The 112571-nt window shown below is 62.6% G+C and carries 108 protein-coding genes (2 of these 108 cut by a window edge); 66 read left to right on the top strand and 42 right to left on the bottom strand.

The window, feature by feature from the left end:
* A protein-coding gene (locus ACQR1W_RS35315; RefSeq protein ID WP_434855112.1) for a hypothetical protein crosses the window boundary here: on the top strand, positions 1-105 show its 3' portion. It extends 885 nt beyond the left edge of the window; the window shows 105 of its 990 coding nt (coding positions 886-990); its start codon lies beyond the left edge, outside the window; its stop codon occupies positions 103-105.
* Here ACQR1W_RS35315 and ACQR1W_RS35310 read toward each other — a convergent pair.
* Positions 96-536, bottom strand: a complete 441-nt coding sequence (locus ACQR1W_RS35310; RefSeq protein WP_434855083.1) for a hypothetical protein — start codon at positions 534-536, stop codon at positions 96-98. The genes ACQR1W_RS35315 and ACQR1W_RS35310 overlap by 10 nt on opposite strands.
* A gap of 735 nt (positions 537-1271) precedes the next feature.
* Between ACQR1W_RS35310 and ACQR1W_RS35305 the strand changes: the two genes are divergently transcribed.
* The 18 genes from ACQR1W_RS35305 to ACQR1W_RS35220 all read left to right on the top strand — a co-directional run bounded on the left by ACQR1W_RS35305 (position 1272) and on the right by ACQR1W_RS35220 (position 14034).
* Positions 1272-1538 (top strand): hypothetical protein, encoded by a 267-nt coding sequence (locus ACQR1W_RS35305; protein WP_434855082.1) that lies wholly within the window; start codon positions 1272-1274, stop codon positions 1536-1538.
* Positions 1535-2029 carry a hypothetical protein gene (locus tag ACQR1W_RS35300; RefSeq protein WP_434855081.1) on the top strand — a complete coding sequence of 165 codons (495 nt, stop codon included), beginning with the start codon at positions 1535-1537 and terminating at the stop codon, positions 2027-2029. Before ACQR1W_RS35305 ends, ACQR1W_RS35300 begins: the two co-directional genes overlap by 4 nt.
* Positions 1998-2201: a hypothetical protein gene (locus ACQR1W_RS35295; protein ID WP_434855080.1), complete on the top strand. Its 204-nt coding sequence runs from the start codon at positions 1998-2000 to the stop codon at positions 2199-2201. The genes ACQR1W_RS35300 and ACQR1W_RS35295 overlap by 32 nt, the downstream gene beginning before the upstream one ends.
* A gap of 138 nt (positions 2202-2339) precedes the next feature.
* A complete protein-coding gene (locus ACQR1W_RS35290) occupies positions 2340-3254 on the top strand; it encodes a phage tail protein (RefSeq protein WP_434855079.1) in 915 nt (304 codons plus the stop codon).
* Positions 3255-3540: 286 nt separating this feature from the next.
* Complete coding sequence (locus tag ACQR1W_RS35285) at positions 3541-4245, top strand: hypothetical protein (protein ID WP_434855078.1); 705 nt, start codon at positions 3541-3543, stop codon at positions 4243-4245.
* Positions 4242-4406: a hypothetical protein gene (locus tag ACQR1W_RS35280; protein ID WP_434855077.1), complete on the top strand. Its 165-nt coding sequence runs from the start codon at positions 4242-4244 to the stop codon at positions 4404-4406. Before ACQR1W_RS35285 ends, ACQR1W_RS35280 begins: the two co-directional genes overlap by 4 nt.
* A 3-nt stretch (positions 4407-4409) precedes the next feature.
* Positions 4410-4646, top strand: a complete 237-nt coding sequence (locus tag ACQR1W_RS35275; RefSeq protein ID WP_434855076.1) for a hypothetical protein — start codon at positions 4410-4412, stop codon at positions 4644-4646.
* 1 nt (position 4647) lies between these two features.
* Positions 4648-5031, top strand: coding sequence for a hypothetical protein (locus ACQR1W_RS35270; RefSeq protein ID WP_434855075.1), 384 nt, complete (start codon positions 4648-4650; stop codon positions 5029-5031).
* Complete coding sequence (locus tag ACQR1W_RS35265) at positions 5028-5327, top strand: hypothetical protein (protein ID WP_434855074.1); 300 nt, start codon at positions 5028-5030, stop codon at positions 5325-5327. Before ACQR1W_RS35270 ends, ACQR1W_RS35265 begins: the two co-directional genes overlap by 4 nt.
* 7 nt (positions 5328-5334) lie before the next feature.
* Positions 5335-5811: a GNAT family N-acetyltransferase gene (locus ACQR1W_RS35260; RefSeq protein ID WP_434855073.1), complete on the top strand. Its 477-nt coding sequence runs from the start codon at positions 5335-5337 to the stop codon at positions 5809-5811.
* Positions 5812-6010: 199 nt separating this feature from the next.
* Positions 6011-7267 carry a CaiB/BaiF CoA transferase family protein gene (locus ACQR1W_RS35255; protein WP_434855072.1) on the top strand — a complete coding sequence of 419 codons (1257 nt, stop codon included), beginning with the start codon at positions 6011-6013 and terminating at the stop codon, positions 7265-7267.
* Between the two features lie 149 nt (positions 7268-7416).
* Positions 7417-8637 carry an acyl-CoA dehydrogenase family protein gene (locus ACQR1W_RS35250; protein WP_434855071.1) on the top strand — a complete coding sequence of 407 codons (1221 nt, stop codon included), beginning with the start codon at positions 7417-7419 and terminating at the stop codon, positions 8635-8637.
* Positions 8638-8646: 9 nt separating this feature from the next.
* A complete protein-coding gene (locus tag ACQR1W_RS35245) occupies positions 8647-9216 on the top strand; it encodes a flavin reductase family protein (RefSeq protein ID WP_434855070.1) in 570 nt (189 codons plus the stop codon).
* A gap of 248 nt (positions 9217-9464) precedes the next feature.
* The gene (locus tag ACQR1W_RS35240) at positions 9465-10472 is read left to right on the top strand and encodes an ABC transporter substrate-binding protein (RefSeq protein WP_434855069.1); all 1008 of its coding nucleotides are present in this window, start codon (positions 9465-9467) and stop codon (positions 10470-10472) included.
* A 47-nt stretch (positions 10473-10519) separates the two neighbouring features.
* Positions 10520-11335, top strand: a complete 816-nt coding sequence (locus ACQR1W_RS35235; RefSeq protein ID WP_434855068.1) for an ABC transporter permease — start codon at positions 10520-10522, stop codon at positions 11333-11335.
* Positions 11336-11339: 4 nt separating this feature from the next.
* Entirely contained in the window at positions 11340-12125 is a 786-nt protein-coding gene (locus ACQR1W_RS35230; RefSeq protein WP_434855111.1) for an ABC transporter permease, read from the top strand.
* On the top strand, positions 12122-13186 hold the full coding sequence (locus ACQR1W_RS35225) for an ABC transporter ATP-binding protein (protein WP_434855067.1): 1065 nt from the start codon (positions 12122-12124) through the stop codon (positions 13184-13186). The genes ACQR1W_RS35230 and ACQR1W_RS35225 overlap by 4 nt, the downstream gene beginning before the upstream one ends.
* Positions 13187-13191: 5 nt before the next feature.
* Positions 13192-14034: a phosphodiesterase gene (locus ACQR1W_RS35220; RefSeq protein WP_434855066.1), complete on the top strand. Its 843-nt coding sequence runs from the start codon at positions 13192-13194 to the stop codon at positions 14032-14034.
* A gap of 70 nt (positions 14035-14104) precedes the next feature.
* Here ACQR1W_RS35220 and ACQR1W_RS35215 read toward each other — a convergent pair whose 3' ends face one another.
* Complete coding sequence (locus ACQR1W_RS35215; RefSeq protein ID WP_434855065.1) at positions 14105-14833, bottom strand: CBS domain-containing protein; 729 nt, start codon at positions 14831-14833, stop codon at positions 14105-14107.
* A 161-nt stretch (positions 14834-14994) separates the two neighbouring features.
* Between ACQR1W_RS35215 and ACQR1W_RS35210 the strand changes: the two genes are divergently transcribed.
* Positions 14995-15363, top strand: coding sequence for a phasin family protein (locus ACQR1W_RS35210; RefSeq protein WP_434855064.1), 369 nt, complete (start codon positions 14995-14997; stop codon positions 15361-15363).
* Positions 15364-15406: 43 nt separating this feature from the next.
* Positions 15407-17260 (top strand): PHA/PHB synthase family protein, encoded by a 1854-nt coding sequence (locus tag ACQR1W_RS35205; protein ID WP_434855063.1) that lies wholly within the window; start codon positions 15407-15409, stop codon positions 17258-17260.
* A 45-nt stretch (positions 17261-17305) separates the two neighbouring features.
* Here the strand turns inward: ACQR1W_RS35205 and ACQR1W_RS35200 are convergent, their stop codons facing one another.
* Together ACQR1W_RS35200 and ACQR1W_RS35195 are read right to left on the bottom strand one after the other, a co-directional pair.
* Complete coding sequence (locus ACQR1W_RS35200) at positions 17306-18853, bottom strand: AAA family ATPase (RefSeq protein ID WP_434855062.1); 1548 nt, start codon at positions 18851-18853, stop codon at positions 17306-17308.
* Complete coding sequence (locus tag ACQR1W_RS35195; RefSeq protein WP_434855061.1) at positions 18846-19835, bottom strand: zinc-dependent alcohol dehydrogenase family protein; 990 nt, start codon at positions 19833-19835, stop codon at positions 18846-18848. The genes ACQR1W_RS35200 and ACQR1W_RS35195 overlap by 8 nt, the downstream gene beginning before the upstream one ends.
* Before the next feature lie 261 nt (positions 19836-20096).
* Here ACQR1W_RS35195 and ACQR1W_RS35190 point away from each other — a divergent pair, with 261 nt between their 5' ends.
* Positions 20097-22790, top strand: coding sequence for a bifunctional acetate--CoA ligase family protein/GNAT family N-acetyltransferase (locus ACQR1W_RS35190; RefSeq protein ID WP_434855060.1), 2694 nt, complete (start codon positions 20097-20099; stop codon positions 22788-22790).
* A 34-nt stretch (positions 22791-22824) separates the two neighbouring features.
* Here the strand turns inward: ACQR1W_RS35190 and ACQR1W_RS35185 are convergent, their stop codons facing one another.
* A complete protein-coding gene (locus tag ACQR1W_RS35185) occupies positions 22825-23298 on the bottom strand; it encodes a phage holin family protein (RefSeq protein ID WP_434855059.1) in 474 nt (157 codons plus the stop codon).
* Complete coding sequence (locus ACQR1W_RS35180; RefSeq protein ID WP_008966699.1) at positions 23299-23574, bottom strand: hypothetical protein; 276 nt, start codon at positions 23572-23574, stop codon at positions 23299-23301. It abuts the gene before it with no gap.
* Between the two features lie 173 nt (positions 23575-23747).
* On the opposite strand from ACQR1W_RS35180, the gene ACQR1W_RS35175 reads away from it, so the two are divergent.
* Genes ACQR1W_RS35175 through ACQR1W_RS35165 form a run of 3 tightly spaced genes read left to right on the top strand, consistent with a single transcriptional unit; the run spans position 23748 to position 26773 of the window.
* Positions 23748-24884 carry an MlaE family ABC transporter permease gene (locus ACQR1W_RS35175; RefSeq protein WP_434855058.1) on the top strand — a complete coding sequence of 379 codons (1137 nt, stop codon included), beginning with the start codon at positions 23748-23750 and terminating at the stop codon, positions 24882-24884.
* Between the two features lie 2 nt (positions 24885-24886).
* Positions 24887-25666, top strand: coding sequence for an ABC transporter ATP-binding protein (locus ACQR1W_RS35170; protein ID WP_434855057.1), 780 nt, complete (start codon positions 24887-24889; stop codon positions 25664-25666).
* Positions 25667-25669: 3 nt separating this feature from the next.
* On the top strand, positions 25670-26773 hold the full coding sequence (locus ACQR1W_RS35165; RefSeq protein ID WP_434855056.1) for an ABC-type transport auxiliary lipoprotein family protein: 1104 nt from the start codon (positions 25670-25672) through the stop codon (positions 26771-26773).
* 18 nt (positions 26774-26791) lie between these two features.
* Here ACQR1W_RS35165 and ACQR1W_RS35160 read toward each other — a convergent pair whose 3' ends face one another.
* On the bottom strand, positions 26792-27109 hold the full coding sequence (locus tag ACQR1W_RS35160) for a c-type cytochrome (RefSeq protein WP_434855055.1): 318 nt from the start codon (positions 27107-27109) through the stop codon (positions 26792-26794).
* 135 nt (positions 27110-27244) lie between these two features.
* Here ACQR1W_RS35160 and ACQR1W_RS35155 point away from each other — a divergent pair, with 135 nt between their 5' ends.
* The 3 genes from ACQR1W_RS35155 (at position 27245) to ACQR1W_RS35145 (ending at position 29283) form a co-directional block, all read left to right on the top strand.
* Entirely contained in the window at positions 27245-27958 is a 714-nt protein-coding gene (locus ACQR1W_RS35155) for a helix-turn-helix domain-containing protein (RefSeq protein WP_008966704.1), read from the top strand.
* 100 nt (positions 27959-28058) lie between these two features.
* Positions 28059-28184: a hypothetical protein gene (locus ACQR1W_RS35150; RefSeq protein WP_434855054.1), complete on the top strand. Its 126-nt coding sequence runs from the start codon at positions 28059-28061 to the stop codon at positions 28182-28184.
* A gap of 367 nt (positions 28185-28551) precedes the next feature.
* Positions 28552-29283 (top strand): Crp/Fnr family transcriptional regulator, encoded by a 732-nt coding sequence (locus ACQR1W_RS35145; RefSeq protein ID WP_434855053.1) that lies wholly within the window; start codon positions 28552-28554, stop codon positions 29281-29283.
* A gap of 11 nt (positions 29284-29294) precedes the next feature.
* Here ACQR1W_RS35145 and ACQR1W_RS35140 read toward each other — a convergent pair whose 3' ends face one another.
* From ACQR1W_RS35140 to ACQR1W_RS35100, 9 genes are all read right to left on the bottom strand, one after another.
* Entirely contained in the window at positions 29295-30776 is a 1482-nt protein-coding gene (locus tag ACQR1W_RS35140) for an ATP-binding cassette domain-containing protein (protein WP_434855110.1), read from the bottom strand.
* The gene (locus ACQR1W_RS35135; protein ID WP_434855052.1) at positions 30776-31702 is read right to left on the bottom strand and encodes a branched-chain amino acid ABC transporter permease; all 927 of its coding nucleotides are present in this window, start codon (positions 31700-31702) and stop codon (positions 30776-30778) included. The genes ACQR1W_RS35140 and ACQR1W_RS35135 overlap by 1 nt, the downstream gene beginning before the upstream one ends.
* Positions 31703-31704: 2 nt before the next feature.
* Positions 31705-32580: a branched-chain amino acid ABC transporter permease gene (locus tag ACQR1W_RS35130; protein WP_434855051.1), complete on the bottom strand. Its 876-nt coding sequence runs from the start codon at positions 32578-32580 to the stop codon at positions 31705-31707.
* Positions 32581-32668: 88 nt separating this feature from the next.
* Positions 32669-33928: an ABC transporter substrate-binding protein gene (locus ACQR1W_RS35125; protein ID WP_434855050.1), complete on the bottom strand. Its 1260-nt coding sequence runs from the start codon at positions 33926-33928 to the stop codon at positions 32669-32671.
* 100 nt (positions 33929-34028) lie between these two features.
* Positions 34029-34805: a cyclase family protein gene (locus tag ACQR1W_RS35120; RefSeq protein ID WP_434855049.1), complete on the bottom strand. Its 777-nt coding sequence runs from the start codon at positions 34803-34805 to the stop codon at positions 34029-34031.
* Positions 34806-34958: 153 nt separating this feature from the next.
* Positions 34959-36248, bottom strand: a complete 1290-nt coding sequence (locus ACQR1W_RS35115) for a TRAP transporter large permease (RefSeq protein ID WP_434855048.1) — start codon at positions 36246-36248, stop codon at positions 34959-34961.
* 15 nt (positions 36249-36263) lie between these two features.
* Positions 36264-36776: a TRAP transporter small permease gene (locus tag ACQR1W_RS35110; RefSeq protein ID WP_434855047.1), complete on the bottom strand. Its 513-nt coding sequence runs from the start codon at positions 36774-36776 to the stop codon at positions 36264-36266.
* 43 nt (positions 36777-36819) lie between these two features.
* Positions 36820-37818 (bottom strand): TRAP transporter substrate-binding protein, encoded by a 999-nt coding sequence (gene dctP / locus ACQR1W_RS35105; RefSeq protein WP_008971168.1) that lies wholly within the window; start codon positions 37816-37818, stop codon positions 36820-36822.
* 69 nt (positions 37819-37887) lie between these two features.
* Positions 37888-38574: a GntR family transcriptional regulator gene (locus ACQR1W_RS35100; protein WP_434855109.1), complete on the bottom strand. Its 687-nt coding sequence runs from the start codon at positions 38572-38574 to the stop codon at positions 37888-37890.
* Between the two features lie 140 nt (positions 38575-38714).
* Between ACQR1W_RS35100 and ACQR1W_RS35095 the strand changes: the two genes are divergently transcribed.
* From ACQR1W_RS35095 to ACQR1W_RS35060, 8 genes are all read left to right on the top strand, one after another.
* Complete coding sequence (locus ACQR1W_RS35095; RefSeq protein WP_434855046.1) at positions 38715-39521, top strand: SDR family NAD(P)-dependent oxidoreductase; 807 nt, start codon at positions 38715-38717, stop codon at positions 39519-39521.
* Positions 39522-39650: 129 nt separating this feature from the next.
* Positions 39651-41738, top strand: coding sequence for a molybdopterin oxidoreductase family protein (locus ACQR1W_RS35090; RefSeq protein WP_434855045.1), 2088 nt, complete (start codon positions 39651-39653; stop codon positions 41736-41738).
* A gap of 192 nt (positions 41739-41930) precedes the next feature.
* Positions 41931-42197 carry a hypothetical protein gene (locus ACQR1W_RS35085; RefSeq protein WP_434855044.1) on the top strand — a complete coding sequence of 89 codons (267 nt, stop codon included), beginning with the start codon at positions 41931-41933 and terminating at the stop codon, positions 42195-42197.
* A 20-nt stretch (positions 42198-42217) separates the two neighbouring features.
* On the top strand, positions 42218-42517 hold the full coding sequence (locus ACQR1W_RS35080; RefSeq protein WP_434855043.1) for a hypothetical protein: 300 nt from the start codon (positions 42218-42220) through the stop codon (positions 42515-42517).
* 84 nt (positions 42518-42601) lie between these two features.
* Positions 42602-46024 (top strand): acyl-[ACP]--phospholipid O-acyltransferase, encoded by a 3423-nt coding sequence (locus ACQR1W_RS35075; RefSeq protein ID WP_434855042.1) that lies wholly within the window; start codon positions 42602-42604, stop codon positions 46022-46024.
* The gene (locus ACQR1W_RS35070) at positions 46024-46761 is read left to right on the top strand and encodes an esterase/lipase family protein (RefSeq protein WP_434855108.1); all 738 of its coding nucleotides are present in this window, start codon (positions 46024-46026) and stop codon (positions 46759-46761) included. Before ACQR1W_RS35075 ends, ACQR1W_RS35070 begins: the two co-directional genes overlap by 1 nt.
* 72 nt (positions 46762-46833) lie before the next feature.
* Positions 46834-47616 (top strand): enoyl-CoA hydratase/isomerase family protein, encoded by a 783-nt coding sequence (locus ACQR1W_RS35065; protein ID WP_434855041.1) that lies wholly within the window; start codon positions 46834-46836, stop codon positions 47614-47616.
* Between the two features lie 1063 nt (positions 47617-48679).
* The gene (locus ACQR1W_RS35060; RefSeq protein ID WP_434855040.1) at positions 48680-49549 is read left to right on the top strand and encodes a GNAT family N-acetyltransferase; all 870 of its coding nucleotides are present in this window, start codon (positions 48680-48682) and stop codon (positions 49547-49549) included.
* Here the strand turns inward: ACQR1W_RS35060 and ACQR1W_RS35055 are convergent.
* The 7 genes from ACQR1W_RS35055 to ACQR1W_RS35025 form a co-directional block, all read right to left on the bottom strand.
* Positions 49527-50591: an SDR family oxidoreductase gene (locus ACQR1W_RS35055; protein WP_434855039.1), complete on the bottom strand. Its 1065-nt coding sequence runs from the start codon at positions 50589-50591 to the stop codon at positions 49527-49529. The two genes, ACQR1W_RS35060 and ACQR1W_RS35055, sit on opposite strands and share 23 nt — an antisense overlap.
* 95 nt (positions 50592-50686) lie before the next feature.
* Positions 50687-51544, bottom strand: coding sequence for an MBL fold metallo-hydrolase (locus ACQR1W_RS35050; protein ID WP_434855038.1), 858 nt, complete (start codon positions 51542-51544; stop codon positions 50687-50689).
* 80 nt (positions 51545-51624) lie between these two features.
* Positions 51625-52206, bottom strand: coding sequence for an NAD(P)H-dependent oxidoreductase (locus ACQR1W_RS35045; RefSeq protein WP_434855037.1), 582 nt, complete (start codon positions 52204-52206; stop codon positions 51625-51627).
* On the bottom strand, positions 52203-53195 hold the full coding sequence (locus ACQR1W_RS35040) for an alpha/beta hydrolase (protein ID WP_434855036.1): 993 nt from the start codon (positions 53193-53195) through the stop codon (positions 52203-52205). The genes ACQR1W_RS35045 and ACQR1W_RS35040 overlap by 4 nt, the downstream gene beginning before the upstream one ends.
* An 80-nt stretch (positions 53196-53275) precedes the next feature.
* On the bottom strand, positions 53276-53704 hold the full coding sequence (locus ACQR1W_RS35035; RefSeq protein ID WP_008971183.1) for a GlcG/HbpS family heme-binding protein: 429 nt from the start codon (positions 53702-53704) through the stop codon (positions 53276-53278).
* A gap of 158 nt (positions 53705-53862) precedes the next feature.
* Positions 53863-56817: an FAD-binding and (Fe-S)-binding domain-containing protein gene (locus ACQR1W_RS35030; RefSeq protein WP_434855035.1), complete on the bottom strand. Its 2955-nt coding sequence runs from the start codon at positions 56815-56817 to the stop codon at positions 53863-53865.
* 130 nt (positions 56818-56947) lie between these two features.
* Complete coding sequence (locus ACQR1W_RS35025; protein WP_434855034.1) at positions 56948-57718, bottom strand: GntR family transcriptional regulator; 771 nt, start codon at positions 57716-57718, stop codon at positions 56948-56950.
* A gap of 129 nt (positions 57719-57847) precedes the next feature.
* Here ACQR1W_RS35025 and ACQR1W_RS35020 point away from each other — a divergent pair, with 129 nt between their 5' ends.
* From ACQR1W_RS35020 to ACQR1W_RS34990, 7 genes are all read left to right on the top strand, one after another.
* Entirely contained in the window at positions 57848-59056 is a 1209-nt protein-coding gene (locus ACQR1W_RS35020) for a pyridoxal-phosphate-dependent aminotransferase family protein (RefSeq protein ID WP_434855033.1), read from the top strand.
* Between the two features lie 81 nt (positions 59057-59137).
* The gene (locus ACQR1W_RS35015; protein WP_434855032.1) at positions 59138-60421 is read left to right on the top strand and encodes an MFS transporter; all 1284 of its coding nucleotides are present in this window, start codon (positions 59138-59140) and stop codon (positions 60419-60421) included.
* Between the two features lie 121 nt (positions 60422-60542).
* Positions 60543-61736 carry a pyridoxal-phosphate-dependent aminotransferase family protein gene (locus ACQR1W_RS35010; RefSeq protein ID WP_434855031.1) on the top strand — a complete coding sequence of 398 codons (1194 nt, stop codon included), beginning with the start codon at positions 60543-60545 and terminating at the stop codon, positions 61734-61736.
* A 93-nt stretch (positions 61737-61829) separates the two neighbouring features.
* Complete coding sequence (locus ACQR1W_RS35005; protein ID WP_008971189.1) at positions 61830-62627, top strand: enoyl-CoA hydratase/isomerase family protein; 798 nt, start codon at positions 61830-61832, stop codon at positions 62625-62627.
* 131 nt (positions 62628-62758) lie between these two features.
* Positions 62759-63754, top strand: a complete 996-nt coding sequence (locus ACQR1W_RS35000; protein WP_434855030.1) for a tripartite tricarboxylate transporter substrate binding protein — start codon at positions 62759-62761, stop codon at positions 63752-63754.
* A gap of 135 nt (positions 63755-63889) precedes the next feature.
* Complete coding sequence (locus ACQR1W_RS34995) at positions 63890-64438, top strand: tripartite tricarboxylate transporter TctB family protein (protein ID WP_434855029.1); 549 nt, start codon at positions 63890-63892, stop codon at positions 64436-64438.
* A gap of 79 nt (positions 64439-64517) precedes the next feature.
* Positions 64518-66035, top strand: coding sequence for a tripartite tricarboxylate transporter permease (locus ACQR1W_RS34990; RefSeq protein ID WP_434855028.1), 1518 nt, complete (start codon positions 64518-64520; stop codon positions 66033-66035).
* A 222-nt stretch (positions 66036-66257) separates the two neighbouring features.
* On the opposite strand, the gene ACQR1W_RS34985 is transcribed toward ACQR1W_RS34990, so the two are convergent.
* The 7 genes from ACQR1W_RS34985 to ACQR1W_RS34955 form a co-directional block, all read right to left on the bottom strand.
* Positions 66258-66413 carry a hypothetical protein gene (locus ACQR1W_RS34985; RefSeq protein ID WP_434855027.1) on the bottom strand — a complete coding sequence of 52 codons (156 nt, stop codon included), beginning with the start codon at positions 66411-66413 and terminating at the stop codon, positions 66258-66260.
* A 438-nt stretch (positions 66414-66851) separates the two neighbouring features.
* Positions 66852-68042: a CaiB/BaiF CoA transferase family protein gene (locus tag ACQR1W_RS34980; RefSeq protein WP_008971195.1), complete on the bottom strand. Its 1191-nt coding sequence runs from the start codon at positions 68040-68042 to the stop codon at positions 66852-66854.
* A 382-nt stretch (positions 68043-68424) separates the two neighbouring features.
* Entirely contained in the window at positions 68425-69648 is a 1224-nt protein-coding gene (locus ACQR1W_RS34975; RefSeq protein WP_434855026.1) for a phenylacetate--CoA ligase family protein, read from the bottom strand.
* A gap of 112 nt (positions 69649-69760) precedes the next feature.
* Positions 69761-70600, bottom strand: coding sequence for an ABC transporter ATP-binding protein (locus ACQR1W_RS34970; protein WP_434855025.1), 840 nt, complete (start codon positions 70598-70600; stop codon positions 69761-69763).
* A gap of 174 nt (positions 70601-70774) precedes the next feature.
* Positions 70775-72067, bottom strand: a complete 1293-nt coding sequence (locus ACQR1W_RS34965) for an ABC transporter substrate-binding protein (protein ID WP_434855024.1) — start codon at positions 72065-72067, stop codon at positions 70775-70777.
* 50 nt (positions 72068-72117) lie between these two features.
* Positions 72118-73191 (bottom strand): branched-chain amino acid ABC transporter permease, encoded by a 1074-nt coding sequence (locus ACQR1W_RS34960; protein WP_434855023.1) that lies wholly within the window; start codon positions 73189-73191, stop codon positions 72118-72120.
* A gap of 3 nt (positions 73192-73194) precedes the next feature.
* Positions 73195-74088: a branched-chain amino acid ABC transporter permease gene (locus ACQR1W_RS34955; RefSeq protein ID WP_434855022.1), complete on the bottom strand. Its 894-nt coding sequence runs from the start codon at positions 74086-74088 to the stop codon at positions 73195-73197.
* A gap of 88 nt (positions 74089-74176) precedes the next feature.
* On the opposite strand from ACQR1W_RS34955, the gene ACQR1W_RS34950 reads away from it, so the two are divergent.
* Positions 74177-74542: an endonuclease domain-containing protein gene (locus ACQR1W_RS34950; RefSeq protein WP_434855021.1), complete on the top strand. Its 366-nt coding sequence runs from the start codon at positions 74177-74179 to the stop codon at positions 74540-74542.
* A gap of 68 nt (positions 74543-74610) precedes the next feature.
* Here ACQR1W_RS34950 and ACQR1W_RS34945 read toward each other — a convergent pair whose 3' ends face one another.
* Complete coding sequence (locus ACQR1W_RS34945) at positions 74611-76542, bottom strand: long-chain fatty acid--CoA ligase (protein ID WP_434855020.1); 1932 nt, start codon at positions 76540-76542, stop codon at positions 74611-74613.
* Positions 76539-77360 (bottom strand): ABC transporter ATP-binding protein, encoded by an 822-nt coding sequence (locus tag ACQR1W_RS34940; protein ID WP_035983058.1) that lies wholly within the window; start codon positions 77358-77360, stop codon positions 76539-76541. Before ACQR1W_RS34940 ends, ACQR1W_RS34945 begins: the two co-directional genes overlap by 4 nt.
* Before the next feature lie 275 nt (positions 77361-77635).
* On the opposite strand from ACQR1W_RS34940, the gene ACQR1W_RS34935 reads away from it, so the two are divergent.
* The 3 genes from ACQR1W_RS34935 to fcl all read left to right on the top strand — a co-directional run bounded on the left by ACQR1W_RS34935 (position 77636) and on the right by fcl (position 80461).
* Positions 77636-78310: a Crp/Fnr family transcriptional regulator gene (locus ACQR1W_RS34935; protein ID WP_008972558.1), complete on the top strand. Its 675-nt coding sequence runs from the start codon at positions 77636-77638 to the stop codon at positions 78308-78310.
* Between the two features lie 128 nt (positions 78311-78438).
* The gene (gene gmd / locus ACQR1W_RS34930; RefSeq protein WP_434855019.1) at positions 78439-79524 is read left to right on the top strand and encodes a GDP-mannose 4,6-dehydratase; all 1086 of its coding nucleotides are present in this window, start codon (positions 78439-78441) and stop codon (positions 79522-79524) included.
* Positions 79505-80461, top strand: a complete 957-nt coding sequence (fcl, locus tag ACQR1W_RS34925) for a GDP-L-fucose synthase (protein ID WP_434855018.1) — start codon at positions 79505-79507, stop codon at positions 80459-80461. The genes gmd and fcl overlap by 20 nt, the downstream gene beginning before the upstream one ends.
* A 76-nt stretch (positions 80462-80537) precedes the next feature.
* Here the strand turns inward: fcl and ACQR1W_RS34920 are convergent, their stop codons facing one another.
* Complete coding sequence (locus ACQR1W_RS34920; RefSeq protein WP_434855017.1) at positions 80538-81428, bottom strand: AraC family transcriptional regulator N-terminal domain-containing protein; 891 nt, start codon at positions 81426-81428, stop codon at positions 80538-80540.
* A 135-nt stretch (positions 81429-81563) separates the two neighbouring features.
* Between ACQR1W_RS34920 and ACQR1W_RS34915 the strand changes: the two genes are divergently transcribed.
* A complete protein-coding gene (locus tag ACQR1W_RS34915; RefSeq protein WP_434855016.1) occupies positions 81564-82319 on the top strand; it encodes an SDR family NAD(P)-dependent oxidoreductase in 756 nt (251 codons plus the stop codon).
* Between the two features lie 39 nt (positions 82320-82358).
* On the top strand, positions 82359-83153 hold the full coding sequence (locus ACQR1W_RS34910) for an N-acyl homoserine lactonase family protein (protein ID WP_434855015.1): 795 nt from the start codon (positions 82359-82361) through the stop codon (positions 83151-83153).
* A gap of 12 nt (positions 83154-83165) precedes the next feature.
* Here ACQR1W_RS34910 and ACQR1W_RS34905 read toward each other — a convergent pair whose 3' ends face one another.
* Entirely contained in the window at positions 83166-84008 is an 843-nt protein-coding gene (locus ACQR1W_RS34905) for a uroporphyrinogen-III synthase (RefSeq protein WP_434855014.1), read from the bottom strand.
* A gap of 129 nt (positions 84009-84137) precedes the next feature.
* Here ACQR1W_RS34905 and purU point away from each other — a divergent pair, with 129 nt between their 5' ends.
* Positions 84138-85001 (top strand): formyltetrahydrofolate deformylase, encoded by an 864-nt coding sequence (purU, locus tag ACQR1W_RS34900; protein WP_434855013.1) that lies wholly within the window; start codon positions 84138-84140, stop codon positions 84999-85001.
* Here purU and ACQR1W_RS34895 read toward each other — a convergent pair.
* Positions 84998-85858, bottom strand: a complete 861-nt coding sequence (locus ACQR1W_RS34895; protein ID WP_434855012.1) for an NAD-dependent epimerase/dehydratase family protein — start codon at positions 85856-85858, stop codon at positions 84998-85000. The two genes, purU and ACQR1W_RS34895, sit on opposite strands and share 4 nt — an antisense overlap.
* Positions 85859-85977: 119 nt before the next feature.
* Positions 85978-86262, bottom strand: coding sequence for a hypothetical protein (locus tag ACQR1W_RS34890; protein ID WP_434855011.1), 285 nt, complete (start codon positions 86260-86262; stop codon positions 85978-85980).
* A gap of 368 nt (positions 86263-86630) precedes the next feature.
* On the opposite strand from ACQR1W_RS34890, the gene ACQR1W_RS34885 reads away from it, so the two are divergent.
* From ACQR1W_RS34885 to ACQR1W_RS34860, 6 genes are all read left to right on the top strand, one after another.
* Entirely contained in the window at positions 86631-87779 is a 1149-nt protein-coding gene (locus ACQR1W_RS34885; protein WP_434855107.1) for an ABC transporter substrate-binding protein, read from the top strand.
* A 175-nt stretch (positions 87780-87954) separates the two neighbouring features.
* Positions 87955-88824 (top strand): branched-chain amino acid ABC transporter permease, encoded by an 870-nt coding sequence (locus ACQR1W_RS34880; protein WP_434855010.1) that lies wholly within the window; start codon positions 87955-87957, stop codon positions 88822-88824.
* Between the two features lie 7 nt (positions 88825-88831).
* Positions 88832-89869 (top strand): branched-chain amino acid ABC transporter permease, encoded by a 1038-nt coding sequence (locus ACQR1W_RS34875; protein ID WP_434855009.1) that lies wholly within the window; start codon positions 88832-88834, stop codon positions 89867-89869.
* Positions 89866-90612 (top strand): ABC transporter ATP-binding protein, encoded by a 747-nt coding sequence (locus ACQR1W_RS34870; RefSeq protein ID WP_434855008.1) that lies wholly within the window; start codon positions 89866-89868, stop codon positions 90610-90612. The genes ACQR1W_RS34875 and ACQR1W_RS34870 overlap by 4 nt, the downstream gene beginning before the upstream one ends.
* Positions 90613-91329 (top strand): ABC transporter ATP-binding protein, encoded by a 717-nt coding sequence (locus ACQR1W_RS34865; RefSeq protein WP_434855007.1) that lies wholly within the window; start codon positions 90613-90615, stop codon positions 91327-91329.
* Between the two features lie 53 nt (positions 91330-91382).
* Positions 91383-92501, top strand: coding sequence for a cobalamin-independent methionine synthase II family protein (locus ACQR1W_RS34860; protein ID WP_434855006.1), 1119 nt, complete (start codon positions 91383-91385; stop codon positions 92499-92501).
* Positions 92502-92619: 118 nt separating this feature from the next.
* On the opposite strand, the gene ACQR1W_RS34855 is transcribed toward ACQR1W_RS34860, so the two are convergent.
* Positions 92620-94134 carry a 4-amino-4-deoxy-L-arabinose transferase gene (locus tag ACQR1W_RS34855; protein ID WP_434855005.1) on the bottom strand — a complete coding sequence of 505 codons (1515 nt, stop codon included), beginning with the start codon at positions 94132-94134 and terminating at the stop codon, positions 92620-92622.
* A gap of 313 nt (positions 94135-94447) precedes the next feature.
* Between ACQR1W_RS34855 and ACQR1W_RS34850 the strand changes: the two genes are divergently transcribed.
* From ACQR1W_RS34850 to ACQR1W_RS34835, 4 genes are all read left to right on the top strand, one after another.
* Complete coding sequence (locus ACQR1W_RS34850; protein ID WP_008972537.1) at positions 94448-95797, top strand: hypothetical protein; 1350 nt, start codon at positions 94448-94450, stop codon at positions 95795-95797.
* Between the two features lie 54 nt (positions 95798-95851).
* Positions 95852-97048, top strand: a complete 1197-nt coding sequence (gene metK / locus ACQR1W_RS34845) for a methionine adenosyltransferase (RefSeq protein WP_008972536.1) — start codon at positions 95852-95854, stop codon at positions 97046-97048.
* Positions 97049-97199: 151 nt separating this feature from the next.
* The gene (gene ahcY / locus ACQR1W_RS34840; RefSeq protein WP_434855004.1) at positions 97200-98627 is read left to right on the top strand and encodes an adenosylhomocysteinase; all 1428 of its coding nucleotides are present in this window, start codon (positions 97200-97202) and stop codon (positions 98625-98627) included.
* 240 nt (positions 98628-98867) lie between these two features.
* Positions 98868-100172: a trypsin-like serine protease gene (locus tag ACQR1W_RS34835; protein ID WP_434855003.1), complete on the top strand. Its 1305-nt coding sequence runs from the start codon at positions 98868-98870 to the stop codon at positions 100170-100172.
* Between the two features lie 3 nt (positions 100173-100175).
* Here ACQR1W_RS34835 and ACQR1W_RS34830 read toward each other — a convergent pair whose 3' ends face one another.
* The 3 genes from ACQR1W_RS34830 to ACQR1W_RS34820 form a co-directional block, all read right to left on the bottom strand.
* Positions 100176-100520 (bottom strand): DUF6881 domain-containing protein, encoded by a 345-nt coding sequence (locus tag ACQR1W_RS34830; protein WP_434855002.1) that lies wholly within the window; start codon positions 100518-100520, stop codon positions 100176-100178.
* A 45-nt stretch (positions 100521-100565) separates the two neighbouring features.
* Positions 100566-101570 (bottom strand): hypothetical protein, encoded by a 1005-nt coding sequence (locus ACQR1W_RS34825; protein ID WP_434855106.1) that lies wholly within the window; start codon positions 101568-101570, stop codon positions 100566-100568.
* Between the two features lie 640 nt (positions 101571-102210).
* A complete protein-coding gene (locus tag ACQR1W_RS34820) occupies positions 102211-102948 on the bottom strand; it encodes an alanyl-tRNA editing protein (protein WP_434855001.1) in 738 nt (245 codons plus the stop codon).
* 284 nt (positions 102949-103232) lie between these two features.
* On the opposite strand from ACQR1W_RS34820, the gene ACQR1W_RS34815 reads away from it, so the two are divergent.
* Entirely contained in the window at positions 103233-103709 is a 477-nt protein-coding gene (locus tag ACQR1W_RS34815) for a hypothetical protein (RefSeq protein ID WP_434855000.1), read from the top strand.
* A 358-nt stretch (positions 103710-104067) separates the two neighbouring features.
* Here the strand turns inward: ACQR1W_RS34815 and ACQR1W_RS34810 are convergent, their stop codons facing one another.
* Positions 104068-104826 (bottom strand): hypothetical protein, encoded by a 759-nt coding sequence (locus tag ACQR1W_RS34810; RefSeq protein ID WP_434854999.1) that lies wholly within the window; start codon positions 104824-104826, stop codon positions 104068-104070.
* Between the two features lie 126 nt (positions 104827-104952).
* Between ACQR1W_RS34810 and ACQR1W_RS34805 the strand changes: the two genes are divergently transcribed.
* The gene (locus tag ACQR1W_RS34805) at positions 104953-106413 is read left to right on the top strand and encodes a flavin-containing monooxygenase (protein ID WP_434854998.1); all 1461 of its coding nucleotides are present in this window, start codon (positions 104953-104955) and stop codon (positions 106411-106413) included.
* A gap of 51 nt (positions 106414-106464) precedes the next feature.
* On the opposite strand, the gene ACQR1W_RS34800 is transcribed toward ACQR1W_RS34805, so the two are convergent.
* On the bottom strand, positions 106465-108627 hold the full coding sequence (locus tag ACQR1W_RS34800) for a hypothetical protein (protein WP_434854997.1): 2163 nt from the start codon (positions 108625-108627) through the stop codon (positions 106465-106467).
* A 196-nt stretch (positions 108628-108823) separates the two neighbouring features.
* Here ACQR1W_RS34800 and rfbG point away from each other — a divergent pair, with 196 nt between their 5' ends.
* From rfbG to ACQR1W_RS34780, 4 genes are all read left to right on the top strand, one after another.
* Positions 108824-109948, top strand: coding sequence for a CDP-glucose 4,6-dehydratase (rfbG, locus tag ACQR1W_RS34795; RefSeq protein WP_434854996.1), 1125 nt, complete (start codon positions 108824-108826; stop codon positions 109946-109948).
* Positions 109945-110715, top strand: a complete 771-nt coding sequence (gene rfbF / locus ACQR1W_RS34790; protein WP_434854995.1) for a glucose-1-phosphate cytidylyltransferase — start codon at positions 109945-109947, stop codon at positions 110713-110715. Before rfbG ends, rfbF begins: the two co-directional genes overlap by 4 nt.
* 134 nt (positions 110716-110849) lie before the next feature.
* Entirely contained in the window at positions 110850-112232 is a 1383-nt protein-coding gene (gene rfbH, locus ACQR1W_RS34785) for a lipopolysaccharide biosynthesis protein RfbH (protein WP_434854994.1), read from the top strand.
* A 13-nt stretch (positions 112233-112245) separates the two neighbouring features.
* Positions 112246-112571 carry the beginning of a glycosyltransferase family 2 protein gene (locus ACQR1W_RS34780; protein WP_434854993.1) on the top strand. It continues 685 nt past the right edge of the window, so the window shows 326 of its 1011 coding nt (coding positions 1-326); its start codon is at positions 112246-112248; the stop codon falls past the right edge of the window.

The following is a 112571-nucleotide window of genomic DNA, read 5'->3' as shown; positions in this document are numbered from 1 at the left end:
CGTGAGCGGGCCGACATTCGGACGCTGAATGCGCGCCTGTCGTCGTCGGGAGATCTCAAGGACGCCGTCGCGCTTTATCAGGCGCGCAGAGCGAATCAGTCGTGATGTGCGCGGAGAAGGAAGCTTAAGTCATAGGCAGCAGCGTCCGGCCGTTGACATTGTTCTATGGCATCGATAGTCATCACCAGTCCTAAGTTGGGGGCTTGTTTCGCCGGTGAACTCATGAATTTCAGCGTGGGCGAATGGCTGGCGTTTGCCATCACAGATATGCTGATTAAGGTGGCTTGGTCATCTTTGTCGTGCTGCTTGTCTCGTAATACCTTGCGCCGATCATCCCCTTCGTAAGCGTTGGAGTGGGATTCTCGATGCTCCATTTGATCTGTCTGTTCTTGGCGGAAACCGCAGTGCTCCCACTGGAGTTTGTGAATTGGCGGCCTCGAGCTGTCCTGAAGGCTGCTCTCACAATCGCAATCGCAAACATCCTTTTCGTTGCGTGCGGAGCTACCTTTTTCACGCTCACGGGCCAATCCTGCCATGTGAGCCGCACGATAGCTGACAACGTCTGGTTCACTGCGTGTTTGGCGAGCACAAACGTTGTCCCCTTGCTTCTAGTTTTGACCTTTCGCCATGCAGCCAGGCTCACGAGAAGGTTCGTGTGTCGGTGTGCTCCGGTAAGATGAACCGACCTGACAGGCTCCTGGTCAGGCGATGCGCTCGAGCGCAGATCTTGCGGACATTCCCGTTTTTTCTGGTGTGCACCGCGGGCGGCGCGTGACAACGCGTCGGGGTCGCGCGATCGCATATTGCTGGTTTGATACGCCTCAGTCCACTGCATCACGATTTCTGCGAGCAGTGCGCCGCGACAAATATGCGGGCGCTGAATTGATAGATATCAGCCTTCATGCGGCGGGCGAGATTCGGTCTAAATAACAATTCCTCGGTGGCTGCAAGCAATTCGGCGCGTTCGGTCTCTTAGACCAGGTTTTTCAGCAAACATTCTTTGGAGCTACACGGAATCCTGCCACCCAAACCAATGAGGTTGGTGGCAGTATCCTCTGACCGCGCGTGGATTAGGGAGTATTTGAAGATCTAAATCCACCCGAATACGGCAATCCGATGGATGAGTTTAACGCTGTAGCAAGAACGGGCACGAGTTGCCGCCTGGCTCCAAGAGCCTGCTGCCGCGACCGTAGAGTTCCGACCAGATTTCAAAACACCGCTGCCGATCTTCTTCTCTCCTCGTTGATTTCACCACCTTTCGGAGATTTTTCATGCCTGACGAACGCCGCAACTTCATCGAGCGCTCAGATTCAATCACCGGCAATCTCTATGGACAGCCGATGCCGCTTGAGCGGATCGCGGCCAATTTTACGCTTTACGGACTGCAGAAGCGCGTTGCGGCACTTGAGAGCTTCGATGCGGAATTGCGCGAGGGTATCGAGGCAAACCCTGGCGATTTGCGGCGCCACGCGCGCATGCTCGAGCTTCGGCGTCAGATGGGGAGTGCCCACGTGGCGCTTCGCAACGCTGGCCGATGATCAATCCCGTGCTGGAGGCGCTGGCGCGGGCGCGTCAGCAAAGCGCGCCTTTGTTCGCCCGCTGGTGCGCACGCGAGGGCGCGATGTTTTGTCCGGCCACGCCCGTGGCTGTCGCCCGCTTCGTGCGGGACTGCGCGGGGCTCGGCATGGCCCAGCTTTGGGGAGCGCTGCAGGACATCTCCAGGCTGCACACCTCCAAGGGGCTCGCCGATCCAACCTTGAACGAGCCAGTTGCGTTCGCAGTCAATGCGGTGAGCGGGATCGTGCCGCCGCGCTCCTGGCCGGCCGATCGCAAGGAGCGCTTCAAGACATTGCCATATGACGTTCAGGCTTTCGTCGCGAGCCATGAGGTGGCGCGCGAGCGGACTTTGCGGCGCGCACAGAATGAGGCGGCGGCAGCCAGGCGGGAATTGGCAGCGATACAGTGCAAGTGCACAGAGGAAGAAAGCAGCGGATCCCATGAAGCCAACTCGCAACAGCCCCTCGCTTGAGGAGCGAATAAAGGCCATTCGCGCCGAAATCGAGACCGTCATCGACGCGCGCGTCGAGACGGTCGCGCGTGATAGCCCCGGCGTGCCGAAAGGCGTCATCCGCAACCTGCTCACGGCGCGCGCGCCGTCCTGCGCGTGTGCGCAATATCTCGAGCTCGGGCAGGAGCAATGAAGTGAGGCTGCTTGGCCCTATTGGGATGAGTGGTTCTTGCTTGCATCTGCGCTGAAAGTGCCCTGACGCAAAATCGATCAAGGCGATACTGCCGGCGGCGATCTCAGGTGGGATCGCCGCTTTCGTTTGAGGAAACATATGACACTCTACAAATGGTCGCAGACGGCTTCCGCGGACGCCACCGCTGATCCCACGATCAATTGGTCGGAAGGACAGGCTCCGTCCAGTATCAACGATTCTGCCCGGGCAATGATGGCGGCGATGGCAAAATATCGCGACGCCATCGCTGGCGCGATCGTGACCTCAGGCTCGAGCACGGCCTATACGGTTGCGAGCTATCAGCAATTCGATACGCTCGCGCATCTCAACGGCCAGACCATCGCGTTCACGCCACACGTGACCAACGGCGCAATAGTGACCTTGAACGTCGACTCGCTCGGCGCCAAGCCGCTGCGGAGTGGGCCCAACACCGAGCTGGTGGCCGGAACTATCCTCCAGGGAACACCCTATGTCGCCGTCTACAACCATAGCGACGGCGTGTTCTATCTACGCGGCATTTACGGCAACCCGTACAACATTCCTTTGGCCGCCGGCCTTGACTTCTGGGGGCCGACTGCGCCCAACAGCTCCTTCGCGTTTCCTTATGGTCAGTCGATCAGTCGGACAACGTATGCCAGTCTTTTCGCGCTGATTGGGACTACCTATGGAGGAGGGGACGGCAGTACCACATTCAATCTGCCGGATCTGCGGGGACGCGTGGTAGCTGGTAGGGATGATATGGGCGGTTCGGCCGCATCTCGTCTGACGACAAGCTATTTTGGATCATCTGCATCAAATATCGGGGCAACCGGTGGGGCAGAAAGCCACACCCTGACAATAAATGAAATGCCTAGCCATAACTTATTCAGCGACAGACAGCGGTCACAGCCATCAGCAAAGCTCAAATACACTAAATATATCTGGCGGACCTTTCCTCTATGGGAACGGTGGTGGAAACATGAGGGCTACATCGGAATCCACGCAGAGCGGAACGGCCAATATCACAGTTGGTAGTATGGGCGGTGGTGCTGCTCACGCTATCGTTCCGCCCACCATAATCGCCAATAAGATTCTTAGAATTATTTGATTGACCACCACCACCTATTTTCGCGCGCGGAAGACGATGTCTTCTTAGCAAACTAATATGGGGCACCACATAAGGCGATGGCAGCTACGGCCACAGTCACTACTTCTAAGTAGAGGATCATAAACGGCTTTTCCGCATGAACGATTGTCTCAATCTCTCACACAACTTGTTCGCGAACAAGCCTCCTCTGGCGACCTTTTCCCTGGAGCCAATATGGCGAATTTAAATGTGCGGATAGCAGAAAATGCGCAGCGTTGGGAAGACGCTAAGTCCACTCGAAGTTTCGTCGCGATTGCAAATCGCCTGGTTGCGGCCAAGGATCGTTATCAGGCTATTGAGCATGCCACCGGCGTCCCGTGGTTTATCATCGCGGTCATCCACGAGCGGGAGTGCTCGCAGAGTTGGGCGGGTTCTCTCGCTCAGGGCGATCCCTGGAACAAGGTCTCGGTCCATGTTCCGGCCGGCCGGGGGCCCTTTCAGTCCTGGGAAGACGCCGCGGTGGACGCCCTGGTCAATTGCGCCCCGCACGCGGCGCATTGGAAGGACTGGTCGGCCGGTGGCGCTCTGACCCTGCTCGAGCAGTATAACGGCCTCGGCTATGCCCGCCGTGGCGTGCCGTCCCCGTACGTGTGGGCAGGCACGAATCAATATCAATCCGGGAAATACGTTCGCGACGGCGTTTACGATCCGGCCGTGGTGGACCGGCAGCTAGGTTGTGCGGGCCTGTTGATGGCCATGATGGCGCTTGATCGGAGTATCGCCTTTTCGTCGTCTGCACCTGCACCTGCTCGGCCCCGCCCCGCTGCGGACCCGCCGCCCAGATCGCTTCAACCATCCATCACGAACCCGGCAAAAGGCTCCATCGGAGCCTTTTTTGTTGCCCTTATCAAATCCGTCTTTGGAAGGAAAACGACATGATCGAACTTGGCTGTGCATTTTCTCTTGGTGTCGCTGCCGGCGGCGCACTGGTGTGGACCTGCAAGACCCGACTGCACGCTATCGTAGTCGAAGCCGGCATATTGGTGACCAAGCTTTCCAACGCGGCGAATGCCATTGCCTCGCTTATCCGGAAGGCGTGATCCATGTGGTCTCGAATCAAAGCAGCCTGCCTGCATTCGCTGACCATCGCGTGGGGTTACATACTCGCTCTGATCGGCACCCTGATGTCCTTGATCGACACCATCGGCGACACGCTCGGTGACCCCATGCTCAAGGACGAAATCAGTTCCGCAATCGGCGATGCGAGGGCGACCGGCCGCATTCTCCTCGTGATCTCGATCATCACCATCATGGCGCGATCGCTAAGAAAGGGCGGCTGACATGTGGATGACGATCTTAAGCTTCTTCGGCGGCCCGGTCATCAAGGGCCTTATCGACGCCTATCAAGCGAAGCTCAAGGCGGGCAACACCGATGCCAAGATCGCAGCTGATCTTGCGGCCTCCGAGATCGCGGCGCAAGTCTCCGAGACCAGCGCCGTCCTGCAATATCGTGCGGCCGAACTCGGTCATTGGTACGAGCCGGACAAGCTGATCGGATACTGCGTCGCGATCTATTTCGCAAAGCTCCTGGTGTGGGACAAAGTTCTCGGACTTGGGACCACAGATCCTCTCGCGGGCTTCGCGTCGATGACTGCGAACCTCGTCATCTCGTTCTATTTCGCCAAGCGCGGCTTCGAAAACGTTGCGAGGATCATCAAGCGATGAGTGTCGTCCAGGAAGATATCAAGACGATCGTGGCCGAGACATTGGCCGAGCACCACAGGCTGCAGCGTGAAGAGATCGACGCGGTCGTCCTGCGGGCGATCGTGACGATTTTGACCTCGTTCGGAATCGAGGAGGAGGACCGCAAGGAGCTTCGAGCCGATTTCCAACACCTCCGGCGATGGCGCAAGAGCGTCGAGCAGGCACAGAGCTACACGTTCAAGGCGGTCATCACCGTCATTGCGACGGGGTTGGTCGGTGCGGTGTGGCTCGGCATCAAGGTGATGCTCGGGAAGTGAAGATGCAATGCGTGGCAAGATGCAGGGAATTCCGATGTACCAGATCCGGGAAGTGGACAGTTGTGATGACGATATCGCTGACACTCTCGTGGACCTTCATCGCCAAACCTTTCTCGACAGGGCGCCTCTCCCCGACTTCGATGCCGGGCATTGGTGGATTGCATGTGAGCAGAGCGCCCCTGTGGCTTTTGCCGGTCTGATTCCTTCAACGATTGGGGCGCACACCGGCTATCTTTGCCGAGTGGGCGTGATCCGGGAACATCACGGGCGCGGTCTCCAATCGCGGTTGATGCGAGCCGCCGAGTGGCGTGCGCGGCGAAACGGGTGGTCATGCGTCGTGTCCGATACGACGGACAACATTTTCTCGGCGAATAACTTCATCCGCGGCGACTACCGCCTGTTTCAACCACCTTCGCCGTGGGGATGGGCAAATACGCTTTATTGGCGCAAGCTGATCGAGCCAGCGATTTGTTCGGACCAATAGGAACGCTGCATCGCAACGTACGGCGGTGCGGCAGAGTTGAAAGCCCGGCGGCTGCAGGCCGCCGGTCTTTTTTTATGTCTCAGGGTAGGCTAACCACTTGGATGCGTCTGCAGCGTCGGTTGCTGGACAGAGTTTCGCAACCGCGGACGAAAGATCTCGCAGAGGATCGATAACACGTTTGTGGGAAGGAGCCGCGAAGATGGCGAAAGTGCCGTTGCCGGAACGACCGCCCCGCCGAGCGGCCATGCCGAATGTTCTGGACGGGCTGCTGGTGATCGATTTTACACGGGTCGTGGCGGGACCCGCCTGTACGCAGACCTTGGCCGATTTTGGCGCCGATGTCATCAAGGTGGAGCATCCGGATGGAGGCGATGATACGCGAGCCTACGAGCACGCGGAAATCGCGGGAGAGAGCGCAGCGTTCCTCAGCCTCAATCGCAACAAGCGTGGAATTGTGCTGGATCTCGCGGTGGCTGAGGCGCGGGAGGTTGCACGTGACTTGATCGCCAGAGCGGACGTGGTCGTCGAAAACTTCTCGACCGGGGTTATGGACAAGTTCGGACTGGACTACGCCACCGTGTCCGCAGGTAATCCACGTCTCATCTATTGCTCGATTTCGGCTTATGGCCGCTCAGGACCATTCGCATCGCGACCAGGCTTCGATCCGATTACCCAGGCCGAGAGCGGGTTTATGTCGCTCAATGGATTTGCCGATGGGCCGCCGGTGCGGACGGGGCCGCCCGTGATCGATCTCGCGACCGGCATGTCTGCCTGCAATGCCATTCTGATGGCGCTGCTTGCCCGCGAACGGCTCGGGCGAGGTCAGCACGTGGAGGTGACTCTGTTCGACGTTGCGACGAACATGACGAGTTTCTACGGCATGGCCTATCTGCTGAGCGGCAGCAATCCGGGGCGCTTCGGCAACTCGCCAAACGGGTCGCCGACCGTTGGTGTGTATGAAGCCGCCGATGGTCCGCTCTATATTGCTTGTGCCAACGATCGGCTCTATCGCCGGCTTGTCAGCAATGTGCTCGGTCGGCCCGATCTTGTATGGGATCCGCGATTTGCTACCCGCAAGTCGCGCTCGCAGAACAAGGAGAGTCTGCGCGCCATCATGGCGGAGATTTTCACGACCGATCGTCTTGAAAGGTGGATAACGAAGCTGAAGGACGCTCACATTCCCGCGGGATATCTCCGTACCGTAGCGGAGGCGTTTGACGCGCAGGAGGTCCTTGGCCGCGGTCGGGTGTGCCGGATTCCGCACCCGACAGCGGGGTGGGTTCCGAATATCGAAACGCCGATCAGCATGGGCATGACCCCGTCTGTTGAGCCGGTCGCGGCGCCCACCCTGGGTCAGCATACGACCGAGGTGCTGCAAACAACCTTGGGATATCATCAATGCCACGTTGCAGCGCTGCGAGAATTAGGAGCTTTCGGACAAACTGGGAAGGCATAGCAGGGCCGGTTGAGGCGCGCCAGCAAGAAGCGCTACGCAATTGACTGCCGCTGTTCCGATTGCCAACCGGATGACAACGTATCACAATGAGGCATCGCAACGGCCTCGCCTGAAACGAAATAACGGACGCTCCGCGGAGGATGCCTGGGATGACCACCAGCCAGCAGCCGGGTTCGCATCTGCCCGCCCCACGACCGGGGGCGTTTGAACCGATCGAAGCGCAGGCGAAGGCGCTGTTGCCACTGCTTCGTGAACGCGCGGAGCAAACCGAAGAGCTGCGCCGCGTTCCCCCAGAGACTGAGCAGGATCTGCAGGAGGTCGGCTTATTTCGGATTCTGCAGCCGAAACGCGTAGGCGGACTTGAGTTTGACTACGTCGCGCTGGTCGATTGCGCCGAGCTGCTCGCGCGCGCCGATGCGTCGGTTGCTTGGAATGTCGCCAACCTGGCGAGCCATCACTGGATGTTGGCGATGTTCGACCCTCGGGCGCAGGACCGGATTTGGGGAGATAACGCCGAGACTCTGATTGCATCTTCCTTTATCTTCCCTGCGGGCCGAGCTCGAAAAGTGCGCGGTGGCTACGAATTGCGCGGCAGTTGGCCGTTGTCGTCCGGCGTCGCCTCATGTCAGTGGAACATGTTGGCCAGCGTGGTTGCTTCCGACGATGAAGCCGATGGCGTCGAGTACCGGATTTTCCTGTTGCCACGGAGAGACTACAACATTCTCGACACCTGGAATGCTGCCGGTCTGCGAGGGACCGGCTCCAACGATGTCGAGGTGCGTGATGCCTTTGTCGCTGACGAGATGACCGTGGGTGTGAACGACTTGACAGGGGGAATGACACCGGGCAGTCGCGTCAATCCCAATCCGCTTTATGCATTGCCGGTCTTCTCTCTATTTCCTTTCGCTCTCTCCGGGGTTGCCCTGGGTAACGCGCAAGCGTGCCTCGAGGATTATATCGACGGGGCTCAGCACCGCGCCTCGACCTACAACCGGGCAAAGCTCAGCGATCTGCAAAGCACGCAGCTCAAGATCGCCGAAGCGTCAGTCAAGATCGATACGGCCCGTATGATCATGCGATCGTGCTGCGTGCAGGCCATGGAGGATGCGCAGCGTGGCATCGTTCCGGATATGACGACGAAGACACGTTATCGGCGTGACGGAGCTTACTCCGTCAATCTGTGCACGGAGGCTGTTTCTCTGCTGTTTGCGGCAAGCGGTGCACGAGGCTTGTTTACGAGCGGAGTCTTGCAACGGCAATTTCGCGATGCGCACGCAATTAACTCGCACATCGCGTTTAATTTCGACGCGGCAGGTACCAGCTACGGTCGGGTGGTGCTTGGTCTGCCCTCCGACAACCTGACGCTCTGAGGCATCAGGATGAATGATACGTCGAAGCCTTCGGCGACTCCGGACCCGGCCAAAGAACTCGCCAGCGACAGTTCGCCGATTGACCCGCGGGATTTTCGCAACGCGCTCGGGACCTATGCGACGGGTGTAACGATCATCACCGCCGCCGATTCGAACGGCCGGCCATATGGACTGACATGCAACTCGTTTGCCTCGGTGTCGCTTAACCCTCCATTGGTGCTCTGGAGCCTGCTTCTTTATTCCTCGAGCCTGAACGTGTTTCAGAGCGCGACTCATTTTGCGGTCAACGTTCTGGGATCATCCCAGCAGGCGCTGGCGAACAAGTTCGCGAAATCTTCAGAAGACAAATTCGCCGGAGTCGAATGGGACGCCGGTCTCGGACGGGCACCTGTCCTGAGAGAGAGCGTGGCGAATTTTCAGTGCCGATCCGTCGGTCGGTACTATGGCGGCGACCACGTGATCTTTCTCGGCGCGGTGGAAGCCTATTCGTACAACACGACCGAGCCGCTCGTTTTCCTGCGTGGCGGTTTCGGCCAATTCCAGACCGCCGACGAGCGCAACTCTAAGGATGAAATCTGATAGCTATGGCCGCCGAGGTCGCAGGTTTCGTTCGTCATAAGTCATGAATCGCGCACCCTGCGGTAGCCGCAACGTGCGCCATATGGTCGTCGGTTGTGTCGCAAATCCTTCATATGCGGCCTTTAGGGGAAACCCAACGCGAGTGGAGCGGATTTGACGTTTGGTATTCTGCTGACCGAAACGCCGGGATGCGAACGTCAAATCCAAAGCACCACGGGCTGAGATGCCGGAGCCACGGAGTCCTTGTCATGAATGCCATCCGATTCGTTGTGATACTGTTTGCGCTTGTCGTCATGGCTCCATGGCAGTCGGCCAAAGCCGCAGACGTCATCTGTTACAACTGCCCTCCGGAATGGGCGGATTGGGCTTCCATGCTCAAGGCAATCAAGGCCGATCTCGGCTATGATATTCCGCACGACAACAAGAACTCAGGCCAGGCGCTGGCTCAGATCCTTGCAGAGAAGAGCAATCCGGTCGGTGATATCGGCTATTTCGGCGTCACGTTCGGCATGAAAGCGAAGGCGCAGGATGCACTCGAGCCGTATAGGCCGGCGCATTGGGAGCAGGTTCCGGCAGGCCTGAAGGATCCGGACGGCTACTGGACGACCATCCACTCCGGCACACTCGGCCTGTTCGTGAATAAGGATGCGCTTGGCGGCAAGCCGGTGCCGGCGTGCTGGAAGGATCTGCTCAAGCCAGACTACAAGGGAATGGTCGGTTATCTCGATCCGAGCTCCGCTGCCGTCGGATATGTTGGCGCCGTCGCGGTTAATCTCGCGCTTGGCGGGTCGGCCACCAACTTTGACCCGGCGATCAGCTATTTTAAGGAGCTGCGCAAGAACGATCCGATCGTGCCCAAGCAGACCTCCTATGCCCGCGTGGTCTCTGGCGAGATGCCGATCCTGTTCGACTACGATTTCAACGCCTATCGCGCCAAGTATTCGGAGAAAGGGAATTTCGAGTTCGTGATTCCTTGCGAAGGGTCGGTCGTATTTCCTTACGTGGTTGGTCTCGTGAAGAATGCGCCCGATAAGGAAAAAGCGAAGAAAGTGTTGGACTATCTCTTGTCTGACAAGGGCCAGGCGATCTGGACCAATGCCTATCTGCGCCCGGCACGGCCGATCGATTTGCCTGGTGCTGTGAAGAGCAAGTTCTTGCCGGACAGCGATTACGCGCGGGCCAAGAGTGTCGATTGGGGCGAGATGGAAAACGTGCAAAAGGGCTTCGTCGATCGCTATCTTGCCGAGGTCAGATAGCGTAATCTGCGGCCCCTGCTTGAGCTGAGTTCGGGCACTATCCTCTCATGTCGCATCGATCCTTTGTCTGGCTCTGCCTGCTGCCGTTGAGCATCTTGACGGCAGCTTTCTTTCTGCTGCCGATGGCGAACCTTCTCATCACCGGATCCGAAGGCCCAAAAGGGCTTTCGGAATACCTGTCCATCGTGATCGAGCCCCGCTATCGGATGACGCTCATCAACACCGTCGTGCTCGCTGCCGCGACGACGGTGACGACTTTGGTCGTCGCGACCATCACCGGAATCTTTCTGCAGCGGCACCGATTCCCCGGGCGGTCCTTGCTGATCGCGATCCTGACCTTTCCCCTCGCGTTTCCCGGTGTTGTAGTTGGCTTTATGATCATTCTGCTCGCGGGGCGCCAAGGCCTAATAGGGGAAGTGACAAGTCGCCTCAGCGGAGATAAGCTCGTTTTCGCCTATTCGATCCATGGCTTATTTTTGGGTTATCTTTACTTTTCGATTCCGCGGGTCATTCTGACCATCATGGCGGCCGCGCAGAAGCTCGATCCCGGCCTTGAGGAGGCGGCCCGTTCGCTGGGGGCGGGGCCTTGGGCCGTGCAGCGTGATGTCGTGCTGCCGGCGTTGATGCCGGCTTTCGTCGCCGCTGGCGCGATAGCCTTTGCAACCGCTATGGGCGCGTTTGGCACGGCGTTCACACTCGCGACCAACATCGACGTTCTACCGATGCTGATCTATACCGAGTTTACCTTAGCCGGAAATCTCGCCACTTCGGCTGCGCTGTCAATCGGGCTTGGTGTGATTACCTGGATGATCCTGGCGCTGGCCCGCTCGTTCAGCGGCAATGCCGTGGCCGCCGCGGGATGATGCCATGCGGGATCGAATGATCTTTGCCGCTCAGTTGCTTTTTACCATGTTGGTTGCGGCATTCCTCGTCGTACCGGCAGGTCTCTCGATGACTGCCGGGATCACTGTGAACTATTTTCGAGGCATTCAATCGGGATTGACTCTGCAATGGGTCGTCCAGGTTTGGGAGCTCTACGCGAGCACCATCCTGCTATCGTTCGTCATCGCTTTCGGAACGCTGGCAGTGACGCTACTTGCCGGCGTTCCCGCGGCCTATGCCCTTTACATTCGCGGCGGTCGGCTTTCGCGTGCCGTCGAAGAAATCATCACGCTTCCGGTGGCGATTCCCGGTCTGGCGCTCGCGCTCGGGTTGCTGCTGACCTATGGCGGCTTCGGCGACTTTCGGCGTTCCTGGTTGTTCATTCTCGTCGGGCACGTCATCTTTACAATGCCGTTCATGGTACGGTCGGTGATGGCGGTGTTTGCAAATGTTGACGTCAAGACGCTCGACGAAGGCGCGGCTTCGCTCGGCGCATCGCCGTGGCGCCGCTTCCGCGACGTCATCGTCCCCAATGCATCGCCGGGCATTTTGGCCGGAAGCCTCATGGTGGTGACGCTGTCTCTTGGCGAATTCAATCTGACCTGGATGCTCCATACGCCTTTGACCAAAACATTGCCGATCGGCCTCGCCGACAGCTACGCTTCCATGCGGCTCGAAGTGGCTTCAGCCTACACGCTGATTTTCTTCATCATGATCATTCCGCTCCTGGTCGCCATGCAGTGGTTCGGCGGAAGAGGAGGCGTGCGGTGAAAACAGGCCTTGAACACGGCGTGTCACTGCGGGTTGAAGGATGCGCGAAGACTTATGCCGATGGCACACGCGCGCTCGAGCCGACCACGCTCGACGTTGCGAGCGGCGAAACGCTCGTGCTGCTAGGACCTTCGGGATGCGGCAAGACGACCTTGTTGCGCATTATCGCCGGATTGGAGACCCCCGATTCCGGCGGCCGGGTGCTGTTCGATGGCAAAGATCTGACGAGCTCGCCGATCGAGCGGCGGAATGTCGGCATGGTGTTTCAATCCTATGCGCTCTTTCCGAACATGACGGTGGCCGAGAATATCGGCTACGGCTTGAAGATCCGTGGTGTCGCGAGACCTGAACGTGCCGCCCGCATTGCCGAGCTGGTGCAGCTGACCAATATATCGGGTCTCGAAGACCGTCGCATCGATCAGCTGTCGGGTGGTCAGCGTCAGCGCGTCGCCTTGGCGCGTGCGGTCGCGATCCGGCCCAGCGTTCTGCTGCTTGACGAGCCCCTGACTGCGCTCGATGCCGCGTTGCGCGAACGGCTGCGGAGCGAGCTCAATCGGCTGCTGCGGACGCTTGGCATCACTGCGATCTATGTCACGCATGATCAAGCTGAGGCCATGGAGCTCGGCGACAAGGTGGTGGTCATGCGCAAGGGCGCCATTGCCCAGGTCGGTTCGCCTCGCGACATCTATTTCAAGCCGGCCGATCGGTTCGTTGCCGAGTTCATCGGAGCAGCAAACATCATCGAAGCTCCGATTGAAGATGGACGGCTGATGCTGGCAGGCGGCCGGCAACCGGTCAACGGTTCCGAAGATCTGACGACCGCCGTTGCGATGGTGCGTCCGGAAACGATCCGAATCGTACGCTCCGACGCCGCAGCCTTAAATGGTGTGGTCGAGAGCGTGCGCTTCTCAGGAGATCGGCAGCGGATCTTCGTCAGGGACGTGTCGGACAAGCCTCTCGTGGTCGATACGGCCAACACGATTGAGGTTGCGGTCGGAGAGCGGATCGGGCTTGCCATTGCGCCTGAGGCGATACGCTTTCTGCCCCCGGACCGGCGGTGAATCAGATGTCAAGACGCCCGATCCTGATTGCTCAAATCTCCGACCTCCACATCAAGGCGCCGGGCCGGCTGGCCTATCGGCGTGTCGATACGGCAGCAGCTCTCGAGCGCTGCATCGAGGCGCTCAATCACTTCGAACCGACGCTTGATCTCGTGGTCATTTCAGGCGACCTCGTGGATACCCCGACCGAGCAGGAGTACGAGCATCTCGTCCGATTGCTGTCCCGGTTGAAGATCCCGTTCGTTGCCATTCCGGGCAACCACGATTCGCGCGAGCTCATGCGCGCGGCATTTCCGGATCGTTCCTATGCAAATTCTGCCGGTCCATTGAACCAGCGAGTGGTCGTGGAAGGCTTGGAGATCATTCTGCTCGATTCGAGCGTACCCGGTCATCCACAAGGCGAACTGGACGGTTCCACCTGCGATTGGCTGGAAGCTACACTTTCGATGTCGACCGAGCGTCCTGCCCTGGTTTTTCTCCACCATCCGCCGTTTGCGACCGGCATCTGGCATATGGATCGGCAGAACCTGCGCAATGCATCCGACCTGGCGCTGATCGTCAGACGTCACCCGCGCCTGCAATTGATTGGATGCGGTCACGTCCATCGGGCGACGCTGGCGATGTTCGCTGGCGTTCCCTGCACGATTTGTCCGGCACCGAACCATGCGGTCGATCTCGACGTGGCGGAGCTGCGCGCGCCGTCATTCAAGATCGAGCCACCAGCGTTTCATCTCCATACCTGGCTGCCGGGGGACGGCTTCGGAGCTATCGTGACCCATCAGGTTCCGATCGGAGATTTCGACGGACCCCATCCGTTCTTTGGGCCGAACGGCAAGTTGATCGACTGAGTTCAGCCTCCGCCGATAGCCTTGGCAATGAACAGGCGCCCCTGCGCGGGGGCGCCCTGCATCGGCCGGTCTAGCTGGCTTTCGCCATGTCTTCATCTTCCGGCGAATTCAGGTACATGCCGGACATGGTATCAACCCAACAGAGATGGTCGTGAACCTTTTGTACGCCGTCGATGTTTTCGGCGGCCACCACAGCTGCCTGCCGTGACCGCTCCTCAGTAATGACACCGCTCAGGTGGACGATGCCGTCTTTGACGATCACGCTCAGGCCAAAGGGACACCAGTCGTTCTTCTCCAGGACATCGATGATGCGGTTGCGGATATGATCGTCATCAGCGGTCGGGTCCGGCACCTGGCGAGCCAATGAGGCCACCGCCTGAAGCAGATTGGCGCGGGAGACGATACCGACCACCTGATCTCCCCGGGTCACCGGCAGCCGCTTGACGTGATTCCTTTCCATGATGTCGACGATTTCCGCCAAAGCGGTATCTTCCGTGATCGTCAACGGTGCCTTGGTCATGACCTCCGATACCTTGCGGCCATGCTCCTGAACGAAGTCCGCAGCGGATTTGCCCGGGCCGAGAATGAATCGAAGCCAGCGGCCACGCTTTCGCTCCGTACCGATTTCGCTCCGGCGGATGAAATCGCCCTCGGATACGACGCCGACGAGCTTGCCCGCGCCGTCGACCACGGGCAAGCCACTGACATGCCGCTCCAGCATGATGTTCGCAGCTTCGACGATCGGGGTCTCAGGGGTGACGGTGATGACGGGACGGGTCATGATCTGATGGGCGCGCATGGCAAACTCCGGCGTTGAAAGTCTCGCAAAAGCTAGCGTTCCGGCCGCGAGGCCATTTGATGCAGGTCAATCGCCGCCGCAAATGAGCTTGATGCAGCTCAATGTTTCTCGTGGCCGATACCATATGGATCGGATCCTGATCAGGGAGGTGGAGGTTTGTGATGCCTGAGCTTTCCAAGGCCCGTGCCGTTGGGGATGACCCGCTGACTGTTGACATTTCAAAGCGAATCGCAAGTTCCAACAAACAAATGCTGGACTTGGTGTGCGGTGCTCAACGAATCGCACTGGAAGAGGCTGTTTTCATGGGCAATGAACTCCTGGATCGGGCTCGTACCGAGACTCATTTGTTCATGGAGTTTGTTTCAAAGGTCGCCGGTGTGCACTCTGTGCACGGCGGGCAGACAATGTTGCAAGAGTGCGGTCAACATCAGATCGAATTCTTGAGGCGCGACTGCGAGCGGCTGTTCAAACACGGTCAGCGGATGATTGATGCAAGCCTCAAGCTGACCGGACGATCAGGACAGAGTTGATCCGTCCACGGCATGCGTCATTTGAAGCAACCCCGAAGGAAAGATGCTCGTGAAGCCGATAGTTGCCTGGTCCAAAGCCGACGCGCCCGCCGGGCCACACGCTCTTGCCCCGCGTGAGGCTGCAGAGCGGCCGTTGTTGACGGAGGCTCAGCCGAAGGTCGGTCGTTCGCAGGAGCTGGGGCATGAAGATCACGAGCTGGATAAGGCCTTCACTGCAACCCTCGCGCGTTTGACGGGCGGCCTTTCCCCGATCGCGCTGTCGATGGCCTATTTCGATTGGGCCTCCCACCTTGCGACCGCGCCGCAACGGCAGATCGAGATCTTGCGCGATGCGATGCGCTTCAGCACGCAACTTGCTCAGCGGGCGCTGCATTCCGCGGCGCCCGAGCGCAAACCGTGGGACTTGATCAAGCCGCAGCCGACTGACCACAGGTTCGTCAAGCCCGAGTGGGAAATCGAGCCGTTCAACTTTCTGGCTCAAGCATTTCTGCTTGGCGAGCAGTGGTGGCACAATGCGACCACCGATGTCCGCGGTGTTGCACCTGCGAATGAAGCGATTGTCGAATTCTCTGTTCGACAGACGCTCGACATGTTTGCGCCGTCGAACTTTGCGGGCACTAATCCCGAGGTCCTGCAGAAGACGTTCCAGAGCGGCGGTGAGAATTTCGTGTTCGGCTGTCAGCACTGGTGCAGTGATTTACTGCAGCTGCTGGCCTCGAGCAAGCCGGGCGCGGTAAACGCAGAGTTCATCGTTGGCAAAACGGTGGCTGCGTCGCCCGGCAAGATCATCTATCGGAACGAGCTGATCGAACTGATTCAGTACAGCCCGACGACCGAAAAGGTTCGGCCCGAACCTATCTTGATCGTGCCTGCCTGGATCATGAAGTACTACATTCTCGACCTGTCGGCCCATAATTCGATGGTGAGATATCTCACGGCCCAGGGATTTACGGTTTTCATGATCTCCTGGCGAAATCCGAGCGCCGGCGACCGGGATGTTGCGTTCGACGACTATCGGACGCTGGGGGTTAAAGCGGCGCTCGACATGATCGGGCTCATCATGCCGCGACGACATGTCCATGCGCTGGGCTACTGTCTGGGGGGAACCTTGTTGTCGATCACCAGCGCTGCAATGGCGCGCGATGGGGATCGTCGCCTCAAATCGGTCACGCTGCTGGCCGCGCAAACCGACTTCACCGAAGCGGGTGAGCTCACGCTGTTCATCAATGAAAGCCAGGTCGCATTCCTGGAAGACATGATGTGGGAACGGGGATATCTTGACACCACGCAGATGGCCGGCGCCTTCCAGCTGCTACGCTCCAACGATCTGATCTGGTCGCGGGTGTCGCGGGATTATCTGATGGGTGAGCGCGCGCATCCGAGCGATCTGATGGCCTGGAATGCGGACGCGACCCGGCTGCCCGCGCGAATGCACTCCGAATATCTGCGCAAGCTCTTTCTGCACAATGATCTCGCTGAAGGCCGCTATATGGTCGATGGCCGGTCGATCTCACTGTCCGATATTCATACCCCCATGTTCGTAGTGGGAACGATCCGCGATCATGTGGCGCCATGGAGGTCAACCTATAAGATTCACTATGAGGTGGATGCGGACGTGACCTTTGTGTTGGCCAGCGGTGGACATAACGCCGGCGTCGTCGCGCCGCCAAGCGAACCGGGCCACTTCTATCAGGTGAAAACAAAGCTCGCAGACGCACCTTACCTTGGTCCCGACGAATGGCAGAAGACCTCCGCCAGGATCGAAGGATCGTGGTGGCCCGAGTGGGTTGGCTGGCTCAATAGCCGATCTGGAGAGCCATGCGAGCCGCCCTCAATGGGGGTGCCGGGGACTTCCAACCAGTTGCCGGATGCACCGGGAGACTACGTGCATCTGTAGTGAGCTCGCGAGAGCGCCGCGGCTTCTGCGGAGCGGCGCTGCGACTTACCGCGGAAGCTGAGTTTGGCACTGCGCAAGCGTTGCCTCGGTACTTCCAGACGCGTCGATGACTGCCCAGTCTATTGGGCCAATATCATATCCTTCCTGCAATCCCGCAATCTCGGGCGTTGCATCGGACGCGTCCGCCTTGCGGGTGCCGATGCGAGCCTGGCGGATCGCCAAGTCCGCCGTCAGAAAGAAGCCGGCAAATGGAATTTTCATTTTCCGAGCCAGATGGGTAACGGCTGTTCGCTCGTCCCCACGTGCGAAGACGGCGTCGACCACGACAGAATAACCGCGCGATAAGACGCGGCCCGCGTGCTCAAGGAGGAGCTCATAGACCTTTCGACCAGCGTCAGCATTATATGCGTCTGGCGGCAGGCGATCCGTCTCGCGGACGCCGAACAGCTGCTTGCGAAGCACATCACTGCGCAACACGATCGCGCCCGGCGAAGGCCGGATCGAGGGCGCGATGGCACGGGCCAAGACTGATTTTCCCGTCCCGGAAAGTCCTCCAACGGCAACCAGAAGCGGGGCCGCCGGTTGGATCAAGCGGCGCGCCAGTTGGAAATAGCGCGTTGCAGCCTCGACGACACCGGTCTGATCGGAGCCCGCCCGATCAAGTCGCGCAATCAGAACCTGCGCGCGGATGGCCGATCGCATCGACATGAACAGAGGAAGAGCAGCAAGGCCATCGAGATTGTCGACTGGCGTAATTGCGAGATAACGATTGAGCAGGTGATTGGCCGCAGTCTGCTGGTCGTAATACAGCAGGTCCATCATTGGGAACGCGAGATCATAGATAACATCGATCGACGCAATCCGTTCGTCGAATTCGATCGCATCGAACAAGACGGGACGCTCCCCAATCAGAACAATGTTGGCGAGGTGAAGGTCGCCATGGCAGCGCCGGACATAGGCTTGTCTGCCACGCTCCTCCAAGGTGGACTTCACGCGCGCAAATGTCGATTGTGAAGCCTCCGCGAGTTGCTCGATCTCATCCGAGGCGAACCAAGGGCCGGCCTTAAAGGCGGCAATAAAGGCCTGGATAATCCTCTCGATCGAGCCGATCCAGGGGGCGCTGGGCCGAGGTTCGGCGACCTCATGCGAGCTTGCGATGGTATCTGCCATGCGTTCGGCGAGCACGGCGGTGACTTCGCCACGTGCTGCGAGGTGATCAAATGTGCGGCTTTCGTCGAAGCGGGTCATGTCCACCGCATATTCCAGCGGCGTTCCCGGTCCGTCTATTGAGAGTGTACCGTCGTCCATCCGCACAACGGCCACAACGCGATGGTAGATCTTCGGTGCAAACGGCTTGTTGATGCGCAGCTCATCCTCACATGCAGCCTTGCGCTTCTCCAGCGTGGAATAATCAAGAAACGGAAACCGAACAGCGCGCTTGATCTTGAGGGCGCGATTGCCTTCCAGGAACACTGAAGCTGCGTGGGTGTCGATCCGCCGGACCTGGCGATGATGTGCTGGATCGCTGAGAAAGGCGAACACAGCATCTTGCGTCGAAGTCTCCGGAGATGACGATGGTGTCGTGCTATTCATTGGGGACAAGAACGGCAGCGCCGAGGATTTCGCCTTGCCTCAGTCTGGCCAGAACCTCATTCGCCTGCGCCAGCGGGTAAGGGGTCGTATGGGTGCGAATCCCTGCCTGCGGCGCGATCCTCAGGAAATCCAAGCCGTCCTGGCGCGTCAGGTTGGCCACGGAGACGAGCTGGCGTTCCTCCCACAAGAGCCTGTAAGGGAAGCTTGGGAGGTCGCTCATGTGGATGCCTGCACAAACCACCCGACCGCCCTTGCGAACCGCGCGCAACGCGAGCGGGATCAACTCTCCGACGGGTGCATATATAATTGCGGCGTCCAGCGGCGTTTCGGGCAGGTCATCCGATGCGCCTGACCATGTCGCACCAAGTTCCCAGGCGAGATTTTGAGCGGCTTCGTCACCGCGGCGGGTGAATGCATAGACCTGACGCCCTTGCCAGCGCGCAACCTGGGCCACGATGTGGCCAGCAGCGCCAAAGCCATAGATGCCTAGCCGTTCCGCTTGGCCCGCCATGACCAGCGACCGCCAGCCGATCAACCCGGCGCACAGAAGTGGAGCGATTGCGACATCGTCGTCGCCCTCACCAAGCGGAAACGCATAGCGCGCGTCTGCAATCGTGTGAGTGGCAAAGCCGCCATCACGGGTATAGCCGGTGAATAGCGGATAGTCGCAAAGATTTTCCATACCGTTGCTGCAGAAACGGCAAACGCCACATGTATATCCCAGCCAGGGAACGCCAACGCGCTCGCCGATCCGATGGGAGGTTACGCCTGGCCCGATCTGATCGACCCGTCCGACGATCTCATGTCCTGGTATGATAGGATATCTGATGCCCGGCAACTCGCCATCCAGCACATGCAAGTCGGTCCGACACACGCCGCACGCGCGAATCTTGACGCGGATCTCACCTGGTCCAGGCGCCGGATCTGCTCGATCCTCAAGCTTGAGAGGGGCTCCCGCTGTTCGCAAAACCATCGCATGCATCGATGAGCTCCAGGCCGGTCAAGTGCTCATTAAAGTGACCGCAGCTGCATACACTTGACCTCCGTCAAGGTACCAGGTGGAACCTCGCGGAAGATAGCACATCTGCCTCGGCAGCGAGCGACTGGCGCGATATCATGCATCTTTCACAGACTGGAATACCACGCTGCGTTGGGATGTGGCGCCACACGTGAACGGTCCTTGTTGAGAGTTGTTTCAAATGCAACACATGTTCTGCTTGGACAACCATCGGACGCTTCGCTGATGTCGACTTACCGCCTGAAGAACCTGCTGTCGCCGCGGTCCATTGCCTTGGTGGGCGGAAGTCCGCGTCAGAATTCTGTCGGGCGAGCTATCCTGGAAAACGTCAGGAAGTCAGGATTCACAGGCGACTTTGGACTGGTCAATTCGCGCTACGGCGAAATTTCTGGTGTCAGCGCCGTCCGCAGCCTCAATCAATTGGCGTTCGTGCCCGAACTCATCGTGGTCACGGCGCCCCGGGGAAGCGTTCCCGAGTTGATTGACCAAGCGGGCGGTCTGGGAGCCGCTGGCGCGTTGATCGTCACATCGGGGCTGGGGCACGGACGGGGGTCTTTGGCCGAGCAGGCTGAACGCGCGGCTCAGAAGTACGGCATGCGTCTGATCGGACCGAATTGCATGGGCATCATGATGCCCGAGGGCCGTCTGAATGCCAGTTTCGCGGCACATATGCCCTGCGCAGGAAGCTTGGCGTTGATCTCCCAGTCAGGCGCGATTGCGGCAGGCATGGTGGATTGGGCGGCCCAGCGCGATGTCGGGTTTTCCGGCATCGTCTCGATCGGCGATCAACTCGACGTCGACGTTGGGGATCTCCTGGATTATTTCGCATTGGACGGCAAGACCCGCGCTATCCTGCTTTATATCGAGGCCATCAAGGACGCCCGGAAGTTCATGTCGGCCGCTCGTGCGGCTGCGAGGATCAAGCCGGTCGTGGTCGTCAAATCGGGGCGGGCCATGCAAGGGGCCATGGCGGCCGCGACCCATACTGGCGCGCTTGCGGGCGCAGATGCCGTCTACGAGGCGGCGTTCCGTCGGGCCGGTGTGCTGCGCGTTTCCGATCTTCGCGAATTGTTCGATTGTGCGGAGACGCTCGGGCGGGTGGAATCGCCGACGGGAAAGCGCCTCGCCATTCTAACCAATGGTGGCGGGATCGGTGTTCTTGCTGTCGATCGCCTCGTCGAGCTCGGTGGAATAGCCGCGAGTCTGGCGCAGGACAGTCGCGAGAAGCTTGACGCGGTCCTTCCGCCGACCTGGTCTGGATCGAACCCGGTCGACGTTGTCGGCGATGCCGATGCCGCCCGCTACACAGCGGCGCTTGAGGTCTTGCTCTCCGACCCGAGCAATGATGCCGTTCTGGTGATGAACGTTCAGACCGCGCTCGCGTCCGCGAACGGCATCGCAATGGCGGTTTCTGAACTGGTGAGCACGTATCGCAAGCAGCATCGACGTTGGGCGAAGCCGGTTCTCGCTGCCTGGATCGGCGCGGATCAAACCATCATTGAAACGCTGAGCAGCGCGTCAATTCCCAACTACCCGACGGAGGACGATGCCGTCCGTGGCTTCATGCATCTGGTTCGCCATCGTGAGGTAAAGGAGGCGCTCGCGGCAGTCCCGCCGGAGATGCCGGTCTCCTTTACGCCCGATATCGAGACCGCCCGCGGCATCGTCTTGGCGGCGCTGGCCGATGGACGGACATGGCTCGATCCGGTCGAGATCAAACGGCTGCTCGAGACCTACGATATTTCGATGGTACAAACGTTCGCCGCATCCGACGTCGACCAGGCGGTCTCTTGTGCGACCCAGTTGTTTGACCAGGGCGCGACGGTCGTCTTGAAGATTTTGTCGCGTGACATTGTCCACAAGTCCGATGTCGGTGGCGTCGTTCTCAATCTGACCTCGCCACAGGCCGTCCGCGCGGCTGCGCATGACATCATGAGCCGGGCCCAAAAGCTTCGTCCGGATGCGCGGATCTCCGGCGTGATCGTGCAGGCGATGGTGGTGCGCGCCAAGGCGCGCGAGCTGATCATGGGAATTGCCGACGATCCGACCTTCGGCACGGTCATCGTGTTCGGCCGCGGTGGAACCGCGGTCGAAATCATCAACGACAAGGCCTTGGCCCTGCCGCCGCTCGATCTGCATTTGGCGCGTGATCTGGTTGAGCGCACCCGCGTTTCCAGGTTGCTGCGCGCCTATCGGGACGTCCCAGCGGTCAAGCCGGACGCAGTCGCGATGGTTCTGGTGAAGCTGGCGCAGATGGCTGCGGACCTTCCCGAGATCCGTGAGCTCGACATCAATCCGTTGTTGGCCGACGAGAGCGGCGTGTTGGCAGTCGATGCCCGCGTGGCGATCGGAAAGGCGGCACCGAAATTCAAGGGTTCAGGTCCATCCAATTTTGCCGTTCGGGCCTATCCAACACAATGGGAACGCCATCTTCAGATCAAGGACGGCTGGCGAATCGTTGCTCGTCCGATCCGCCCCGAGGACGAGCCGTTGATCCACGAATTTCTAAAGCATGTGACCGCAGACGATTTGCGGTTGCGCTTCTTCGCGCCGATCAAGGAGTTCACGCACGAATTCATCGCCCGATTGACGCAGCTCGACTATGCGCGTGCGATGGCTTTTGTCGCTTTTGATGAGGCCAGTCAGGATCTGGTCGGCGTCGTGCGCATCCACTCCGACTCGATCTATGAAAACGGGGAATACGCGATCTTACTCCGGTCTGACCTGAAGGGAAAAGGGCTCGGCTGGGCCTTGATGCAGCTCATCATCGAATATGCGAGATCGGAGGGCCTCAAGGTCATCTCGGGCGACGTACTGCAGGAAAACATCGTGATGCTCGACATGTGTCGACAGCTTGGGTTCGAGGTGAAAACAGATCCCATGGAGCACGATCTCTGCAATGTGAAGCTGAGGCTATGACGTAGTCTCCGTAAACAGCGGAACAGCTGTAGCGTCAGGTGTGACTGGTGCTATCTGACGTATGTCGCCTCAGACTTTTCACGATGATGCTGATCAACGGTACCATCAGGTGCGGAAGGGCAGCATCCAACGGATGACTCATGACACCGGTGACCTGCGACTGAAATGCACGCGCTTCCAGCTGCAACGCCTCAATTGAGGCGCCATGGATATCGTTGGCGAGCTCAAGCTCGCGTCCGGAAGGCGAGCGAGAAGCCAGGGCGAACAGGATCGCCGCGATGGCGACGTCAACGGCCCCCAGGATAACAGCCGCCGTTATGGCTGACCAAATCTGGACCAGCCAGAAATACGCAGCCAACTCAAACATCATGAGCCCGAACACGGCGATCAAAGCCGCAAGTGCCCGCATCCCGAGGCTTGCAAGCAGGTGGCGAAGCCTGATGTCGGCGATCACCTTGTCGGTCCGCCAGAGTATGCGCAGATGATTGACGACGTTTTCCGTGTTCACCTAATGCCTCCTGAGTAGCCAGCCGATGGTCACGCCGAGTGCGAGAGCCGAGGCCAGGGCGGCGATCGGATGCTCGCCCACGAGCTTTTCAAGCTGGGCCTCCTCTCTCTCCAACGTGTCGCTCAGCTCCTTCAATGCAGAGCTCATTTGAGCGGCAGCTGACCTGACCTCATTCTCCGACATGTCGAGAATCGATTCGCCTCTCTTCGACAGAGCGTCGGCGAGGTCATTTTTAAGAGCCTGCAGCTCGTCTCTGATCCCACGCGTGTCAAACATCGATTGCCAGCCATGTTTTCAAACAAATCCTAGAATATGTCGCAGTGGACAGGTTGATCTGGCTCAACGGCGCCATGGCCGACCTGGTTTGAGTTAGGTCAACTTGCAGGTCAGAAGCTGCCTTAGGAAGGGCGAGGTTTGACGAGGCCTGATCCAAGAGCGGAAGAACTGTTTTGGGTACCCAACCGGTATTGACGGCCGAAGTGGCGGGAGATTTGGTCGAGCTCCGCCCGGGCGGTGCGTGGACCGCTGCAAATGTGACCGTCCTTGAACGCCTGACCGACTCCGTCGAGACGGATATCGGTGGCTCCGAGGCGGTCAAGATGGACCTCAAAGGCGTGAGCGAACTCGACACGCTTGGCGCTTGGCTCTTGGAGAAGCTCTCGCGCCGGCTCGGTTCAGCTGGCCATCACATCGAGATGGTCGGGGTGGCCGGCCATTATATTGGCTTGATCGAGCAGGTGCGGCGGGTCAACCGGCGAGCCGCGGCGAGCCTTCCAAAGCCGTCTCCTATCGTCGCCAAGCTCGACGATCTGGGCCGATCTACAATCGGTGCGTTTGGCGAATTTATTGTCTTTCTGGAGATGCTGGCCTCGCTTTTTCTGGCCGTCGCGAGTGTCATTCGACGGCCCCGCTCGCTGCGGCTGACATCTCTTGCATATCAGATGTACCGGATCGGCTGGCAGGCGATCCCAATTATTGTGCTGATCACCTTTCTGATCGGCGCGATCATCGCGCAACAGGGAATATTCCATTTTCGTCGGTTCGGTGCCGAATCCTACGTTGTCGATATGGTCGGGATCCTGGTCCTGCGCGAACTCGGGGTCCTGATCGTGGCAATCATGGTCGCGGGGCGCTCCGGGAGCGCCTACACGGCCGAACTCGGCTCGATGAAGATGCGGGAAGAGATCGATGCACTGATGACCATGGGCCTTGATCCTGTCGAGGTCTTGATCCTGCCGCGCGTGGTTGCCTTGGTCCTAACTCTTCCGATCCTGGCTTTCATTGGCTCCATGGCGGCGCTCTACGGCGGCGGCCTGGTTGCCCAATTCTACGGCGGCATGGCGCCGGCGATCTTCATCGCACGCTTGCATGAGGCGATCTCCGTGACCCATTTCGAGGTCGGCATGTTCAAGGCGCCCTTCATGGCGCTCGTGATCGGCATCGTGGCGTGCAGTGAGGGGCTTCGCGTCAAGGGCAGCGCCGAATCGCTTGGACTGCAGACAACGACTTCGGTCGTAAAGTCGATCTTCTTGGTGATCGTGCTGGATGGCCTGTTTGCCGTCTTTTTTGCATCGATTGGAATGTAGCCATGGCGCAGAGCGCAGCGACATCGGCCATTCACGTCAGTGACCTCGTGGTCGGCTTCGGGCGGCAGATCGTCCTGGAGCATCTTTCACTCGATGTCCGCAAAGGTGAAATCCTTGGCTTGGTCGGTGCGTCGGGTGGAGGTAAATCGGTCTTGATGCGCACAGTCATCGGCCTGATCCCGCGTCGGAGCGGGACCATCGAGGTGATGGGCGTTCCCGTCGGCGACAGGGCCATCCAGGACAGGGAGAGGATCGCGGGGCGTTGGGGCATTCTCTTCCAGCAGGGAGCATTGTTTTCATCGCTCACCGTCAGGCAGAACATCCAGTTCCCGCTCCGGGAAAGTCTTCAGATGTCGCAGTCGCTGATGGACGAGATCGCCACTGCGAAGCTCGAAATGGTGGGCTTGACGCCGGAGGATGGCGACAAGTTTCCCTCCGAGCTCTCGGGAGGCATGACCAAGCGCGTCGCATTGGCGCGCGCCCTCGCGCTTGATCCAGCGATCGTATTTCTCGATGAGCCAACGTCGGGGCTCGATCCGATCTCCGCAGGTGACTTTGATGCGCTGATCAAGACGCTGCAGCAAACCCTCGGACTGACCGTGTTCATGGTCACCCATGATCTCGCGAGCCTGAATGTGGTGTGTGATCGCGTCGCAGCGCTCGCCGACGGCAAGATCGTTGCGATCGGACCAATGCGTGAGCTGCTCCAATCAGAACATCCTTGGGTTAGGGCCTATTTCCACGGCAAACGCTCCCAGATGCTGCAACCGAAAGTGAGTTGAGAGATGGAAACGCGTGCTCCGTTCGCTTTGATCGGTGCCTTTGTCCTGGCGGCGATCGTTGCGATCTTCGGCTTCGTCTATTGGCTCAACAACACCGGCGGGCTGGGGCCGCGGACGAGCTATCGCGTGCAGTTCGAGGGGTCTGTCCCGGGATTGCTTGTTGGTGCGGCCGTTCTCTTCAATGGTATTCGCGTCGGTGAGGTCACCGGACTGGCCCTCGCCCCGGAGAATCCACGGCGCGTCAACGCTACGATTTCGGTAGCTTCTGCTACTCCGGTGCATGCGGATACCAAGGTCGGTCTCGAATTTCAGGGTTTGACCGGGGTTCCCGTGATTGCGTTGGAGGGAGGCTCGCTTGCCGGGTCGTCTGGTCCGGTCCCAACCCTGATCGCCGAGCCGGGGGCGGGTCAGAGCATGACCCAGGCGGCGCGGGACGCGCTGCGGCGGGTGGATGCCGTGCTTGCCGAAAATGCCGAACCGTTGAAGGATACGATCGCAAATCTCAAGACCTTTTCGGAAGGCTTGGCGCGAAACACCGGCAAGCTCGATGGCATTGTTGCCGGCCTTGAGAAGTTGACTGGAGGCGGCACCCCAGTTCAGAAGGTCACCTTCGATCTGCGGGCACCGACCGATCTGGGGCATGGGACCAAGATCTGGAAGGGACAGCTGGCGATCCCCGAGCCAACGGCGGTTGCGATGCTGCAGACCCAGCGCATGCTGTTCGCGCCGGTCAAGGACTATCCCGGCTTTGCCGAGTTTCTCTGGGCCGACAGCATTCCAAAACTGTTGCAGGCGCGCCTGATCGACAGCTTTGAGAACTACGATATTGCGCACGCGCCGCTCCGAACGACGGATGTTGGGCAACCGGATTTTCAGCTCCTGATCGATGTCCGCCAATTTCGGATCTCGACGGAAACGGAGCCGGCCGCCCAAATCGGTCTTTCCGCTCGGCTCGTCGACAAGAATGGAAAGGTGATCGCCGCCCGGCTGTTCGACGAAAGCCAGAAAATCGGTGAGCTCGATCCGGCGACGGCCGTTTCGGCCTTTGATGATGCTTTCGGCCGTCTGGCGAAGGACGTCATCGCCTGGACGGCGCAGGCGCTTTAGATCGAGCTCCGGTGCGGGCTATTCGAAGGTTTTCAGATAAGAGAGCAGGTCGTGAATTTGCTCTGGATCGAGCTCGAACTCGGGCATCGCGGGGTGACCGGTGACGATCCCTTCCGCCAAGGCTTCGCCAAGCGATTCGATCGGATAGCGCTGATGTAGGGTGCGGAAGGGCGGGGCAGGCTTGAAGCGGCTGTCGCCCGTTCTGCCGATCGCGTGACATCTCGCGCAGTGCGCCTGCGCATAGGCCCGTCCGCGTTGCTCCGCCGTTGATGCGGCCAGAGCGGGTGATACCAAGGCGAGTGTCACGAGCATCTGGCAGGAGGCAAGGCGCAGCATTCGCAATCCGTTGGCGAGAGGGCATTGATTTCAAGATATTGAGCCGAGCGCGGGCCGATTTGATCTGCGTCAACCGCCAATCGGACGATTGGCTAAAATGCCGTCTTCCTTGGTGCTGGCCGTTCGGAGCGATGTATGAAGATGCCCCTGGTTGCAGTTGACCCGCATGGGCAAGCCTGTGCCGACTGTGCCGTCCGGCAATTCAGCCTTTGCGCATCGCTCGACAAGATCGAGATGCATGAATTCGAAGATCTGAGCCGACGGGTTCACTTTTCGAGCTGCGAAACCGTGTTTACGCAGGAGGATGCCACCAGCTATTTCTACAACGTCCTTGACGGGGTCATGCGGGTCTACAAGCTTCTGCCGGACGGGCGGAGGCAGATCGTGGGATTTGCCCTTCCCGGCGACTTTGTCGGGATGACGACCGAAGCGCGTCATGGCTTCTCGGCGGACGCCATTGGCCCGGTGACCGTCTGCCAATTCGCCAAGACGCCGTTCGTGCGGTTTGCCGAAGATAAGCCCAATTTGCTGCGGCGCATGAACGAACTTGCGGTACAGGAGCTGAATCAAGCCCGAGACCATATGGTTCTGCTGGGCCGTCGATCCGCAGAGGAGAAGGTCGCCACCTTCCTTGTAGGTTGGCGGGATCGCTTGATTTCGCTGAGGGGCGTGTCGGACGTGGTCCCGCTGCCGATGAGCCGGCAGGACATCGCAGATTATCTTGGCCTGACCATCGAAACGGTGAGCCGTACCTTCACCAAGCTCGAGCGGGAGGGTATCATTGAGATTGTGCCGGGTGGCGTCTGCCTGCGCGATGCTGCCCGCGCCGAGGCTCTGGCCGCTGCCTAACCCATTCTTTGTGAAGGGACGGCCCCGATTTTGATCCCGATCAAAGACCCCAACCATCGTCCGATGGACACTCCCCCTCAAACTTGAGGGAGGGGAAGATATGCCTTTTGATGCATTGATGGTCAGCTTGGCCGTAGTGGCGGTCTTTGTGGCGTTCGCGGCTGTGCTCGCCTGGGCCGATTCGCAAACCAGCCAGTTGAAGAAGGACGTCCCGGCGCGGAAATAGCTGGTACGTTCGCGATTTCCAGATAAATTTTTCGGATCGCGCTGTAGGCAGTCTGTGCGGCCAAATTGCCCTCATGCGTGGCCGCCGAGGCTGCGTTGCGGCTATTGAGACACCCTTTGGCTGTGGCGGGTATTGCTAACCACTCCAGTCTCGGCTGTACTCTCCTGGTGCCGATCTGTCGTATTCCGAAGCGGTCACGCAAGGCAGAACGACCAGGGGGTCTTGCCGCCCTGAGACCTTTACCTTGCATTTGCTGTTCGAGGGCGGGTGGCGTGAGCATTGTCCGGTCTCGCGCCCCTGGGTCCACACTCCGCCAGCGCCTCGGTAATATCTTCCGGTCGGCGAGATCCGATACTGGAGGAGCGGCGTGACTGACGACAAGAGGGGGGTCTCCCGACCTTCTGCGAGTGGCAAACTATCGGTGCTCCGCCAGCATCCCATTTTTCAGGACCTGGATTCGGAAGCGCTCGACCAGCTTTGTCGGTACGCCAAGCCGACCTCGCTGAAGCGTGGCGCCACGATCTTTTCCAAAGGTGATCAAGGCAACAGCCTCTACATTGTCATCAGCGGTACGGTGAAGATCAGCGTTTCTTCGCCGGACGGGCGTAACGCAATCCTGAACCTGATCAGCGCTGGCGAACTGTTCGGCGAAGTCGCGCTGCTCGACGGGGGAGAGCGGACTGCGGATGCGACCGCGAATACCAATTGCGAGATCTTTGTCATCGACCGTCGCGATTTCTTGCCCTTCGTGAGAAGCCAGCCCGCGCTCGCGATGAAGTTCATCGAATTGCTCTGCGACCGGTTGCGTTGGACCAGCGATCAGGTCGAGCAGGTCATTCTGCAGGACCTGCCTCGACGTCTGGCGAGCGCGCTGCTGGGTCTGACGGATAAGCGCAAGCTTGAGCCTGCCAGTCGGACCATTGCGATCACCCAGCAGGAAATCAGCGAGATGGTCGGCATGACCCGGGAAAGCATCAACAAGCAATTGCGGGCCTGGGCGGCCCGCAATTGGGTGCGGCTCGAGCACGGAGCCATCGTTCTGTTGGATCCGGAGCCGCTCCGCGCCTTGGCCGAGGCCGGTTCAGACGACGAGATGTGAGTAGTCCGGCATCAGAGATAACCTGCGCCGGCTTCCGCTGCAAAGCGGCCGGGATCGCCCTCCCAGACGATACGGGCGTGCTCGAGCACATAGACCCGGTCCGCATGCGGAAGCGCGAAGGTGACGTTCTGTTCTCCCAGGATGACCGTGATCGGTGTCGTCTGGCGCAGCTTTTCCAGTGCCTTGGACAGCTGCTCGAGAATGACCGGTGCCAACCCAAGCGTCGGTTCGTCGAGAATCAGGATTTTCGGCTGCATCATCAGCGCCCGGCCGATGGCCAACATCTGCTGCTCGCCGCCCGAAAGCGTCTGCGCCAGCTGACTTTGCCGGTCCTTCAGAATCGGGAACAGCTCGAACAGCCAAGTGAGCTGCCGGGCTCGTTCTTGGTCTGAGAGGTGCTGGCCGCCCAGATCGAGATTTTCGCGAACCGTCATTTCGCCGAACAGTTCGCGCGACTCCGGGCATTGCACGAGGCCTTCGCGTGCGATCCGCGCCGGGCTGATGCCGCGCAGCGGCGCGCCGTCGCGAACGATGTCGCCGCTATAGGGCAAGAAGCCTGAAATGGCGTTGAACAGTGTGGTCTTGCCGGCGCCGTTGAGGCCGACGATGGAAACGAACTCGCCGTGATGGACGTGGATCGAGACGTCCTCCAGCGCCTGCGCCTTCCCGTAGACCACGCTGAGGTTCTTGACCTCCAGTGCCGGGACCTTGTCCTTGAAGCTGACCTCGGGCCGGGCCGAGGTCTCGATCGCTCCGCCGAGATAGACCCGCCGCACCGTCTCATTGCGCATGACTTCTTCGGCGCGCCCGAACGCGATCTCTTCGCCGAGATACATGGCGAGCACGCGGTCAACCAATGCAGCGACGCTCTTCACATTGTGGTCGACCAGAAGCACCGCGCGGCCCTCGTCGCGAAAGCTGCGGATCAGAGCCGAGAAGATGCCAACTTCGGCGAGCGTCAGGCCGGCGAAGGGTTCGTCCACCAGCACGACCTTCGGATCCCGTGCGATCGCTTTCGCGAGCTCCAGCCGTCGGAGATCGGCGAACGGCAGCGTTGGTGGGCGGCGGTCCATCACCCCGCCGAGGCCGACGCGCTCGGCGATCCATTTGGCTCGCTCGGTCAGCTCCCTGTCCGGAAACAGCATCAAGAGGCTGTCCGGCAGCAGAGCAACCATGATGTTTTCCAGGACGGTCTGGCGGTTCAGCGGCCGCGAATGCTGAAACACCATGCCGAAGCCCTTGCGCGCGATCTTGTGCGCCGGCAATCCCGCAACGTTCTCGCCTTGAAAGACAACTTCGCCTGCCGTCGGACGCTCGATGCCCATGATCGACTTCATTGCCGTCGATTTGCCCGAGCCATTCGGCCCGATCAGCCCCAGAATCTGCCCGGCATGCAGGTCGAGGTTGAGGTTCTTGACCGCGGTCAATCCGCCATAGCGTTTGACCAGGCTACGGACCTGAAGGGTCGGTGTCGACGTTCCGCTGGCGTCCATCACGCGCGCGCCCCGCGGGACAGAGCCGCGCCAAGAAAGCCGCCCGGGAAGAACAGGACGACCAGCAGTGCGACAAAAGACACGATGAAGGTTGCGAGCTCCCCGGTCGGCCGCAGAAACTCTCCGGCGACGATCAGGAAGATCGCTCCCAGCGCAGCGCCAAGCACCGTGCGTCTGCCGCCGAGTACGGCGGCGACGATCACGTTGACGCCGACGGCGACGTCGACCACGGTCCCGACCGAGGCTGTGCCGAAGTAGAACACCAGCAGCGCTCCCGAAAGACCGGAAAAGAAGGCGCTCACGATGAACGCGAACAGCTTGTGCTTGACGATGTTGAAGCCAAGGGCGCCGGCCTGCACGGGATCTTGTCCACTCGCCTGCAGCACCAGGCCCAGCGGCGATTGCGAAAGGCCGTAAAGGATCGCGCCGCTGACAGTCATAAAGCCAAGCGCGATCCAGTAATTGGCATTGGCGCTGATCGTAATGACGTCGGGAATGGTCAAGCCGATTTCGCCCCCGGTCAGGTCGGCGAAAACCACCACGAAGTTCTGCAGCATCAGCACGGCCACCAGGGTCGTCAGACCGAAATAGGGCCCGCGCACCCGCAGCGCGGGTAGCGCCAGGACGAACCCTGCAACGACGGAGGCCAGCGCGCCCAGGACGATACACACATAGACCGACCAGCCATATTGGTTGTTGACGATCCCGGCGGTGTAGGCGCCCACGCCGATCAGGAACGTTGGGCCGAAATTGACCTCCCCGGCGAAGCCGAACAGCAGATCCCAGGCCATCGCGAAGACGCCGAAATAGTAGGCCACGGTCAGCAGGCCCAGCACGTAGCCCGAGACGTAGAGAGGTAATGTCGCCGCGACAATGATGACGACGAGAGAGATCACGAACAGGCGTGAGGTGAAGAAACCCGACATGCTCATCGCCTCCCGAGCAGGCCTTGCGGCCGGATATACATAACGAAGACCAGGAGCAGCAGGGCAGGAATCGTACGGTAGGCCGGCGAAATCAGATAGGCCGTCAAGGTTTCGAGATAGCCGACCACGAACGCGGCGATCAACGATCCCGACACGCTGCCGAGCCCGCCGAGCACCACGATCGAGAAGGCGCTCGCGGTCAAAGGCCCGACACTGTAGGAACTGACGCCAAGAAACATTCCCAGCAACACGCCGGCAATGCCGGCCAGCACGCCATAGATTGCCCACACCACGATATAGATGTTGTTCAACTCGAGACCGAGCAGCGTCACCCCACGCGGATTCATTGATGCCGCGAGTACCGCCTTTCCGGTGCGGGTCCGGTTCACCAGGACCCAGAGCAGCGCGATCACAAAGCAGCAGACGATTGCGGTGAATATCTCATTGCGCGGCGTACGGACGCCCACAATATCGACCACGCCCTCGACGATCGGCAGCACCGTCTTGGCATTGTTCGTGAAGAAATAGGCGATCAGCTCCTGGATCATGATTCCCCAGAGCAGTGTTCCGGTCAGAACAAAGATCTCCTTCTCCTCGGTCGGAATCCGTCGCGACCGCTGGATTGGCTGCACGACCGCAAAATAGGTGGCGAAAGCCGCGACCAGCGCGGCCGCGATTCCGATCAGCGCGCCGGCGTAGGTGCCGGTATGGAGAACGCTCGCGGCAGCCCAGGCCGCCACGGCCGCCAGCACCATGATGGCGCCATGGGAGAGGTTAAGCACGCCGGATACCCCGAAGATCAGGGTGAAGCCGGTTGCGCCCAGCGCATAAAGGGCGCTGACGGCAAAGCCGTCGATCAGGATCTGGAGTGCACGCATGGACTTGGGCTGCGGCAGCACCGCTGCCTTGAGAAGGGACGGAAGGCGAGACCGTCCCGCCTTCGGATGAGGCGGGACGGCGCAAGCATCAGTTCGAAGTGACCTTGATGAAGCTCGGGAACTTCATCGATGCTTTCGCGACTTCCTTCGGCCAGACCGCGACCTGCTGTCCATCTTGCCACTGCAGCATCAGCCCGGTGATCAGGCCTTTGCCGTATTTGATCGAGTGCGTGAACGGATCGTCCTTGCCGTAGAATTGCACGCGCCCGATCGTGCCTTCCCAGTCGGTCTTCTCGAGCGCCTCAACCAGCTTGTCGGCGTCGGTCGAGCCCGCCCGCTTGACGGCCTCGGCAATGTAGTAGACCTCGTCATACGAGGTGTAGCCCGCATAGGATGGATAGTTGCCGTATTTGGCCTTGAAGCCTTCCGAGAAGGGGACCGATTTCGGAGTTACGGCGACGCCGGTGCCGGAGACGCCCTGATACAGAACGCCATTGGCGGCGTCGTTGGTGTCCTTGCCGAAGGTGGAGTTGGTCGCCTGCGAGCTGATCCCGAACATAGGGATCGGAACCTGCTGGTTCTTCCACTGCACTGTCGGCTGCACGCCGACATGGGAGATACCGGTGATGATGACGTCCGGCTTGGCGGCTTCGATCTTGTTGAAGATCGGCGTGAAGTCGGTGGTGTCGGGCGAGAAGCGGATATGGTCGAGCACCTTCAGCCCGATCTTTGGCAGGCATTCCTCATATCCGACGTCGAGCGGCTTGGTCCAGGCGGCGTCCTCGCTCATGATGACCGCCGTGGACATGTGCTTGCCGTCGACCAGGAGCTCCTTGGCCGCGTCACAAACCGAGAGCGCGAGCGCGGCTGACGTCAGATATCCGTGAAACGTGTATTTGTTCTTCTCGTAGTCGGCGTGGACGCTCTTGCTGATCTCGTTCGACGCCGCGCCCGGCGTGATGAACGGTGTTTTCAGCCGGGATGCCCAGGGTTCAAGCGCGAGCACCACCTCGCTGATATAGCTGGCGATGACAATATTGACCTTGTCTTCGTTAACCGCGCGCTGAAACGCGCGGACGGAATCGGCAGAAGAGGAGTGGTTGTCATAGGTGACGATCTCGATCTTCCGCCCGTCGACGCCGCCCTTGGCGTTGATCTCGTCGGCCGCCATCTGCGCGGCCTGGGGGATGGAGGCACCTGCGATGGCTTGCGCCTCCGCGATCACGCCGATCTTCAGTGGATCGGCAGCGAGGGCCTGGCTCGAAATCGTGCCTAGAAAACCGGCGGTGGCCAACACCAGCGCGCTATAGCCGAGCGGCGAGACCGCCGAGCGGAAATCCTTCCTCATATTTCTCTCCCTGGAATTATGCTTATTTTCTTCATTGTAGCGCCGCTTGCGCCGGCAGCAAGCGGAACCGGCCTTTTCTCCGTACGCCCCCTACCTAAGATTAACCCTCGATAATCGCGACGGCCCGGGTCCATCCGGCGGAGGCGCGTTCGATCTTGACCGGAAAACAGCTCACCAGGAAGCCGGTCGAGGGCAGCTGCTCGAGATTGTGCAATTTCTCCAGGTGGCAATAGCCAATGTGGCGCCCGGCCTTATGTCCCTCCCAGATCAGGCCGGCATTCTTGGTTTCCGCGTAGCGCTTTGCCGTATGCACGAACGGCGCGTCCCAGCTCCAGCCGTCAGTGCCCGTCAGTCTCACGCCGCGCTCGAGCAGGTACATGGTCGCCTCATAGCCCATGCCGCAGCCTGAACTTACGTAGTCGGAGCGGCCATATTTGGCTCCGGCCGAGGTGTTAACCACCACGATGTCCAGTGGCGACAGCGTGTGGCCGATGCGCTCGAACTCCTGCTCGACGTCCTTGGCTGTCGCGACATAGCCGTCCGGCAGGTGTCTGAAATCGAGCTTCACTCCCACTTGGAAGCACCACTCCAGCGGCACTTCGTCGATCGTCCAGGCGCGCTCGCAGCGATTCATCGTGGGATGGAAATGCCAGGGCGCATCCAGATGGGTGCCGTTGTGGCTCGACAGTTGGACCTGCTCGACCGCCCAGCCTTGGCCATCGGGCAGATCCTCCGCCTTCAGGCCGGGGAAGAACTGCAGCATATGCGCAAGGCTCTGTTGGTGGTCGATGTACTGGATCTTCGGATGGTTGCCGGGCGGGTCTGCTGGCACATCATTCTGCAGCGGCACCGATATATCGATCAGTCTTCGGGCCATGGCGTGTTCTCTCCCGTCACCAAGCGACGCCTCGCGCGCCCAGAGTCGCACGCGCGCCTATGTTGCTCGAAGACCGAACCTAAGGCCACCATCCCGCTGCCAGCAAGAGCGCTGGCAGCGCGGGTCGCGCTATCTTGAACCTCGAGAATGGCCTCAGTGCAGCACCTGGCGCGGGAGCCACAGCGAGATCTGAGGGATATAGGTCACGGCCATCAGCACCAGGAACATCACCGCGTAAAACGGCCAGATCCGGCGCATGACCTGCTCGATCGAGACCTTGCCGACCGCGCAGCCGACGAACAGGATGGCGCCGACGGGCGGGTGGCACAGGCCGATCCCCAGATTGAGCAGCATGATCATCCCGAAATGAACGGGATCGACGCCGAAATTCTGCATGACAGGGAGCAGGATCGGTGTCGCGATCAGGATCGACGGAGCCATGTCGACCAAGGTGCCGAGCAGCAGCAGAAGGATGTTGATCAGGAACAGGATCACATATTTGTTGCTGGAGATCGACAGGAAGAACTGGGTCATTTTGCTCGGCATCTGGGTCAGCGCCATGATGTAGCCGACCGCCGAGGCGCAGGCGATCAAGGTCATCACCATTGCTACGGTGCGCAGAGTCCGGTGCAGTAGAACCGGCAGATCGCGCCAACGGTAGTCGCGATAGATGAACATCGTGACGAAGAAGGCCCAGAGACAGGCGACCGCGCCGGCTTCGATCGCGGTAAAGACACCGCCGAGGATGCCGCCAAGGATGATCACAAGCGTGATCAATCCCCATGCGGCGTCGATGGTGATCCGGATTGCATCTTTGGCGGCGACTGTGTTCCCTGCCGGATGGCGCTCGCGATAGGCGATCACGAGGCAGAGCAGGATCAGCGAGAAGCCGAGCAATAGGCCTGGGAAGACGCCCGCGACGAACAGCGCACTGATCGAAATCGTGCCGCCGGTTGCGAGCGAATAGAGCACGGCATTATGGCTTGGCGGCACGAGCAGCGCCTGCACCGACGAACTGATGGTCAGGTTGGTTGCAAAGACCCGGGGGTAGCCGGAGCGTTCCATCTGCGGGATCATGACCGAGCCGATCGCGGACGTATCGGCCACCGCTGAGCCGGAAATGCCGCTTAGGAACGTCGTCGCCAATACGTTCACGATCGACAGCCCGCCGCGGAGCCGGGTGAGGCCGACCAGCACGTCGGCGAAGGCGACCAGCCGTCGCGCCATGCCGCCTTCCGCCATGATGGCACCGGCGAGAACGAAGAAGGGAATCGTCAACATGGCGACTTTGCTGACGCCATCCGAAACCTTCAGCATCACCGCTTCGAGCGGAATGCCGATCCATAGCGCGCCGACGATGGCGGCAAGCGCCAGCGAATACGCGATCGGCATCCCGATCAGGAAGCAGACCAGCATCGTCGTGAGCAGGACGAAAATATCCATGGATCTCTCTGCCGCTTAATCGAAAGACGCGGTGTCGCGATGAGGAATGGGATCAGGCGGAACGCCGACGGCGAGCCGCTCGATGATGAAAAGGAGAAGGCAGAGCCCGCCGACAGGAATCGGCAGATAGGTCACGCCGACCGAGAGGAAGGGGAAGTCGGCGATGGTGTTGCTCCAGGTGACCTCGACCAGCCGCTCCCCCCAGATGATCATGAACAGCGCAATCAGCGCCATCAGCAGCTGCACGATGACGTCGAGGACTCGACGCCATCGCGCTGGCAGCTGATCGGCGAAGTAGGAGAGGTTCATGTGCAGGTTCAACCTGTAACCCGCAGCCGCTCCAATGAAGGTGAGGAGGATCGTGAGCAGCACGGCGAGCGGCTCCGGCCAGGACGCCGCGCTGTTCAGCACATAACGGGTGAACACTGCATATGGGATGACCGCCGAGATCAGCACCAACGCCGTGGTGCCGACGATCACGCAGGCCAGATAGAGCGCATCCATTGCCCGGCGATACCAAGCGGCCATGGCTATTCCTCCCCGTCCGACACGCGAACTTTGTTCGCGTCACTCACGCGATTTCCTGGATGCGCTTGATCATCTCCTGGTATTTCGGGCCATATTTGTCCCAGACCGGCTTCACTGCAGCCTGGAAGGGAGCCTTGTCGGGGATCTCTGTGATCTCGCAACCAGCGGCCTTGGCCTTTTCCATGGCCTGACGTTCATAGGCCTTCCACAATTCGCGCTCTTCCATCTGGGCTTCGCGCGCGAACTTCTTGATCAGGGTCTGATCGTCGGGGGAGAGCGCAGTCCACGCCCGCTTGGAGAAGACGAGCACCTCGGGAATGACGAGGTGTTCGGTCAACGAGTAGTATTTCGCTGCGGTGTAGTGGTTGGAGAACACGTAGCTCGGCGGATTGTTCTCGGCGCCGTCGATCACGCCGGTCTGCAGCGCGCTGAAGACCTGATCATATCCCATCGCGATGCCGTTGCCGCCCAGCGCGTTCATCATGTCGATGAAGATCGGATTGCCGATCACGCGGACCTTCAGGCCCTTGATGTCGTCGATCGTCTTGATTGGCCTCTTGGTATTATAGATGCTCCGTGCGCCGGAGTTCATCCAGCACAGGGCGACAAGGTTGGCGCTTGGATTGGCGCTGATGCGGTCGAGCAGGTCTTGGCCGACCGGGCCATCCATCATCTTCTCGGAATGTTCGATGCTCTTGAAAAGGAATGGCATGTTGACGACGTTGATCTCGTCGACAATGGGGCCCAATGCGCCGGCGCTGACGCGCAACATCTGGATTGCGCCGATCTGTGTCTGCTCGATGGTTTCCTTCTCGCCGCCGAGCTGAGCGGACGGATACATCTGGATCGACAGCCGACCGTTGGTGGCGGCTGCGAGCTTCTTGCCCAGGTTCTCGGTTGCGGCCACCGTCGGATAGCCGGGCGGCTGCACGTCGGACGTCTTGAACACCGCTTTGGACTGGGCCAGCGCGGACGAGAACGGGGGAAGCGTGGCCGCAGTGGTCAGCCCCACGCTCAGCTTGATAAAGTCGCGTCGTTTCATGGCGTCCCTCCCAGGACTATGGCGTTTGATCCACAATCATTGCAGATCGCGGTTCTCGGCAGGTGAGACTTAGGTCGGTTGGTCGAAGAACTCCGGATTGATCATTTGAATCTCCGAAATGTCGCTGAGCAGCCGCTCGAGGTGGCGTGCCATCGCGAGCCGCGCGCCGTTCGGATCGCGCGCCTCGATTGCGGCCAGGATCGGCTCGTGTTCTGCAATCACTTCCGCCATGCGGCCCGCTTGGGGCAGCGTCAATCTGCGATAGCGGTCGACATGAACCTTGACCTGCTGGATCAAGGTCCAGATCCCGGGATAGCCGGCAATTTCCGCAATGGTCGCATGAAAGAGCTCGTCGGCCTGGTGGAAAGCCTCGCGATGTTTCGCTGCGCTGGCTTCCCGCTGCCGCTCGAGCACCGCGTGCAGATTCAAGAGCTGGCTTGATGTCACCCGCTCCGCGGCCATCCGCGCCGTGGTTTCCTCCAACGCTTTGCGGATGATGATGGCTTCGGGCAGCGCCGCGACCGGAATGCGCGAGACAAAGATTCCGGATTGCGGGAAGATCTCGACCAGGCCTTCATCGGCGAGTTTCAGGATGGCTTCGCGGACGGGGGTTCGGCTGACGCCGTAGGCCGTCGCGATCTGCGATTCCGAGATGATCTCGCCGGGTCTTCGCACAAGCGAGACCAATTCTGTCCTCAGGTCGGAATAGATCTGGGACGATGCCCGCGTCCCGCGCGGCCGGGTGCTGCGGCGCATGCGGGCCGATAGCGGTCGTGGCGCAGGGGCCAACTTCCTGGGTGCGCGGGCGATCATATGCGTTTCCTCAATTGATATATTAGTATATGAATCTCGCTTGGCAACGAAAATTACCACTGCTGCGAGCGGGAGGAGAGTCTGTGCCGGATTACCGCAAGCTGTTCGATCTCTCGGGCAAGTCCGCCGTCGTGCTCGGGGCCGCATCCGGCATCGGCAAGTCCTCGGCAGAGGCTCTTGCCGACCTTGGTGCCCATGTGCTGTGCGCCGATCGCTCGGGGGAAGGTGCGCAGACCACTGCAGCCGCGATTCGAGAGCGGGGCGGACAGGCTGATGCGGTTGTGTGCGATGCAGCAGATCGTGGCGGGATCGCAGAACTTGCGGCCAAAGCCAGAGATACGTTTCCGCGTATCGATATTGCCGTCACCACCCCCGGGCTCAACATCCGCAAGACGATCCTCGACTATACCGAGGAGGATCTCGACCGTGTCATCAACCTGAACGTCAAGGGCACGCTATGGTTCTTCCAGGCCTTCGGCCGGATCATGACGCAGCAGCTCAGCGGCAGCCTGATCGCCTGCTCGTCGATGCGCGCGGTGACCATCGAGCCGGGACTTGCAGTCTATGGGGCGACGAAGGCGGCGATTGGGTTGCTGGTCAAGGGCTTCGCCTCTGAGGTCGGCCCCTTCGGCGTACGCGTCAACGCGATTGCGCCCAGCATTGTTGAGACCGCGCTGACCGCGCCGTTCAAAGAACGCCCCGACATCTACAATCTCTACGCGGCGCACACCGTCTTCAACCGCTGGAGCAGTTCTGACGAGGTTGCGACCGCCGTCTGTTACCTCGCCTCCGATGCGGCGAGTTACGTGACCGGCAGCACCCTGTTCGTCGACGGCGGCTGGACCGCGGTCGACGGTCCGCCGACCGGCCTGACCCAGCTCGGCGGCTGACACTTTCTCACCCACTGAATGTCCGGATCGGGGTTCCAGCCCCAGGTGGGATCACGCCTGCGTTTTGTTCATGCGAATGCCTCGCGAAAGCGCTCGGCTGAGGCAAATTTCGATGTTAACAATCGTGGCATGAACCAGCAGCCTCGCATTGAGATCCGCCACTCCACTTGTCCGCATGACTGCCCGTCGGCCTGCGCGCTCGACGTGGAGGTGCTCGATCGGACCACGATCGGCCGCGTGCGCGGGTCCAAGCAGCAGACCTACACGGCTGGCGTCGTCTGCGCGAAGGTCGCACGCTATGCTGAGCGCATCCATCATCCCGAGCGGCTGATGCATCCGTTGCGTCGCACCGGTCCGAAAGGCTCCGGTCAATTTGCGCGCATCACCTGGGACGAAGCGCTCGACGAGATCGCGGCGCGCTTTATGGAAGCCGAGCGGGAGTTCGGCGCCGAATCGGTCTGGCCCTATTACTACGCCGGCACGATGGGCCTGGTGATGCGGCTCGGCATCAACCGCCTGACCCATGTGAAGAAGTATTCGCGCTTCTATTCGACGATCTGCGCCAATGTGGCGCGTGTCGGCTTCGCGATCGGGACCGGCAAGATCGCCGGGGTCGATCCGCGCGAGATGGCCGTCTCCGACCTGATCGTGATCTGGGGCACCAACCCCGTGAACACACAGGTCAATGTGATGACGCATGCGTCGCGCGCCCGGAAGGAACGCGGTGCGAAGATCGCCGCGGTTGATATCTACGACAACGAAACGATGAAGCAGGCTGATATCAAGATCATCCTGCGTCCCGGCACCGACGGCGCCTTCGCCTGCGGCGTCATGCATGTGCTGTTCCGCGACGGCTATGCCGACCGCGCCTATATGGACCGCTATACCGATTGTCCGGCTGAGCTCGAGGCGCATCTGAAGACGCGCACCCCGGAATGGGCCTCTTCGATCTGTGGCGTTCCGGTCGCGGAGATCGAGGCGTTTGCGCGCGCGATCGGCGAGACCAAGCGCACCTTCTTCCGGCTCGGCTATGGTTTCACCCGCAGCCGCAATGGCGCCGCGCAGATGCACGCGGCGTCGTGCATCCCGGCGGTGACGGGCGCCTGGCAGTATGAAGGCGGCGGGGCCTTCTTCAACAATGCCGCGCTCTGGCGCTTCAATGAATCCATCATCGAAGGCCATGACGCGATCGATCACACCACGCGCATTCTCGACCAGTCTCAGATCGGACGCGTTCTGACCGGGGACAGCGCAGCGCTGTGCGGCGGCCCGCCGGTCAAGGCGATGCTGATCCAGAACACCAACCCGATGACCGTGGCGCCCGAGCAGACCCTGGTGCGGGAAGGCTTCGCGCGGGAGGATCTGTTCGTCGCCGTCCACGAGCAGTTCATGACCGAGACGGCCCAAATGGCCGATATCGTGCTGCCGGCGACGATGTTCATGGAGCACGATGATCTCTATTACGGCGGCGGCCATCAGTATATTTCGGTCGGTCCGAAGCTGATCGATCCGCCCAGCGAATGTCGCTCCAACCACGACGTGCTGCAGGGGGTGGCGCGGCGGCTCGGGGCTGTCCATCCGGGGTTCGAGATGACGCCGCGTGAGCTGATCGACGCGACGCTGAAGAAGAGCGGCCATGGCGACATCGCCGGGCTCGAAGCGGACATCTGGCGCGACCTGCAGCCGGATTTCCGCACCTCGCATTATCTCGATGGGTTCGCGCACAAGGATGGCAAATTCCATTTCAGGGCGGACTGGGCGCGCCCACCCTTCGGCCGTGCGATGGGCAATCCTGAGCGGATGCCGTCGCTGCCGGACCATTGGGCGGTGACCGAGGACTCCGACGCGGACCATCCCTTCCGGCTGGCCACCAGCCCCTCGCGCTCGTTCCTCAACACCACCTTCAACGAGACGCCATCCTCGCAGGCGAGGGAAGGGGCGCCGTCAGTGATGATCCATCCGCTGGATGCCGCCGCGCTCGGCATCGCCGATGGTGAGGCGGTGGTGCTTGGCAACCGCCGCGGCGAGACCACGCTCGCCGCGCGCCTGTTCGACGGCGTGCGGCGAGGGGTGTTGATTGCGGAGTCGATCCACCCCAATCGGGCCCACCAAGGCGGTCGGGGCATCAACACATTGACCGGGGCCGACACCGTCGCACCGATCGGGGGTGCAGCGTTCCACGACAATAAGGTCTGGCTGCGAAAGGCCTCCGCGTAACGATCGCGTGTCGGCCGGTTCGGAAGAAAATGGAAATAATTGCAATAACTTGGCGCGCTTAGGCCCGGACGCCAGCGCATTGGCACGACCGACCGCTGGACCTCCATTGACGCCTCGCAAGATTTTTCTTGAGCCTTGCTCATTTTTGCGATAGATAATTTTGAGCGTTGCTCAAAATTGAAGGTCGCGCCCATGCAAACCCAAGCCATCCGCATCCCACATCTTTTCGCTGCTGATGCCGTTGCTCTGGTGAACGGTTTTGGCCGGATCGTGTCTCACATGGTGACGGCTCCGATCGAGCGGGTCGCGAACGCCTGCGACGTCGCCGGCCTCCTGGCGGCGCGTCGTGCCGTCCGGCGGGCCGGGGCGAGCCTCTATCGCGCGGCCGGGCGGGACGGGCACCGGCTCCGCCGCCGGGGCCTGTTCGGCTGCTTTCACTATCTGAACGAACTGACCTGATCCGTTCGAATCCGTCCCCCATGCGCAACCAAGCGGTCACCATGTCCCCACATCGCGCAGCTCCCGAACGGCCAAACCGGCTCTGGATAAGCTTTCTGCACATCACCTTCGGCGCATGCTTGGTGCTGGTCGGTGGGGGCATCGTTGTGCTGCCGCTGGACTGGGAGTTGCGCAGCGGTTTTGCGGCAGGGCTCGTCGCACTCGTCTGGTCGTCTTTCACGCTGGGTGAGACCATGGTGCTGATCGCGCAGGATCCCGCGCAACGCAAACGCAGAGAGAACGAAAGCCCACGCAGCGGCCCGGCACAGAGAGGACTTTGAGGCCGAATCGGCCCTCTATTTGTCATCAATACCAAAGAGCACCACGATTTCGCGGCCTAGCCCGCAGCACACCAGGAAACGACAATGATCAAGCAACTGATGTCGTCGCGTCGCTTTGCCCCGCTGTTCTGGGCGCAGTTCTGCTCCGCACTCAATGACAATGTCCTGAAGAATGCGCTCGTCATCATGCTGCTCTATGGCGCCGTCGCGGCGCATGGCGATGCGCTGGTGACGGTTGCGGGCGCGGTCTTCATCTTCCCGTTCTTCATTCTGTCCGGCCTCGGCGGCGAACTGGCCGACAAGTACATCAAGGGCGTGGTGGCGCGTCGTTTGAAGTTCGTCGAGATCTTCGCGGCGATCTTTGCGGCGCTCGGCTTCTTCATGCATTCGGTCCCGCTGCTGTTCGTCGCGCTCGGCCTGTTCGGCATCGTCGCGGCGCTGTTCGGGCCGGTGAAATACGCGATGCTTCCGGATCAGCTCACGGTCGGCGAACTCGCCACCGGCAACGCGCTGGTCGAGGGCGCGACCTTCCTGGCGATCCTGATTGGCACCATCGCCGGTGGCCAGCTCGTCTCCGGCTCCACGCATATGGGTTGGGTGTCGCTCGCGGTCGTCGGTCTTGCGCTGATGTCCTGGGCTTCCGCCGCGCAGATCCCGCATACGACGCCGTCCGCGCCTGATCTCCGCATCACCGCCAATCCCTGGACGTCGACGCTGCATCTTTTGAAATCGCTCTATGCCGAGTCGCGGCTGTGGGACGGCATGGTCATCGTGTCCTGGTTCTGGCTCGCCGGTGCGGTCGTGCTGTCGCTGTTGCCGGCGCTGATCAAGGGCGTGGTTGGCGGTACCGAGGGTGTGGTCACGCTGTGCCTTGCGATCTTTGCGATCGGTATTGCGATCGGCTCGCTGTTTGCCGCCCAGCTCAGCCATGTCCGGCCGAACCTGGCGCTGGTCCCGATCGGCGCCATCATCATGGGTGTGCTCGGGCTCGATCTGTCCTGGGCGATCGGCACGACCGAAACGGCGAAGGACATCACGCCAATGGCCTTCCTCGGCTCCTGGGCAGGCTTCCGCATGGTGATCGATTTCGCGCTGTTCGCCTTCGGCGGCGGCCTGTTCGTAGTGCCGGCCTTCGCGGCGGTGCAGGCCTGGTCGGCGCCGTCCGAGCGTGCGCGGGTAATCGCCGCCGGCAACATCCTGCAGGCAGCTTTCATGGTGGTCGGCTCGCTGTTCGTCGCGGGCCTGCAGGCCGCGGGTCTGTCGATCGCCTGGATCTTCTTCGGGCTTGCGCTGGCGAGCTTCGCCTCGGTCTGGTTCGTGCTCAACAAATGGGGCAAAGAAGGCGTGCGTGATTTCGGCGCGCTGCTGTTCCGTGCGATGTTTCGCACCGAGGTGCGCGGCCTGGACAACCTGCCGCCCGCCGGCACCCGCATGCTGATCGCGCCCAACCACGTCAGCCTGATTGATGGACCCTTGCTGCATGCGATCCTGCCGATCGATGCTACCTTCGCGGTCGACACCGGCATCGCGCAGGCCTGGTGGGCGAAGGTCTTCCTGAAGATGGTCCGCCACATCACCATCGATCCGACCAAGCCGCTCGGCGCGCGCGATCTGATCAAGCTCGTCGCCGGCAGCGAGCCGGTGGTGATCTTCCCGGAGGGCCGCCTCACGCTGTCCGGCTCGCTGATGAAGGTCTATGACGGCACCGCGATGATCGCCGACAAGGCCGATGCCGTGGTCGTGCCCGTGCGGATCGAGGGCGCGCAGCGCTCGCATCTCAGCTATCTCAAGCACGGCCAGATCAAGCGCTCCTGGTTTCCGAAGGTGACCGTTACGATCCTGCCGCCGGTGAAACTGTCGATCGATGAGTCTCTCAAAGGCAAGACCCGCCGCAATGCGGCCGGAGCTGCGCTGCAGGACGTCATGATCGACGCCATGGTCAAGAACGCGATGCTTGACCAGACCCTGTTCGAGGCACTGGCGCATGCCTATCGCGATCGCGACACCGGCAAGGTGCTGATCCAGGATCCGCTCGGCACTCAACTGACCTATCGCAAGCTTCTGCTCGGGGCCCAGGTGCTCAGCCGCAAGCTGGAGCAGGGCACCATCGTCGGCGACAACGTCGGCGTCCTGCTGCCGAACTCGGCCGGCGTTGCCGTCGTGTTCATGGCGCTGCAGTCGATCGGCCGGGTGCCGGCGATGCTCAACTTCTCTGCCGGTCCTGTGAATGTGCTGGCGGCGATGAAGGCGGCGCAGGTGACGACGGTGCTGACCTCGCGCGCCTTCATCGAGAAGGGCAAGCTCGACAAGCTGATCGCGGCAATCGAAGGCCAGGCGCGGCTGGTGTATCTGGAGGATGTGCGTGCCTCGATCGGCCTGATGGACAAGATCAAGGGCTTTGCCGACGGCATCCATCCGCGTGTCGCCCGCAACGCCACCCATCCCGCAGTGGTCCTGTTCACCTCGGGCTCGGAAGGCACGCCGAAGGGCGTCGTGCTGTCCCACCGCAACATCCTGGCCAATGCGGCGCAGGCGCTCGCCCGCGTCGATGCCAATGCCAACGACCTCGTGTTCAACGTCCTGCCGGTGTTCCACTCTTTTGGCCTTACCGGCGGCATGATGATGCCCATCTTGGCGGGTATCCCGATCTACATGTACCCGTCGCCGCTGCATTACCGGATCGTGCCCGAGTTGATCTATCAGACCGGCGCCACGATCCTGTTCGGCACCGACACATTCCTGACCGGCTATGCCCGTTCGGCCCATGCCTATGATTTCCGCACGCTGCGGCTGGTGATCGCCGGCGCCGAGCCGGTGAAGGACCGCACGCGGCAGGTCTATATGGAGCGTTATGGTATCCGCGTGCTCGAAGGCTATGGCGTGACCGAGACGGCACCTGTGCTCGCCATGAATACGCCGATGGCCAACCGCGTCGGCACCGTCGGCCGGCTGTCGCCGTTGATGGAATACCGGCTCGACAAGGTGCCGGGAATCGAGGAGGGCGGCCGCCTTTCGGTGCGCGGCCCGAATGTGATGCTCGGCTATCTGCGCGCGGAAAATCCGGGTGTGCTGGAGGCGCTGCCGGAGGGCTGGCACGACACCGGCGACATCGTCACCATCGATGCGCAGGGCTTCATCACCATCAAGGGACGTGCCAAGCGCTTCGCCAAGATCGCGGGTGAGATGGTCTCGCTGTCGGTCGTCGAGCAGATCGCCGCCGCGGTGTGGCCGCAGGCGATCTCGGTCGCGGTGTCGATCCCCGATGAGCGCAAGGGCGAGCGCATCGTCCTGCTCACGACCCAGAAGGACGCCGATCGCGGCAGCATGCAGCGTCAGGCCAAGGCGCAAGGCGCGCCCGAGCTTGCCGTTCCCGCAACTGTGATGGTGGTCGACAAGGTGCCGCTGCTCGGCAGCGGCAAGACCGACTATGTTGCGGCGAAAGCGCTCGCCGAATCGGCTGCCGCGGGCGGCACCGCGGGAGAGTCGACGGAGCGGGAGGTCGCTTGATCGCATCGTTGCGCCGACGTCGTTCGCAGAGCAGCCCCTCCGCCGCAGGAGTGGTTCTGCTGCATGGCATCGCCGGCCGCTCATTGATGCTGCGCCGGCTGGAGAGCGCGCTGCAGCGCGCGGGATTTGCAACGCTCAATCTCGACTATGAAAGCCGCAAGAAGCCGCTGGAAGCGCTCGCCGAGGACATCCACCCGGCGATCGCAAACTTCGCGGCGCGCCTGCAGGGCCCGATTCACTTCGTCACCCATTCGATGGGCGGGCTTTTGGCACGGGTCTACATCGCGGAGCACCGCCCGGCGCGACTCGGCCGCGTCGTCATGCTGGGCACACCGAATGGCGGCAGTGAGATTGCCGATCGGTTGAAGCACATTGCGCTGTATCGCAGCTATTTCGGTCCCGCCGGACTGCAGCTGGTGACCACCAAGCACGTCACCCTGGCGTCGCTGCCGCCGCTCGACTACGAGGTCGGCGTCATCGCCGGCAACCGCTTCCTCGATCCGATCTCGGCCCTGTTCCTGCTGCCCTGGCCGAATGACGGTCGGGTCTCGGTCGAGAGCTGCAAGCTCGCCGACATGACCGATCACACGACGGTCAAGGCCTCGCATATGGGCCTGTTGCTCCATCCCACCGCGGTCCGGCAGACAGTTGCCTTCCTGCGCAACGGTCGGTTCGAGCGCGGTCGTCCGATCTGGCGTCGCGAGCCGCGCGAGATGAACCGGCCGGCGGCGACCTGACGCAAGTTTTCCTTGCTCGTGGCAGCTATCCGGCGACAATCCCGTTCCGGATAGCAGCAGATAGGCAAGGCCATGACCGATACGCCAAGCGTGATCCTCGACAAGCGCGGACAGGCTCTCTGGATCACCATCAATCGGCCGGACAAGCGCAACGCGCTCAATGGCGAGGTGATCGCCGGCATCGCACAAGGCTATCGGCAGGCTCACGAGGATGCGGATGTCCGCGTCATCGTGCTGACCGGTGCTGGCGAGAAGGCGTTCTGCGCCGGCGCCGATCTGCAGAATTCCGGCGCGGCCTTCGCGATGGATTTTTCGCGTCCCAATGTGGACTACGCCGATCTGCTCAGGCTGTCGCAGAATGCGACCAAGCCCGCGATCGCGCGGGTCGGAGGCGTCTGCATGGCCGGGGGCATGGGGCTGCTCTGCATGACCGATATGGCGGTGGCCGCCGACAACGTGATCTTCGGCCTGCCGGAGGTGAAGGTCGGGGTGTTTCCGATGCAGGTGCTGAGCCTGCTGCAGACCATCGCGCCGCCGCGCCTCGTCAGCGAATGGGCGCTGACCGGCGAGCCGTTCGATGCGAAGGCTGCGCAAGCCGCCGGCCTCCTCAACTACGTCGTGCCTGCGGCCGAGCTCGACGCCAAGATCGACTGGCTGATCGGCCGTATCGTCGACAAATCGCCGACCGCGATCCGCCGCGGCAAATATGCGATGCGGGCGATCGCTTCGATGTCGTTCGACGAGGCTATTGCCTATACCGAGAGCCAGATCGCACTGCTGGCGATGACCGAAGACGCCAAGGAAGGGCTGAAAGCGTTTGCCGAGAAGCGCAAGCCGGTGTGGACGGGGAAGTGAGCGGCTCCTCGTTGACCTGCTGTTAGTTGGGTCGCTGCGATGTCGCGACGTATTCGGTGTCGTCCCTGCGAACGCAGGCACCCATAACCACCGTCGGTTATCATTGCGCACGCCAGAAGCTCCAGCTCGCGCTCCACTCTGCCCTGTGGCTATGGATCCCGGCTCGCGCTCACTGCGTTCGCTTGGCTGGGACGACAGCGGGGGAGACGACGCGCATTCCAGAGTCATGCGGAGGCTGGATTGCTTCGTCGCGGACCCGTTGGCTCCTCGCAATGACGGGTGAGCGGCTTTCCGATTCAACTGTCAAATGACCCAGTAGATACACATCCGCGTTCTCGCGGCAAAATGCCCGAGTGATGCTTGTCGTCGTCACCCTCTGAAATCGAAGAGGGTGCAGGGAAGGCCGGATGCAAGGCCTGCACCCATGGCCCGCCTGCATCAAAGAAAGCAGGCGGCAGTCACCACAGGTACGAGCCGAACACCGGCCTTCCCTGCGCAACGGCTTTACGGCTTATATGCGCTCTCCCCGGGGATCGGCTTTCTTGCCCCCGTCGGTTACGGGCTCGTCGAGCACCGCGAACCTTAGCGCCAGCACCGCGGCGCCAGGACCACACGATTTCGCCGTGCGCATCGTGTTGTTCGTCGGCATGATGAGATCACGCTGCAACATCGACACGCCCATCGCATCCCGGACCCAACACTCGTGACGATCGCGAAGCGCCCCTCTTGGAAAGGCCGAGACGCAGGAGAATCTGCCGGTGATTTGCCCGACGGTGCAACAGAAAAGATCTGCGACACGTTGGCACGACGGGCAATCACGTTGAGATCACACACGGCATAATGAGCAATGCGATCGAGAGTCTCTTTGGGGCGTGCGGACGACTTGGCTGATGAAGGCCGATGAGTGCCATCTGGTCTTTTCTCGGCGGGAATTGAACAGTCGGCTTGGAGAGATCCTCTCCGGAGTTGAGATGTCGTCGTAAAATTGGCGCGCACCGGTTGCCCCCGGGGGTCATATGGTCTCATCATTGGTGGATGTTGCAGCATTCGCATCGAGGCTGAGATGACGCGATCTTCCGGATATCCCGACGCCAGCGACCTGCACATCCGGCCGATGCGGCAGGAGGAGATCGCGCTCGCCATCGACTGGGCTGCGGCCGAGGGCTGGAATCCCGGCCTTGCCGATGCCGCGTGCTTTGCCACGGTCGATCCGCAAGGCTTTCTGATCGCCGAGTGCGACGGGGCGCCGGTCGCGACGATCTCCTGCGTCAACTACGATGCGCGCTTTGCCTTTCTCGGCTTCTACATCGTGCGACCGGATCTGCGCGGCCACGGTTATGGGCTGCGGATCTGGAACGCAGCGATGGCGCATGCCGGTCGCCGTGCGATCGGGCTCGACGGCGTGGTCGCGCAGCAGGACAACTACAGAAAATCCGGCTTTCATTATGCTTATGCCAATATTCGCTACGGCGGCACGGTCGGCGCTCGGGCGGTCTCGCAAGCCCCTGTGGTCCCGCTGACCGCAATCCCGTTCAGCACGATCGAAGCTTCAGATGCGAGCGTTTTTCCGGCGCCACGCCCCGTCTTCCTGCGCGCCTGGATCAGCGCACCCGGTCATGTCGGCCGCGCGCTGATACGCGATGGCGACCTGGCCGGCTGGGGCGTGATCCGGCCGTGCCGGCGTGGCTACAAGATCGGCCCGCTGGTCGCCGCCGATCGCGCCGCCGCCGAAGGCGTGCTGTCGGCCCTGCTGGCCGGCATCGGCGATGCCGAACTCTTCCTCGATGTTCCCGCTGTCAATCGCGACGCGGTTGCGCTGGCGCAGGATCTCGGGCTCGCGCCGGTGTTCGAGACCGCACGCATGTATACCGGCGCGATCCCCGATCTGCGGACCGACCGGGTGTTCGGCGTCACCAGCTTCGAGCTCGGGTGACAGGTCCTCTCATCACAAGCGAGCGGCGTGGCGAGCGCCGCTGCCTGGCGCTCGCGGTCAGCCTGCCGAGCACGAAGAACACCGCAGCGCCGAGCGCGACGGTTGCGGCGCGGGCGACATCGCCTGGAATGAGCACGGCGTCTTGCGCGGATTCCCTGCCGAACGAGCCTCTGACACGATGCAGCCGTGTCACGGGATGATCGAGATTGTCGGCACGGTCCGGCACCAGCGGCACGTCGGTCTGCTGCCCGGTCACGGCCTTGCGCGCGAGATAGCGATCGAGATAAGCGGGGGCCACCGCATTGCCGAGAATGGTGAGCAGGGTCTGCCAGCCGATCCAGTATTCGCGGAACATCCCATCGGCGATCCGATAGACCGCATCGGCGATCGCTTCTGGCTCGACCGGCCGCCCCATCGGGCGCGGGGTGTGCGGAATATGCGCCCGCGCCCAGTCGAATTGCGGCGTGTTCACCGCCGGCAGGTCGACCATGCTGATCGTGATCGCGGAGCCCTCGTTGATCAGCTCGGTACGCAAGGAATTGGTGAAGCCGCGGATGGCATGCTTGGCGCCGCAATAAGCGGCCTGCAAGGGGATGCCGCGATAGGCGAGCGCGGAGCCGATCTGGATGATGCGCCCCTGGCCGCGCGGCCGCATCGATCTCAGCGCCGCCATGGTGCCGTAGACGAAGCCAAGATAGGTCACCTCGGTGACGCGGCGGAATTCGTCAGGCCTGATGTCCGCCACAAGCGAGAACACCGTCTCCATTGCGTCATTGATCCAGATGTCAACCGGGCCGAGCCGGTATTCGAGCCTTTCGGCGGCGGCAAACAAGGCATCCGCGTCCGCGACATCGACGGCTTCATACTCCGCGTGCGCAAAGCAGCCTTGCAGCTCACGCTGCACATCCTTCAGCGCGTCCTCGTCGCGCGCGATCAGCCCGATGCGATCGCCAGCCTGTCCGAACCGTTTGGCGATGGCACGACCGACGCCGGCGGAGGCGCCGGTGATGATGATGGTACGAGGTTGCTGTCGACGAGACATGTGCAGTCTCCAACGTGCCCCGCCCTACAAACGTTGACCGGCCGCCATTGTTTCGCACCGCGATGCATCATGCGCGCTGACGTACAATGCGTGCGTCACGACGGCGCGTGGCGGCCGGCTTTGGGAACCGCGATGTCGTCAAAGTCGCGCGCGAGCTGATCCAGCGCCTTGCGCATCTCAGGGCCGCGCATGGCCGCGCCGTGCCCGGTGATCACGGTCTCCGGCGAGAGTGCGGCGAGTGCGCGCACCGACTCGCGTGCCGCGGCCCAGTCCGGTGTGAAATACATCGGCGGCCCATGCATCTCCGGCTTCTGCATCACGGCCGCATAGACGGATTCCTGCGCGGTGGTCACGACCGCATCGCCGGCGATCAGCAGACGATCACGCTCCCGCCACAGCGAGATGTGTCCGGGGGCGTGACCGGGCGTGTGCAGCCAGCGGAACTCCGGCATGAACGGCACGCTGTGATCGTCGGGGAGGCTGTGCAGGCGCGACGACACGTCCACCGGCCGGGTCGGGAACATCGGTGACAACAGCGCCAGCAGGCCGCCGCCGACCTCGGGATCGGCGGGCGGATAGGAGTGCGTTCCATTGAGATAAGGCAGTTCGAGCGGATGCGCATAGACCGGCACGTTCCACTCGCTGCTCAGTGTTTCCAGCAGCCCGACATGGTCGAAATGGCCGTGGGTCTGGATGATGCAGGCCGGCTTGCCGTTGCCGCCGAAGCGGGCGTGTGCGGCGTGGCGGATTGCAGGACCCGAGGCGAACACGCCGGTGTCGATCAGCACCCAATTGCCATCGCCGGCGGCGGGCGGTCCGTAGAAGACGACGTTGACGATCGCAAGCTGGCGGTAGCCGACATCGGGGGCGATCTCGCGGACGCCGTCATCGCGGGCCTCGTCCGCGGCGCGGTTCTCGGCCTCGGCCGTTTCAGGCAGTGGGATCTGGTTCACGGGGCGGCCTCCTCGGTCCAGCACTGAACCGAAAGGAAGCCGCGATCCGTTCAAAGGTTGCTATCGGTACCGAGAGTTGCTCAATCTCCGTGGCGGCCGTGCTTGCGCATGTCCTCGATCCAACGCGCGCGTTTGCGATCATCGGCGAAGGTCAGGCCAAACAGGCTCTCATGCACGGGCCGGATCCCCGCAAATCGCAAGATGCTGCGTTCGAAACCGCGCACGCCGAACGCGCCGAAGTACCAGCGATAGAGCAGGGCCGGCATGCCCATCGTGACCACGATCCGGGCGGATCGCCCCGCTAACAATCGCCTTGGAAAGCTGTCCTTGCGGTATGCCATCGCAAAGTTCGGGCGGAAGATCTGTTCGAGAAAGCCCTTCAACACGGCCGGCATGGTTCCGTGCCAAAGCGGAAACAGAAACAGCCAATGTTCGGCCCAGCGCATATCGTCTCGCGCCTGCTCTAGCGTCGCCGGCAACTGGCCGGTTTCAAATTCGACTTGCGAGCGCAGCAGCGGGAAATCGAGGGCACCGACGTCGATACGGCGCACCTCGTGACCGGCCTCTGTTGCAGCTTCCGCATAGGCATCGGCAAGGGCGTGCAGGAGATGGTGCGCCGTTGCGTCCGGATGTCCCTGGATGATCGCAATCCGCCGGCTCATCTTGTTTGGTTCTCGGCTACGGCGGGCTGCATCAGGGCGGCGCCTTTGGCGAGGAATTCGGCAATCAGTTGGCGCAGCTCCTGGCGATGTCCCATCAGCAGGTGACCGCCGCTCTCGAAGATGACGAGCCTCGGTCGTGGAATTCGCATAGCTGCATATTCCGCGGCAGGCGCGGTGTTGAACAGGTCGTCGCGTGCTGAGATGATCAGCGTTGGCGCCTCGATCGTCTCGAGCGGCAACGGATGCAGGCCGGGATTGCTATCGAGGTTGATGCCGCGGAAGCGGCATGAGAGCGGCTCGATGTCGCGCAGCATCTGCCGCACGCGATCCTGCTCGGCCTGGGATGCGCGGGCGAACAGATCAGGAGGAATGCCGACAAAGCGAACCAGGATCGACGGAGCGAGCTTCTCCAGCGCCCACCAGATGAAATCGGCACCGGTATTCACCAGCCAGAGCACGAATGCGCTGGCGCGGCTGCCTTCGACCGCCACGGGACTGCTCGGCGCATAGGTCCCGGGGACGATCAGGATCAGCGCTGCGACGCGCTCGGGGTGGCGGAGCGCCAATCCGATCGCTGAAGGGGCGCCGGCCGAGATGCCGAGAACGATCGCTTTGTCGATCTGCAAGGCCGCGAGCAGGGCCGCATGGGCGTCGGCTTGGGTTTCCGGCGAGGCACCCGCCGGCGCCGGCGTTCCGAGATAGCCGAACCGCGAAGGGGCGATGATACGGACCCCATGATCGACCAGATCGCCGACCACGGCGAGGCCCTGGTCATAGCCGCCTCCGGCGCCGTGGCTTGCCAGCAACGGAATGCCGGTGCCCTGTTCGGCATATTCGATCGGCCCGGCACTGGTTTGGGCGATGCGTCCGCCGCGGCCGACCCGCTCGCGCGCACTGCCGAGCTCACGTCGATAATTGCCGACGACCAGCACGCTCGCCACGACGAGGGCGAGCAAGACCGCCGCGACAAATGATGGAACGGCACTCATGGCAACCCGCTCTTGAGGGCGCGCCATGATGCTATCGCGGTGATCCCTGTGCGTTGACGTGTGTCAAGACAACTGCGTGCTCACCCCGCATTCGGCTTGAGCGCCGCCGCCTCGATGCCGGCGATGGCACAGATCTCGTCATTGTCGGAGGAGTCGCCGGAGACGCCGACGGCGCCGAGCAGGGTGGTGCCGTCCATGATCAGCACGCCGCCGGGCACGGGCACCAGGCGGCCTTGCGCCAGCGTGTTCACGGCGTCGATGAAATAGGCCTGGTCCTGCGCGCGCTGGAACAGCGCGCGGGAGCCGAGGCCGAGTGCGAGCGCGCCATAGGCCTTGCCATGCGCGACTTCGGATCGCATCAGGCTGGTGCCGTCCTGGGCCGCGGCGGCTTTGACGCAGCCGCGGTCGTCGAGCACGACGACCGCCAGCGGCTTCAGCTTCTTCTCGACGCCTTTCGCCAGCGTGGCATCAAGGATCTTGCGGGCAGTGTCGAGGGTGAGGTCGGCCATTGGTCAGGGTCCTTTGCGGTCCGTGGTGAGTTCGAGAAAATATCGGGTGGGCAGAGGCGCGGAGCGCCGTGCCCACCGTATTACGAAGTTGCAAATCGGCGGTGGGCACGCTTCGCCTTCGCTCTTCGAGCTTCGGCGGACAAGTCGCTTTGCCCATCCTACGAATTCATCCGCGCACGATCCAAGCTCATGGCCAGGAGCTGCGCGGCGTGGAGGGCGCCGCGCGCAGCGCCGTCCTGGATCTGGTGGCGGCAGGAGGTGCCGTCGGCGACGATGTAGGTCGCCGCATCCGCCTTGCGCACAGCCGGCAGCAGCGAGGCTTCGGCCATTGTCATCGAGACCTCATAGGTATCGGCGCCATAGCCGAAGGCGCCGGCCATGCCGCAGCAGGAGGACTCGATGGTATCAACGGCAAGCTCGGGGATCAGCCGCAGCACCTGCTCGACCGGCTTGAAGGCGGCAAAGGATTTCTGGTGGCAATGGCCATGCAGCAGCGCCTTGCCGGGCAGGGGGCCGAGCGGCAGCTGCAGCCGGCCCTGCTCGGCCTCGCGCGCCAGGAATTCCTCGAGCAGCAGAGCGTGCGCGCTGATGGTCTTCGCCGTGGTATCCGCGCGCAGCGACAGCAGCTCGTCGCGCAAGGTCAGAAGACAGCTCGGCTCGAGCCCGATGATCGGCACGCCGCGCGCGGCAAACGGCGCATAGGTCTCGACCAGACGATCGAGTTCGCTTCGCGCCAGGTCGACGAGGCCGGCCGACAGGAAGGTGCGGCCGCAGCACAGCGGGCGGCCGCCGTCGGACGGCTTGGGGATATGGACGCGATAGCCAGCCGCGATCAGCACGCGCAAGGCCGCATCGAGATTTTCGCGCTCATAGATGCGATTGAAGGTGTCGGTGAACAGCACGACCTCGCGGCCGTTCTCGGGGCCCATCGCCACGGAATCGACCCGGAAGGTATCGTTGCGGAACGCCGGCAGCTTGCGCCGCGCGCTGATGCCGGCAAAGCGTTCCATCAACGAGCGCAAGAGCGGACTGTGGTTGCGCAGATTGGCCAGGGGTGCAAAGCGCGCGGCGAGATCGGCATAGCGCGGCAGGAACGCGACCAGGCGATCACGCAAGGTGAGGCCATGGGTCCGGGCGCGAGCCGCCAGCACCTCGATCTTCATCTTGGCCATGTCGACGCCGGTCGGGCATTCGCGCCGGCAGGCCTTGCAGGAGACGCAGAGCTTCAGGGTCTCCATCATCTCGTCGGAGGAGAGCGCATCTGCGCCGAGCTGGCCGGAGATCGCGAGTCTGAGCGTATTGGCGCGGCCGCGCGTGACGTCCTTTTCGTTGCGCGTCGCGCGGTAAGACGGGCACATCACGCCGCCGTCGAGCTTGCGGCAGGCGCCGTTGTTGTTGCACATCTCGACGGCGCCCTGGAAGCCGCGGCCCTGGCCGGGATAGGCCGACCAGTCGAGCACAGTTTTCAGTTCGCCGACCTGATAGTCCGGCGGATAGCGGAACAGCGAGCGGTCGTCCATCTTGGGCGGATCGACGATGCGGCCCGGGTTGAGCACGCTCTCGGGGTCGAAGCGCTGCTTCACCTCCTTGAAATCGGCGACGATGCGCGCGCCGAACATCTGCTCGTGGAATTCGGAGCGGACGATGCCGTCGCCATGCTCGCCGGAATGCGAGCCCTTGTATTCGCGCACCATCGCGAAGGCTTCCTCCGCGATCGCGCGCATCGCGCGCACGTCCTTCTCCAGCTTCAGGTTCAGCACGGGGCGGACATGCAGGCAGCCCTCTGAGGCATGCGCATACATGGTGCCGCGGGTGCCGTGCCTGGCAAACACTTCGTTCAGCCGCGCGGTGTAATCGGCGAGATGCGGCAGCGGCACCGCACAGTCCTCGACGAAGGACACCGGCTTGCCGGCTTCCTTCATCGACATCATCACGTTGAGACCGGCGGCGCGGAATTCGGCGATGCCGGCCTGTAAGGCCGGCTCGATGATTTCGACCACGCCGCCCCATTTGCGCGGCTCGCGGTCCCAGGCGAAGCCGAGATCGCCCATCAGCTCGGTCAGCTGCTTGAGCTTGGCTAGGTTCTGGTCCTGGTCTTCTTCGGCGAACTCGACCACCAGGATGGCGTCGGGATCGCCGCGCACCGCAGCGCCGATGATCGGCTGGAACATCGCGATGTCGCGGCCCAGCGCGATCATGGTGCGGTCGACCAGCTCGACCGCGATCGGCTTCAGCTTCACCAGGTGCTGGGCCGCATCCATCGCCTCGTAGAAGCTGCCGAAATGGCAGACGCCGAGCACCTTGTTGCGGATCAAGGGCCACAGCTTCAGCTCGATCCGGGTGGAGAAGGCGAGCGTGCCCTCCGAGCCGACCAGGAGATGCGCCATGTTGTTGGCGGCGTTGCGTGGGGTCAGCGCGTCGAGATTGTAGCCGCCGACCCGGCGCTGCACCTTGGGGAATTTGTCGGCGATCTCCGCGGCCTCGCGTTCGCCCAGCGCCAGCATGTCGCGGAACAGCGACAACCCGCTCTCCGGCGAATTCACCTGCGCGAGATCGCGCGGCACCTCGCCGAAATGCAAAAGCGTGCCGTCGGCGAGCGCGGCATCGATCGCGATCGTGTTGTCGCGCATGGTGCCGTAGCGCAAGGAGCGGCCGCCGCAGGAATTGTTGCCGGCCATGCCGCCGATGGTGGCGCGCGAGGCGGTGGAGACGTCGACCGGAAACCACAGGCCGTGCTTCTTGAGCTGGCGGTTGAGGTCATCCAGCACGATGCCGGGCTCGACCGCGCAGCTGCGGTTCTCGACGTCGAGCGAGAGTAGCCGGTTCAGATGCTTGGAGAAATCGACGACGATGCCGCCATTGACGGTCTGCCCGCATTGCGAGGTGCCGCCGCCCCGCGGGGTGACGATCTGGCCCTCGTCGCGGCCGATCGACAGTGCCCGCAACGCCTCATCGATCGTACGCGGCAGCACCACGGCCGCGGGCATCACCTGATAGAAGGAGGCGTCGGTGGCGTAGCGGCCGCGATTGAAGCGATCGAAAAAGACCTCGCCGGAGACCTCGGCACGCAGCCTGCGTTCGAGCTTGGACGGGCCGGCGTTCGCATGCGGCATAGAGGATCCCTAAGTCTCGGCCCGGGCTTGGTCTGTGTCGTCCCGGGCTGGCGCTTACCCGCCCCAGATGTCATTCATTTGTGGCAAGAGGCAAATAAAATCTGCATGCAAATTCGGCGAGGATTGTTTTTCAGTCGACCTTCACGAGCTTGCCGGACGTGGCGGCCGGGGCCTCCGCAGTTGCGGTCGGCTCGGTGAGATAGGCGATCGCCGCCGCCCCCTTGTTGCGCAGATGCTGGAACAGGATGTCGGAGAGCTCGCCGCCGGCGCGGCGGCGCAACGCGTCCAGGATCGCCTCGTGCTCACGCATCGCCTCGCTCCAGCGCTCGCGCTTGCGGGCAAAATTGGCGGAATAGCGGACCCGGCGGATGCGGCCGGCCAGGCTCTCATAGCTCGCCGCCAGCATCGCATTGCCTGCCGCCTGGACGATCGCGCGATGGATGAGTTGGTTCATCCGAAAATAGCCCTGCATGTCCTGACGGATGTAAAATCCGTACATATCATGATGAAGTTGCTCGATTTTTCCGATGTCTTCATCCGAAATCTTCTCGCAGGCCAAGCGGCCGGCGAGACCCTCGAGCCCGCCCATCAAGTCGAACAATTCGGCGATATCGTCGGGGCCGAGTGGCCGCACCCGGGCACCGCGGTTGGGCAGCAGTTCAACCAGTCCTTCAGCGGCCAGCACTTTCAAGGCCTCGCGCAATGGCGTGCGCGACACTTTCAGCATCTCGCAGAGCTGGCGCTCGGAAATCCGCCCACCATCAGCGATATTGCCCTCGACGATGTAGTCGCGCAGCCGCGACAGGATCTCGTCGTGCAGCGAGACCTCATCGCGCGCGGGTGTATCGATCTTGTCGGGGACGGCGGGCGGTGCCGTTTCCTCGGGAATCGTTGTGCTCATTGGCAAAAATCCTAACGACTGTTCCGGTCAGCGTCGACCGTCAAAATGAATGCATTCTTGACTTGTGGTATCACAAAATGAATGCAATCCTGGGGTATCAGAACGCCGCCACCTCAGGGAGACTTGCCCGTGACCCGCCACCAAGGCCGCCATTTCCTCAATATTCCGGGTCCGAGCCCGGTGCCGGAGCGCGTGCTGCGGGCCATGGACATGCCCGTCATCGACCACCGCAGCGCCGAATTCGCCGAGCTCGGCAAGACCGTGCTGGACGGGTCGAAGAAGATCTTCAAGACCGTCAGCGACGTCATCATCTTCCCGTCCTCGGGCACCGGCGCCTGGGAGGCGGCGATCGTCAACACGCTGTCGTCGGGCGACAAGGTGCTGATGGTCGAGACCGGGCATTTTGCCACGCTGTGGCGGCAAATGGCGGCGCGCTGGGGCATCGAGGTCGATTTCATCCCCGGCGACTGGCGGCGCGGCGTCGATCCGGCCGTCATCGAGGAGAAGCTCAGCGCGGACAAGGCCCACGAGATCAAGGCCGTGATGGTCGTGCACAACGAGACCTCGACCGGCGCCACCAGCCGGATCGGCGAGGTGCGCGCAGCGATCGACCGCGCCAAGCACCCGGCGCTGTTGATGGTCGATACCATCTCCGGCCTCGGCTCGGCCGATTTCCGCTTCGACGAATGGAAGGTGGACGTCGCGGTCAGCTGCTCGCAGAAGGGCTTCATGCTGCCGCCCGGCCTCGGGTTCAATGCGGTCTCGTCCAAGGCGCGGGCCGCGGCGAAGGCCAACAAGATGCCGCGCTCCTATTGGGATTGGGAGGAGATGGTGAAGCCGAATGCGAGCGGCTTCTTCCCTTATACGCCCGCGACCAACCTGCTCTACGGGCTGCGCGAAGCCGTTGCGATGCTGCTTGAAGAAGGGCTCGACCAGGTGTTCGCGCGCCATCAGCGGCTGGCCGCCGCGACGCGCGCCGCGGTCGATCATTGGGGCCTGGAGGTGCTGTGCCAGGAGCCGAAGGATTTCTCGCCGGTGCTGACTGCGGTGCTGATGCCGCCCGGCTATGACGCCGACCAATTCCGGAAAGTCGTGCTCGACAATTACAACATGTCGCTCGGCTCCGGCCTTTCGAAGGTCGCCGGCAAGGTGTTCCGCATCGGCCATCTCGGCGAATGCAACGAGCTCAGCCTGATGGCGGCGCTCACCGGGGTCGAGATGGGGCTCCGCGTCGCCGGCGTGCCGCATCGCTCGGGCGGCGTCGATGCCGCCATGAAGCTGTTGGAAGAGCGCCCGCAAGGCAATGCGGGCTCGCATCTGAAGGTCGTCGGGACCTGATCGACCTCGAAGCGGTGCCGGGCCCCGGCACCGCTTTTTTAACGCGCCTTCAAAACACAATTCGACACGACGGGAGAGAACATGGGACTGCGGTTCAAGGCCACGCACGTCGTTCTGGCGATGCTGTGCGTGATGTACTTCATCACCTATATCGACCGTGTCAATATCGGCACGGCCGCCAGCGAGATCCAGAAGGAGCTCTCGCTCTCGAACACCCAGCTCGGTCTGGTGTTCTCCGCCTTCGCCTATCCCTATCTCATGTTCCAGGTGATCGGCGGCTGGGTCGGCGATCATTTCGGTCCGCGCAAGACCCTGTTCTGGTGCGGCATGATCTGGGCGCTCGCCACCATCGGGACCGGCTTCGTCAACAGCCTGACCATGCTGTTCGTGGCGCGCTTTGCGCTGGGCTTCGGCGAGGGCGCGACCTTTCCGACCGCGACGCGCGCGATGCAATATTGGACGCCGGCGACCAGCCGCGGCTTCGCACAAGGATTGACGCACGCGTTCTCGCGCCTCGGCAACGCGATCACGCCGCCGATGGTCGCGGCGCTGATGGTGTGGCTGACCTGGCGCGGCTCGTTCGTCGTGCTCGGCATCGTCAGCCTGCTCTGGGGCATCGTGTGGGTCTGGTACTTCCGCAACGAGCCCAAGGAGCATCGCCATATCACCGAGGCTGAGCTCGCCGCGCTGCCGCCGCGGCCGACCGGCGCCAAGCCGCCGGTGCCGTGGGGGCCGCTGCTCAGGCGGATGTGGCCGGTGACCCTGACCTATTTCTGCTACGGCTGGGGCCTCTGGCTTTACCTCAACTGGCTGCCGCTGTTCTTCAAGAACAACTTCCATTTGGATCTGAAGAATTCCGCGCTGTTTTCGGCCGGCGTGTTCTTCGCCGGCGTGATCGGCGACAGCGCCGGTGGCATGCTCTCGGACGCGATTCTCAAGCGCACTGGCAATGTGCGGTTGGCGCGGTTGTCAGTGACGGTCGCCGGTTTTGCCGGTGCGCTCGCCTCGCTGTTCCCGATCCTGTTCGTCCACGACCTCACTCTGGTCGCGCTATGCCTGTCGAGCGGCTTCTTCTTCGCCGAGCTGGTGATCGGGCCGATGTGGTCGGTGCCGATGGATATTGCGCCGCGATATTCGGGCACCGCGTCGGGGATCATGAACATGGGCTCGGCCGGCGCGGCCATCGCCTCGCCGCTGGTGGCGGGCTGGGTCATCGATCTCACCGGCAATTGGTACCTGCCGTTCCTGATGCTGATGGGAGTGCTCTTGATCGGCGGGCTGTCGGCCTTCCTCATGCGCCCCGAGGAGCCGTTCTCGGAAACTGCCGACATGGTCGGCGCGCCGAGCGCAGTGCCGGCGGAGTGAGGCGGGCTTGACACCGTCCTTCCCGGTCTTTGAGTTGACGTCGCCGCCAAGGCGGAGGACAAGTGGGCTGAATGGTGGTATGCCAGCCGCCCAATCAATTCGAAGACCGGGAAGAACGCCTATGACTTTGCATACGGGACGGCATTTTCTCCAGATTCCGGGGCCGACCAATGTGCCGGACCGCGTGTTGCGCGCGATGGACATGCCGACGCTCGACCATCGCGGCCCCGAATTTGCGGAGCTCGGTTTTGCCGTGCTGGCGGCGTCGCAGCGGATGTTCAAGACCAAGCAGCCCGTCATCATCTATCCGTCGTCCGGCACCGGCGCCTGGGAAGCCGCGATCGTCAACACGCTCGCGCCAGGCGACAAGGTGCTGATGGCCGAAACCGGCCAGTTCGCCGTGCTGTGGCGGGGCATCGCCGACAAGTTCAAGCTCGATGTCGACTTCCTCCCCGGCGACTGGCGCCATGGCGCCGACATCGCCGCGATCGAGCAGCGGCTCGCCGCCGACAAGGGGCACAAGATCAAGGCGGTCTGTGTCGTCCACAACGAGACCTCGACCGGCTGCGTCACCCCGCCGCTCGAGGTGCGCAAGGCGCTCGATCGCACCTCGCACCCGGCGCTTCTGATGGTCGACACCATCTCAGGGCTAGGCTCGATGGAATATGAGCACGACGCCTGGGGCATCGACATCTCCGTGGCCGGCTCGCAGAAGGGTCTCATGCTGCCGCCGGGGCTCGGCTTCAACGCCGTCTCGGAAAAGGCGCTCGCGGCCGCCAAGGCCAATTCCGGCATGCGCTCCTACTGGGACTGGCAGGAGGTCATCAACTTCAACAAGCTCGGCACCTTCCCCTATACGCCGGCGTGCAATCTGCTGATGGGCCTGAACGAAGCGCTCAAGATGCTGGAGGAGGAGGGGCATGAGAACGTGTTCGCCCGCCACCGCCGCCACGGCCAGGCGACGCGCGCCGCGATGAAGGTCTGGGGCCTGGAGACGCAGTGCCAGGACCCGCAGGCGCACTCGCCGGCCTTGACCGGCGTCGTGATGCCGGAGGGGCATGACGCGGATCATTTCCGCAAGGTGGTGCTGGAGAATTTCGACATGTCGCTCGGCACCGGGCTGAACAAGATCAAGGGCAAGGTGTTCCGCATCGGCCATATCGGTCATTTCAACGACCTGATGCTGATGGGGACCCTGGCTGGGGTCGAGATGGGGCTTGCGCTCGCCAAGGTGCCGCATCGCGAAGGCGGTGTGCTGGCGGCGATGGAGGTGTTGAAGACGCGCGAGGTCACGGCGATGTCGAAGGTCGCCTGAAGTCGCAATGCTGATGCTCGAACATCGACGTGGAACGGAGCGGCAATCCGTCCTAAAGCCGTTCTGCTCCCCGTCACAGCAGGAAGTCACGAGATGAACGCTCCCGTCACTGGCACCGAGGATCTGCTTTATGCCGTCGAGGACGGCATCGCCAAGATCACTTTCAACCGGCCGCAGGCGCGCAACGCGATGACGTTTGCGATGTACGAGCAGCTGGCCTCGATCTGCGAAAGCATCAACGCCGATCGCTCAATCAAGGCGCTGATCCTGACCGGCGCCGGCGACAAGGCGTTCGCCTCCGGCACCGACATCTCCCAGTTCCGCGCCTTCAAGACCGCGCAGGATGCGCTCGACTACGAGGCGCGGATCGACCGCGTGCTCGGCACGCTCGAGCAGTGCCGCGTGCCCGTGATCGCGGCAATCGCCGGCGCCTGCACCGGCGGTGGTGCGGGCATCGCGGCCTGCTGCGACCTGCGCATCGGCACGGAAAGCACGCGGATCGGCTTTCCGATCGCGCGCACGCTCGGCAATTGCCTGTCGATGTCGAACATCTCCCGCGTGGTCTCACTGGTCGGTCCGGCCCGCACCAAGGACATGATCTTCAAGGCGCGGCTGGTGGAAGCCCAGGAGGCGCTCGCGCTCGGCCTGCTCAACGAGATCGTGCCCGACGTCGAGACCTTGCAGCGGCGCGCCTTGGAAACGGCGCAGCTGGTTGCCGGCCATGCGCCGATTACCCTCGAAGTCACCAAGGAGGCCGTGCGGCGCATCCGTAGGACGCTGTCCCGCGATGAAGGCGAGGACCTGATCCTGCGCGCCTATATGAGCGAGGATTTCCGCGAAGGCATGGACGCCTTCCTCAACAAGCGGACGCCGAACTGGAAAGGGAAATAGGCAGGAAAGTGGTAGTGTGAACGATCTGCAACCTGACGCGAAGTCAAGTTGTCGCAGATCGCGAGCCGACTTGAACTAATCACAATAAGCCCGCAGTATCGGAGTGGGGTACAAGCGGGCGAAGATCGGGGATGAAACCATTGCGTAAGATCGTCACAATTGCGGCCTTGAGTGCCGCATTGTTTGCAGCCGCGCCGGCCTGGGCCGGCTGGGAGCCGACCAAGCCGGTTGAGATCGTCGTTGCCGCCGGCGCCGGCGGCGCCTCCGACCAGATGGCGCGGATGATGCAGGCCGCGATCCAGAAGAACAATCTGATGAAGGCGCCGGTCGTGGTGTCGCTCAAGGGCGGCGCCTCCGGGGCCGAAGCCTTGATGTACATGAAGTCAAGCGAAGGCGACCCGAACAAGGTCCTGATTGCCTATTCGCTGATCTACATGCTGCCGCTGTCGGCCAAGCTGCCGTTCGACTGGCATGAACTCACGCCGGTCTCCGTGATCGCGTTGGATCAGTTCGTGCTGTGGGACAACGTCGCCGGTCCGAAGTCGGTGAAGGAGTTCATCGCGGCCGCGAAGGCATCGGGCTCGCCCTTCAAGATGGGTGGCACCGGCTCCAAGCGCGAGGATCACGTGCTCACGATGTTCGTGGAGCTGAAGACCGGCGCCAAGTTCGCCTATCTGCCTTACAAGTCCGGCGGTGAGGCGGCGACCCAGCTGGTCGGCGGCCACACCGAATCCAATGTCAACAACCCGTCAGAGAATTTGGAAGTCTGGCGCGCCGGCCAGGTGCGGCCGCTCTGCGTGTTCGACAAGGAGCGCATCTCCTACACGGCCAAGGTCACGGAGACGCTGTCCTGGCATGACATCCCGACCTGCAAGGAAGAGGGGCTCGACGTCCAGTATCTGATGCTGCGCGCCATGTTCCTGCCGGGCAAGGTAACGGCGGAGCAGCAGGCGTTCTATGTCGATCTGTTCCAGAAACTGATCCAGACGCCGGAATACAAGGACTACATGGAGAAGCAGGCGCTCAAGCCGGTGTTCCTGACCGGCAAGGACATGCTGCAGTTCCTGGAGGATGACGGCGCGCTCAACAAGCAGCTGATGACGGAAGCCGGCTTTGTCGCGAAGTAGTATCGGCTACGACGAGCTGTCATGCCCCGCGCAGGCGGGGCATCCAGTATCCGGCGAATCTCGATATCTTCACTGCTGTTTCGGAATACTGGATCGTCCGCTTTCGCGGACGATGACTCCGATGTGAGTGGATGCATGTCCAACACTGATATCGATATCCAAATCGACGTCGACGATCCGACCGCGCCGGAAGAGGATTCGCCCGCAATCACCTCGAACCGGGCCGTCGACGTCGCGGTCTCGCTGCTGCTGCTCGCGCTTTCGGTGCTGCTCGGCTACGACAATTGGCGCACCGGTGCGGCCTGGGATGCGACGGGACCGGAGCCCGGTTATTTCCCGTTCTATCTGTCGGTGATCCTCGGGGCTGCCTCCCTCTATGGGCTGATTGCGGCGTTCCTGTCGCGCAAGGAGGCGCGCGAGACCTTCGTCACGCGCGCGCAGGCGCGCCGGGTGATGGCGGTGTTCGTGCCGACGCTCCTGTTCTGCATCGTGATGCAGTATCTCGGGCTCTACGTCGCGAGCTTTCTCTTGATCGCGGGCTTCATGCGGCTGGTCGGCAAGATCGCCTGGTGGAAGTCGCTGCTCACGGCCTTCATCTTCAGCGCCGCAATGTTCGTGACCTTCGACTTGGTCTTCGACGTGATCATGCCGAAGGGGCCGCTGGAAGCTGCGTTCGGGTATTAGCCTTGTTAGCTCTATCCGTCATTGCGAGCGAGCTGCGCCGCTTCACTCCTCGCAATGACTGGAGAAGTGGAAACTCCTGATGGAAGCCTTTGGCCTGTTGCTGCATGGGTTCGCCGTCCTCCTGACCTGGAAGACGCTCCTGTTGATGATGGTCGGGCTCGTGCTTGGCGTCTTCGTCGGCGTGTTGCCGGGGCTCGGCGGTCCGAACGGGGTGGCGATTCTGTTGCCGCTGACCTTCACGATGGATCCGACCTCGGCCATCGTGATGCTGTCCTGCATCTATTGGGGCGCGTTGTTCGGCGGCGCCATCACCTCGATCCTGTTCAACATCCCCGGTGAAGCCTGGTCGGTCGCGACCACCTTCGACGGCTATCCGATGGCGCAGCAGGGGCGGGCGGCGGAAGCGCTCACTGCGGCCTTCACTTCGTCGTTCATCGGCTCGCTGGTCGCGGTGCTCCTGATCACCTTCCTGGCGCCCTGGATCTCCTCCTTCGCTCTGCGCTTCGGGCCGCCCGAATTCTTCGCCGTCTATCTGCTCACCTTCTGCTCCTTCGTCGGCCTCGGCCGCGAGGACAAGCACAAGACGGTGGTCTCGATGTCGCTCGGCCTTCTGCTCGCCGGCATCGGCATGGACACCGTGTCGGGTCAGCTGCGCATGACGTTCGGTTCGACCGACTTGCTTCGCGGCATCAATTTCCTGGTTGCCGTGATCGGCCTGTTCGGCATTAGCGAGATCCTGTTGACCATGGAGGAGCGGCTGGCGCTGCACGGCCACGCCGCCGCGATCTCGCTCCGCACCGTGCTCTCGGTGTGGAAGGACCTGCCGAAATACTGGATGACGCTGCTGCGTTCGTCGGTGATCGGATGCTGGCTCGGCATCACGCCGGGCGGCGCGATCGCCGCGTCCTTCATGGGCTACAACCTCGCCAAGCGTTTTGCCAAGGATCAGGAAAGCTTCGGCAAGGGTCGCATCGAAGGGGTGTTCGCGCCTGAGACCGCTGCGCATGCCTCCGGCACCTCGGCGCTGCTGCCGATGCTGGCGCTCGGCATTCCCGGCTCGGGGACGGCCGCGATCCTGCTTGGCGGCCTGATGGTGTGGGGCCTCAATCCCGGACCGCTGCTGTTCGTCGAGCACAAGGATTTCGTCTGGGGCCTGATCGCTTCGATGTATCTCGGCAACGTCGTCGGCCTGGTGCTGGTGCTGACCACGGTGCCGATTTTCGCCTCGATCCTGCGAGTGCCGTTCGCAGCCGTGGCGCCGATGATCGTGGTTTCCTGCGCGATCGGCGCCTATGCGATCCAGAACGCGATGTTTGACGTCTGGCTGATGCTCGGCTTCGGCGTGGTCGGCTACGTCTTCAAGAAGATCAAGATTCCCTTGGCGCCGTTCACGCTGGCTCTGGTGCTGGGCAGCCGCGCCGAGGACGCCTTCCGCCAGTCGATGATCATCTCCGGCGGCGACATGAAGGTGTTCTGGTCGAACGGGCTGGTCGGCACCATCACGACGCTCGCAATCCTGCTGCTGTTCTGGCCGGTGATCGACCGCGTCGTCGGCGGCCTCAGGCTGCGGAATTCTGCGGCGAAGGTTGAGGCGTAGCTTGTAGGGTGGGCAGAGCACCGCCGTAAGGCGGTGCGTGCCCACCATTTGGCTCGGCACGCGTGGAGATATGGTGGGCACGGCGCGCGCCGCGTTTATGTTACGTAGGCATTGTCGCAGGCGCGCCTTTGCCCACCCTACGTCTACGCCGTCGCTTCAATTGGAATGGAATTGTGGCGGAGTTCGATCGCCAGCGGAATGAGCGGCGAACCAGCTCAGGCCTTAGTGGATGGTCACGGACCGGCAGGAGAGAGCGGACCCCACATCCTCGTCGAAATCGCCTTCGAGACAACCGTCAGCAGCTTCCAGCGCCGCCATGTTGGCCTGGCGCGCGACGTCCATGGCCGCAAGAAAGTCCTTCAATTCTGTCGCGCTCATGGACCGGCTCCCGGACGGTGCGAGCCGTCCGTTGCGGCCCACATCCATTGACGGAACTGAGCATACAGCGGTCCTGAAACGACCTCAATCTGACCAAGTCTGAAGTTCGGCCGTGGTGATATTTGGGCAACAGCAAGGCGCGGCGGCTTTTGTCCGTTCGTGGCCGGTAGGGCGTGCACGCATTTCCTAATTGAGCGCATCGCACGCTGGTGCGGCGGAGTCGGTGTGCTCCCTCTCCCCGTTCTTACGGGGAGAGGGTTGGCGTGAGGGGCAGACGCATGATCGGTGCGAGTCGTTGGACCTGTACCCCCTCACCCGGATTGCATCTGGCGATGCAATCCGACCTCTCCCCGCAAGCGGGGAGAGGTGAGGGCGCGCGGCTCGAGCGGCAAGAAAATGTCTTCATGCCCTAGTTCGTGGCCGCCGGCAGTTGGCTGCTCACACCACCCGATGCAGCCGGAGATCGGCGATCTCGCCGTCGGTGAAGCCGAATTCGGAGAGGATCTCCTCGGTCTGCTCGCCGAACTCCGGCGGACGCGCGGCCATCCGGCTCGGCGTGCGCGACAGCGCGAAGGGCTGGCCGACGAGCGTGATCTCGCGTCCATCGTCATTCGGCACCGGCTGCGCCATGCCGAGATGCTTGACCTGGGGGTCCTCGAACATCTGGTCGATCGCGTAGATCGGGCCGCAGGGAACGCCGGCGGCGTTCAGCTCACTGACCCACTGCTCGGTCGATTTGGTCGCGGTGTGTTCGTTGATCGCAGCATTCAGCGCATCGCGATTCTTCGAGCGTGCAGGCGCGGTCGCGTAATCCGGATTGTCGATCCATTCGGTGGCGCCGAGCACCTGGCAGAAGCGCTCCCAGATCCGGCCGCCTGTGGTGGCGATATTGATATAGCCGTCGGAGGTCTTGAACACGCCGGTCGGGATGCTGGTCGGGTGGTTGTTGCCGGCCTGTTGCGCGACATCCTTTTCCATCAGCCAGCGGGCGGCCTGGAAATCGAGCATGAAGATCTGCGCCTGCAGCAGCGAGGTCTGCACCCATTGGCCTTCACCGGAGACGTCGCGCTCGAGCAGTGCAGTGAGGATGCCCATCGCACAGAACAGGCCCGCCGTGAGGTCGGCGACGGGAATGCCGACCCGCATCGGGCCCTGGCCCGGGGCCCCGGTGATCGACATCAGCCCGCCCATGCCTTGCGCGATCTGATCGAAGCCCGGACGCTTGTGGTAGGGGCCATCCTGGCCGAAGCCGGAGATGCTGCCATAGACGATGCGCGGATTGATCTTGCGCACGCTCTCGTAATCGATGCCGAGCTTGGTCTTCACATCGGGCCGATAGTTCTCGATGATGACGTCGGCCTTCGCCGCGAGGCGCATGAAGGTCTCGACGCCCTTCGGATGCTTCAGGTTCAGGCTCATGGCCCGCTTGTTGCGGTGCAGGTTCTGGAAGTCGGCACCTTGGCGCGGGCCGCCCAAGGACTCGCCCCCATCCTCCATGACAGCGTCGATCTTGATGACATTGGCGCCCCAGTCGGCGAACTGCCGTGCGCAGGTCGGGCCAGCGCGGACCCGGGTCAGGTCGAGCACAACGAAGCGGGACAGGGCCTGCGAGGCGCGCGGAAATGCCATGCGGGAGAACTCCGAAAAGACGCGGGACGAGGTTGTATAGGAGACCGCGCGATTGGCGACAATTGCGCGCAAGCGATGTGCACGGCGCCGCTCATGAGGCTGGTGCAGGGCTCGAATGCTGAAGATGGAACAGTGCAAGTCGAGAGGTTGCGATGCCCTTACCTCGACCTCTGTTCGCCTCGCCCCGCTTGCGGGGAGAGGTCGACCGCGCGAAGCGCGGGCGGGTGAGGGGGACTCTCCACCAGCGCGGTGCCGGAGACTCCCCCTCACCCGGATTGCATCTTTCGATGCAATCCGACCTCTCCCCGCAAGCGGGGCGAGGTGAGCACCGAGTGAGCCGGAAGATATGTGATGCGACTTGGTCGATAGGGCTGCCGCAGCATCACCGCTCGTCGGCGATCACCTTGCCATCATTCGGCAGCGATCCTTTGGCCACCAGTTCGACGTTGCCGCCGAGTTTAGTCACGCTCCGCAAGGTCGCTGCGAGTTCAGTCTGCAAGGCCGCGCCGGCCGAGGCGCATTCGGCCCGCAAGGTCATCGCGTCGGCTTCGCCGGCGCGGCTGACCACCAGGCGGAGACGTCCCAGTTCCGGATGGCGCTTGCCGATCTCGGCGACTTGTTCCGGCCGCACGAACATGCCTTTGATCTTGGCCGTCTGGTCGGCGCGGCCCATCCACCCCTTGATGCGCATATTGGTCCGCCCGCAGCGGCTGATGCCGGGCAGGGCGGCGGTGAGGTCGCCGAGCGCCAGCCGAATCCAGGGGTGCTCAGGCTCGAGTGACGTCACCACGATCTCGCCGACATCACCTTCGGCCACGGGATCGCCGGTACCGGGGCGCACGATCTCGACGATCAGGTCCTCGTTCACCACCATGCCCTCGCGCGCGGAAGTCTCGAAGGCGACGATGCCGAGATCGGCGGTGCCGAAGGCCTGATAGGCATCGATGCCGCGCGCCTTGATCTCGGCCTGCAGCGACGGCGGGAACGCCGCGCCGGAGACCAGCGCGCGCTTGATCGAGGAGACATCGCGACCCGCGCTCTGCGCCGCATCCAGCAGAATCTTCAAGAAGTCCGGCGTGCCGCTATAGCCGACCGGACGATAGGCCTCGATCAGCTCGAACTGCGCCTCGGCATTTCCGGGGCCGGCCGGGATCACCGCGCAGCCGAGTGCGCGCGCCGAGGCATCGAAGATGAAGCCGCCTGGCGTCAGATGATAGCTGAACGTGTTGAGCACGACGTCGTCGCGACGAAAGCCGCTGGCGTAGAGCGCGCGGGCACCACGCCAGGGGTCGTACTGGTTCGTCTCGGGCTCGAAGATCGGGCCGGGTGAGGTGAACAGGCGTGCGAAGGTGCCGGCCGGCGGCGCAACGAAGCCGCCGAATGGCGGCGCCGCCTTGTGCAGCGATGGGAGCTCCGATTTGCGCAGCACCGGCAGCCGCGCCAGCGCCGCGCGGTCGGTGATCTCGCCGGGGTCGACACCTTTCAGCCGCTCGGCATAGGCCGGCGCCTGCATGGCCGCGCGCAGCACGGCGGGAAGGCGCGTGAACAGATCCTGCTCGCGGGCTTCGGGGTCACGGGTTTCGAGGGCGTCGTAGTGGGGGGCCATTGTTGTCACCCTAGGCATGTCATTCCGGGACGGTCCGAAGGACCGGACCCGGAATCTCGAGATTCCGGGCTCGAGGCCCTTGGCCTCGCCCCGGAATGACGATGAATCCCTTTCACAGCCATCGTTTCCGCCGCTTGAAGCTCTTCAGGTTCTTGAAGCTCTTGCGCTGATCGCCGGCGCCGCCGAGATAGAACTCCTTGACGTCCTCATTGTCGCGCAGGGAGTCCGCGGTGCCGTCGAGCACGACCTTGCCCTGCTCCATGATGTAGCCATGGCTCGCGACGGACAGTGCAGCACGCGCATTCTGCTCGACCAGCAGGATGGTGACGCCGAGATCGCGGTTGATCTCCTTGATGATGGCGAACACCTCCTTCACCAGCAGCGGCGACAGCCCCATCGAGGGCTCGTCCATCAGGATCATCTTCGGCCGCGCCATCAGCGCCCGCCCGATCGCCAGCATCTGCTGCTCGCCGCCGGAGAGATAGCCGGCGAGCCCGGTGCGCTCCTTCAGCCGCGGGAAGTAGTTGAAGACCATCTCGATGTCGGAGGCGACCTCGCGATCCCTGCGCGTGAAGGCGCCGAGCTTCAGATTTTCCAGTGAGGTCATGTCGGCGATGATGCGGCGCCCCTCCATCACCTGGAAGATGCCGTGGCGGACGATCGTCTCCGGCTCGATGCCGTCGATGCGCGTGCCGTCGAACAGGATCTCGCCGCGCGTGACCTCGCCATCCTCGGTCTTGAGCAGGCCGGAGATCGCCTTCAACGTCGTCGACTTGCCGGCGCCGTTGGCTCCCAGCAGCGCGACGATCGCGCCCTTCGGCACGTCGAGGCTGAGGCCTCGCAGCACCAGGATCACGTCGTCATAGACGACCTCGATGTTGCGGACCGAGAGCAGGGGCGGGGGCGCCGCGCTGCCTGCATCCGTTCGCGAAATGTCGAGTGTTTCGGTCATTATGGTTGTCCACTGCTGTCGTCCCCCGCGCAGGCGGGGGACCCAGTATTCCAGAGACGCCAATGCTTGATCGAGAAGCTTCGGCGTACTGGATCCCCCGCCTGCGCGGGGGATGACGACTGTGTGTGGTGCCGCTACTGATCTATCTCAGCAGCAGCTCGGCAAAGGCGCCAACTACCACCCCAGCCATTCCGGCTTGCGCGGCAGCTCGACGGTCTTGACCTTCTCGAGCTTGATCGTGCCCTTGGCCATCAGGTCGTTGAGGTCGCCCTCGGTCGGGCCGGTGACCTTCGCGCGGTAGAGGTCGACCTTCAGCGTGCCGCGGTGATCCTTCTCGGTCCAGGTCGAGGGACTGCAGACACCTTCCATCCCGGCCGGCACCCAGTCCTTCTTCTGATAGAAGCCCTTGGCGACGTTCTCGCCGGTGGCGCCGCCGTTCTTCGCGGCCCAGTCGATCGCTTCCTTCATGTAGAGCGCCGAGCAGACCGCGGCGACATAGTGCACCGGGCGATAGACCTTGCCGGTGGGATCGGACATCTTCGAGATCTCCATCACCGTCTTCATGCCGGGGGCGTCGCCGCCCCAGCCCACGGCGGTGCGCAAGGGGAAGATGACGCCATCGGCGGCATCGCCCGCGGTCTTGGCCGCGTTCTCATCCATGCCCCAGACATTCGACAGGAACTGCACGTCGACGCCGGCATTCTTGCAGGCCTTCATCACCGAGATGTTGGAGGCCGCGGTGTTGCCGAGATAGGCGTAGTTGGCGCCGGAGCTCTTCAGGCTCAGGCATTGGGCGCTGTAGTCGCCGGGCGCGAGCGCAAACACCAGCGGCGGCAGCACCTCGAAGCCGAGCTCGAGCGCGATCGCTTCGCCCGCGGCCTTCGGTGCATTCGGATAGGGGTGATTGGCGCCCATATGGACGAATTTCGGCTTGCCCGGCTTGCCTTTGGCCTTCCAATCCTCGGCCGCCCAGGTCAGCTCGGCGCGCAGCGCGTCCGAATAGCTCGGGCCATAGAAGAAATTAAAGGGCGCAGGCTTGGCCTTGCCGCTGGTGCCTTCCGGATCGGTCAGCGCCGCGGCATAGGAGCCGGACAGGTCCGGAATCTTGTCGTTGGCGAGGAAACCGGTCAGCGCCTCGGTGTCGGCGGTGCCCCAGCCCATGATCGCCGCGACCTTGTTGTCCGGCGCCGACCATTTCTTGTACAGCGCGATCGCGCGCGGCACCTGGTAGCCGTAATCGTTGCTGTCGACCGCAAGCTGTTTGCCGCCGATGCCGCCGTTCTTGTTGACCCAGGCGAAGGTGTCGGCCACGGCCTGGCCGTAGGGCGTGCCGACATCGGAGGTGCCGCCGGAGAGATCCTCGAGATGGCCGATCGCGATCTGGCCGCTCTCTGCCTGCGCCGATGATGCGAACGCGGCGGCAAGAACTGCGAGCGCTGCCGAGCCGAGCAATGATTTGATGGTCATATGGCTTCCTCCTGATATCCGGGCCGGATTGTTGCCGGTCCCTGTTGGCTTCAATGTGAGAACGGGTAGAGCTTCCAATAGGCCTTGATCTGCCGCCAGCGATGCGCGAGCCCGTCCGGCTCGAACATCAGGAATGCGATGATGATCAGGCCGATCGCGATCTCGCGCAGGAAGGTGATGTTGTTGTTCAGCGACAGCAGCCGGTCGACCGCGCTGCCCTTCAGCAGCAGGCTGATCCATTCCATCGATTCCGGCAGCAGCACCACGAAGGCGGTCCCCATCAGGGTGCCCATGATCGAGCCGGCGCCGCCGATGATGATCATGGCGAGGAACAGGATCGAGCGCTCGATGCCGAAACCCTCCTGCGAGATCACGAGCTGGTAGTGCGCATAGAGCGCGCCGGCGATGCCGGCGAAGAAGGCGGCCAGCCCGAACGACAGCGTGCGGTATTTGGTGAGATTGATGCCCATGATCTCGGCGGAGAGATAATGGTCGCGGATCGCGACCAGCGCCCGGCCGTCGCGCGTGCGCATCAGGTTGGTGACCAGGATATAGCTGATCAGCACATAGGCCAGCACGACATAGAAATACTGCCGGTCGCCGCGCAGCGCATAACCGAAGATCGAGAACGGATTGGCCGAGGCGGGCACCGAGCCGCCCGAAAACCATTCGGCGCGGGAAAAGAAGTCCAACAGGATATATTGCGCGGCGAGCGTTGCGATAACGAGGTATAGCCCTTTCAGCCGCGCGGCCGGGATGCCGAAGATCAATCCGACCAGCGCGGTGACGACGCCGGCGAGCGGAATCGCGAAGAACACCGGGATCGCGTAGGTGTTGTTGAGATAGGCCGAGGTGAAGGCGCCGAGCAGGAAAAAGGCGGCGTGGCCAATCGAGATCTGCCCGGTGAAGCCGACCAGGATGTTCAGCCCGAGCGCCGCGATGGCGAAGATGCCGATCTGGATCGCAATCGACAGCCAATATTCGGAGATCAGCTGCGGCGCGAAGCAGAGCAGCACCACGCCGGCAATCGCAAAATTGCGGCTGGTCCTGGTCGGGAAGACCGTGGTGTCCGCGGCATACGAGGTGCGGAAGTCACCGGCGGGAATCGTTGAACGCGCCACCATGGATCAGATCCGCTCGATATCGTGAGTGCCGAACAGGCCGTAGGGCTTGATCATCAGGATGATGATCAAGACGTAGAACGGCGCGATCTCATAGAGATTGCCCCAGTGCAGATACTGGCTGTCGATATATTGCGCGATGTTTTCGAGCAGCCCGATGATGATTCCGCCCAGCACGGCGCCGCCGATCGAATCTAGGCCACCGAGGATCGCCGCCGGAAACACCTTGATGCCGTAGGCGGAGAGGCCCGATGACACCCCGTTGACGACGGCGACGACGACACCGGCCACCGCCGAGACCGTGGCCGAGATCGCCCAGGCCATTGCGAACACGTTCTTCACGGAGATGCCGAGCGACTGTGCAACCTGCTGGTTGAAAGCGGTGGCGCGCATGGCGAGCCCGTATTTCGAGGCGCGGAAGAACCAGGCCATGCCGAGCATCATCAGCAGCGAGACGATAAGGCTCATCACATAGACGGTCTGGATCTGCAGGCCGAACAGGTCGATGGCCTGGCTTGCGAACACCGGCGGGAACGGCTGCGGATTGACGCCGAACATCCATTTCAGCGCTGCCTGGAACACGGTCGACAGGCCGATCGTGACCATGATGACGGAGATGATCGGCTCGCCGATCATGGGACGGAGGATCACCACCTGGATCGCGATGCCGAACACGAACATGAAGACGAGGGTGAGCGGCATTCCGGCCCAGAACGGGACCTGAAACTTCGTCAGCAATGCCCAGCAGACCCAGGCGCCGACCAGCAGCAGTTCCCCTTGCGCGAAATTGACCACCTGTGTGGCCTTGTAGATCAGCACGAACGACATTGCGACCACGCCGTAGAGCGTGCCGACCACGAGGCCATTGACGAGAAGCTGGATGAGGAAGGCGGTGTTCATCTGGGACCTGATGCTGTTACTATTGCCTCTCCCCGCTTGCGGGGAGAGGCCGGCGCGCGTAGCGCGACGGGTGAGGGGGACTATCCACATGCGCCCTGGCAATGAGTTTAAAACCGAACGCGCCCGAGAACTGCGAAAAGCTTCGACGAAGGCGGAAGGGACGCTCTGGTATCGTCTTCGCGGTCGAAGACTGAACGGACACAAATTCGTCCGGCAAGAGCCGATCGGACCTTATACGGTTGATCTGGTCTGCCGTGAGCGCCGTCTGATCATCGAAGTGGATGGCGGCCAACACGCCGACAGTCGAAGCGATGCTGCGCGTGACGCTTGGCTCATCGCACACAAATATCGTGTTCTCCGCTTCTGGAACAACGACGTGTTGGACAATATGGAGGGTGTTCTTGAGACAATCGCCACTGCGCTCGCGGAGGCTCCCCCTCACCCGGAGCGCTGACGCGCTCCGACCTCTCCCCGCAAGCGGGGAGAGGCGAAGGCCCGTGCCCTTGGCTTGCTTCGCTGCCATCACTCCGCGGCCTCCGCGATGGAGCCATGCCCGACCAGATCGACCACTTTCAGCGTGGTGCGGATGCGCTGGGTGGTGCCGTCCTGAAAGCGGATCACGGTGTCGACCGGAATTTTCGGCGCGCCCTGATAGATCGCGTCGATGATGTCAGCGTATTTCTCATTGATGACGCCGCGGCGGACCTTGCGGGTGCGGGTGAGCTCGCCGTCATCGGCATCGAGCTCCTTGTAGAGCAGCAGGAAGCGGGCGATGCGCTGCGCCGGCGGCAGCGTCGCATTTACGGTTTCGACCTCCTTTTGCAGCAGCGCATAGACCTCGTTGCGCGAGGCGAGGTCGGAATAGGTGGTGAAGGCGATGCGGTTCTTCTCCGCCCATTTGGAGATGATGGAGTAGCGGATGCAGATCATTGCCGCGAGATGGTCGCGGCCGGCGCCGAGCACCACGGCCTCAGCGATATAGGGCGAGAATTTCAGCTTGTTCTCGATATATTGCGGCGAGAAGCGCTCGCCACGCGAGGTTTCGGCGAGGTCTTTGATGCGGTCGATCACGACCAGCTGCCCGGCCGTATTGAAATAGCCGGCATCGCCGGAATGCATCCAGCCGTCCTTGATGTCAGCGCTCGATGCTTCCGGGTTCTTGTAGTAGCCGAGAAACATGTTGGGATGGCGTACCACGATCTCGCCGACGCCCTGGCTGTCGGGCGTATCGATCCTGATCTCGACGGTTTCGGCCATCGGCACGCCGGTCGTATCGGGGTCGACCTTGTCGTCGGGATGCAGCGTATAGGCCCCTAGCAGCTCGGTCTGGCCGTAGAGCGTGCGCAGCGGCACGCCCATGGCGCGAAAGAATTTGAAGGTGTCAGGGCCGAGCGCCGCGCCGCCGGTCGCGGCCGAGCGCAGCCGCGTGAAGCCGAGCCGGTCGCGGAGCGCCCGGAACAGGACCGCGTCGGCGAAGTGCGAATGCCCGCCCTTATCGAGCGCAGCGAGACCCGTGGACATGCCGATATGATAGAGCCGCTGCTTGAGCGGCGATGCGTCCATCACGCTGGCGCGGACGTCGGCTGCGATCTGCTCCCAGACCCGTGGTGCGAACAGCACGAAGGTCGGCGCGATCTCGCGGAAGTCGTTCATCATCGTCTCGGGCTCTTCGACGAAGTTGACCTTCATCCGGCACAACAGCCCTTTGCCGAGCACGTAGACCTGCTCCATGATCCAGGGCAGCGGCAGCACCGAGACATATTCGTCATCGGGACCCTTGGGATCAAAGGCAAGGTAGGTCGCGCAATGGCGCAGCACCCGCGCGGCGGCAAGCATCGCAAGCTTGGGGTGCGAGGTGGTCCCCGACGTGGTGCAGAGGATCGCGCAATCCTCGCCATCGGTCGCGTCGACCAGGCGGTCGTAGAGCTCGGGCTCGCGTGCGGCCCTGGCGCGGCCGAGCTCGGCGAGCTTGGCGGCCGGCATCAGCCTGGCATCGTCGTATTTCCGCATGCCGCGCGGATCGGAATAGATGATGTGCTTCAGCTTCGGCACGCGGTCGGCCAGGTTCAACAGCTTGTCGACCTGCTCCTCGTCCTCGGCGAACACCAGCCGTGCCTCGCCATAGTTGAGGAGATAGGCGGCTTCCTCGTCGAGCACGTCGCGATAGAGGCCGAGGCTCAAGCCGCGGATCGCGTGCGTCGCGATCTCGGCCGCGACCCAGTCGGGCCGGTTGTCGCCGATGATGCCGATCACGTCGTCCTTGCCGAGCCCCAGCTCGACCATGCCGAGCGCGAAATCGCGCACGCGCCTCTGATAGTCGGCCCAGGTGAACAGCCGCCACAGCCCGAGATCCTTCTCGCGCAGCGCGACCTCCTTGCCGTGCTCGCAGGCGTTGAGCCGCAAGAGCTTCGGATAGGTGTCGGCCTGCGCCACCCTCGCTGCATAGTCCATCATGCCGCGTTCTCCGCGACCTCAGGGACATCGTCCGGGTCGACCAGCAGCTCGTCCTCCTCGCCGAGATAGGCGCGCTTGACGTGGGGATCGGCGAGCACGGAAGCCGGATCGCCGTCGGCGATCTTGCGGCCGAAATCCAGCACCATCACGCGATGGGAGATGTCCATGACGACGCCCATGTCGTGCTCGATCATCACGACCGTCATGCCGTATTCCTCGTTGAGGTCGACGATGTAGCGCGCCATGTCTTCCTTCTCCTCGAAATTCATGCCGGCCATCGGCTCGTCGAGGAGGATCAGATGCGGCTCCAGCGCCATCGCGCGCGCCAGCTCGACGCGCTTGCGCAGACCGTAGGAGAGGGTGCCGGCGGTGGCTTTGCGCACCGACTGCAGATCGAGGAAATCGATGATCTCTTCGACCTTCTCACGGTGCTTCAGCTCCTCGCGCCGTGCGCCGGTGAGCCAATACAGCGATCCCGTGAGGAAGTTGTTCTTCAACAAATGGTGCCGCCCGACCATGATGTTGTCGAGCACGCTCATGTGGTGGAACAAAGCGAGGTTCTGGAAGGTGCGGCCGATGCCGAGGGTCGCGCGCGCGTTGGGCGGCAGGCCGGTGATGTCGCGGCCGCGGTGGAACAGCCGGCCTTCGGTCGGCTTGTAGCGGCCGGAGATGCAGTTCACGATCGAGGTCTTGCCGGCACCGTTCGGGCCGATGATCGAGAACAGCTCACCCTCGCGCACGCCGAAGCTGACATCGGTCAGCGCGCGTACGCCACCGAACCGCAGCGACACCGCGCGCGCTTCCAACGTAGTGTCCAATCGCTCCTCCCGAGGTTCCCTGGCGCTTGACGCACTCTTGGGCCTCTTTGTGGTCTCAATCCCGTCTTGTCGCGTTGCCGCGATCCTATCGCGGCCGTCAGCCGAACGCCATCCGACGAACGACCGGCTTGGCCGGAGCAGGCGCGAAGATCTTTGAATAGAGCAAAGCGTTTGCGGGAAATGTCTTGCACCCGACAATTGCCTGATGAAAATCATCCCGGCCTTGCTGCGTTGCAATAGAACAGTTGGCTACTTCGAATTGACGGGATGATGGTTTGATCGCTCCAGATACTCTCCAGCGCATCGCGCCTTGGTGGCAATACCTGAAGCCCGAGGAGATCGAGGTTGCCCGCGCCGGCATCGTCGAGCGCGCGTATGCGGCCAATGAGCACATCTTCATCCGCGGCGATCGTTTCGACTATTGGACCGGGGTCGTCACCGGGCTGGTCCGGATGAGCATGGTCTCGCGCGGCGGCAAGGCGACGACCTTCGCCGGGCTGACGGCGGGGGCCTGGTTCGGCGAGGGTAGCGTGCTGAAGAACGAGATCCGCCGCTACGATATCGTCGCGCTACGCGACAGCCGCATTGCGCTGATGGAGCGCGCGGCCTTCATCTGGCTGTTCGAGAACAGCGTCGGCTTCAACCGCTTCCTGGTCACTCAGCTCAACGAGAGGCTGGGCCAGTTTATCGGACTCGTCGAATATGGCCGGACGCTGGATGCCACCGCCCGACTCGCCCGCAGCGTTGCCTCCCTGTTCAACCCGATCCTTTATCCGAACACCACCCGGCACCTCGAGATCACCCAAGAGGAGATCGGTGCGCTCTCCGGCCTGTCCCGGCAGAACGCCAATCAGTGTCTGAAGACCCTGGAGCGGGAAGGGCTGCTGCGGCTGGAATATTGCGGAGTGACAATCCTGGATCTGGAACGCCTGCGCAGTTACGGCGAGTAACAATCAGCCTCTATTCCGATACCCAGATGCCCAAAATCTATCGGTTTTTGGGTTAGGCTTGGCGGATTTCAGATGCTAAGGCGGTCTGAACCGGCCGAGGCGCGCCGGGTAAGGCGTTGGGAGCGCGGATGACGGCCGTCGATTGCAAGGGACGCGTGGCACTGATCACGGGCGTAACCGGCCAGGACGGGGCCTATCTGGCCGAACATCTGCTCGGCCTCGGCTATACCGTTCACGGCATCAAGCGGCGCTCGTCGTCCTTCAATACCGCCCGGGTCGATCACCTCTATCGGGATCCGCACCACGGCAATGTGCCGTTCCTGCTGCACTACGGTGACATGACGGATTCGACCAATCTGATCCGGCTGATGCAGCAGATCCGTCCGACCGAGATCTATAACCTCGCCGCGCAAAGCCACGTCGGCGTCAGCTTCGAGAGCCCCGAATACACCGCCAATGCCGACGCGCTGGGCGTGCTCCGGCTGCTCGAGGCGATCCGTATTCTCGGCATGGAGAAGGAGACGCGCTTCTATCAAGCCTCCACCTCGGAGCTCTACGGCCTTGTGCAGGAGATCCCGCAGCGGGAGACCACCCCGTTCTATCCGCGCTCGCCCTACGGTTGTGCAAAGCTCTATGGCTATTGGATCACGGTGAACTACCGCGAAGCCTACGGCATGTTTGCCTGCAACGGCATCCTGTTCAACCATGAGAGCCCGATCCGCGGCGAAACTTTCGTCACGCGCAAGATCACCCGCGGCGTCGCCCGCATCGAGGCCGGTCTCGAAGAGACCATCTATCTCGGCAATCTCGAGGCCAAGCGCGATTGGGGCCACGCCCGTGACTATGTCGAGGGCATGCACCTGATCCTGCAGGCGGATGCGCCCGACGACTTCGTGCTGGCCACCGGCGAAGCGCATTCCGTGCGCGAACTCGTCGAGCTCGCCTTTGCCGAGGTCGATCGCTGCATCGAATGGCGCGGGAACGGGATCGAGGAGACCGGCATCGATTGCAAATCCGGCAGGACGGTGGTGCGGATCGATCCGACCTATTTCCGGCCGACCGAGGTCGACCTTTTGGTCGGCGACTGCCGCAAAGCGCGCGAGAAGCTCGGCTGGAAGCCGAAGCTGAGCTTCTCCGACCTGGTCCGGGAAATGGTGACAAGCGATCTCGATGCCGCGCGCCGGGAGGTGGTCCGTGGCGGCAATACCATTTGAGCTCAAAGGCAAGACGGTGTTCGTCGCCGGCCATCGCGGCATGGTCGGCGGCGCGCTTGTGCGCCGCCTGGCGCGCGAGCAAGTCGAGCTGCTGACCGTCGGCCGCAGCGAGCTCGACCTGCGTGACCAGGCCGCCGTGTTCGCCTGGTTTGCGACCATGAAGCCGCAGGTGGTGTTCCTGGCGGCCGCCAAGGTCGGCGGCATCGTTGCCAACAACACGCTGCGGGCCGAGTTCATCTACGACAATCTCGCGATCACCGCGAATGTGATCCACGCCGCCTACGTCAACGGTGCCGAGAAGCTGATGTTCTTGGGTTCCTCCTGCATCTATCCGAAGCTCGCAGCCCAGCCGTTGCGCGAGGATGCCATGCTGACGGGGCCGCTGGAGCCGACCAACGAGCCTTATGCGATCGCCAAGATCGCCGGCATCAAGCTGATCGAGGCCTATCGCAGCCAGTACGGCTGCGACTTCATCAACGTGATGCCGACCAATCTCTATGGCCCCGGCGACAATTATCATCCCGAATACAGCCATGTCGTCGCGGCGCTGATCCGGCGCTTTCACGAAGCCAAAGTGTCAGGCGTGCCCGAGGTCGTGGTTTGGGGCACCGGCGCGCCGCGCCGTGAATTCCTCTATGTGGACGACATGGCGGACGCGAGCGTCCACCTGATGAAGATCTATTCCGGGGCTGATCTGATCAATATCGGCACCGGCACGGACATCAGCATTACCGATTTCGCCCGCGTCGTCGCGGCCGTCGTCGGCTACGCCGGTGCCATCGCCTTCGATCCGTCGCGCCCCGACGGCACGCCGCGCAAGCTGCTCGATGTGTCGCGGCTAACAAAGCTCGGCTGGCGCGCGACGACCTCGCTGGAGGATGGGATCCGGTTGGCCTATCAGTCATTCCTGCGCGAGACGGGGCAGGTGGCTGCGTAACGCTCAACTGTCGTCCCTGCCTTGAGCCGCGACCCATAATCACACGCCGTGTTGCCTGCCATTGCGGGGAGTAGAGTTACGCCGCTGTCTCCGCAGCACTCCTGGCGGATTTGACGTCTCGTGCCGGTGAGGTGCCGAACATCCGGCTGTATTCGCGGGTGAACTGCGGCACGCTTTCATAGCCGACCGCGAAGGCGGCATTGGCGGCAGACAGGCCGTCCGACAGCATCAGCCGCCGTGCCTCGATCAAACGGAGCTGCTTCTGGAATTGCAGCGGTGACAACGAGGTGACGCTGCGGAAATGCTGATGGAACGATGACGGGCTCATGCCGGCAACGGCTGAAAGCTGTTCGACCCGCAAGGGTCGGGCAAACTCGGCGCGCAGCACAGCAACCGCGCGCGCTATGCGCTGCGCATGGCCGTCCGGCCAGCCCAAGCGGCGGATTGCCGTCCCGTGCCGGCCGGCCAGCAGCCAGTAATGCATCTCGCGCACGAGCTGCGCCTGCAGCACCGGCACCGAGGCCGGCCGGTCGAGCAGCCGCATCAGGCGTAGCGCAGCATCCGCCACCTCGGTGTCGGTCGGCTCGACGCGGACCGGGGCGTGATCGCCGACGCACGGTTCGCCCATTTCTGCCGAGAGGGCGACGAGAAGTGCCGGATCGAGCTCGAGCACGAGCGAGAAATAGGGAGCCGCAACGCTGGCGCGGGTGATCTGGCTGACGGTCGGTACATCGGCCGAGATCAACAGCGAATCGCCAGCCGAGAAGGCGAAGCTCTGGTCGCCCATGGTGACGTGCTTGCTGCCCTGCAGGACAAGGCAGACCAGCGGTCGTGGGATCGCGTAGACGAGGCCCGACGGCCCGGTCGCGCGGACCGTCGTCAATCCAGGAATCGGGGTCTGCGCGATGCCGAAGCTGTCGGCGTAAGCCTCGGCATGGCGGCCAACGGCGTGGAGCAGGGAAGGCATTGGACAAGCTTAAACGGTCGGCGGCGGCGATGCACGACGTTTTGGAGGATTAGGCAAGAAACGGCGAGGTTCTGGCAACAAGGCAGGGGGCAGCGGCGCGATATCGGCGTGGTGGGAATACAAGGAGTTCAGCCCATGACCAAGATCGCTCTCGTGACCGGCGCCAGCCGTGGGCTCGGCCGCAATACCGCGCTTAGCATCGCCCGCCTTGGCGGCGACGTTGTTCTAACCTATCAGAGCCGTGTGGAAGACGCCGAAGCCGCGGTGGCGGAGATCGTGAGGCTCGGCCGCAAAGCCGCGGCGCTCCAGCTCGATACCGGCGAGGTCGCAAGCTTTGCGCGGTTCGCCGAACGATTGGGCGCAGTCCTGCGCGAGACCTGCCAGCGCGAGACCTTCGATCATCTCGTGAACAACGCCGGTCACGGCGACTATGCCTTGATCGGCCATACCACTGAAGCGCAGTTCGATCGCCTCGTCGATGTCCATTTCAAGGGCGTCTATTTCCTGACGCAGGCGCTGCTGCCGCTGATTGCCGATGGCGGCCGCATCGTCAATCTGTCCTCCGGCCTGACCCGCACGTCGTTCCCGGGCTATGCGGCCTATGCCGCGGTCAAGGGGGCAGTCGAGGTGCTGACCCGCTACATGGCCAAGGAACTGGGCAGCCGCGGAATCGTCGTCAATACGGTGGCGCCCGGCGCAATCGAGACGGATTTCGGCGGCGGCGCGGTGCGCGACAACCCTGAGATCAACAAGGTTTTTGCCGACATGACCGCGCTTGGCCGTGTCGGCCTGCCCGACGATATCGGCCCCATGATCGCGAGCCTGTTGTCGGAGGACAATCGCTGGATCAACGCTCAGCGGATCGAGGTCTCCGGCGGGCAGGGGATCTGATCAGGCCATCTGAGCCGCACGAAGCTAAGGAGATCGTCGATGTCAGTCTCGACAACATCGTCTCGCACGGTCGAGCGGCTCTATGTCCTCAATGCCGGCATTGCGGTGGCGCCGGACAGAGCGGTCTATACCCCGGGGAAATGGCAGGGAGAGCAGGTCACGCTGACCTGCAATGCCTACCTGATCCGGCGCGCCGGCCAATGGACCCTCTGGGACACTGGTATCGACGATGCGATCGGCAGGGAATCCGGCGGCCGTGTCATTGCGCACAACATCCGCGGCATCGTGGTCAGGACGATCGCGTGCCAGCTCGCTGATATCGGCATCACGCCCGCGGATGTGAGCCGGGTGATCCTCTCGCATGCGCATTTCGATCATGTCGGCAATGCGAGGCTGTTCACCCACGCGACCTGGCACATGCAGCGCCGCGAGCATGAGGCGATGTTCGGCCCGGATTACGCGCAGCACGGTTATACGCCGCCGCTCTATGCGGACCTCGCGCGTGCCCAGGTCGAATTGATGGATGGCGACCACGATATCTTCGGCGACGGATCGGTGCAGGTGATCTCGACGCCCGGTCACACGCTCGGTCACTGCTCTTTGTTGGTGCGGCTGCCAAAGAGCGGGCCCGTCCTGCTGTCGGGCGACGTCGCGCATGACAGCTACAACATGGTGCATCGCTGTGTGCCCACGATGAACGCGGATGCAGAAGCGTCGCGCCAATCGATGGCGCGCATCGCGGCCATCGTTCACGCGGAGCAGGCCCAGCTCTGGCTGAACCACGACACCGTGCAGAGCGCGACAATCCCGCACGCGCCGGCTCATTTCGATTGAACGGCCGCGCGATCAGCTTGCCGCGTTGCGCGGCGGTCCCGCGCTCAGCGCTGCTGCCATCGCCGAGATCAGCGGCTTCATGAAATAGGCCTCGCCGGATGGCGTGATCGCGGGCGTCACGCCATGCGCGTGCAATTCGTCCGTCACCACCGGGCCGACGGATGCGATCGGTGTCCGCGCCAGTCCCTCGCGCAACCGCGCCTCGACGCCATGCGCCGCCGCGACATCGAACAGCCGGCGCGGTTGGCCGGAGCTGGTCAGCGCGATCGCGTCGACCCGTCCGGCCACCATCTCGTCGACCGCCGTGAGAATATTCGCATCCGCCGCCTTGGCGTCGTAGACGTAAGGCAGCACGGGATCGACCTCGGCGCCTTGCGCTGAGATCGCGCCGATCAGCGCCGAATGGTCCTTGTCGGGATAGAGCTGCAGTCCGATCCGATGGCCGCCGAGGTCGTAGCGCGACAGCAATTCGGCGACACCTTCGGAGGTCGGCTTCTCGGTCGTGAGCTGCGGCTCCAGCCCGAGCTCGCGCAGGGCGCGACCGGGCTTCGGCCCCCGGGTGAATTTACGCGCCTTCCCGAGCGCGGCGACGAAGTCCCCCTCGACCTCGAGCCGTCGCACCACCGTCATCAGCCGGCGCAGGCCTTCGCCGGTCAGCAGCACCAGATCGTCGAACGGCTTGTCGATGCAGCGTTTGATCCAGGCTTCGATCGGGGCCGGATCGGGCGCGTCATGGATCGCGAACATCGGACATTGCAGCACTTCGGCGCCCTGTTCGGCGAGCAGCCGGGAGAACTGCGCTTCCTCGCGCGTCTCCAGGATCAGGATGCGGTAGCCGGTGAGCCTGTCAGCCATGATGTCGCTCTCACGATGTCAACCACGGTTTGTTCATCCTGACACTCGTTGAAGCGTTGGCGCAAGGCCATGGGGAGTGATAGAGCAGGGCCCGAAAACCACCCCGTTGCACGGTCCCATCTCGCCGCCATGCCTGACCATCAATACGTCCTGACCCTGTCCTGCCCGGATCGCCCGGGCATCGTCTCGGCCGTCTCCACCTTCCTTGCCCATAATGGCCAGAACATCCTCGATGCCCAGCAGTTCGGCGATTTCGAGACCGGTCATTTCTTCATGCGCGTGGTGTTCACCGCCGCCGATCTCGCCGTCAACCTGTCGGCGCTGCAGACCGGCTTTGCCGCCATTGCCGAGCGATTCAACATGGACTGGCAGATGCGCGACCGCGCGGCGAAGCGGCGGGTGATGCTGCTCGTCTCCAAGTTCGATCACTGCCTGGTCGACATCCTCTACCGCTGGCGTACCGGCGACCTTGCGATGGTCCCGACCGCGATCGTCTCCAATCATCCGCGCGAGACCTATGCCGGCATCGATTTCGGCGAGATTCCGTTCCATCATATGCCGGTCACCAAGGAGACCAAGCGCGAGCAGGAGCAGGCGATCCTCAGGCTGGTCGAGCAGACCGGCACCGATCTCGTCGTGCTCGCGCGCTACATGCAGATCCTCTCCGACGAGATGTCGGCGAGCCTGTCAGGCCGCTGCATCAACATCCACCATTCTTTTCTGCCGGGCTTCAAGGGCGCCAAGCCCTATCACCAGGCCTATGAGCGCGGGGTCAAGCTGATCGGCGCGACCGCCCATTATGTCACGCGCGATCTCGACGAAGGCCCGATCATCGATCAGGACGTCGAGCGCATCAGCCATCGCGATACGCCGGAGGATCTGGTCCGCAAGGGCCGCGACATCGAGCGCCGCGTGCTGGCGCGCGCCATCCGCTATCACCTCGACGATCGCGTCATCCTCAACGGCCGCAAGACGGTGGTGTTCGTGGATTAGGCGAACAGCGGGCGGAAGCCGCGTGCGCTCCAGCCGAAATCCCTCATCGCGGGGCTCGCGTCGAACGCCATGTCCTGCATCATGCGCAGCCCCATCGCGACATTCGCACCGGGAAACAGCGGCTTGATCAGCGGGAACAGGGCGCGCCAAAGCGGGGCAGGGACGGACGGGGTGTGTCGCGGCAGTCCCAGCCCGTCGAAGATGCGGCCGATCATCTCCCGATAGGCGAGCGTCTCGCCGCCAGGCACGGCGTAGATCTTGTTGGCTGCTGCAGGCGCAGCCGCCGCGGCGATCGCGCCGATCGCGAGATCCTCGGCGTGGACCGGCTGCCGCGCGCCCTGTCCGCCGCCAACCAGGGGCATCACGTGGAAGCGACGGATCAGACGCGACAGGGGCGTGATATTCCTGTCGCGCCCTTCGCTGTAGATCAGCGTCGGGCGGAGGATGGTCCAGGCGATATTGTGCTGTTCGCAGATGGTCATGATCTCGCGCTCGGCTTCGATCAGGCAGCGAAGGCCGGCACGCTCGGACGCGATCTCGCTGTCCAGCTTGGTGAGGAGGCTGGTCGAGCTCAGGACGATCAGGCGTTTCAGCTCGCGGGGAACAAGATGAACGAGCGCCGGTCCGAGCAGTGTCGCATGAGCCGTGCAGTACAGCGTCGAAAATGCCGGAAGCCGCAGCGTCTCCGGATGCTGCAGGTCGCCCGCGATCGTGTCCACATCAGTCCGTGGGGGCTGGGAACGGGTCAGGATGAGCGGGCGCTCGCCTCGCCGGACAAGGTGGTCGAGCAGATAGCCGCCGACCAGGCCGGTGCCGCCGATCACCAGGCTTCTTGGTTGCTTGATGTTTCCGTCCACAGATCCTCACCCGGGTTGCAACCAGGGTGAGAACAAATCGCCGAGGCGAGCAGACGTTCCTCGTGTGGTTCAATCAGGAGAGATTGTGAAAAAAGGGGGCGACGCGGCGCCGGGGCACGTCACCGCGCCGGTGCTGCCGCCTGGGCATTGGCGTTTGACTGCGTCTCCTTGTCGCGCTCGGCCGCCGGCATCTGTCGGCGCCGCTCGCGCTCCTTCATGAATTGATCGTATTCCGGCGTCCCAGGCCGCGGCGGCGCATCGCGCGGCAGGCCGCCGGCCCATTGTGGCACATAGTCACCCATGCCGGCCGATAGCTTCTCGTTCACGGACGCGCAGCCGGTCAGGCTGGACAGCGTGGCTGTCGCGACAAGCGGGATCACGATATGGCGAAACTTGGTTGGCATGCTCGAATCGTCTTGCCCAGGATCATCTCGCCCAGGCCTGGCCTGCGGGCGCGGCTGTCGTGATGGCCTTCAATTGGTCAATTGAGACTATTTGATGTTTGGTATTAAAATACCTGAATCTGGCTGGCCTTGCCGCGAGATACGGTTCCGGATGAGTCGATCCGCCCTTCCGGCAGAAATTCCAGCATTGCATGGCTGGCATCCGGAATCTATTCCCAATTGCTATAGCTGTTAGAGCGGGCGGCAGATGTTAGGACGCCGTAAATCGCTCTAGGGTCGCCGGAAAAACCGGACGACGTGTCGCAAGCGCCGCGTTCGAGGTCGCGCAAATGGGAGGATGGCAGGTGTACAATCGAATTGCGGGTTTCATGTTGCTCGGTGCGGTCGCCGCCGGGCTTGGCTCGTGTCCGGCTTCCGCCGAGGACACCTTCAAGATCGGGCTGATCGTGCCGATGACCGGCGGCCAGGCGTCGACCGGCAAGCAGATCGACAATGCCATCAAGCTCTACATGCAGCAGAACGGCGACACCGTCGCCGGCAAGAAGATCGAGGTCATCCTCAAGGACGACGCCGCGCTGCCCGACAACACCAAGCGGCTGGCGCAGGAGCTGATCGTCAACGACAAGGTCAATGTGATCGCAGGCTTCGGGGTCACGCCCGCCGCGTTCGCTGCGGCGCCGCTGGCGACCCAGGGCAAGATCCCGGAAGTGGTGATGGCGGCCGGCACCTCGATCATCACCGAGAAGTCGCCCTACATCGTGCGCACCAGCTTCACGCTGCCGCAATCCTCGACCATCATCGGCGACTGGGCGGCGAAGAACGGCATCAAGAAGGTCGCAACGCTGACCTCCGACTACGCGCCGGGCAATGACGCTCTGGCGTCGTTCAAGGAGCACTTCACCGCCGGCGGCGGTGAGATCGTCGAAGAGGTCAAGGTGCCGCTCGCCAATCCGGACTTCGCGCCGTTCCTGCAGCGCATGAAGGACGCCAAGCCGGACGCGATCTTCGTGTTCGTGCCGGCCGGCCAGGGCGGCAACTTCATGAAGCAGTATGCCGAGCGCGGCCTCGACAAAAGCGGCATCAGGGTGATCGGGCCAGGCGATGTCACCGACGACGACCTGCTCAAGGACATGGGCGACGCCGTGCTCGGCGCCGTCACCGCCCACATCTATTCGGCGGCGCATCCGTCGGAGAAGAACAAGGCGTTCGTCGCCGCCTATGAAAAGGCCTATGGCAGCCGTCCCGGCTTCATGGCGGTCGGCGGTTACGACGGCATTCACCTGATCTACGAGGCGTTGAAGAAGGATGGCGGCAAGACCGACGGCGACTCGCTGCTCGCGGCGATGAAGGGCATGGCCTGGGAGAGCCCCCGCGGCCCGATCTCGATCGATCCGGAGACCCGTGACATCATCCAGAACGTCTATGTCCGCAAGGTCGAGAAGGTGAACGGCCAGCTCTACAACGTCGAATTCGAGACCTTCAACGCGGTCAAGGATCCGGGCAAAGCGAAGAAGTGACGTCGCGTCAGCGACGTCATCCCGGGGCGCGAGCGCAACGCACTCGCGAACCCGGGATCTCGAAATTGTTAAAAGAGATTCCGGGTTCAGCGCTGTCTGCGTAAAATGGTCTTGCCATTTTGTCGCGAGCGCTGCCCCGGAATGACGACCTCTAACTCCGGCCGCTTCTGTTTCCATGACCGCTGTTCTCACCAATTTGTTCGATGGCGTTGCCTACGGCATGCTGCTGTTCGTGCTGGCCTGCGGGCTTGCCGTGACGCTCGGCCTGATGAATTTCGTCAACCTGGCCCATGGCGCCTTCGCCATGGCCGGCGGCTATGTCTGCGCGATGCTGGTGAACAAGAGCGGCTGGCCGTTCTTCGCCGCGCTGCCGCTGGCCTTCGTCGCGAGTGCAATGATCGGCGCGGCGCTGGAGCGGACGCTGTACCGACACCTCTACACCCGCAGCCATCTCGATCAGGTGCTGTTCTCGATCGGGCTGGTGTTCATGTCGGTCGCGGCGGTCGACTACATCATGGGATCGTCGCGCATCTTCATTAAGTTGCCGCAGGTTTTGGAAGGTCAGTTCGACGTGTTCGGCGTCGGCATCGGCCGCTACCGGCTGATGATCGTCCTGATTTGCGGGCTGCTCACGGTGCTGTTGCAGCTGGTGCTGGCCAAGACCCGTTTCGGCAGCCGCCTGCGCGCCGCGGTCGACGATCCGCGCGCGGCGAGCGGGCTCGGCATCAACGTGCCGCAGGTGTTCGCCTTTACCTTCGCCTTCGGCTGCGGCCTCGCCGGGCTCGGCGGCGCGCTCAGTGCCGAGATCCTCGGCCTCGATCCGTATTTCCCGCTGAAGTTCATGATCTACTTCCTGATCGTGGTCACCGTCGGCGGCTCCTCCTCGATCACCGGCCCGTTCCTCGCGTCGCTGCTACTCGGCATCGGCGACGTTGCCGGCAAATATTACGTGCCCAAGATGGGCCCCTTCGTCATCTACACCATTATGATCGTGATCCTGATCTGGCGCCCGAACGGATTGTTCGGCCGCACCGCTGCGCGGTGAGGGTCGCATGACGACCAACGTACAATCCGATGTCGCCTATCACGCACGCCAGCATGGCCGCTGGCACTGGAGCGAATTCGCCTATTGGATCGCCGTGCTTGCGGTCGGACTCGCATTTCCGTCGCGCTATTTGATCATGACCGAGATCGTGCGGCTCGCGCTGTTCGCGCTCTCGCTCGATCTGATCCTCGGCTATGCCGGCATCGTTTCGCTCGGCCATGCCGCGTTCTTCGGCGTCGGCGCCTATTGCGCGGGGCTCCTGTCGGCGCATGGCCTGATCGACGAGCCGCTGCTGGCGCTGATTGTCTCCGGGCTTGCTGCGATGGTGCTGGGTTTCGTCACCAGCTTCCTGGTGATCCGCGGCGCCGACCTGACCCGGCTGATGGTCACGCTCGGCATTGCGCTGCTATTGGAGGCGCTGGCGGAACGCTTCTCCAACATCACCGGCGGCACTGACGGCCTGCAGGGTATCGACATCAAGCCGCTGCTCGGGCTGTTCGAGTTCGACATGTTCGGCAGGACCGGATTCTTCTATGCGCTGGCTGTCCTGTTCGTGCTGTTCCTGCTGGCGCGACGGATCGTGCATTCGCCGTTCGGCCTGTCGCTGCGCGCCATCAAGAACAATCCGCTGCGGGCCGCCGCGATCGGCATTCCCGTGAATCGCCGGCTGATCGCCATCTACACGGTCGCGGCGTTCTACGCCGGCATTGCGGGGGCGCTGTTCACCCAGACCACGGCGCTCGCCTCGCTGGATGTATTCGCCTTCGACAAGTCTGCTGACCTGATGCTGGTGCTGGTGATCGGCGGCGCCGGCTATCTCTATGGCGGGCTGATCGGCGCGCTCGTGTTCAGGATGCTGCAGGAGGTGTTCCAGACCATCACGCCGCAATATTGGATGTTCTGGATCGGGCTCGTGCTGGTCGTCATCGTGCTGGTCGGCCGGCAGCGCATTCACGCCGCGGCACTGTTTGTGCCGAACCTGATCCTTAAGCAACTGGCCGGCCGCAAGGCAGTGGTGGCATTGTCCGACAACGAGGCGCCATGAGCATCGCGCTCGAAACCAGGAATCTGGAGAAGCATTTCGGCGGCCTGCGCGTCACGCGCGATCTGTCGCTGAAGATTGCGACCGGTGCGCGCCACGCGCTGATCGGGCCGAACGGCGCCGGCAAGACCACCGTGATCAACCAGCTCACCGGCGTGTTGAATCCGACCTCGGGTCGCATCCTGCTCGAAGGCACTGACGTCACCGACCTGCCGGTGCACAAGCGTGTGCTGCGCGGCCTGTCGCGGACCTTCCAGATCAACCAGCTCTATCCCGACCTGACGCCGCTCGAGACGATCGGGCTGGCGGTGTCCGAGCGGCTCGGCCGCGGCGGTGACTGGTGGCGGCGGATGGGAACGCGCGACGACGTCAATGCCGAGATCGCCGACACGCTCGGCCGCTTCCGTCTGCTCGATGTCATGAACGACAGGACGTCGACCTTGCCCTATGGCAAGCAGCGGCTGCTCGAGATCGCGGTTGCGATCGCGGCCAAGCCGCGGGTGCTGCTGCTCGACGAGCCCGCCGCCGGCGTGCCCGAGGGCGAGCGCAAGGACATCCTGGCAGCCGTCAGCGCGCTGCCGCGCGACGTCACCGTGCTGCTGATCGAGCATGACATGGATCTGGTGTTCTCCTTTGCCGATCGCATCTCGGTGCTGGTCTCCGGCGCGCTGCTGGTCGAAGGTCCGCCCGATGAGGTCGCGCGCGATCCGCAGGTCAAGGCAGTGTATCTCGGTGAGGCCGCGTGAATGAGTGATCTGCTTGCCATCGACGCTTTGCGCGCCGGTTACGGCCAGGCCGTTGTCCTGCCGAACATGTCGCTGAAGCTGCCTGAGGGCCAAGTGCTCGCGCTGCTCGGCCGCAACGGCACCGGCAAGACCACGCTGATCAATTCCATCGTCGGTGTCACCCGGCGTTTCTCTGGCAGGATCGCACTGGCAGGCCAGGACATCACCAGCTTGCGCGCCGACCAGCGCGCCCGCAACGGCATCGGCTGGGTACCCCAGGAGCGCAACATCTTTCACTCGCTGACAGTCGAGGAGAACATGACGGCCGTGGCGCAGCCGGGACCGTGGACCGTGGAGAAGGTCTACCAGATGTTCCCAAGGCTGAAGGAGCGGCGCAGCAATTTCGGCAACCAGCTCTCCGGCGGCGAGCAGCAGATGCTGGCGATCGGCCGGGCGCTGACGCTCAATCCGAAAGTGCTGCTGCTGGACGAGCCGACCGAGGGGCTGGCGCCGATCATCGTCGAGGAACTGCTGGCCGCGATCGGCACCATCAGCCGCGCCGGCGGGCTGTGCTCCATCATCGTCGAGCAGCATGCGCAGAAGATTCTGGGGCTGGCCGACCGCGTCGTGATATTGGAGCGCGGTATGATCGTGCATGATGCGCCGTCGAGCGCCCTGAAGGCGGACCCGACGCCGCTGGAGCGCCACCTCGGCGTTGCCGGCGCTGCGGCGCATTGAACAGACCGATCGCGAGCCACCCGTTCGAGGACGACATTCAAGGAGAAGACAACATGCAACGCACAAAGCCTCCGTTCCGCGCCGACGAGGTCGGCAGCCTCTTGCGCCCGCAGAAGATCAAGGACGCGCGCGCCAAGCTCGAGAAGGGCGAGATCTCGGCCGACGAGCTGCGCCGGATCGAGGACATGGAGATCGAGAAGGTCGTGCATCGGCAGGCCTCGACTGGCCTGAAGCTCGCGACCGACGGCGAATTCCGCCGCTCCTGGTGGCATTTCGACTTCCTTGCCAAGCTCACCGGCTGCGAGCTGTTCCATCCGGACACCGGTATCCAGTTCACCGGCGTGCAGACGCGGCATGACGCGGTCCGCGTGATCAGCAAGCTCGACTTTCCGGCCGACCATCCGATGCTCGACCATTTCCGCTTCCTGAAGAAACATGCCGACACCGCGCATGTGGTCGCCAAGATGACGATCCCGTCGCCGGCCGTGCTGCACTTCCGCGGCGGCCGCAAGTCGATCTCCAAGGACGTCTATCCCGATCTCGACGCCTTCTATGAGGATCTCGGCAAGACCTACCGCAAGGCGGTGAAGGCGTTCTACGATGCCGGCTGCCGCTATCTGCAGTTCGACGATACCGTGTGGGCCTATCTGTGCTCCCAGGAGGAACTGAAGAAAGCGCGCGAGCGCGGCGACAATCCGGACGGACTGCAACAGATCTACTCGCGCATCATCAACTACGCGATCGCCGAGCGCCCCGCCGACATGGTGATCACGACCCATGTCTGTCGCGGCAATTTCCGCTCGACCTGGATCTCCTCGGGCGGCTACGAGCCGGTCGCCGAGACCATGCTCGCCAACACCAACTACGACGGCTACTTCCTCGAATACGACAGCGAGCGCGCCGGCGGCTTCGAGCCGCTGCGCTTCCTGCCCAAGGGCAACAAGGTGGTCGTGGTCGGCCTCGTGACCTCCAAGAGCGGCGAGCTGGAGAAGAAGGACGACATCAAGCGCCGCATGGAGGAGGCGGCGAAGTTCGCGCCGCTGGAGCAGCTCGCGCTGTCGCCGCAATGCGGCTTCGCCTCCACCGAGGAAGGCAACATCCTGAGCGAGGAAGAGCAGTGGGCGAAGCTGCGCCTCTGCGTCGAGCTCTCCGAGGAAATCTGGGGGAAGTGATCGGCACGTGCGCGCGTCGCTCGCGCGAACTCATCTGATGACCAAGCGGGACCGGAGCCTCTCCGGTCCCGCTTTTTTCATGCGAGCGTGGCGCGTTTCTCGGCCGGCAAGGACATGATCAGCGGTCGATGCGCTCCAGCACATCATTGAGGGTCAAGTCCGGGCCTTCGGTGGGCTCGCAAGCCCCGTCACGAGCAAAGATGCAGAGCGTGGCGCCGCCGACCATGTCGCAGTCACGTGCGGTGAAGTTGGCGGGCAGCTCCGGCGCGGCGCGCTGGTAGGCGAGCATGCGATTGAATTCGGACGACACGGCGCCGGCTGTGCCGGCCAAACGGCCGCGGACCAAAGGATCGGTGGAATAGAGGGCAAAGAGGGGCTTGTCGCCGACCAGGCGGCTCCGGCCCGGCAGCAGATAAAATGGCGCGTCATAGAGCGCGAGGCCGCACATCTGCGGGTCGGCTTTCAACTCCGCCGCCAGCCTCGCCGCTCCGATCCCTTTCATCCACTGGTCCGGCATCGCGCCCGTAGCCGCCAGCACCGCTGACGCGCTCATCCACCCGCCGGCGATCAACAGTCCCGCCCATCGGCGGCGTGCCGGCGACCGGGGCGTTGCGATCCAATCGGCTGAGCCGAGCGCCGCGAGCAGAATGAACAGCGTGACCGAAAGAAATATGAAGCGATATTCCTTGTGCGCGATCAGGCTGTGCGTCACCAGATTGGTGAGCGCAATCCAGAACAGGACCGGTGTTCTCCGGCTTCCTTGCCAGACCGCCAAAGCGAGCGGCACCACGGCCAGCGACCAAGCGCCCAAGATCCAGATCCCGTAGACGCTGGCCGGCGCCGTGCCGAATTCGGCCGAGCGGCCGAGAAACAGGTTCTGATGGATGTTGGCCACCATCCAGGCGAAGGGCACCGCGCCGTGCGCGGCATCCACCATCGCTCCGACGGCGAGCACGATGCCGCCGCCGAGCGCCAAGGGCATCATGCGCGACCAATCGCGCCAGCAGGTCTGCAGGACGAGCACCGCGATCGCTGGCGCGTATTGAAAGCGAATGAGGACGGCGAACGCAAGCAAGGCGCCAGCTTGGATGAGATGGCGCCGGGTGGGCGGATCGCGGGTCAGCAGCACCGCGGCAGGCAAGATCAGTGCGGTCGCCAGGGGTTCGCTCAGCGTGTGGGGCGCGAAATAGACGAACTCAAACCAGATCGCCGCAACAAAGCCGGCGAGGATCGCGTGCGTCCGGGAGAGCCGGGCGCCAAAGGCCCAGGCCGAGGCGACGATCGACAGCGAGGCGATTGCAGCGAGGAGGCGCGACAGGATGAAGGCACCCGAGCCACCGGGCACGAGCCAGTCTCCGATCGCGACCGGGCCGGCCATGATCGTCGGCAACAGCCAGCTTCGGATGCCGTGGCGCCACTCCCAGGAGACGATGCTGTCGTCTCCCCAGATGCGCGAGGCGGGCTCCAGATATTGGAAGATCTCGTCCGGGTGATGGAAGTTCGGCCAGAATGCAAGCGGCAGGCGGCAGGCGGTGGCCAGCAGCAGGATGAGAAGCAGCGGATGCGGCCGAGTGGCCGTGGCTGCCAGGCAATCTGCGTCGCTAGGTTCTGCTGCGGCGGCTGGCAGGGTCATTTCCGAATGCGCTCTGAGAGCCCTTTTTTGCGGCGTTCGCAACTTATGGATGCCAAAACCTAACTCGACGTAAAATCACGGAAGTCACCGAAGGTCGGCCGTTGCGCTCGCTTGGGCCTTCTCTTGGCCGAGAGGGGCGACCAGGCGCGAGAACGATCCGGGCGATCGCGCCTGTGCTGGTCGGAGCGGGACGGGCTGCGGCGAAAAGCCGGAGCCGGGGTTTTGCTCCGGCCTTCCCATCGGTGGGCAGAAGATGCTAGGACCTTTTTGCAAATAGTCTCTGCCCACCGACATGTCCCAACCGATCGGCGCGATGAAGAACGACCAGCTCCTGGCCCAAATTTCGGAATTCTGCCGCCAGGCCGACATGGCGGAGTCGACCTTCGGCCGGCGCGCCGTCAACGACGGTAAGCTGGTGCACCGGCTGCGCGAGGGCAAGCGCATCACCATCGACACGCTGGACCGCATCCAGGCCTATATCGCGGCCTCGACCGGCACGATGCCGCCGCCGCGGCTCGAGGTGGTGGCCGAAAAGCGCGACCCCCGCAGCAATTTCCGCTTCTTCGAGAATCGCCAGAAATACCTGCTGTTCGTCCATACCTGCAGCGAGAAGCGGGTGGTCGCCGAACGCGTCGGGCTCGAGCTGGCCAGCATCCACCCGCGGCCGCCGGCGTTCCGCGTGTTCGACGCCGGCGTCGGTGACGGCACGGTGCTGTCGAAAGTGCTGCGGACCATGCATGGCCGCTTTCCGCACATACCGTTCTATGTCGCCGGCAAGGAGCTGAGCCTGGAGGACGTCCGGCTGACGCTCGAGAAGGTGCCGGACCGCCTATTTGAGCACCCGGCCAGCGTGTTCGTGTTCACCAACATGAATTACGCCGAGGCGCCGTGGCTGACGCCGAAATCGCCGTCGCTGGCCGCCAGCATGATCTGGCACGAGCTGGTGCTGCAGGGCGCTTCGTCTGGCGAGTTCGAGGCGCAGATCGCGGGGCTCAAGCCGTTTCTGGAGCAGAACTGGCGCGCCTCGGTGTCGCCGCGCACCGGCATGCCGATTTATGAGCGGCCGGTGGCGCTGGTGCTCTACCGCGAGGACCACCGCTTTTTGCTTGACGGGATCATTCCGCGCGCCGGCCGGGTCGAGGCCAATTTCGACCTGGTGATCGCCTCGCAACCTTATCGTGCCCGGTCGTCGGTGAATTTCCGCGCCAAACGGATCATCGCGCCGCTCGCGCGCGCCTTGAAGCCGGGCGGCCGGCTGATCGGAATCCACTCCCACGGCCAGGATCCGGGCCTGGAAATCATTCAGGCGGTGTGGCCGGGAGAAAATCCTTTCTCGGTCAGCCGCCACGAGCTGCTGCGGGCGGTGAAATACGAGCTGGGATCCAGTGGGCGGGACTTAAATTTTAACGCCTATGCGGACAATCGCTCGATTTTCAGGTATGAGATGGAAGCTCTGCCCAACGAGGTCACCGGAACCATCGGAACCTCGACGGCCTTTGCAGCCTGGAACGCGGCGGTGTATGTCGCCCAGATCGAGGAAGACCGCCTGACGGAGATCGCCAACAGCGCGCGTGCGCTCGATGCCGCCAGAGAGGTGCTGCGAAAGCACAACGGGTTGTGGTTCTACGACGAGTCCTACGTCATCTCGCGGCGTCGCGACTGACGGTTCGGGATCAATATCAATGACCGCCGTGGGCGGCGAAGAAGGGGTTGCTTGATGCGCGCGTCATATCTGTTCACCTCGGAGTCGGTGTCCGAGGGCCATCCGGACAAGGTCTGCGACCGGATTTCCGACGAGATCGTCGACCTGTTCTACCGCGAAGGGCCCAAGGCCGGCATCGACCCCTGGGCGATCCGCGCCGCCTGCGAAACGCTCGCCACCACCAACAAGGTCGTGATCGCCGGTGAAACCCGCGGTCCGTCCTCGGTCACCAATGAGCACATCGAGCACGTGGTGCGGGAGGCGATCAAGGACATCGGCTACGAGCAGGAAGGCTTTCACTGGAAGACCTGCGACATCGAGATCCTGCTGCACCCGCAGTCGGCCGATATCGCGCAAGGCGTCGACGCGCTGCAGCCCGGCGAGAGGAAGGAAGAGGGCGCGGGCGACCAGGGCATCATGTTCGGTTACGCGACCAACGAGACGCCGGACCTGATGCCGGCGCCGATCTTCTACGCCCACAAGATCCTGCGCCTGATCTCCGAGGCCCGTCACTCGGGTGTCGAGAAGGTGCTTGGGCCGGACTCCAAGAGCCAGGTCACCGTGCAGTATGAGAACGGCAAGCCGGTTGGCGTCCGCGAGATCGTCGTGTCGCACCAGCATCTGGTCGAGGACATGACCTCGGCGCAGGTGCGCGAGCGCGTCGAGCCTTATGTGCGCAAGGCGCTGCCGGAAGGCTGGATCACCCCGAAGACCATCTGGCACATCAATCCGACCGGGAAGTTCTTCATCGGCGGTCCCGACGGCGACGCTGGCCTCACCGGCCGCAAGATCATCGTCGACACCTATGGTGGCGCGGCCCCGCATGGCGGCGGCGCCTTCTCGGGCAAGGATCCGACCAAGGTCGACCGCTCGGCCGCCTATGCCGCGCGCTATGTCGCCAAGAACATCGTCGCCGCCGGGCTCGCCGACCGCTGCACGCTGCAGCTGGCTTACGCGATCGGCGTGGCGCGTCCGCTGTCGATCTACATCGACACCCACGGCACCGGTAAGGTGCCCGAGGACCAGCTCGAGAAGGCGGCCGCCGAGGTGATGGATCTCACCCCGCGCGGCATCCGCAGCCATCTCGACCTCAACCGCCCGATCTACGCGCGCACCTCGTCCTACGGCCATTTCGGCCGCACGCCGGACAACGAAGGCGGCTTCTCCTGGGAGAAGACCGACCTCGTCGAGCCGTTCAAGCGCGCGGTTTGATTTGAGGTCGTCATTCCGGGATGCGCCGAAGGCGCAGACCCGGAATCTCGAACGAATAGATTCCGGGTTCGCGCTGTCGGCGCAAAATTGAATCTTCAATTTTGTCGCAGCGCGCCCCGGAATGACGTTTTTTGGCAAACAGGAACCCACCATGACCGCCTTCACCGACTACATCGTCAAGGACATTTCGCTCGCCGACTTCGGCCGCAAGGAAATCTCGCTCGCCGAGACCGAGATGCCCGGCCTGATGGCGACGCGGGAGGAATACGGCCCGAAGCAGCCGCTGAAGGGCGCGCGCATCGCCGGCTCGCTGCACATGACCATCCAGACCGCCGTGCTGATCGAGACGCTGAAGGCACTCGGCGCCGACATCCGCTGGGTCTCCTGCAACATCTATTCGACCCAGGACCACGCCGCCGCCGCGATCGCGGCCGCCGGCATTCCGGTGTTCGCAGTCAAGGGTGAGACGCTGAAGGACTATTGGGACTACACCGCCAAGCTGTTCGACTGGCATGGCGCAAAGCCCGGTGAAGCCTTGCATCCCAACATGATCCTCGATGATGGCGGCGACGCCACCATGTACGTCCATCTCGGCCTCCGGGCCGAGAACGGCGATGCGGCCTTCCTGGACAAGCCGGCTTCCGAAGAAGAGGAAGTCTTCTTCGCGCTGCTCAAGAAGCAGCTGAAGGAGAAGCCGAAGGGCTACTTCGCTGCCATCGCCAAGTCGATCCAGGGCGTCTCGGAGGAGACCACCACGGGCGTGCATCGTCTCTACGACATGCAGAAGGCCGGCACGTTGTTGTGGCCCGCCATCAACGTCAATGACAGCGTCACCAAGTCGAAATTCGACAACCTCTATGGCTGCCGCGAGTCGCTGGTCGACGGCATCCGCCGCGGCACCGACGTGATGATGTCGGGCAAGATCGCGATGGTGGCGGGCTTCGGCGATGTCGGCAAGGGGTCGGCCGCCTCGCTGCGCCAGGCCGGCTGCCGCGTCATGGTCTCGGAGGTCGATCCGATCTGCGCGCTGCAGGCGGCAATGGAGGGCTATGAGGTCGTGACGATGGAGGACGCCGCACCGCGCGCCGACATCTTCGTGACCGCGACCGGCAACAAGGACATCATCACCATCGAGCACATGCGCGCGATGAAGGATCGCGCCGTCGTCTGCAACATCGGCCACTTCGACAACGAGATCCAGGTCGCCTCGCTGAAGAACCTGAAGTGGACCAACATCAAGCCGCAGGTCGACGAGATCACCTTCCCCGATGGCAAGCGCATGATCCTGCTGTCCGAAGGTCGCCTCGTGAACCTCGGCAATGCGATGGGCCACCCGTCCTTCGTGATGTCGGCTTCGTTCACCAACCAGACCCTGGCGCAGATCGAACTCTATGCCAACAACAAGGACGGCAAGTACAAGAAGGAAGTCTATGTGCTGCCGAAATCGCTGGACGAGAAGGTGGCGATGCTGCATCTCGCCAAGATCGGCGTGAAGCTCACCAAGCTGCGCCCCGACCAGGCCTCCTATATCGGCGTCAAGCCAGAAGGCCCGTTCAAGTCGGATCACTATCGGTACTGACCGCTGGCTCGTCATTCCGGGGCCGCGCGGGCGACAAACAGCGAGCCTGTTTGCGCCCACAGCGCTGAAACCAGGAAGCTCGAAAGTCTCCGATGCGCTTCGCGATGGCCGGGCTTGTCCCGGCCATCGGCTTTTCTGCCATGCGAATCTGAGAGTGTCTTGCGGTGGCCACGCGGTCGCCGTCTTGATCATGTCGTCTGGCGCATCCATCATGGCGTACTCAACTTGCAGTGGATGCGCATGACCAGCAGGGCTGTCGTTCTCCTCATTCTTCTTCTTGGGTTGCTCGGTCCGGCGCGGGCCGCCGAGCTCGACGACGCCGTGGCTGCGGCGCATGGCGGCGACTACGCGACTGCGCTGAAGCGGTTGTCTCCGCTGGCTGAGAAGGGCGATGCGCGCGCCCAGTTCGACCTCGGCTTCATGCAGGCGTTCGGCTGGGGCGTTCAGCGCGATCCCGCCAAGGCTATCGATTGGTATCGCAAGGCGGCGGAGCAGGGGCTCGCCGTGGCGCAGCACTATCTTGGCGTGGCCTATGTGAACGGCGAGGGCGTACGGCCCAATGATGCGGAAGCTGCGCGCTGGCTGACGCGGGCGGCTGCGCAAGGGTTTGTCCCGGCACAGTACATGCTGGCCCTCATGACGCTGAATGGCCGCGGCGTCCCGAAGGATGTCGTGCAGGGCTATGCATACATGGTCATGGCGGGACAGCATGGTGTCCGGTCTGCAGGTCGCATGGTGCCGCAGCTGATACTGAGCGAGGCGCAGCGCGCGCAGGCGCAGGACATCATCGCCAACTGGAAGTCGAAGTCCGAATCCTCGCTCGCCAGCATTGCCAATCCGCCCCCTGAAGAGCTGCTCGGTCTCGACCGCCATCTTGGCGAGGTAGCCGATCCCTCGAGCTGGCCGTTTTCCGCGATCGGGGTCGTTGCCGTCATGGGTGCATCATGCACCGGCACGCTGGTCGCTCCCAAGCTGGTGCTGACCGCCGCACATTGCCTGTTCAGAGGCACCGAACCGGTTAGTCCGGGCGTAGTCCATTTTCTAGCCGGCCTCGACAAGGGCACGCCGGCAGCGTCCTCCGTCGCGGCACGGCTGATTGTGGCCAAGGGATTTGTTCCGACGCCAATCAAGCAACCGCCGCCGATTACCCGGTCGCCGGATGATTGGGCCTTGATCATCCTGAAGCAGCCCTTGTCGGCCCGGCCCATTGCCGTAAAGGCGCTCAATCGGAAGGAACTGCTCACTGCAGCCGTTGCCGGTGCGATCTCCGGAATCGGCTATGGCCAGGAGCGGCGCTATTCTCCGACCTTGCTGCGCAACTGCCGCGCCGATTGGAGCGCCGACAAGCGGCTGATGCCGGTTCAATGCCTGGACAATTTCGGCTATTCGGGCTCGCCCATTTTGGTCGACATTGACGGCACGCCGACGGTTGTGGCCGTTCTTTCGATCGGCAACGAGACCGGATTGACCTTTGCCGCGTCCGCCAATCAGTTCGAGGCGGCCGTCCGGGAGCAGGCTGCGGCGGAAGCAGCGCCCGCGCGCTGACGCTCATCCTCCATTGGATTTCGGCTCTGTGCTTGATCGATTTGCCTGCCTCCACGCGATCTCGAAGGCGATTTTCGAAATATCCCGCGCAGAGAACTCTGGATTGCGATCAATGTCTTGGGGTGGCGGAAACGGGCCCTCAGGCATGACGTCGCGCCAGTTTTCGCTCTGATAACTGTGCGCTTCGAGGCGGCCATCGCGATACTTCCTGACGCACCGGATCGAGTAGCGGTCGACATCGAGTTCGTCGTACCACTCGACCGGTTCGTCCTCTCTCGCCGCGAGCCAAACAGCGTGAAAGTAGCTGTGGGGCGGTCCCAGGCTGGGTGGTGGCGGCAGTTCGGACATTTCGGTCTTCCCGGACCGCTCGCGCTAGCGACCCAACGATGTGCTCTAAGTCGCGCGCGACCGCGCAGCGCGCGCCGAGCGGATCTTGCTCGGCTTCTCCGATCTCGCGTGTTTGCCGGCGCTGTGCTCGCGCCGCGCCGCGACGTGCTGCTTTCGCCGCCTCACCTCGGCCATCGCCTGCAGAACGGCTGGCCCGCGACGCGAGGCATATTCCTGACCATCGATCGGACCGACATGTGGCGGATCGCGATCGAGATAGGGCCGTCCGATGCCGAAGTCCTTTCCATGCGCATCGATCCATTTCCACAGCTGCTCGGTCGATACCCAGCGCTGCGCACGCGTCGCGCCCTTGACGCTCACGACATCGGCTGCGAGGCCGTGACCATAACCGCCGCGAAAGCTGCCGCCATGATAGGATCTGTTGTTGGCAGCCTTGAGGCCGCTTGCGATCGACTGGCGGTAGTCGTCGCGGAAGGCGCTGGTGATGCCGGGCGAGAGTCCCGCGTCCTCCGCCGCGTGCAGGATGTGAAACAGTTTCAGCTTGAAGCCGCGGTCCATCCCGCCGATCACGTAGTCCGCCAGCGTCAGGCCGGCCTTGTCCGCCGCCTTGGGGTCCTTCCAGGCAAAGTCCTCGTCGACCAGCCTGGTGAAGCTTCTGGTGACGGTCACCATCCGGCCCCTGCGCTTGATTGTGACTTTGCGGCGCTCCTCCTCCTTGATCGAATCCTCCTTCGGTGCGCGCTGATAGAGGGCCCACAAATAGCGATCGACGCAGACATCGACGACGAAGCACTCGTCGACGACTTCGAATGCGTTCACGCTCGCGGTGGTCTCGCTCGGCTCACGATCTGGCGGACTTGCGGTGTTGACGTCTGCCCGCGGCGTATCGGCGGGCAACATCTCGCCCGGATCGGCCGCGGCGATCTGGAACGATCCCGCAGGCTTCTCGGACGGCTGCGGCTTCTCGGCAGCGGCTGCATCGGCCTCTGCTGACGATGCGGCCGGTGCTGCCACGGGCGGTGTGTCGATAGGGCGGGCGGTGGGGTCCATGATGTGCGGGGGCGTCACGGCAGCTGGCGCCGTCTCGCTGATCTCCGCGGTCACGATCTCCGACGGTGCAGCCGCGGTCGCCGCGTCGACCGATTGCGGCGGCATTATCGAGGGCTGCGGATCGATGGCCGTCGCCGCTTGGCCGGCTTGCTCGACATCTGCTGGTCGTTGCGCAGTTTCTGGCGCGGTGACGACCTGCGCTGTATCAATGGCCTGCAGCGGCTTGACGAGTTGGGCTTCGCTCGCCTGCGGCGTCGTGTTCGCCTGCAGCGCCGGGGCAAACTTGGCCACGCTGTCGACCGCCGATCTGCTGCGGTCGGCGATCCGCGCCTCAGGCCTCTTGCCGGCTTGCATCAGGCTCATCAAGCTCGGCAACGGAAAAAGTTGACTCACGAGCATGACTGACAGGCAACACGATAACGCAACCGCTGCAGATCGTGCGTTCATGGTCCCAGCCTCCGAAGGCTCGACTCGAACTACGCGGGCAGCCCGAGCAGGTGACGACGATTGTTCGGATCAGAACACGCCCGCGCAATAACGCAAGCTGCAGATTTGTGAGCTTTTTCTGGAACTGTTGCGCAATTGCAACGCACGGTTCCGCGCATGCAGGATGGCTCTGCTGACGGTTACATCAGCGGCGCTAAAGGATTCGGTCTGTTAGTCCGATCCGGAAGCGGCGATTCTGGCGACCCTTGTTGTCGACCTTGAGGATGCGGATTCGTCGTGCCTGACCGGTTGACGCGAGGTGGGTACCGCCGCACGCCTGCTGGTCGAGGCCGTCAATGTCGACGATACGAATCAGTCCGTTCGGCTGACGGGGAGGAGCGACCGACTTGGCGCGAAACAGGCCGTCCCTCGCCTGGGCATCGTCGTAGTTCATGTCGAAGGCCCGCACTGGCCGATCATCGGCAATCGCTGCATTGACGGCGTCTTCCACGGCCCGCAATTGCTCCGGTGACAGTTTGGTCAGATCGAAGTCGACGCTGAATTCGGTCCCGTCGGTCATGCGGACCCCGGTCAGCAGGGCGCCGTCGAACAGCTTGTACACGGCGCTGTTGACCAGATGAGCGACCGTGTGCTGCTCGCACATCAGCTGTCGGAACGATGTCGCGATCTGCAGGTGAATGAACCCCGCGGGCGCGGCATCGCCCTCGATCAGGTGCCATAGTCCGTCCGGGCTGTGCTCGAAGCCAACGACGTCGCGGACGATGCCATTCCACGTCATGGTACCGCGATCGGCGAGCTGACCGCCACCGCCGGGATAGAACGGGGACCGCGCCAACAGTACAGCGCCGGGGCGCACGTCCAGTGCATGGCCCTCCAACGCATGCTGATGCGGATGGTCGACGGCGTAGGGTCTAGGATAGGACGCACTCATGTGCTTGATTTAATTGTGTAATTTGTTATATGATCGCGCGTTTGCCAACCCGGGCGGTATTTCGGAAAGCGCGGAGATTTGGTGAACGGCGTAACTAATGATGGTGTCGCTTTGCTCGACTGATCCTAAGAACTACAAGGCCCGGTTCCGGAATTAACCCGCGGCTCGGGTGTAAAGGTTAGTAAACAAGCTTAACAATTGGCTTATGTTGCGTAGGCCTTCATTGCAACTGAGGATTGGTCGTTGGGCAGGTCCCCGCGTGTTTAATCAAGGGAGTGCGAGTAATGGTGCGATCAATAGAACGCGTTTTGACTGATCTGGAGCGGCAGATCGAGGCCGAGGTTCGAAGCAGGCCGCCGGGGCAGGAGCACGATCCCTTCGCGCCCCCGAGTATTCGTGCGCCGGCGATTTCGATGCCTGAGTATGTCGAGCATCAGGACGGGGTCACGGAGATCGGCAGGCTGTCGGCGATCGCCGTCGTTCGCGAATACGAAGCTGCGGCGAAAGATATCGAGGCGATGGGAGCGGAGCTGATCGATCGCGTCAAGCAATGCGAGGCAATGACCCGTGACGCGCTCTCCGTGACCGACGAGTTGAAGGAGACCGCAAAGCGTTATCGCGACGAGGCAAAGCGCCTTTTCCTTCAGATTGAGAGCTGTTCGGTGGTGACGGCGGAAGTCCGACAGACCTGCAACGAGCTGAAGGAAAAGATTGCCGCCAAGCCCGAGCCGGCCCCAGCGTCGACAGATAGCGGGTCCTAGGTCGCGATCGTTTGAAGCGTCCCCGCCGGGAGGCGCACGCAAACGCATTGGAGAGAGTTGATAGCGTGAGTGCAGAAGGCTGGCTGCGAGCCGGCTGGCTTTGTCGTATTTGGGCAAAGCAGAGCATCAGCGCAACAGCTCGGAACGATTTTATCCCTGAGCTTCCTCTCGGGCCTGCGAATGCGCGCGATGAAATCTAATCACGGTCGCAAAGTAGTTGGATGCGGCGGGCGCCATCGAGACCCAGCCCTCCCTATGCCCTTACATTCTTCGAGGGTGAGAGGTTCAGTGCAACTCGGGCAGATCCCGCCGCGAGATCGCAGAGACATGTCAATGATTTGATTCGTTCAGACTGCCCTCATCGGCACGCAGCGACCGTGAACCAGGCGATGCCGAATGCACCGTCGCGCAGCCGCACGCAGACGGGATCGCCGGTCTCGAGCCGCTCATAGAGATCCTGCAGCACGGTGGCATCGGTGACCGTGTCGAAGGGGCCCCAGGGCGCCAGCGCCAGATGATAGGTCGCGATCCGGCTGTGGCCGAGATGCTTCTCGACGATCCGGCTGCGCAACATCGATTGCGGCGAACCATCGAGGCGCTGGTCGAACTGGCCGAGCACGCCGAACGCGTAGGCGGCGGTGATGACGGCGGCGGCGATGAGGCGCCACCAGCGCCGGCGCAGATTGGATTCGAACCGTGCGGCGGCGACGAGAAAGATCAATCCGACCGCGAGCGCAAAGGCGATCAGTGGCAGCCAGCTCACCAGATTGAGGTCGAGCCAGGTGCGGGCGAACAGCGCGCAGGCCGCCACCGCGCAAGGCGCAGCGAGATTGGCCTGTGCGGAGCCGGCGCCAAGGCCGATCCGGAACCGGTCGCGCCATGCGATCACGAACAACAGTGCGAGCAAGGGCAGCGCGACCAAAAGGGCGAGCAACCGGTCATTGGGTTGCGGGCCGAACAGCGCCACCAGCGCCAGCACGACCGCGGCGACCGTCAATCCCGCCGCCAGGCGTTGCGCCTGGACGAGCTGTTGCAGGCGCTCTTCGCGCGCCTCGCGGGGCCTTTCAGCCTCATTGGTCACGGTCTCGGCTCCTGTCGCCTGCAGGCTGTCGGCCATGCCAGTCTTAGCCCATGAGAGTTGACCGAATGCGAATGACGTCTGGCGGGGATTTGACAGCGCAGATGCGTCTTGCCAGTCTCGGGTCCAACAAGGCAAAACCGCGTGAAATTTCAGGGAAACGCCATGCCCGCAGAGCACTTCGACGTGCTGATCGTCGGCGCCGGCCTGTCCGGCATCGGTGCCGCCTATCATCTCACGCACAAATGTCCGGCCAAGCGCTTTGCGATCCTGGAAGGACGCGAGGCGATCGGCGGCACCTGGGACCTGTTTCGCTATCCCGGCGTTCGCTCCGACAGCGACATGTTCACGCTCGGCTATTCCTTCAAGCCATGGACCGAGCCGAAAGCGATCGCCGACGGGCCGCAGATCCTGAACTATGTCCGCCAGACCGCGATTGAGAACGGCATCGACACGAAGATCCGTTTCAACCACCGCGTCCGGCGTGCGGAGTGGTCGTCGGCCGAGGCGTGCTGGACCGTGGAGGCGGAGCGCAGGGCAGGGGACGGCACCACCGAAACCGTGCACTTCACCTGCAATTTCCTGTTCATGTGCGCCGGCTATTACAAATACGAGGCGGGCTATCTGCCGGAGTTCAAGGGGGCGGCGGACTTCCAGGGCCGCCTGGTGCATCCCCAGCAATGGCCGCAGGATCTCGACTACGCCGGCAAGCGCGTGATCGTGATCGGCTCGGGTGCCACGGCTGTAACCCTGGTGCCGTCGATGGCGAAAACCGCCGCCCACGTCACCATGCTGCAGCGTTCGCCGACTTACGTGGTGTCGCGCCCGGCGCAGGATGCGCTCGCCAACAGGCTGAGGCGGCATCTGCCGGCGAGCTTGGCCTATCAGCTGATCCGCTGGCGTAATGTACTGTTCTCGATGTATTTCTTCCAGCTCAGCCGGCGCAAGCCGCAACAGGTGAAGGAGCTGATCCTGCGCGGCGTGCGCGCCGCGCTCGGCCCCGGCTACGACGTCGCCACCCATTTCACACCGCGCTACAATCCGTGGGACCAGCGGCTGTGCCTGGTGCCGGACGGTGATCTGTTCAGGGCGATCAGGGAGAAGCGGGCGTCCGTGGCGACGGCCGAGATCGATACCTTCACTGAGAAGGGCATCCGGCTCAAGGATGGCAGCGAGCTCGAGGCCGACATCATCGTCACCGCGACCGGCCTTGTCCTGCAGGTGCTCGGCGGCACCGAGGTGGTGGTCGACGGCCGCAAGGTCGATTTCGCCAATACCCTGAACTACAAGGGTATGATGTATTCCGACGTGCCCAATCTCGCCGCGGCGCTCGGCTACACCAACGCGTCCTGGACGCTGAAATGCGACCTGACCTGCGACTATGTCTGCCGTCTCCTCAACTACATGGACCGGCATGGCTACAAGCAGTGCCGCCCGCACAATGACGACCCGACTGTCGCGCCGCAGCCGTCGCTGAACTTCACCTCCGGCTATGTGCAGCGCTCTATCGCCCAGCTGCCGAAGCAGGGCTCCAAGCGGCCATGGCGGCTCTATCAGAACTACGCGCTCGATATCGTCTCCCTGCGCTTTGGCAAGGTCGACGACGGCGTGATGCGCTATTCGTGACGTGACCTCCGTATGGGAGCCGGCGGTGTTGGACTGGCTTCAGATCCCAGATCAATGGATGGGAGACGAGTTACCAGTATTCGATGCCTTTTTCACCCGCCACACATCCCATCCGGCGGATGTCTCGTCCCTGACATATCGATTCGCGATGGTGGCTTTGATCCTTTCATAGAAAGCTTCGCGATCGCGGCCACCATAGGGGAGGTCGACCGGGCTCTCCTCGGCATCGAACAGGATCGTTGATGGAGCGAGCTCGAATAGCCGGTCAAGAAGCTGCTGCAGATCGCTCTCCCTGACCGTTTCCCAGAACAGATCCCGGGCGGGAAGCGACGGGTAAAGACCGGTCAGCAGCGGCAAAAGAAAGGAATTCGCCGAGAAGATGACGGTTCGCTTCGGATCCGGGAGGTTTCGAATGAAGTCAGCCCGGGCGAGGATGCGTTCGCCGGCGGCCTTCTGTAGCGAAACGCCAGAAACCTCGACGCCATTGCCGCTGCCCGATCGCGACATCAGACTACTGAGATTGTTCGTAACTTGCTGATGATTGACCGCCATCGCGAGGACCAGCACAGGCGGGAGAAGCGCGATCGTGGGTCTTGGAACCCAACTGCGCCATACGTATGCAAGGCGCCTTGGATCGAATGCCGTCACCACGAGCGGGGTATACAGATAGAGGATCGTCCAGAGATTCAGCGTTTGAGGGCGGTTGACGTAATAGGACAGCCAGGCCAGCGCCATCGTTGCAAAGGCCATACGGATCCGCAGCGCTGGTGCAAGCGGTCGCCCGATCCATGTGAGCACGCCCCGCAATAGAATGCTTGCGCAATGGACGAAGATGACAAGCGCGACCAGGTCGATGTCTTGCAACGGAAGGCTGCCAAAACCGCTAAGGAAGGTCTCATACCAGGTCAACAGAGCTTCGGAGGAGGTGGGCACGGGCCAATATCCGAAGGCAAGTCGAAACCCGCCGGCGAGCAGCAGCAGGCAGGCGAAGATCGCAACTCCGAGCTCGCCCACCTTGCGCATGCCGCCGAGGAACGACGGCCTTGCGTAGCCGGTGGCGAGATAGGCGATAAAGCCGAAAACGACGACCAGGCCGGTTTCAGGATTCCAGACGAGGGCAACGCTCGCAGTGGCTGCAAACAGAAGGAGCGTGGCCAGTTTCGACAGGCGGGGCGCCACGCAGAGCGTCACCAGCGCGAATCCAAAACCCAGGAAACGCCAGCCGGTCTGGTTTGGGAACCAATTCATATGGTAAGCGGCAAAAAGATCCGGCAGAACGAGGGCCGACGGCAGCACAAGCCAGAGCAAGGGCCGTCGAGTGCCGCGCCAGAAGAACAAGGCGAGGCAGATGCAGAGGAGCATCGCCAGCTGGCAGACTTGAACACAGCGATAAATCGCGGCCCAATCGAACGGACCCGCGAGGCGGATTGCTGCGCCGACCAGAGCTTCAGGAAAGAGGCCGTAATAAGGTCTTACGTCGTCGAACAGACGCAAGCCAGCGCCAAGGCGATCTGCAGCGCCGGTGACGAAGCCGAAATGAGCCTCGACCATCGTGAGGCTGACGTAGGGCCATTGTCGCATCTCCGCTGGGAAGAAGAGGCCCGCGACCGCCGCGACGAGGATGGCTGCTCCCGACGCGATCGCGAGCATTCTGATCCCTGAACTATACCACGCAGCCTTCCTGAACTCTCTGATGAAGAGCCCGATGGCCAGCAGGAGCGCGGCCGCGAAGAGAAGAGATCTGAGGCCCAGTGGCGAAATCAACGTGTCGCCTTGCCGCCTGACCTCGATCAAATAGACAATTGCCATTGCGCACCAGAACAAGACTGGACTGCGCTTCAATCTTCGGACGCGAAGGGAAAACGGTGTCAGTCGACGAAAAAGGGCGCCGCGTATTCTGTCGTTGCCGAAAGCGCAAATCAGGAAGGGCAGGAAGATCGCGAGGAGGCCGATCTGATACGCGCGTTTCTGGACTCTGACATCTGGCAGCTCACCGGGATAAAATGCGTGTGCAACTTCCGGGACATACCGAATGAGGCTTGCTGGCGAAGGACCAAGGCCGATGAATTTTTGCCAGATTTGACCGAGTCCGAATGCCACGGCCATTGCAATGAGAGCCCCCACTGCAAAAGTCCAGCAGATCTCAATCGAAATTGGATGCACTGCGGACACACGCTGCGACAAGTCGCGCTCGGTGTTGGCAAATTGCTGCATTGGCCCCGTGTTCCGTTCGCGTGTGCGGTTTCGCTTCGGCGAAAGACCTGCGACGCCCTATAACATACGCTCGGGCGCCTGCAACGTCCGTATCGTTTCGGCTCGCGCTTCGGGCGAACTGGCTATTTGAAGCCGCCACGGAGGCTGCTAGAAGAGCCGGAACAGCGGGTGATCAGATGACATTGCAGGTGGCGGCATGACGTCCGGCTTTTGGAAGGCACGGCGGGTGTTCCTGACCGGACACACAGGGTTCAAAGGCAGTTGGTTGGCGCTCTGGTTGAAGCACGCAGGAGCGCAGGTCTTCGGCTATTCGCTGCCGCCGCCGACCACGCCGAGTGTCTTCGAGTCCGCTGGATTGGCCGACGTCCTCGATGGCACGATGGTCGGCGACATCCGTGATCTCGGTCAACTGACTCGAGCCATGGCGGACGTCAAGCCGGATGTCGTTGTTCATCTCGCGGCGCAGGCCATCGTTTTCTCCTCGTTCGAGGATCCGGTCGGTACATTTGGCAGCAACGTGATGGGTACCGTGAACGTGCTCGAAGCGGCGCGTCACGTCGACACGATCCGAACCATCCTGATCGTCACGAGCGACAAATGCTACGAGAACTCCGAAGTCGGCCCGCCGCGCTCCGAAGGCGACCCCATGGGCGGCGACGATCCCTATAGCGCCAGCAAGGGCTGCGCCGAGCTCGTGACCCATGCCTACCGGGCATCGTTCTTCGGTGCCGGTGAGCAGCATCCGGCGACAGTTATGTCGGCGCGCGCGGGCAATGTAATCGGCGGCGGTGATTTTGCGCGTTACCGCCTCATTCCCGATCTGGTGCGTGGCGCGCGCGAAGGGCGGCCGGTCATGATCCGCAACCCGGCCGCTACTCGACCGTGGCAGCACGTGCTCGAGCCGCTCTCCGGCTATCTGACTCTGGTCGAACGCGCCTGGGAGCACGCCGGCGAGATCGCTGAAGGTTGGAACTTCGGGCCGGCGGCCGATGATGTGCGCGAGGTGGGGTGGGTTGCTGACCGTTTTGCAGACTGCTGGGGCATTGCGCGCAACGAAGCCTGGCGAAAGGACAGCAGATCCTTTCCAACGGAGAAGCTGACCCTTCAGCTCGACAGCACGAAGGTCGCAGCCCGGCTTGGCTGGCAGCCACGCTGGACGATCGAACAGACCTTGGATCGTGTGGTCGACTGGTATAAGCGCGAGGCGGCAGGCTTCAACGCGCACAACCTCATCATCGAACAAATTGAGGACTACGTGAACTCGGCCCCACGCGCCGCGGCGGATGCCGCGCAGCACACATCGATCGGGCCTGCGTCATGAAGGCCGTTATCCTGGCGGGCGGGTACGGCACCCGTATCAGCGAAGAGAGCCTGCTGCGGCCAAAGCCGATGATCGAGATCGGAGGCCGGCCGTTGCTGTGGCACATCATGAAGATCTATGCTCATCACGGGATCAGGGACTTCATCATCTGCCTGGGTTACAAGGGTTATGTGATCAAGGAGTATTTCTTCAACTACGTGCTGCACAATTCCGACCTGACTGTAGATCTCGGGCGTAACACACATACGCTGAAGTCGACCTCAGTCGAGGATTGGCGAATCAAGCTTGTGGATACCGGTGAGGCTACCATGACCGGCGGCCGCCTCAGACGCATCCGAGAGCACCTCGATGGAGATGACCGCTTCTGCTGCACCTATGGTGATGCGGTATCGGACGTCGATATCGGCGCTGTCATGGCTCTGCACCGACGCGATGGCGCCTTGGCGACTGTCACCGCTGTCCAGCCGCCGGGGCGCTTCGGCAAGCTCGCCATCGAAGGGACCCGGGTCAGCGCCTTCCAGGAAAAACCGGAAGGTGACGGGGGCTGGATCAATGGCGGCTTCTTCGTGGTCGAGCAGCGCGCGCTCGACGAGGTCGAGGGCGATCATACCGTATGGGAGCAGCATACGATGCCGCGGCTCAGCGCCGCCGGCCGGCTTTCGGTCTACAAGCATGGCGGCTTCTGGCAGTGTATGGATACGCTTCGCGACAAGAATAGCCTGGAAGGGCTCTGGCAGCGGGACAATCCTCCCTGGAAGCTCTGGTAGACGGCCGAGTTTGGGAGCCACCCTCTGTTGCCAGAACCTCTCCGTGTTGAACTTGCCGCGCGGTGTGCTATTCGGGAAGCCGGCATGCTGGCGCCGCGCGCGGGCCTGCGAGAGATTACTCGAATGGAACGCTGATGTCGGATCAAAAGCGGCTAGCGCAAGAACTCAGGCGTCAGATCCTGGAACTGGTCGGCCAGTATGCGGACTTGGCGCATGCACCCGCGCCGTTCGTGGCCGGAACGAGCCCGGTGCCTGTCAGCGGCAAGGTCTACGGCGCTTCCGAAATGCAGTCCCTGGTCGATGCGGCGCTGGATTTCTGGTTGACCACTGGTCGCTTCAACGCCGAGTTCGAGTCCCGGCTTGCCGGATTTACTGGACACAAGCATGCGCTGACGGTGAATTCCGGCTCGTCGGCAAATCTCGTCGCGGTCTCCGCGCTGACGTCGCACCTGATGGGTGATCGTCAGCTGAAACCCGGCGATGAGGTGATCACCTGCGCGACCGGTTTTCCGACGACGGTCAATCCGATTCTGCAGAACAATCTCGAGCCCGTTTTCGTCGACGTCGACATCCCGACATACAATATCGATGTCTCGGCTCTGGAAGCCGCCGTGAGCGGACGAACGCGTGCGATCGTGATTGCGCACACGCTCGGCAACCCGTTTAATGTCGATGCAGTGCTGCAACTCGCGCGTAAGTACGACCTCTTTGTCATCGAAGACTGCTGCGATGCGCTCGGTGCAACCTATCGCGGCGAACCTGTCGGTACGTTCGGCGAGATCGCGACTTTGAGCTTCTATCCGGCTCACCACATCACGATGGGAGAGGGCGGCGCAGTTCTCACCAACAACGGCCGGACACGGCGGATCATGGAATCCATCCGCGACTGGGGTCGCGACTGCTGGTGCGCGCCGGGGCATGACGGCACCTGCAAGCAGCGCTTCGGCTGGCAGCTCGGCGATCTGCCGTTCGGCTATGATCACAAATACACCTACTCGCATCTGGGCTACAATTTGAAGATAACTGATCTTCAGGCAGCTGTTGCGCTCGCCCAGCTCGACCGACTCCCCGGCTTCATCGCGGATCGTCGGCGGAACTTCGCCCTGTTGCTGGAGGGCCTCCGCGATCTGCAGGACATTTTCATCCTGCCCGAAGCGACGCCGCACGCTGAGCCGTCCTGGTTCGGCTTTCCGTTGACACTTCGGCCGGGACTGGATTTCACCCGCGAGGAGCTGCTCGAATACTTGAATGCAAGACAGATCGCAACACGGCTTCTGTTCGGCGGCAATCTCATTCGCCAGCCATACATGATCGGCCGGGATTTCCGGGTCGCAGGCCCGCTCGACCGCAGCGACGTGGTCATGACGCGAACATTTTGGCTCGGCGTCTATCCCGCTCTGTCTCAGGATCATATCGCCTATGTAATTGATAGCTTGCGTGACTTCTGTCTGCGCCGACCGCGCGGGACGGCCTCAGCTGCACCAGGGCCGCTCGTGTCGTCCATGTCCACTCGATGATTCGAAGCTGAAAATGTCCGACGTGCGCAAAGATGGTGGTGCGACCCCGCGAAAGCTCCTTTCAGTCGTCACGCCCTGCTACAACGAAGAGAACAACGTTGAGGCCTGCTGGACCCGTCTTCGCGCCATCCTGGAGGCTATGCCGGACTACGATTATGAGCATATCTTCGCCGACAATTGTTCGACCGATCGCACGCCGGAGATTCTGCGCGAGATCGCTGCCAAGGATCATCGGGTCAAGGTGATCTTCAACGCCGCCAATTTTGGCGCGGCGCGATCGCTTCTGAATGCGCAGAGGGCGGCGTCCGGCGACGTTGTTGTAGCCTACATGCCCGCCGA

It is taken from the genome of Bradyrhizobium sp. HKCCYLS1011 (genome assembly GCF_051167795.1).
In the GTDB taxonomy this organism is placed as follows: Bacteria; Pseudomonadota; Alphaproteobacteria; order Rhizobiales; family Xanthobacteraceae; genus Bradyrhizobium.
The sequence above is the reverse complement of the archived record's forward strand: the minus strand, read 5'-3'. Positions and strand labels throughout refer to the sequence as shown.

What these genes read in the sequence shown, in the direction of transcription:
- ACQR1W_RS35310 (WP_434855083.1), bottom strand. Translation starts at nt 536, where the DNA reads ATGGCAGGATTGGCCCGTGAGCGTGAAAAAGGTAGCTCCGCACGCAAC.
- ACQR1W_RS35305 (WP_434855082.1), top strand. Translation starts at nt 1,272, where the DNA reads ATGCCTGACGAACGCCGCAACTTCATCGAGCGCTCAGATTCAATCACC.
- ACQR1W_RS35300 (WP_434855081.1), top strand. Translation starts at nt 1,535, where the DNA reads ATGATCAATCCCGTGCTGGAGGCGCTGGCGCGGGCGCGTCAGCAAAGC.
- ACQR1W_RS35295 (WP_434855080.1), top strand. Translation starts at nt 1,998, where the DNA reads ATGAAGCCAACTCGCAACAGCCCCTCGCTTGAGGAGCGAATAAAGGCC.
- ACQR1W_RS35290 (WP_434855079.1), top strand. Translation starts at nt 2,340, where the DNA reads ATGACACTCTACAAATGGTCGCAGACGGCTTCCGCGGACGCCACCGCT.
- ACQR1W_RS35285 (WP_434855078.1), top strand. Translation starts at nt 3,541, where the DNA reads ATGGCGAATTTAAATGTGCGGATAGCAGAAAATGCGCAGCGTTGGGAA.
- ACQR1W_RS35280 (WP_434855077.1), top strand. Translation starts at nt 4,242, where the DNA reads ATGATCGAACTTGGCTGTGCATTTTCTCTTGGTGTCGCTGCCGGCGGC.
- ACQR1W_RS35275 (WP_434855076.1), top strand. Translation starts at nt 4,410, where the DNA reads ATGTGGTCTCGAATCAAAGCAGCCTGCCTGCATTCGCTGACCATCGCG.
- ACQR1W_RS35270 (WP_434855075.1), top strand. Translation starts at nt 4,648, where the DNA reads ATGTGGATGACGATCTTAAGCTTCTTCGGCGGCCCGGTCATCAAGGGC.
- ACQR1W_RS35265 (WP_434855074.1), top strand. Translation starts at nt 5,028, where the DNA reads ATGAGTGTCGTCCAGGAAGATATCAAGACGATCGTGGCCGAGACATTG.
- ACQR1W_RS35260 (WP_434855073.1), top strand. Translation starts at nt 5,335, where the DNA reads ATGCGTGGCAAGATGCAGGGAATTCCGATGTACCAGATCCGGGAAGTG.
- ACQR1W_RS35255 (WP_434855072.1), top strand. Translation starts at nt 6,011, where the DNA reads ATGGCGAAAGTGCCGTTGCCGGAACGACCGCCCCGCCGAGCGGCCATG.
- ACQR1W_RS35250 (WP_434855071.1), top strand. Translation starts at nt 7,417, where the DNA reads ATGACCACCAGCCAGCAGCCGGGTTCGCATCTGCCCGCCCCACGACCG.
- ACQR1W_RS35245 (WP_434855070.1), top strand. Translation starts at nt 8,647, where the DNA reads ATGAATGATACGTCGAAGCCTTCGGCGACTCCGGACCCGGCCAAAGAA.
- ACQR1W_RS35240 (WP_434855069.1), top strand. Translation starts at nt 9,465, where the DNA reads ATGAATGCCATCCGATTCGTTGTGATACTGTTTGCGCTTGTCGTCATG.
- ACQR1W_RS35235 (WP_434855068.1), top strand. Translation starts at nt 10,520, where the DNA reads ATGTCGCATCGATCCTTTGTCTGGCTCTGCCTGCTGCCGTTGAGCATC.
- ACQR1W_RS35230 (WP_434855111.1), top strand. Translation starts at nt 11,340, where the DNA reads ATGCGGGATCGAATGATCTTTGCCGCTCAGTTGCTTTTTACCATGTTG.
- ACQR1W_RS35220 (WP_434855066.1), top strand. Translation starts at nt 13,192, where the DNA reads ATGTCAAGACGCCCGATCCTGATTGCTCAAATCTCCGACCTCCACATC.
- ACQR1W_RS35215 (WP_434855065.1), bottom strand. Translation starts at nt 14,833, where the DNA reads ATGCGCGCCCATCAGATCATGACCCGTCCCGTCATCACCGTCACCCCT.
- ACQR1W_RS35210 (WP_434855064.1), top strand. Translation starts at nt 14,995, where the DNA reads ATGCCTGAGCTTTCCAAGGCCCGTGCCGTTGGGGATGACCCGCTGACT.
- ACQR1W_RS35205 (WP_434855063.1), top strand. Translation starts at nt 15,407, where the DNA reads ATGCTCGTGAAGCCGATAGTTGCCTGGTCCAAAGCCGACGCGCCCGCC.
- ACQR1W_RS35200 (WP_434855062.1), bottom strand. Translation starts at nt 18,853, where the DNA reads ATGAATAGCACGACACCATCGTCATCTCCGGAGACTTCGACGCAAGAT.
- ACQR1W_RS35195 (WP_434855061.1), bottom strand. Translation starts at nt 19,835, where the DNA reads ATGCATGCGATGGTTTTGCGAACAGCGGGAGCCCCTCTCAAGCTTGAG.
- ACQR1W_RS35190 (WP_434855060.1), top strand. Translation starts at nt 20,097, where the DNA reads ATGTCGACTTACCGCCTGAAGAACCTGCTGTCGCCGCGGTCCATTGCC.
- ACQR1W_RS35180 (WP_008966699.1), bottom strand. Translation starts at nt 23,574, where the DNA reads ATGTTTGACACGCGTGGGATCAGAGACGAGCTGCAGGCTCTTAAAAAT.
- ACQR1W_RS35170 (WP_434855057.1), top strand. Translation starts at nt 24,887, where the DNA reads ATGGCGCAGAGCGCAGCGACATCGGCCATTCACGTCAGTGACCTCGTG.
- ACQR1W_RS35165 (WP_434855056.1), top strand. Translation starts at nt 25,670, where the DNA reads ATGGAAACGCGTGCTCCGTTCGCTTTGATCGGTGCCTTTGTCCTGGCG.
- ACQR1W_RS35160 (WP_434855055.1), bottom strand. Translation starts at nt 27,109, where the DNA reads ATGCTGCGCCTTGCCTCCTGCCAGATGCTCGTGACACTCGCCTTGGTA.
- ACQR1W_RS35155 (WP_008966704.1), top strand. Translation starts at nt 27,245, where the DNA reads ATGAAGATGCCCCTGGTTGCAGTTGACCCGCATGGGCAAGCCTGTGCC.
- ACQR1W_RS35150 (WP_434855054.1), top strand. Translation starts at nt 28,059, where the DNA reads ATGCCTTTTGATGCATTGATGGTCAGCTTGGCCGTAGTGGCGGTCTTT.
- ACQR1W_RS35140 (WP_434855110.1), bottom strand. Translation starts at nt 30,776, where the DNA reads ATGGACGCCAGCGGAACGTCGACACCGACCCTTCAGGTCCGTAGCCTG.
- ACQR1W_RS35135 (WP_434855052.1), bottom strand. Translation starts at nt 31,702, where the DNA reads ATGTCGGGTTTCTTCACCTCACGCCTGTTCGTGATCTCTCTCGTCGTC.
- ACQR1W_RS35130 (WP_434855051.1), bottom strand. Translation starts at nt 32,580, where the DNA reads ATGCGTGCACTCCAGATCCTGATCGACGGCTTTGCCGTCAGCGCCCTT.
- ACQR1W_RS35125 (WP_434855050.1), bottom strand. Translation starts at nt 33,928, where the DNA reads ATGAGGAAGGATTTCCGCTCGGCGGTCTCGCCGCTCGGCTATAGCGCG.
- ACQR1W_RS35120 (WP_434855049.1), bottom strand. Translation starts at nt 34,805, where the DNA reads ATGGCCCGAAGACTGATCGATATATCGGTGCCGCTGCAGAATGATGTG.
- ACQR1W_RS35115 (WP_434855048.1), bottom strand. Translation starts at nt 36,248, where the DNA reads ATGGATATTTTCGTCCTGCTCACGACGATGCTGGTCTGCTTCCTGATC.
- ACQR1W_RS35110 (WP_434855047.1), bottom strand. Translation starts at nt 36,776, where the DNA reads ATGGCCGCTTGGTATCGCCGGGCAATGGATGCGCTCTATCTGGCCTGC.
- dctP (WP_008971168.1), bottom strand. Translation starts at nt 37,818, where the DNA reads ATGAAACGACGCGACTTTATCAAGCTGAGCGTGGGGCTGACCACTGCG.
- ACQR1W_RS35100 (WP_434855109.1), bottom strand. Translation starts at nt 38,574, where the DNA reads ATGCGCCGCAGCACCCGGCCGCGCGGGACGCGGGCATCGTCCCAGATC.
- ACQR1W_RS35090 (WP_434855045.1), top strand. Translation starts at nt 39,651, where the DNA reads ATGAACCAGCAGCCTCGCATTGAGATCCGCCACTCCACTTGTCCGCAT.
- ACQR1W_RS35085 (WP_434855044.1), top strand. Translation starts at nt 41,931, where the DNA reads ATGCAAACCCAAGCCATCCGCATCCCACATCTTTTCGCTGCTGATGCC.
- ACQR1W_RS35080 (WP_434855043.1), top strand. Translation starts at nt 42,218, where the DNA reads ATGCGCAACCAAGCGGTCACCATGTCCCCACATCGCGCAGCTCCCGAA.
- ACQR1W_RS35075 (WP_434855042.1), top strand. Translation starts at nt 42,602, where the DNA reads ATGATCAAGCAACTGATGTCGTCGCGTCGCTTTGCCCCGCTGTTCTGG.
- ACQR1W_RS35065 (WP_434855041.1), top strand. Translation starts at nt 46,834, where the DNA reads ATGACCGATACGCCAAGCGTGATCCTCGACAAGCGCGGACAGGCTCTC.
- ACQR1W_RS35060 (WP_434855040.1), top strand. Translation starts at nt 48,680, where the DNA reads ATGACGCGATCTTCCGGATATCCCGACGCCAGCGACCTGCACATCCGG.
- ACQR1W_RS35055 (WP_434855039.1), bottom strand. Translation starts at nt 50,591, where the DNA reads ATGTCTCGTCGACAGCAACCTCGTACCATCATCATCACCGGCGCCTCC.
- ACQR1W_RS35045 (WP_434855037.1), bottom strand. Translation starts at nt 52,206, where the DNA reads ATGAGCCGGCGGATTGCGATCATCCAGGGACATCCGGACGCAACGGCG.
- ACQR1W_RS35040 (WP_434855036.1), bottom strand. Translation starts at nt 53,195, where the DNA reads ATGAGTGCCGTTCCATCATTTGTCGCGGCGGTCTTGCTCGCCCTCGTC.
- ACQR1W_RS35035 (WP_008971183.1), bottom strand. Translation starts at nt 53,704, where the DNA reads ATGGCCGACCTCACCCTCGACACTGCCCGCAAGATCCTTGATGCCACG.
- ACQR1W_RS35030 (WP_434855035.1), bottom strand. Translation starts at nt 56,817, where the DNA reads ATGCCGCATGCGAACGCCGGCCCGTCCAAGCTCGAACGCAGGCTGCGT.
- ACQR1W_RS35025 (WP_434855034.1), bottom strand. Translation starts at nt 57,718, where the DNA reads ATGAGCACAACGATTCCCGAGGAAACGGCACCGCCCGCCGTCCCCGAC.
- ACQR1W_RS35015 (WP_434855032.1), top strand. Translation starts at nt 59,138, where the DNA reads ATGGGACTGCGGTTCAAGGCCACGCACGTCGTTCTGGCGATGCTGTGC.
- ACQR1W_RS35010 (WP_434855031.1), top strand. Translation starts at nt 60,543, where the DNA reads ATGACTTTGCATACGGGACGGCATTTTCTCCAGATTCCGGGGCCGACC.
- ACQR1W_RS35005 (WP_008971189.1), top strand. Translation starts at nt 61,830, where the DNA reads ATGAACGCTCCCGTCACTGGCACCGAGGATCTGCTTTATGCCGTCGAG.
- ACQR1W_RS35000 (WP_434855030.1), top strand. Translation starts at nt 62,759, where the DNA reads ATGAAACCATTGCGTAAGATCGTCACAATTGCGGCCTTGAGTGCCGCA.
- ACQR1W_RS34995 (WP_434855029.1), top strand. Translation starts at nt 63,890, where the DNA reads ATGTCCAACACTGATATCGATATCCAAATCGACGTCGACGATCCGACC.
- ACQR1W_RS34990 (WP_434855028.1), top strand. Translation starts at nt 64,518, where the DNA reads ATGGAAGCCTTTGGCCTGTTGCTGCATGGGTTCGCCGTCCTCCTGACC.
- ACQR1W_RS34985 (WP_434855027.1), bottom strand. Translation starts at nt 66,413, where the DNA reads ATGAGCGCGACAGAATTGAAGGACTTTCTTGCGGCCATGGACGTCGCG.
- ACQR1W_RS34980 (WP_008971195.1), bottom strand. Translation starts at nt 68,042, where the DNA reads ATGGCATTTCCGCGCGCCTCGCAGGCCCTGTCCCGCTTCGTTGTGCTC.
- ACQR1W_RS34975 (WP_434855026.1), bottom strand. Translation starts at nt 69,648, where the DNA reads ATGGCCCCCCACTACGACGCCCTCGAAACCCGTGACCCCGAAGCCCGC.
- ACQR1W_RS34970 (WP_434855025.1), bottom strand. Translation starts at nt 70,600, where the DNA reads ATGACCGAAACACTCGACATTTCGCGAACGGATGCAGGCAGCGCGGCG.
- ACQR1W_RS34965 (WP_434855024.1), bottom strand. Translation starts at nt 72,067, where the DNA reads ATGACCATCAAATCATTGCTCGGCTCGGCAGCGCTCGCAGTTCTTGCC.
- ACQR1W_RS34960 (WP_434855023.1), bottom strand. Translation starts at nt 73,191, where the DNA reads ATGGTGGCGCGTTCAACGATTCCCGCCGGTGACTTCCGCACCTCGTAT.
- ACQR1W_RS34955 (WP_434855022.1), bottom strand. Translation starts at nt 74,088, where the DNA reads ATGAACACCGCCTTCCTCATCCAGCTTCTCGTCAATGGCCTCGTGGTC.
- ACQR1W_RS34950 (WP_434855021.1), top strand. Translation starts at nt 74,177, where the DNA reads ATGCGCCCTGGCAATGAGTTTAAAACCGAACGCGCCCGAGAACTGCGA.
- ACQR1W_RS34945 (WP_434855020.1), bottom strand. Translation starts at nt 76,542, where the DNA reads ATGATGGACTATGCAGCGAGGGTGGCGCAGGCCGACACCTATCCGAAG.
- gmd (WP_434855019.1), top strand. Translation starts at nt 78,439, where the DNA reads ATGACGGCCGTCGATTGCAAGGGACGCGTGGCACTGATCACGGGCGTA.
- ACQR1W_RS34920 (WP_434855017.1), bottom strand. Translation starts at nt 81,428, where the DNA reads ATGCCTTCCCTGCTCCACGCCGTTGGCCGCCATGCCGAGGCTTACGCC.
- ACQR1W_RS34915 (WP_434855016.1), top strand. Translation starts at nt 81,564, where the DNA reads ATGACCAAGATCGCTCTCGTGACCGGCGCCAGCCGTGGGCTCGGCCGC.
- ACQR1W_RS34910 (WP_434855015.1), top strand. Translation starts at nt 82,359, where the DNA reads ATGTCAGTCTCGACAACATCGTCTCGCACGGTCGAGCGGCTCTATGTC.
- ACQR1W_RS34905 (WP_434855014.1), bottom strand. Translation starts at nt 84,008, where the DNA reads ATGGCTGACAGGCTCACCGGCTACCGCATCCTGATCCTGGAGACGCGC.
- purU (WP_434855013.1), top strand. Translation starts at nt 84,138, where the DNA reads ATGCCTGACCATCAATACGTCCTGACCCTGTCCTGCCCGGATCGCCCG.
- ACQR1W_RS34890 (WP_434855011.1), bottom strand. Translation starts at nt 86,262, where the DNA reads ATGCCAACCAAGTTTCGCCATATCGTGATCCCGCTTGTCGCGACAGCC.
- ACQR1W_RS34885 (WP_434855107.1), top strand. Translation starts at nt 86,631, where the DNA reads ATGTTGCTCGGTGCGGTCGCCGCCGGGCTTGGCTCGTGTCCGGCTTCC.
- ACQR1W_RS34880 (WP_434855010.1), top strand. Translation starts at nt 87,955, where the DNA reads ATGACCGCTGTTCTCACCAATTTGTTCGATGGCGTTGCCTACGGCATG.
- ACQR1W_RS34875 (WP_434855009.1), top strand. Translation starts at nt 88,832, where the DNA reads ATGACGACCAACGTACAATCCGATGTCGCCTATCACGCACGCCAGCAT.
- ACQR1W_RS34870 (WP_434855008.1), top strand. Translation starts at nt 89,866, where the DNA reads ATGAGCATCGCGCTCGAAACCAGGAATCTGGAGAAGCATTTCGGCGGC.
- ACQR1W_RS34865 (WP_434855007.1), top strand. Translation starts at nt 90,613, where the DNA reads ATGAGTGATCTGCTTGCCATCGACGCTTTGCGCGCCGGTTACGGCCAG.
- ACQR1W_RS34860 (WP_434855006.1), top strand. Translation starts at nt 91,383, where the DNA reads ATGCAACGCACAAAGCCTCCGTTCCGCGCCGACGAGGTCGGCAGCCTC.
- ACQR1W_RS34855 (WP_434855005.1), bottom strand. Translation starts at nt 94,134, where the DNA reads ATGACCCTGCCAGCCGCCGCAGCAGAACCTAGCGACGCAGATTGCCTG.
- ACQR1W_RS34850 (WP_008972537.1), top strand. Translation starts at nt 94,448, where the DNA reads ATGAAGAACGACCAGCTCCTGGCCCAAATTTCGGAATTCTGCCGCCAG.
- metK (WP_008972536.1), top strand. Translation starts at nt 95,852, where the DNA reads ATGCGCGCGTCATATCTGTTCACCTCGGAGTCGGTGTCCGAGGGCCAT.
- ahcY (WP_434855004.1), top strand. Translation starts at nt 97,200, where the DNA reads ATGACCGCCTTCACCGACTACATCGTCAAGGACATTTCGCTCGCCGAC.
- ACQR1W_RS34835 (WP_434855003.1), top strand. Translation starts at nt 98,868, where the DNA reads ATGACCAGCAGGGCTGTCGTTCTCCTCATTCTTCTTCTTGGGTTGCTC.
- ACQR1W_RS34830 (WP_434855002.1), bottom strand. Translation starts at nt 100,520, where the DNA reads ATGTCCGAACTGCCGCCACCACCCAGCCTGGGACCGCCCCACAGCTAC.
- ACQR1W_RS34825 (WP_434855106.1), bottom strand. Translation starts at nt 101,570, where the DNA reads ATGGACCCCACCGCCCGCCCTATCGACACACCGCCCGTGGCAGCACCG.
- ACQR1W_RS34820 (WP_434855001.1), bottom strand. Translation starts at nt 102,948, where the DNA reads ATGAGTGCGTCCTATCCTAGACCCTACGCCGTCGACCATCCGCATCAG.
- ACQR1W_RS34815 (WP_434855000.1), top strand. Translation starts at nt 103,233, where the DNA reads ATGGTGCGATCAATAGAACGCGTTTTGACTGATCTGGAGCGGCAGATC.
- ACQR1W_RS34810 (WP_434854999.1), bottom strand. Translation starts at nt 104,826, where the DNA reads ATGGCCGACAGCCTGCAGGCGACAGGAGCCGAGACCGTGACCAATGAG.
- ACQR1W_RS34805 (WP_434854998.1), top strand. Translation starts at nt 104,953, where the DNA reads ATGCCCGCAGAGCACTTCGACGTGCTGATCGTCGGCGCCGGCCTGTCC.
- ACQR1W_RS34800 (WP_434854997.1), bottom strand. Translation starts at nt 108,627, where the DNA reads ATGCAGCAATTTGCCAACACCGAGCGCGACTTGTCGCAGCGTGTGTCC.
- rfbG (WP_434854996.1), top strand. Translation starts at nt 108,824, where the DNA reads ATGACGTCCGGCTTTTGGAAGGCACGGCGGGTGTTCCTGACCGGACAC.
- rfbF (WP_434854995.1), top strand. Translation starts at nt 109,945, where the DNA reads ATGAAGGCCGTTATCCTGGCGGGCGGGTACGGCACCCGTATCAGCGAA.
- rfbH (WP_434854994.1), top strand. Translation starts at nt 110,850, where the DNA reads ATGTCGGATCAAAAGCGGCTAGCGCAAGAACTCAGGCGTCAGATCCTG.